This is a genomic window from Actinocorallia libanotica (assembly GCF_039525175.1).
Classification (GTDB): domain Bacteria; phylum Actinomycetota; class Actinomycetes; order Streptosporangiales; family Streptosporangiaceae; genus Actinocorallia; species Actinocorallia libanotica.
The window spans coordinates 471091-581167 of record NZ_BAAAHH010000001.1 but is presented as its reverse complement, the minus strand read 5'-3'; the positions used below and the strand labels follow the sequence as shown (position 1 = coordinate 581167).

Annotated in this window: 111 protein-coding genes, 1 pseudogene and 2 riboswitches (2 of these 114 running past the window's edge); of the genes and pseudogenes, 64 read left to right on the top strand and 48 right to left on the bottom strand. The window is 72.5% G+C overall.

Features of this window, described 5'->3' with window-relative positions:
• The 3 genes from ABD140_RS02830 to ABD140_RS02820 form a co-directional block, all read right to left on the bottom strand.
• On the bottom strand, positions 1 to 172 hold the start of the coding sequence (locus tag ABD140_RS02830; protein ID WP_344236326.1) for a roadblock/LC7 domain-containing protein. 200 nt of this gene lie to the left of the window's left edge; the window shows 172 of its 372 coding nt (coding positions 1-172); it begins with the start codon at positions 170 to 172; the stop codon falls past the left edge of the window.
• Between the two features lie 56 nt (positions 173 to 228).
• A complete protein-coding gene (locus tag ABD140_RS02825) occupies positions 229 to 1002 on the bottom strand; it encodes a hypothetical protein (protein WP_344236324.1) in 774 nt (257 codons plus the stop codon).
• 260 nt (positions 1003 to 1262) lie between these two features.
• Positions 1263 to 2153, bottom strand: a complete 891-nt coding sequence (locus ABD140_RS02820) for a hypothetical protein (protein WP_344236322.1) — start codon at positions 2151 to 2153, stop codon at positions 1263 to 1265.
• A gap of 166 nt (positions 2154 to 2319) precedes the next feature.
• On the opposite strand from ABD140_RS02820, the gene ABD140_RS02815 reads away from it, so the two are divergent.
• Positions 2320 to 2889 (top strand): dihydrofolate reductase family protein, encoded by a 570-nt coding sequence (locus tag ABD140_RS02815; protein ID WP_344236320.1) that lies wholly within the window; start codon positions 2320 to 2322, stop codon positions 2887 to 2889.
• A 6-nt stretch (positions 2890 to 2895) separates the two neighbouring features.
• On the opposite strand, the gene ABD140_RS02810 is transcribed toward ABD140_RS02815, so the two are convergent.
• Positions 2896 to 3303, bottom strand: a complete 408-nt coding sequence (locus ABD140_RS02810) for a nuclear transport factor 2 family protein (RefSeq protein WP_344236318.1) — start codon at positions 3301 to 3303, stop codon at positions 2896 to 2898.
• Positions 3304 to 3466: 163 nt separating this feature from the next.
• Between ABD140_RS02810 and ABD140_RS02805 the strand changes: the two genes are divergently transcribed.
• Positions 3467 to 4045 (top strand): flavodoxin family protein, encoded by a 579-nt coding sequence (locus tag ABD140_RS02805; RefSeq protein WP_344236316.1) that lies wholly within the window; start codon positions 3467 to 3469, stop codon positions 4043 to 4045.
• 17 nt (positions 4046 to 4062) lie between these two features.
• Here the strand turns inward: ABD140_RS02805 and ABD140_RS02800 are convergent, their stop codons facing one another.
• Entirely contained in the window at positions 4063 to 4323 is a 261-nt protein-coding gene (locus ABD140_RS02800; protein WP_344236314.1) for a DUF6343 family protein, read from the bottom strand.
• A gap of 254 nt (positions 4324 to 4577) precedes the next feature.
• On the opposite strand from ABD140_RS02800, the gene ABD140_RS02795 reads away from it, so the two are divergent.
• Complete coding sequence (locus ABD140_RS02795; protein ID WP_344236312.1) at positions 4578 to 5693, top strand: carboxylate-amine ligase; 1116 nt, start codon at positions 4578 to 4580, stop codon at positions 5691 to 5693.
• Positions 5690 to 6751, top strand: coding sequence for an iron-containing redox enzyme family protein (locus ABD140_RS02790; RefSeq protein WP_344236310.1), 1062 nt, complete (start codon positions 5690 to 5692; stop codon positions 6749 to 6751). Before ABD140_RS02795 ends, ABD140_RS02790 begins: the two co-directional genes overlap by 4 nt.
• Here ABD140_RS02790 and ABD140_RS02785 read toward each other — a convergent pair.
• From ABD140_RS02785 to ABD140_RS02765, 5 genes are all read right to left on the bottom strand, one after another.
• Positions 6722 to 6952, bottom strand: a complete 231-nt coding sequence (locus ABD140_RS02785) for a CDGSH iron-sulfur domain-containing protein (protein ID WP_344236308.1) — start codon at positions 6950 to 6952, stop codon at positions 6722 to 6724. The genes ABD140_RS02790 and ABD140_RS02785 overlap by 30 nt on opposite strands.
• Positions 6936 to 7580: a HemK2/MTQ2 family protein methyltransferase gene (locus ABD140_RS02780; RefSeq protein WP_344236306.1), complete on the bottom strand. Its 645-nt coding sequence runs from the start codon at positions 7578 to 7580 to the stop codon at positions 6936 to 6938. Before ABD140_RS02780 ends, ABD140_RS02785 begins: the two co-directional genes overlap by 17 nt.
• Positions 7581 to 7660: 80 nt before the next feature.
• Positions 7661 to 9238: an alpha-L-fucosidase gene (locus tag ABD140_RS02775; RefSeq protein ID WP_344236304.1), complete on the bottom strand. Its 1578-nt coding sequence runs from the start codon at positions 9236 to 9238 to the stop codon at positions 7661 to 7663.
• Positions 9235 to 10527 carry a hemolysin family protein gene (locus ABD140_RS02770; RefSeq protein ID WP_344236302.1) on the bottom strand — a complete coding sequence of 431 codons (1293 nt, stop codon included), beginning with the start codon at positions 10525 to 10527 and terminating at the stop codon, positions 9235 to 9237. Before ABD140_RS02770 ends, ABD140_RS02775 begins: the two co-directional genes overlap by 4 nt.
• A gap of 49 nt (positions 10528 to 10576) precedes the next feature.
• Positions 10577 to 11446: a dihydrodipicolinate synthase family protein gene (locus ABD140_RS02765; protein ID WP_344236300.1), complete on the bottom strand. Its 870-nt coding sequence runs from the start codon at positions 11444 to 11446 to the stop codon at positions 10577 to 10579.
• 71 nt (positions 11447 to 11517) lie between these two features.
• Between ABD140_RS02765 and ABD140_RS02760 the strand changes: the two genes are divergently transcribed.
• Both ABD140_RS02760 and ABD140_RS02755 read left to right on the top strand, forming a co-directional pair.
• On the top strand, positions 11518 to 12399 hold the full coding sequence (locus ABD140_RS02760) for a LysR family transcriptional regulator (protein ID WP_344236298.1): 882 nt from the start codon (positions 11518 to 11520) through the stop codon (positions 12397 to 12399).
• 106 nt (positions 12400 to 12505) lie between these two features.
• A complete protein-coding gene (locus tag ABD140_RS02755) occupies positions 12506 to 14476 on the top strand; it encodes a hypothetical protein (RefSeq protein WP_344236296.1) in 1971 nt (656 codons plus the stop codon).
• A gap of 50 nt (positions 14477 to 14526) precedes the next feature.
• Here ABD140_RS02755 and ABD140_RS02750 read toward each other — a convergent pair whose 3' ends face one another.
• On the bottom strand, positions 14527 to 14766 hold the full coding sequence (locus tag ABD140_RS02750) for a hypothetical protein (RefSeq protein ID WP_344236294.1): 240 nt from the start codon (positions 14764 to 14766) through the stop codon (positions 14527 to 14529).
• A gap of 40 nt (positions 14767 to 14806) precedes the next feature.
• Positions 14807 to 15298, bottom strand: a complete 492-nt coding sequence (locus ABD140_RS02745; protein ID WP_344236292.1) for a hypothetical protein — start codon at positions 15296 to 15298, stop codon at positions 14807 to 14809.
• A gap of 221 nt (positions 15299 to 15519) precedes the next feature.
• On the opposite strand from ABD140_RS02745, the gene ABD140_RS02740 reads away from it, so the two are divergent.
• The 19 genes from ABD140_RS02740 to ABD140_RS02650 all read left to right on the top strand — a co-directional run bounded on the left by ABD140_RS02740 (position 15520) and on the right by ABD140_RS02650 (position 28695).
• Positions 15520 to 15741 carry a hypothetical protein gene (locus ABD140_RS02740; protein WP_344236290.1) on the top strand — a complete coding sequence of 74 codons (222 nt, stop codon included), beginning with the start codon at positions 15520 to 15522 and terminating at the stop codon, positions 15739 to 15741.
• 2 nt (positions 15742 to 15743) lie between these two features.
• Positions 15744 to 16376 carry a hypothetical protein gene (locus ABD140_RS02735; RefSeq protein ID WP_344236288.1) on the top strand — a complete coding sequence of 211 codons (633 nt, stop codon included), beginning with the start codon at positions 15744 to 15746 and terminating at the stop codon, positions 16374 to 16376.
• A complete protein-coding gene (locus ABD140_RS02730; RefSeq protein WP_344236286.1) occupies positions 16373 to 16558 on the top strand; it encodes a helix-turn-helix domain-containing protein in 186 nt (61 codons plus the stop codon). The genes ABD140_RS02735 and ABD140_RS02730 overlap by 4 nt, the downstream gene beginning before the upstream one ends.
• A gap of 144 nt (positions 16559 to 16702) precedes the next feature.
• Positions 16703 to 17476: a peptidoglycan recognition protein family protein gene (locus ABD140_RS02725; RefSeq protein WP_344236284.1), complete on the top strand. Its 774-nt coding sequence runs from the start codon at positions 16703 to 16705 to the stop codon at positions 17474 to 17476.
• Between the two features lie 22 nt (positions 17477 to 17498).
• Entirely contained in the window at positions 17499 to 17921 is a 423-nt protein-coding gene (locus ABD140_RS02720; protein WP_344236282.1) for a hypothetical protein, read from the top strand.
• A 79-nt stretch (positions 17922 to 18000) separates the two neighbouring features.
• Complete coding sequence (locus ABD140_RS02715) at positions 18001 to 18573, top strand: phage tail tube protein (protein ID WP_344236280.1); 573 nt, start codon at positions 18001 to 18003, stop codon at positions 18571 to 18573.
• Positions 18574 to 18687: 114 nt separating this feature from the next.
• Positions 18688 to 18975, top strand: coding sequence for a hypothetical protein (locus tag ABD140_RS02710; RefSeq protein ID WP_344236278.1), 288 nt, complete (start codon positions 18688 to 18690; stop codon positions 18973 to 18975).
• 122 nt (positions 18976 to 19097) lie between these two features.
• Positions 19098 to 19382: a hypothetical protein gene (locus tag ABD140_RS02705; RefSeq protein ID WP_344236276.1), complete on the top strand. Its 285-nt coding sequence runs from the start codon at positions 19098 to 19100 to the stop codon at positions 19380 to 19382.
• 25 nt (positions 19383 to 19407) lie between these two features.
• Positions 19408 to 20058 carry a hypothetical protein gene (locus ABD140_RS02700; RefSeq protein WP_344236274.1) on the top strand — a complete coding sequence of 217 codons (651 nt, stop codon included), beginning with the start codon at positions 19408 to 19410 and terminating at the stop codon, positions 20056 to 20058.
• A gap of 9 nt (positions 20059 to 20067) precedes the next feature.
• Complete coding sequence (locus tag ABD140_RS02695) at positions 20068 to 21303, top strand: phage tail protein (RefSeq protein ID WP_344236272.1); 1236 nt, start codon at positions 20068 to 20070, stop codon at positions 21301 to 21303.
• Positions 21300 to 22097, top strand: coding sequence for a hypothetical protein (locus ABD140_RS02690; RefSeq protein WP_344236270.1), 798 nt, complete (start codon positions 21300 to 21302; stop codon positions 22095 to 22097). Before ABD140_RS02695 ends, ABD140_RS02690 begins: the two co-directional genes overlap by 4 nt.
• A complete protein-coding gene (locus ABD140_RS02685; protein ID WP_344236268.1) occupies positions 22097 to 23230 on the top strand; it encodes a hypothetical protein in 1134 nt (377 codons plus the stop codon). The genes ABD140_RS02690 and ABD140_RS02685 overlap by 1 nt, the downstream gene beginning before the upstream one ends.
• The gene (locus tag ABD140_RS02680) at positions 23227 to 23466 is read left to right on the top strand and encodes a hypothetical protein (protein ID WP_344236266.1); all 240 of its coding nucleotides are present in this window, start codon (positions 23227 to 23229) and stop codon (positions 23464 to 23466) included. Before ABD140_RS02685 ends, ABD140_RS02680 begins: the two co-directional genes overlap by 4 nt.
• Before the next feature lie 10 nt (positions 23467 to 23476).
• Entirely contained in the window at positions 23477 to 24076 is a 600-nt protein-coding gene (locus ABD140_RS02675) for a hypothetical protein (RefSeq protein ID WP_344236264.1), read from the top strand.
• Positions 24076 to 24324, top strand: a complete 249-nt coding sequence (locus tag ABD140_RS02670) for a hypothetical protein (protein ID WP_344236262.1) — start codon at positions 24076 to 24078, stop codon at positions 24322 to 24324. Before ABD140_RS02675 ends, ABD140_RS02670 begins: the two co-directional genes overlap by 1 nt.
• A 3-nt stretch (positions 24325 to 24327) precedes the next feature.
• The gene (locus tag ABD140_RS02665) at positions 24328 to 25350 is read left to right on the top strand and encodes a hypothetical protein (RefSeq protein WP_344236260.1); all 1023 of its coding nucleotides are present in this window, start codon (positions 24328 to 24330) and stop codon (positions 25348 to 25350) included.
• A gap of 12 nt (positions 25351 to 25362) precedes the next feature.
• Complete coding sequence (locus ABD140_RS02660) at positions 25363 to 25593, top strand: hypothetical protein (protein WP_344236258.1); 231 nt, start codon at positions 25363 to 25365, stop codon at positions 25591 to 25593.
• A 146-nt stretch (positions 25594 to 25739) separates the two neighbouring features.
• Positions 25740 to 26480, top strand: coding sequence for a hypothetical protein (locus ABD140_RS02655; protein ID WP_344236256.1), 741 nt, complete (start codon positions 25740 to 25742; stop codon positions 26478 to 26480).
• A 91-nt stretch (positions 26481 to 26571) separates the two neighbouring features.
• Positions 26572 to 28695 (top strand): NB-ARC domain-containing protein, encoded by a 2124-nt coding sequence (locus ABD140_RS02650; protein WP_344236254.1) that lies wholly within the window; start codon positions 26572 to 26574, stop codon positions 28693 to 28695.
• On the opposite strand, the gene ABD140_RS02645 is transcribed toward ABD140_RS02650, so the two are convergent.
• From ABD140_RS02645 to ABD140_RS02635, 3 genes are all read right to left on the bottom strand, one after another.
• Complete coding sequence (locus ABD140_RS02645; protein ID WP_344236252.1) at positions 28644 to 29138, bottom strand: hypothetical protein; 495 nt, start codon at positions 29136 to 29138, stop codon at positions 28644 to 28646. The two genes, ABD140_RS02650 and ABD140_RS02645, sit on opposite strands and share 52 nt — an antisense overlap.
• The gene (locus ABD140_RS02640; protein WP_344236250.1) at positions 29135 to 30289 is read right to left on the bottom strand and encodes a hypothetical protein; all 1155 of its coding nucleotides are present in this window, start codon (positions 30287 to 30289) and stop codon (positions 29135 to 29137) included. The genes ABD140_RS02645 and ABD140_RS02640 overlap by 4 nt, the downstream gene beginning before the upstream one ends.
• A 206-nt stretch (positions 30290 to 30495) precedes the next feature.
• The gene (locus tag ABD140_RS02635) at positions 30496 to 30756 is read right to left on the bottom strand and encodes a hypothetical protein (protein WP_344236248.1); all 261 of its coding nucleotides are present in this window, start codon (positions 30754 to 30756) and stop codon (positions 30496 to 30498) included.
• Between the two features lie 324 nt (positions 30757 to 31080).
• On the opposite strand from ABD140_RS02635, the gene ABD140_RS02630 reads away from it, so the two are divergent.
• The 12 genes from ABD140_RS02630 to ABD140_RS02575 all read left to right on the top strand — a co-directional run bounded on the left by ABD140_RS02630 (position 31081) and on the right by ABD140_RS02575 (position 46061).
• Positions 31081 to 34206 carry an AfsR/SARP family transcriptional regulator gene (locus tag ABD140_RS02630; protein WP_344236246.1) on the top strand — a complete coding sequence of 1042 codons (3126 nt, stop codon included), beginning with the start codon at positions 31081 to 31083 and terminating at the stop codon, positions 34204 to 34206.
• 192 nt (positions 34207 to 34398) lie between these two features.
• Complete coding sequence (locus ABD140_RS02625) at positions 34399 to 35529, top strand: FAD-dependent oxidoreductase (protein WP_344236244.1); 1131 nt, start codon at positions 34399 to 34401, stop codon at positions 35527 to 35529.
• A 115-nt stretch (positions 35530 to 35644) separates the two neighbouring features.
• Positions 35645 to 36625 (top strand): sugar-binding transcriptional regulator, encoded by a 981-nt coding sequence (locus ABD140_RS02620; RefSeq protein ID WP_344236242.1) that lies wholly within the window; start codon positions 35645 to 35647, stop codon positions 36623 to 36625.
• A gap of 203 nt (positions 36626 to 36828) precedes the next feature.
• Positions 36829 to 37902 (top strand): ABC transporter substrate-binding protein, encoded by a 1074-nt coding sequence (locus ABD140_RS02615; RefSeq protein ID WP_344236240.1) that lies wholly within the window; start codon positions 36829 to 36831, stop codon positions 37900 to 37902.
• A 70-nt stretch (positions 37903 to 37972) separates the two neighbouring features.
• Positions 37973 to 38767 carry an ATP-binding cassette domain-containing protein gene (locus ABD140_RS02610; RefSeq protein ID WP_344236238.1) on the top strand — a complete coding sequence of 265 codons (795 nt, stop codon included), beginning with the start codon at positions 37973 to 37975 and terminating at the stop codon, positions 38765 to 38767.
• On the top strand, positions 38764 to 39993 hold the full coding sequence (locus ABD140_RS02605) for a sugar ABC transporter permease (protein ID WP_344236236.1): 1230 nt from the start codon (positions 38764 to 38766) through the stop codon (positions 39991 to 39993). Before ABD140_RS02610 ends, ABD140_RS02605 begins: the two co-directional genes overlap by 4 nt.
• 2 nt (positions 39994 to 39995) lie before the next feature.
• Entirely contained in the window at positions 39996 to 41459 is a 1464-nt protein-coding gene (locus ABD140_RS02600) for an FGGY family carbohydrate kinase (RefSeq protein ID WP_344236234.1), read from the top strand.
• Positions 41456 to 42880 (top strand): FGGY-family carbohydrate kinase, encoded by a 1425-nt coding sequence (locus ABD140_RS02595; RefSeq protein WP_344236232.1) that lies wholly within the window; start codon positions 41456 to 41458, stop codon positions 42878 to 42880. Before ABD140_RS02600 ends, ABD140_RS02595 begins: the two co-directional genes overlap by 4 nt.
• Positions 42877 to 43470: a histidine phosphatase family protein gene (locus tag ABD140_RS02590; RefSeq protein WP_344236230.1), complete on the top strand. Its 594-nt coding sequence runs from the start codon at positions 42877 to 42879 to the stop codon at positions 43468 to 43470. Before ABD140_RS02595 ends, ABD140_RS02590 begins: the two co-directional genes overlap by 4 nt.
• Before the next feature lie 13 nt (positions 43471 to 43483).
• On the top strand, positions 43484 to 44515 hold the full coding sequence (locus tag ABD140_RS02585) for a 2-hydroxyacid dehydrogenase (RefSeq protein ID WP_344236228.1): 1032 nt from the start codon (positions 43484 to 43486) through the stop codon (positions 44513 to 44515).
• A 92-nt stretch (positions 44516 to 44607) separates the two neighbouring features.
• Positions 44608 to 45186 carry a TetR/AcrR family transcriptional regulator gene (locus tag ABD140_RS02580; protein WP_344236226.1) on the top strand — a complete coding sequence of 193 codons (579 nt, stop codon included), beginning with the start codon at positions 44608 to 44610 and terminating at the stop codon, positions 45184 to 45186.
• A 110-nt stretch (positions 45187 to 45296) separates the two neighbouring features.
• The gene (locus ABD140_RS02575) at positions 45297 to 46061 is read left to right on the top strand and encodes an SDR family NAD(P)-dependent oxidoreductase (protein WP_344236224.1); all 765 of its coding nucleotides are present in this window, start codon (positions 45297 to 45299) and stop codon (positions 46059 to 46061) included.
• Between the two features lie 46 nt (positions 46062 to 46107).
• Here the strand turns inward: ABD140_RS02575 and ABD140_RS02570 are convergent, their stop codons facing one another.
• The 8 genes from ABD140_RS02570 to ABD140_RS02535 form a co-directional block, all read right to left on the bottom strand.
• Entirely contained in the window at positions 46108 to 47463 is a 1356-nt protein-coding gene (locus ABD140_RS02570) for a cytochrome P450 (protein WP_344236222.1), read from the bottom strand.
• Complete coding sequence (locus tag ABD140_RS02565; protein WP_344236220.1) at positions 47460 to 47726, bottom strand: ferredoxin; 267 nt, start codon at positions 47724 to 47726, stop codon at positions 47460 to 47462. The genes ABD140_RS02570 and ABD140_RS02565 overlap by 4 nt, the downstream gene beginning before the upstream one ends.
• Before the next feature lie 83 nt (positions 47727 to 47809).
• Positions 47810 to 48475: a response regulator transcription factor gene (locus ABD140_RS02560; RefSeq protein ID WP_344236218.1), complete on the bottom strand. Its 666-nt coding sequence runs from the start codon at positions 48473 to 48475 to the stop codon at positions 47810 to 47812.
• Positions 48472 to 49665 (bottom strand): sensor histidine kinase, encoded by a 1194-nt coding sequence (locus tag ABD140_RS02555; protein ID WP_344236215.1) that lies wholly within the window; start codon positions 49663 to 49665, stop codon positions 48472 to 48474. Before ABD140_RS02555 ends, ABD140_RS02560 begins: the two co-directional genes overlap by 4 nt.
• Before the next feature lie 136 nt (positions 49666 to 49801).
• Positions 49802 to 51448 carry a protein kinase domain-containing protein gene (locus tag ABD140_RS02550; protein ID WP_344236213.1) on the bottom strand — a complete coding sequence of 549 codons (1647 nt, stop codon included), beginning with the start codon at positions 51446 to 51448 and terminating at the stop codon, positions 49802 to 49804.
• Between the two features lie 74 nt (positions 51449 to 51522).
• A complete protein-coding gene (locus ABD140_RS02545) occupies positions 51523 to 51960 on the bottom strand; it encodes a hypothetical protein (RefSeq protein WP_344236211.1) in 438 nt (145 codons plus the stop codon).
• Positions 51957 to 54491, bottom strand: coding sequence for a multicopper oxidase domain-containing protein (locus tag ABD140_RS02540; RefSeq protein WP_344236209.1), 2535 nt, complete (start codon positions 54489 to 54491; stop codon positions 51957 to 51959). The genes ABD140_RS02545 and ABD140_RS02540 overlap by 4 nt, the downstream gene beginning before the upstream one ends.
• Positions 54492 to 54528: 37 nt before the next feature.
• Positions 54529 to 55200 (bottom strand): helix-turn-helix transcriptional regulator, encoded by a 672-nt coding sequence (locus ABD140_RS02535; protein WP_344236207.1) that lies wholly within the window; start codon positions 55198 to 55200, stop codon positions 54529 to 54531.
• Positions 55201 to 55404: 204 nt separating this feature from the next.
• Here ABD140_RS02535 and ABD140_RS02530 point away from each other — a divergent pair, with 204 nt between their 5' ends.
• A complete protein-coding gene (locus ABD140_RS02530) occupies positions 55405 to 55830 on the top strand; it encodes a hemerythrin domain-containing protein (RefSeq protein ID WP_344236205.1) in 426 nt (141 codons plus the stop codon).
• A 32-nt stretch (positions 55831 to 55862) separates the two neighbouring features.
• On the opposite strand, the gene ABD140_RS02525 is transcribed toward ABD140_RS02530, so the two are convergent.
• Complete coding sequence (locus ABD140_RS02525) at positions 55863 to 56234, bottom strand: DUF6223 family protein (protein WP_344236203.1); 372 nt, start codon at positions 56232 to 56234, stop codon at positions 55863 to 55865.
• A gap of 219 nt (positions 56235 to 56453) precedes the next feature.
• Here ABD140_RS02525 and ABD140_RS02520 point away from each other — a divergent pair, with 219 nt between their 5' ends.
• The 4 genes from ABD140_RS02520 to ABD140_RS02505 all read left to right on the top strand — a co-directional run bounded on the left by ABD140_RS02520 (position 56454) and on the right by ABD140_RS02505 (position 59657).
• On the top strand, positions 56454 to 57563 hold the full coding sequence (locus ABD140_RS02520; protein WP_344236201.1) for a sensor histidine kinase: 1110 nt from the start codon (positions 56454 to 56456) through the stop codon (positions 57561 to 57563).
• Positions 57560 to 58222 (top strand): response regulator, encoded by a 663-nt coding sequence (locus ABD140_RS02515; protein WP_344236199.1) that lies wholly within the window; start codon positions 57560 to 57562, stop codon positions 58220 to 58222. The genes ABD140_RS02520 and ABD140_RS02515 overlap by 4 nt, the downstream gene beginning before the upstream one ends.
• Positions 58223 to 58329: 107 nt before the next feature.
• Positions 58330 to 59502 carry an alkane 1-monooxygenase gene (locus ABD140_RS02510; RefSeq protein ID WP_344236197.1) on the top strand — a complete coding sequence of 391 codons (1173 nt, stop codon included), beginning with the start codon at positions 58330 to 58332 and terminating at the stop codon, positions 59500 to 59502.
• Positions 59499 to 59657 carry a rubredoxin gene (locus ABD140_RS02505; protein ID WP_344236195.1) on the top strand — a complete coding sequence of 53 codons (159 nt, stop codon included), beginning with the start codon at positions 59499 to 59501 and terminating at the stop codon, positions 59655 to 59657. Before ABD140_RS02510 ends, ABD140_RS02505 begins: the two co-directional genes overlap by 4 nt.
• A 26-nt stretch (positions 59658 to 59683) precedes the next feature.
• Here ABD140_RS02505 and ABD140_RS02500 read toward each other — a convergent pair whose 3' ends face one another.
• The gene (locus ABD140_RS02500) at positions 59684 to 60217 is read right to left on the bottom strand and encodes a hypothetical protein (protein WP_344236193.1); all 534 of its coding nucleotides are present in this window, start codon (positions 60215 to 60217) and stop codon (positions 59684 to 59686) included.
• Between the two features lie 293 nt (positions 60218 to 60510).
• On the opposite strand from ABD140_RS02500, the gene ABD140_RS02495 reads away from it, so the two are divergent.
• From ABD140_RS02495 to ABD140_RS02480, 4 genes are read left to right on the top strand one after another with little or no spacing between them, the layout of a single operon-like run.
• On the top strand, positions 60511 to 61713 hold the full coding sequence (locus tag ABD140_RS02495; protein WP_344236191.1) for a glycosyltransferase 87 family protein: 1203 nt from the start codon (positions 60511 to 60513) through the stop codon (positions 61711 to 61713).
• Positions 61698 to 62834 (top strand): glycosyltransferase family 4 protein, encoded by a 1137-nt coding sequence (locus tag ABD140_RS02490; RefSeq protein ID WP_344236189.1) that lies wholly within the window; start codon positions 61698 to 61700, stop codon positions 62832 to 62834. Before ABD140_RS02495 ends, ABD140_RS02490 begins: the two co-directional genes overlap by 16 nt.
• Positions 62831 to 64075 carry a sensor histidine kinase gene (locus ABD140_RS02485; RefSeq protein ID WP_344236187.1) on the top strand — a complete coding sequence of 415 codons (1245 nt, stop codon included), beginning with the start codon at positions 62831 to 62833 and terminating at the stop codon, positions 64073 to 64075. The genes ABD140_RS02490 and ABD140_RS02485 overlap by 4 nt, the downstream gene beginning before the upstream one ends.
• Positions 64063 to 64725, top strand: coding sequence for a response regulator transcription factor (locus ABD140_RS02480; protein WP_344236185.1), 663 nt, complete (start codon positions 64063 to 64065; stop codon positions 64723 to 64725). Before ABD140_RS02485 ends, ABD140_RS02480 begins: the two co-directional genes overlap by 13 nt.
• An 81-nt stretch (positions 64726 to 64806) precedes the next feature.
• On the opposite strand, the gene ABD140_RS02475 is transcribed toward ABD140_RS02480, so the two are convergent.
• Complete coding sequence (locus ABD140_RS02475) at positions 64807 to 65610, bottom strand: helix-turn-helix domain-containing protein (RefSeq protein WP_344236183.1); 804 nt, start codon at positions 65608 to 65610, stop codon at positions 64807 to 64809.
• Positions 65611 to 65730: 120 nt separating this feature from the next.
• On the opposite strand from ABD140_RS02475, the gene ABD140_RS02470 reads away from it, so the two are divergent.
• The 3 genes from ABD140_RS02470 to ABD140_RS02460 all read left to right on the top strand — a co-directional run bounded on the left by ABD140_RS02470 (position 65731) and on the right by ABD140_RS02460 (position 68432).
• Complete coding sequence (locus tag ABD140_RS02470) at positions 65731 to 66153, top strand: hypothetical protein (RefSeq protein ID WP_344236181.1); 423 nt, start codon at positions 65731 to 65733, stop codon at positions 66151 to 66153.
• Positions 66150 to 67190: a zinc-dependent alcohol dehydrogenase family protein gene (locus ABD140_RS02465; protein WP_344236179.1), complete on the top strand. Its 1041-nt coding sequence runs from the start codon at positions 66150 to 66152 to the stop codon at positions 67188 to 67190. Before ABD140_RS02470 ends, ABD140_RS02465 begins: the two co-directional genes overlap by 4 nt.
• Positions 67191 to 67451: 261 nt before the next feature.
• Entirely contained in the window at positions 67452 to 68432 is a 981-nt protein-coding gene (locus ABD140_RS02460) for a winged helix DNA-binding domain-containing protein (protein ID WP_344236177.1), read from the top strand.
• On the opposite strand, the gene cobF is transcribed toward ABD140_RS02460, so the two are convergent.
• Complete coding sequence (cobF, locus tag ABD140_RS02455; protein WP_344236175.1) at positions 68402 to 69169, bottom strand: precorrin-6A synthase (deacetylating); 768 nt, start codon at positions 69167 to 69169, stop codon at positions 68402 to 68404. The genes ABD140_RS02460 and cobF overlap by 31 nt on opposite strands.
• Positions 69166 to 72786 carry a cobaltochelatase subunit CobN gene (gene cobN / locus ABD140_RS02450; RefSeq protein WP_344236173.1) on the bottom strand — a complete coding sequence of 1207 codons (3621 nt, stop codon included), beginning with the start codon at positions 72784 to 72786 and terminating at the stop codon, positions 69166 to 69168. Before cobN ends, cobF begins: the two co-directional genes overlap by 4 nt.
• A gap of 23 nt (positions 72787 to 72809) precedes the next feature.
• A riboswitch (cobalamin riboswitch) is annotated at positions 72810 to 73003 on the bottom strand.
• Between the two features lie 78 nt (positions 73004 to 73081).
• Here cobN and ABD140_RS02445 point away from each other — a divergent pair.
• The 3 genes from ABD140_RS02445 to ABD140_RS02435 all read left to right on the top strand — a co-directional run bounded on the left by ABD140_RS02445 (position 73082) and on the right by ABD140_RS02435 (position 76219).
• Positions 73082 to 73948: a nitrite reductase gene (locus tag ABD140_RS02445; RefSeq protein ID WP_344236427.1), complete on the top strand. Its 867-nt coding sequence runs from the start codon at positions 73082 to 73084 to the stop codon at positions 73946 to 73948.
• A gap of 73 nt (positions 73949 to 74021) precedes the next feature.
• Complete coding sequence (locus tag ABD140_RS02440) at positions 74022 to 74672, top strand: precorrin-8X methylmutase (protein WP_344236171.1); 651 nt, start codon at positions 74022 to 74024, stop codon at positions 74670 to 74672.
• Positions 74669 to 76219 carry a precorrin-2 C(20)-methyltransferase gene (locus tag ABD140_RS02435; RefSeq protein ID WP_344236169.1) on the top strand — a complete coding sequence of 517 codons (1551 nt, stop codon included), beginning with the start codon at positions 74669 to 74671 and terminating at the stop codon, positions 76217 to 76219. The genes ABD140_RS02440 and ABD140_RS02435 overlap by 4 nt, the downstream gene beginning before the upstream one ends.
• 65 nt (positions 76220 to 76284) lie before the next feature.
• Here ABD140_RS02435 and ABD140_RS02430 read toward each other — a convergent pair whose 3' ends face one another.
• The 3 genes from ABD140_RS02430 to ABD140_RS02420 all read right to left on the bottom strand — a co-directional run bounded on the left by ABD140_RS02430 (position 76285) and on the right by ABD140_RS02420 (position 79429).
• Positions 76285 to 76851 carry a TetR/AcrR family transcriptional regulator gene (locus ABD140_RS02430; RefSeq protein ID WP_344236167.1) on the bottom strand — a complete coding sequence of 189 codons (567 nt, stop codon included), beginning with the start codon at positions 76849 to 76851 and terminating at the stop codon, positions 76285 to 76287.
• Positions 76838 to 78364 (bottom strand): MFS transporter, encoded by a 1527-nt coding sequence (locus ABD140_RS02425; RefSeq protein WP_344236165.1) that lies wholly within the window; start codon positions 78362 to 78364, stop codon positions 76838 to 76840. The genes ABD140_RS02430 and ABD140_RS02425 overlap by 14 nt, the downstream gene beginning before the upstream one ends.
• A 105-nt stretch (positions 78365 to 78469) precedes the next feature.
• A complete protein-coding gene (locus ABD140_RS02420) occupies positions 78470 to 79429 on the bottom strand; it encodes an aldo/keto reductase (protein WP_344236163.1) in 960 nt (319 codons plus the stop codon).
• 128 nt (positions 79430 to 79557) lie between these two features.
• Here ABD140_RS02420 and ABD140_RS02415 point away from each other — a divergent pair, with 128 nt between their 5' ends.
• The 3 genes and pseudogenes from ABD140_RS02415 (at position 79558) to ABD140_RS02405 (ending at position 81977) form a co-directional block, all read left to right on the top strand.
• Positions 79558 to 80169 (top strand): TetR/AcrR family transcriptional regulator, encoded by a 612-nt coding sequence (locus ABD140_RS02415; protein WP_344236161.1) that lies wholly within the window; start codon positions 79558 to 79560, stop codon positions 80167 to 80169.
• 306 nt (positions 80170 to 80475) lie between these two features.
• Positions 80476 to 81654: pseudogene (locus ABD140_RS02410) on the top strand (RNA-guided endonuclease InsQ/TnpB family protein); the annotation flags it as partial.
• 56 nt (positions 81655 to 81710) lie between these two features.
• Entirely contained in the window at positions 81711 to 81977 is a 267-nt protein-coding gene (locus tag ABD140_RS02405) for an acyl-CoA thioesterase (protein WP_344236159.1), read from the top strand.
• Positions 81978 to 82142: 165 nt separating this feature from the next.
• On the opposite strand, the gene ABD140_RS02400 is transcribed toward ABD140_RS02405, so the two are convergent.
• Positions 82143 to 82550 carry a RidA family protein gene (locus ABD140_RS02400; protein WP_344236157.1) on the bottom strand — a complete coding sequence of 136 codons (408 nt, stop codon included), beginning with the start codon at positions 82548 to 82550 and terminating at the stop codon, positions 82143 to 82145.
• Positions 82551 to 82623: 73 nt separating this feature from the next.
• Between ABD140_RS02400 and ABD140_RS02395 the strand changes: the two genes are divergently transcribed.
• Complete coding sequence (locus tag ABD140_RS02395) at positions 82624 to 83289, top strand: TetR/AcrR family transcriptional regulator (protein WP_344236155.1); 666 nt, start codon at positions 82624 to 82626, stop codon at positions 83287 to 83289.
• A gap of 36 nt (positions 83290 to 83325) precedes the next feature.
• Here ABD140_RS02395 and ABD140_RS02390 read toward each other — a convergent pair whose 3' ends face one another.
• Positions 83326 to 84558: a CU044_5270 family protein gene (locus tag ABD140_RS02390; RefSeq protein WP_344236153.1), complete on the bottom strand. Its 1233-nt coding sequence runs from the start codon at positions 84556 to 84558 to the stop codon at positions 83326 to 83328.
• Between the two features lie 26 nt (positions 84559 to 84584).
• Positions 84585 to 85091, bottom strand: a complete 507-nt coding sequence (locus ABD140_RS02385; protein ID WP_344236151.1) for an RNA polymerase sigma factor — start codon at positions 85089 to 85091, stop codon at positions 84585 to 84587.
• A gap of 125 nt (positions 85092 to 85216) precedes the next feature.
• Between ABD140_RS02385 and ABD140_RS02380 the strand changes: the two genes are divergently transcribed.
• Entirely contained in the window at positions 85217 to 86305 is a 1089-nt protein-coding gene (locus ABD140_RS02380) for a hypothetical protein (RefSeq protein WP_344236150.1), read from the top strand.
• Between the two features lie 305 nt (positions 86306 to 86610).
• The gene (locus tag ABD140_RS02375) at positions 86611 to 87174 is read left to right on the top strand and encodes a hypothetical protein (protein ID WP_344236149.1); all 564 of its coding nucleotides are present in this window, start codon (positions 86611 to 86613) and stop codon (positions 87172 to 87174) included.
• Positions 87175 to 87270: 96 nt separating this feature from the next.
• On the opposite strand, the gene ABD140_RS02370 is transcribed toward ABD140_RS02375, so the two are convergent.
• The 4 genes from ABD140_RS02370 to ABD140_RS02355 form a co-directional block, all read right to left on the bottom strand.
• Positions 87271 to 89556: a xanthine dehydrogenase family protein molybdopterin-binding subunit gene (locus ABD140_RS02370; protein WP_344236148.1), complete on the bottom strand. Its 2286-nt coding sequence runs from the start codon at positions 89554 to 89556 to the stop codon at positions 87271 to 87273.
• Entirely contained in the window at positions 89553 to 90644 is a 1092-nt protein-coding gene (locus ABD140_RS02365) for an FAD binding domain-containing protein (protein WP_344236146.1), read from the bottom strand. Before ABD140_RS02365 ends, ABD140_RS02370 begins: the two co-directional genes overlap by 4 nt.
• On the bottom strand, positions 90641 to 91192 hold the full coding sequence (locus ABD140_RS02360; protein ID WP_344236144.1) for a (2Fe-2S)-binding protein: 552 nt from the start codon (positions 91190 to 91192) through the stop codon (positions 90641 to 90643). The genes ABD140_RS02365 and ABD140_RS02360 overlap by 4 nt, the downstream gene beginning before the upstream one ends.
• A 102-nt stretch (positions 91193 to 91294) precedes the next feature.
• Positions 91295 to 91975, bottom strand: a complete 681-nt coding sequence (locus ABD140_RS02355) for a TetR/AcrR family transcriptional regulator (RefSeq protein WP_344236142.1) — start codon at positions 91973 to 91975, stop codon at positions 91295 to 91297.
• Between the two features lie 172 nt (positions 91976 to 92147).
• Between ABD140_RS02355 and ABD140_RS02350 the strand changes: the two genes are divergently transcribed.
• Positions 92148 to 93371 (top strand): oxygenase MpaB family protein, encoded by a 1224-nt coding sequence (locus ABD140_RS02350; RefSeq protein WP_344236140.1) that lies wholly within the window; start codon positions 92148 to 92150, stop codon positions 93369 to 93371.
• 125 nt (positions 93372 to 93496) lie between these two features.
• Here the strand turns inward: ABD140_RS02350 and ABD140_RS02345 are convergent, their stop codons facing one another.
• Positions 93497 to 94036 (bottom strand): hypothetical protein, encoded by a 540-nt coding sequence (locus tag ABD140_RS02345; protein WP_344236138.1) that lies wholly within the window; start codon positions 94034 to 94036, stop codon positions 93497 to 93499.
• Positions 94029 to 94457, bottom strand: a complete 429-nt coding sequence (locus tag ABD140_RS02340) for a hypothetical protein (protein ID WP_344236136.1) — start codon at positions 94455 to 94457, stop codon at positions 94029 to 94031. The genes ABD140_RS02345 and ABD140_RS02340 overlap by 8 nt, the downstream gene beginning before the upstream one ends.
• Before the next feature lie 172 nt (positions 94458 to 94629).
• Here ABD140_RS02340 and ABD140_RS02335 point away from each other — a divergent pair, with 172 nt between their 5' ends.
• Both ABD140_RS02335 and ABD140_RS02330 read left to right on the top strand, forming a co-directional pair.
• Positions 94630 to 95826 (top strand): sensor histidine kinase, encoded by a 1197-nt coding sequence (locus tag ABD140_RS02335; RefSeq protein ID WP_344236134.1) that lies wholly within the window; start codon positions 94630 to 94632, stop codon positions 95824 to 95826.
• On the top strand, positions 95823 to 96425 hold the full coding sequence (locus ABD140_RS02330) for a response regulator transcription factor (protein WP_344236132.1): 603 nt from the start codon (positions 95823 to 95825) through the stop codon (positions 96423 to 96425). The genes ABD140_RS02335 and ABD140_RS02330 overlap by 4 nt, the downstream gene beginning before the upstream one ends.
• Positions 96426 to 96431: 6 nt before the next feature.
• On the opposite strand, the gene ABD140_RS02325 is transcribed toward ABD140_RS02330, so the two are convergent.
• The 4 genes from ABD140_RS02325 to ABD140_RS02310 are packed head-to-tail and all read right to left on the bottom strand — an operon-like array spanning position 96432 to position 103047.
• Positions 96432 to 98063, bottom strand: coding sequence for an allophanate hydrolase (locus ABD140_RS02325; protein ID WP_344236130.1), 1632 nt, complete (start codon positions 98061 to 98063; stop codon positions 96432 to 96434).
• A 15-nt stretch (positions 98064 to 98078) separates the two neighbouring features.
• The gene (uca, locus tag ABD140_RS02320) at positions 98079 to 101624 is read right to left on the bottom strand and encodes an urea carboxylase (protein WP_344236128.1); all 3546 of its coding nucleotides are present in this window, start codon (positions 101622 to 101624) and stop codon (positions 98079 to 98081) included.
• Entirely contained in the window at positions 101621 to 102226 is a 606-nt protein-coding gene (locus ABD140_RS02315; RefSeq protein WP_344236126.1) for an urea amidolyase associated protein UAAP2, read from the bottom strand. The genes uca and ABD140_RS02315 overlap by 4 nt, the downstream gene beginning before the upstream one ends.
• Entirely contained in the window at positions 102223 to 103047 is an 825-nt protein-coding gene (locus tag ABD140_RS02310) for an urea amidolyase associated protein UAAP1 (RefSeq protein ID WP_344236124.1), read from the bottom strand. Before ABD140_RS02310 ends, ABD140_RS02315 begins: the two co-directional genes overlap by 4 nt.
• Before the next feature lie 153 nt (positions 103048 to 103200).
• On the opposite strand from ABD140_RS02310, the gene ABD140_RS02305 reads away from it, so the two are divergent.
• The gene (locus ABD140_RS02305; protein WP_344236122.1) at positions 103201 to 103908 is read left to right on the top strand and encodes a TetR/AcrR family transcriptional regulator; all 708 of its coding nucleotides are present in this window, start codon (positions 103201 to 103203) and stop codon (positions 103906 to 103908) included.
• A gap of 21 nt (positions 103909 to 103929) precedes the next feature.
• On the opposite strand, the gene ABD140_RS02300 is transcribed toward ABD140_RS02305, so the two are convergent.
• Together ABD140_RS02300 and ABD140_RS02295 are read right to left on the bottom strand one after the other, a co-directional pair.
• Positions 103930 to 105468 (bottom strand): amino acid permease, encoded by a 1539-nt coding sequence (locus ABD140_RS02300; RefSeq protein ID WP_344236120.1) that lies wholly within the window; start codon positions 105466 to 105468, stop codon positions 103930 to 103932.
• A 168-nt stretch (positions 105469 to 105636) separates the two neighbouring features.
• The gene (locus ABD140_RS02295) at positions 105637 to 106494 is read right to left on the bottom strand and encodes an SDR family NAD(P)-dependent oxidoreductase (protein ID WP_344236118.1); all 858 of its coding nucleotides are present in this window, start codon (positions 106492 to 106494) and stop codon (positions 105637 to 105639) included.
• Between the two features lie 127 nt (positions 106495 to 106621).
• Between ABD140_RS02295 and ABD140_RS02290 the strand changes: the two genes are divergently transcribed.
• Positions 106622 to 107227, top strand: a complete 606-nt coding sequence (locus ABD140_RS02290) for a TetR/AcrR family transcriptional regulator (protein WP_344236116.1) — start codon at positions 106622 to 106624, stop codon at positions 107225 to 107227.
• Positions 107228 to 107326: 99 nt separating this feature from the next.
• Here ABD140_RS02290 and ABD140_RS02285 read toward each other — a convergent pair whose 3' ends face one another.
• Entirely contained in the window at positions 107327 to 108103 is a 777-nt protein-coding gene (locus tag ABD140_RS02285; RefSeq protein ID WP_344236114.1) for a cobalt-precorrin-4/precorrin-4 C(11)-methyltransferase, read from the bottom strand.
• Entirely contained in the window at positions 108076 to 109281 is a 1206-nt protein-coding gene (cbiE, locus tag ABD140_RS02280) for a precorrin-6y C5,15-methyltransferase (decarboxylating) subunit CbiE (protein WP_344236112.1), read from the bottom strand. The genes ABD140_RS02285 and cbiE overlap by 28 nt, the downstream gene beginning before the upstream one ends.
• Before the next feature lie 67 nt (positions 109282 to 109348).
• Positions 109349 to 109483: riboswitch (cobalamin riboswitch) on the top strand.
• Between the two features lie 21 nt (positions 109484 to 109504).
• On the opposite strand from cbiE, the gene ABD140_RS02275 reads away from it, so the two are divergent.
• A protein-coding gene (locus ABD140_RS02275) for a VWA domain-containing protein (protein WP_344236110.1) crosses the window boundary here: on the top strand, positions 109505 to 110077 show its start. It continues 1593 nt past the right edge of the window; 573 of the gene's 2166 nt are visible here — the first part of the coding sequence; the start codon lies at positions 109505 to 109507; its stop codon lies off the right edge, out of view.

Here is a 110077-nt window from a genome sequence, read left to right as displayed (position 1 = left end):
GGCGGGCGATGCTCAGCCCGGCGGCGGCGACGGCCGCGAGGTGGTCGGCCTCGACGTGGTCCTCGGTGTCGGAGGCCACCAGCAGGCCGTCGATCGTCGCGACCAGGGAGCCGGTGATCCCGACGACCCTCCGGCGCAGGCCCAGCATCTCCGCGGTCAGTGCGTTGTTCATCTTCTGTTCCTCCTGAGGGGGCGCCTTGCGGTCAGTTCGTCGTCGGAGGTACGGCGTCACCCGGCCGAATGGCGGAGCCGGGCGAAGTCCGCCCAGTTCCTGGCGTGCTTCTCCGGCCGTGCGGGGGCGGGTCCGCTGCCGCCCGGCGTCCTGCGGGGAAGGGACTGCGGGGCGCCGGCGGCCGCTTCAGCCGGCGGCGCGGGTCCTCGTGGCAGGACGGGCCTCGCCGGCTCGCCCGCTCCGTCCTCCTGGAGCACCGCGCGCTCCAGGAGCCCGTCCGCCAGCATCCGGGAGACCTCCACGGCCACCGCGTAGACGCCGTGGGCCGTGGCGTAGGCGATGTCCCGGCAGGTGCGCCGACCGTCCGCCAGGAGCAGGATCTCCCGCCGGATCGGGGTCCCCCCGGCGGTCTCCCGGTCGGCTCCGGCCGCCACCGCCACCTGGTCGTCGTGCGGCAGGACGGGGTCGGGCAGCGTCCGCAGCGCGTCCACCCGCCGCAGCGCCTCCCGCACCAGCCGTTCGGGTTCCTCTCCCCGTCCGGCGGGCTCGGGTCCGTCACCGGTGCGCAGCAGGCAGTCGTCCACGGTCCCGACCATGACGGCGAAGGCGGCGTCGTAGGCGGCGACCAGCCGCACGACATCGAGCTCGACGGCGCCGATCGTCCTGGCGCCTTCCCCGGCCTCCCCCGCCTCGGCCGCGGCGATCCGGCCGGAGCGCGCCAGCAGCGTCTCGGGCCCCGGGGCGCCCGGCGTCCGCACCGCCACGACGAGCCCCGCGCGGTAGTGGAAGACGCCGCCGGGCCTTCCCATGGCGTGCAACGTCCCGGTCATCCGGGTCTCTCCGCATCTGGCGAGCGCGCCGTTGAGCAGCCGGTGCCCGGCCCGGCCAGAGAACCGCTCGGACAGTTCTTCTCCTGATGTGCGACGAATCGGCTGGAGACGCATTTCTACCAGCCCTGGCTACGCACTTCGCGAGAAATACAGAAAATATCTAAAAGAGGAAGAATCGCTACTTGAAAGGGAATTCATACCGGTAGGTATCTGGTGTCAAGAGCGATGTCCGACACGGTCCGCGCGTGCCCGCCCGCGGATCAGCCGCCCAGCTCCGAAATCGCGGTGTCCAGGGCGCGGGCCACCCTCCGGAGGGCGTCCGGGGAGCGGTCGCCTTCGGGAAGGGTGCGCAGGACGTCCTCGCGTTCGGCGACGACCAGCCCGCCGGAGGACTCGCCCGACGAGACGACCTCGACCCGGCCGCCGACGGCCACCAGGGCCGCCCCCGGATCGTCGGTGCGCAGCAGCTGCTCGACGTGCGCGACGGTGACCATGTGCGGCGCCTCGGAGCGGGACGCCTCCTCCCCGCCCCGCGCGGTCCCCACCCCGGCGCCGGCGACCGGCACGTCGCCCTTCGGGGCGCGGCCGAGGGGAGTGCGGATGCGGTCGCCCGCGACCGAGCCGGGTGAGCCCGTCTCGGCCCCGCGCACCTCCGGACTCTGCGGGAAGCGTCCACCGGGGGCCGTGGTACCCCGGTCCGCAGCCGGCACGTCACCCGTCCCCGTGCGGCCGTGCGACGGGACGGACGGGGCGGAGGTCGCGGCGGAGCGGGCCTTGCGGGCCGCGCGGAGCCAGGCGGCGATCCAGGCGATCTCCGCGGCGCCGTCCAGGAGGTAGGTCCAGCGGATGCGGCCCGCGGGGACGTACAGGAGGTCGATGGCCAGGAGGGACGCCGCCGTGCCCAGGCCGGTGCGGCGGGCGTGGGCGTGGCCTTCCGGGGAGTTCGCGGCCAGGACCTGGGAGCATCCCGCGGCGACCAGGAGGGCGCCGACGGTCTGCTGGAGCCACTCGTCCTCCTTGGGGCCGAAGAACGCCTCGAAACTCCGCCTGTGCACCAGCGGCCACGCGCCGCCGACGATGTTGAAGACACCCTGGGCGCGGGCCAGCCCCTCGGGCGTGCCCAGCAGCGAACTCAGTTTTCGGGCCGGCATGGTCTTTCCTTCCCCCGAAGCGATCCTTCATGACGTCATACCGCTCATAACCCCATGCCCCAGCAGGAGCCCTGATAACTCCACAAATGACGCACCAGGTCGGAAAGGGCTGCTCAAAGCCGTCCCGGCACGGGGAAAGTCGTACCGGGCGTCTATCGTCGCGGGCATGAGCGAGACGGCTGGAAAGATCATCCTGATGATGTCGGTGTCCCTCGACGGGTTCTTCGAGGGGCCGGACCGAGAGATCGGCTGGCACCGGGTGGACGAGGAGGTGCACGCCCACTTCAACGAGCGGCTGCGCGGCATGGCCGCCTTCGTGGACGGCCGCGTGTCCTACGAGCTCATGGCGGACTACTGGCCGACGGCCGACGCCGACCCCGCCGCCCCGGAGCCCATCGCCGAGTTCGCCGAGTTGTGGCGGAAGGTGCCCAAGTACGTCTACTCCCGGACGCTGGAGTCGGCGCCCTGGAACACCACGATCATCCCGGAGTTCACCCCCGAGGGCGTCCGGGAGCTCAAGGCGCGCGCGGGCGGCGACCTCGCGCTGGGCGGCGCGGAGCTGGCCGCGCACTTCATGCGCCACGGCCTGATCGACGAGTACTCCCTGTACGTCAATCCCGTCGTGCTGGGGCGCGGCCGCCCCCTCTTCCCCGGCGACGTCGAACTCGACCTGCGCCTGGCCGAGACCAGGGCGTTCGGCAACGGGGTCGTGCTGCTGCGCTACGTGCCCGGCTGAGCGGGCTCAGCCCGGTTGCAGCACCGAGAAGTCACCGAGCTGCAGCGTGATCTCGAATCTGCGCCGGGCCAGCCGCCAGCCCTCGGCGGTGCGCGTCCAGTGGTCCTCGTACTCGCCGAAGCACTCGTAGAAGTCCCCCTCCCGCTCTCCGGCGCCCAGGTGGTAGACGCGCGCGTAGGTGAGGGAGCGGGCCCGGTCGCCGTCCACCTCCACCCGGTGGTTGCCCAGCAGGTGCTGGGTCGGCCCGCAACCGCCCAGATGCCGGCGGACCGTCGCGATGGTCTCCTCCCTGCCGCTGCTGCCGTAGGCGAACGCGTCGGGGAGGAGGATCTCCCGGAGCGCGTCCCAGTCCTTGCGGTCCAGGCCCGAGGCGAACCGCGCGAGGGCTTCGATGATCTGATTCCGGTCGTCCATCAGGGTTTTCTAACGCCGCCGCGCGCCGGAGGCACCGCGCCTCCCGCTCAATGGAATCCCCCGCTCCCGTACGGGAGGTGTTTTCCCGGCCGGGAACCAGGGCAGGGGCCCGGTCATGTCCGAGAACGCGTCTTCGCTGCGTGCGGTGTTTTTGAACTGCACATTGAAACCGTCCCCTGAGCCGTCGAACACGCAGGCGCTGTCCGAGGTCGTCGCGGACGGGCTGCGCGAACGCGGCGTGTCCGTGGAATTCGTGCGGATCGCCGACCTGGACGTGCCGCCGGGGGTGAAGACCGAGATGGGCGAGGGCGACGCATGGCCCCGCGTCCACGAACTGCTGCTGAACTCCCAGATCCTCGTCATCGCCTCCCCCACGTGGGTGGGGCGGCCCTCCTCGCTGGCGCAGCGGGTCCTGGAGCGGATGGACGCGATGCTGTCGGAGACCGACGACGAGGAGCGGCCCGTCGCCTACAACCGGGTGGCGGGCGTGGTCGTCACCGGCAACGAGGACGGCGCGCACCACGTGATCAGCGAGATCAGCGGCGCCCTGGCCGACATCGGCTACACCATTCCCGGGCAGGCCTGGACCTACTGGCACCTGGGCCCCGGGCCGGGACCGGACTACCTCGACGACCCGCGCGGCCACGACTGGTCGGCCAAGACCGCCCGCGCCATGGCCGCCAACCTTGTCGCGGTCGCCGAGGCCCTGGCCGCGCGGCCCGTCCCGCCGCCGCCCGGCTGACGCGCCCGGACCGGCGGTCAGACCAGGGGGCGCTCCTCGCGCTTGCGGCGGGTGACGACGAAGAGGTCGACGATCGCGGTGAGGGCGATCAGGGCGAAGAGGAGGGCGAAGCCCCAGGGGAGCCCGAGGATGAGGACGAGGGCCAGGCCGACGAGGGAGCTGACCAGGCCGAGAGAGGCCAGGACCAGGCGGAGGGTCAGGGCGCTGCGGGCGGGCGGGAGATGGCCTCCGGCCGTGCTGGGGTCCAGGTCGGCGCGGGTCAGGTGCTTTCGGGTCATGATCACCTCACTGGCGGGCGGACGTCGCTTACCTGAAGGACCTAGGGAATGCCCCTTTTGCGAGATAGAGAACCTAAGGTGCGATAAATCACTTTTTTACCCGCCGCTGATTTTTCCCGAACTCCTGGGTAGATAGTCAAAACTCAGCAAAGGCGGGAGGACGGTATGAAACCCCCTGAAACAGCCCGAGAGAGAACACGGGTGTGTTTCGGCGACCGGAAGGACGGGCACGGCGCAAAGGAAGGGGGACTGGCATGACGGTCGGAGTGGAAGAGGAGTTCCTGCTGGTGGACTCCGTGTCCGGCGGCACCGCCGCGCGGGCCTCCGCCGTGCTGGGCCGCCTCCGCCCGGCGGACGCCGCGACGGGCGCCGGCTTCCACCGCGAACTGCTGGCCACCCAGGTCGAGTCCGCCACGGGGGTGTGCACCGAACTGGACGAGCTGCGGCGCCAGCTCACCGAAGGCCGCCTCGCCCTGGCCGCCGCCGCGCGGGCCGAGGGCCTGCGGCTGGTCGCCTCCGGCACCGCCGTCCTGCCCTGCCCCGACCCGCCCGCCGCCGAAGGCTCCCGCTTCACCCGCATCACCGACGTGTACGCCGCGGTCGTCCGCGGCTACCAGTGCTGCGGGTGCCACGTGCACGTGGGCGTCCCCGACAGGGAGACGGCCGTCGCCGTGCTCAACCACCTCGCCCCCTGGCTGCCCACGCTCCTGGCGCTCTCCGCCAACTCGCCCTTCCACCAGGGCCGCGACACCGACTACGCGAGCTGGCGCATGGTGGAGCAGACGCGCTTCCCCGGCTCCGGCATCACGCCGTTCTTCCGCTCCGCCGCCGACTACGACCGGCGGATCGAACGCCTGGTGGAGTGCGGCGCGCTGATCGACGAGAACATGACCTTCTGGCTGGCCCGCCTCTCCCCCACCTACCCGACGGTGGAGGTGCGGGCCGCGGACGTGGGGGCGCGGGTCGACGACGCGGTCCTGCAGGCCGCGCTCACCCGCGCGCTGGTGGACCACGCGCTGGCCGAACTGGCCGAGGGCCGGGAGGCGCCGCGCCTGAACGAGCAGCTGTGCGCCGCCGCCGTGTGGTCGGCCGCCCGGTACGGCCTGGACGGGCAGGGCGTGGACCTGCGCAAGGAGCATCCGGTCCCGGCGAGCGAGCTCGTGGCGGAACTCTTCGCCGTGGTCCGTCCGTTCCTCGAGCAGAACGGCGACCTCGCCGCGGTGCAGGCGGCGCTCGCGAACCTCCTGGCGGAGGGCAACGGCGCGTCCCGCCAGCGCGCCGCGGCGTCCGGCGGCCTGCGCGCCGTCGTGGACGCGCTCGCCGAGCACACCTCTCCCACCCCGCTTCTCTCGGCGAAGGGTGCCTCATGACCATCACCACCGCGCCCGCCGCGCCCACCGGCTTCTTCGAGGCCCGGCTGCCCCGGCCCCGGGGCCCGCTGTCGGCGCTCGTCGTCCGCGTCCTGGCCGAACCGCCCGGCGCCTTCCCATCCGACCTCATCGCGGGCCCGGACCCGGCGGGCTGGAGGATCGACGGCCTGGCCGGCGCGGACCCGTTCGGCGAGGACCTCCAGCTCGCGCTGTACGTCTGCTACGAGCTGCACTACCGGGGCTTCCTGGGCGTCGACCCCTCCTGGGAGTGGGATCCGGACCTCCTGAAGCTGCGCCGCGCCCTGGAGGACGTCTTCCTCGCCGCGCTGCGGGCGGGCGTGCCCGGCGGCGGCGACGTGTTCGCCGTGCTGGAGGACCTCCTGGTCGAGGACCCCGACGCGCCCGGCGTCTCCCACCACCTCAAGGAGCGCGGCGAGTGGTGGCAGCTGCGCGAGTACCTCGTCCACCGCTCGATCTACCACCTGAAGGAGGCGGACCCGCACGCGTGGGTCATCCCGCGCCTGCAGGGCCAGGCCAAGGCGTCGCTGGTCGCCGTGGAGTTCGACGAGTTCGGCGGCGGGCGCGCCGACCGCATGCACTCGCGGCTCTTCGCCGGGCTGATGGAGGAGGCGGGGCTCGACCCGTCCTACCTGTACTACCTGGAGATCGCCCCGGCCGTCGCGCTCGCGCCCGTCAACATGATGTCGCTGTTCGGGCTGCACCGGGCGCTGCGCGGCGCGCTCGTGGGCCACTTCGCCGCCGCGGAGATCACCACCGCGCCGAGCGCCCGCCGCATGGCGCAGGCGTTGGAGCGGTTCGGCGCGGGCGAGTACGCCACGGTGTTCTTCACCGAGCACATCGAGGCCGACGCCGTGCACGAGCAGGTGCTGCGGCGCGACGTGATCGGCGACCTGCTGGACCGCGAGCCGGGCCTCGCCCCGGACGTCGTCTTCGGCATCCAGGCGACGGACCTGCTGGAGGAGCGGCTCGGCACCCGCCTGCTGGAGAGCTGGCGGGCCGGGCGCGGCTCACTCCTGGCCGACCTGCCCCGGCGCTGAGCCGCGCCGCCGCTTCTTCCTGCGGTGGCTGGTGTCGCACAGGGGGTAGTCGCGGCTGCGCCGGCAGGTGCACAGGGCCACCATGAACCGGTCGGAGACGACGGTGGAGCCGTCCTCCAGCACGATCTCGACGGGCCCCTCCACCAGGACGGGGCCCTCGGGGTCGAGGACGACACGGCGCGGCTCAGGCTCTTTCGGCACGGATCACCACCAGTTCCTCCCAGTCCTGCCCCGGGCGGATGAACCCGGAGGAGGCCAGTTCGCGCGCCCTGCCCCGCATGACGGGGCCGAAGGGCTCTTCATGCCGCAGCAGCACGGAAGCCTTCATCCCGGCGTCCCGGAGCGCGCCGAGCGTCATCTCCACACCGCACAGCGCGGAGTGCACCATCAGCAGGACCCCTCCGGACGCCAGCAGCCGCGGGGCCTGGTCGCAGATGCGGTCCACCGTGGCCCGTCCGGCCGGTCCGGCGTCCCAGGCGCGTTCCCTCCCGTGCCGGGAAGGCATGCCTTTCATGGCCGGCACATAGGGCGGGTTGACGGTGATGACGTCGAATTTCTCCTTCCGCACGGGGGTGAAGAGGTCTCCCTGGTGGACGCGGATGCGCACGCCGCGCAGCAGCGCGTTGGCGCGCGCGGTCAGCACGGCCCGCCAGGAGACGTCCACGGCCGTCACCCTGGCCGCGCCGTTGAGCGCGGCGGCCAGGGCCACGCGCCCGGTGCCGGTGCACACGTCCAGCGCCCGGGCACCGCGTATGCCGGACTCCTTCAGCGCCTCGCAGAGCAGGCGGGTATCCCCTTGCGGCCGGTAGACGCCCGGCAATCGAAACATGTCCACTACATTCAGCTACCACCATTTCCCCACCACAAACCCGAAACGACCCAAACGCCCCTTTTCTCACATAAGTCCGGTCAGGGAGAAATGCGGAAGACCGGGGCGTAGGAGCCGTCCAGCGCCCCGGCGGCGATCCGGGTGTCGCCCCCCGACACCGACAGCGCGGCACGCCCGCCGGTGCCCAGATGGACGGCGGTGCCGCGCAGGACGACGTCCTTCAGCACGACGGGACCCGCGGGACGGCCCAGGACCGTCGCGTAGAGGACGTCTCCCCTGCGGGTGAAGAGGACCCTGGCACCGTCCTCGGTCAGGGCTGACGACCGCTTCCAGGGGCGGGTGCCGTCGAGCGCCTCGCGGTTGGCCTTCATCCAGGCGCCGATCTCCTTCAGCCGGTTCGCCTGTTCGGGGACGATGGTCCCCGCGCCGCCGTCCGGACCGATACCGAGCATCAGGGATCCGTTGTTGGCCGCCGCGTTCACCAATTCCCCCAGGAGTTGCGTGGAGGAGGCGTAATCGGCGTCCGTCTCGGCGCGGTTCAACCCGAAGGAACCGCCGATTCCCCGGTCCTGCTGCCAGAACTTCTCCTGGATCGTGGTGTGGGACTGGTATTCGGGAGTGCGGAAATCGCTGTGCGGGACGTCTTTGCGGGTGCTGAGGCCGTCCGTCGTCGCCGGGTCCGACAGCGCGCGTTTCAAAAAGGCGTCGAACGCGCCGCGCACCGGCCCCCATCCCAGGAGCTGGCGGCCCAGCGTGACCGACTCCCAGCGGTCGTTGACGACGCCTTCGGGGACGGTGTTGTAGTAGTCGGCCAGCAGGGAGAAGAGCCTCTTCCGCCCGGTGGGCCAGTAGATGTCGTTCCACAGGATGTCGGGCTTGTAGCGCTTGATCAGCTCCCGCACCTGGGCGACGGCATAGGCGCGGTAGTCCTCGCCGTAGGGCTGGTAGGCGTAGTCGCCGAACGTCTGCATGACCCCGGGATGGAACGTCCAGTCGACGCCGCCGGAGTAGTAGACGCCGAACTTCATCCCCTTGGCCCGCACCGCCTTCGCCAGCTCGCCGACCAGGTCCCGCCGGGAGTGGAAACCGGGGGCGTGCGGGTTGCGCACCGACGTCGGCCACAGCGCATAGCCGTCGGCGTACTTGGCGGTGATGACGACATAGGACGCTCCCGCCTCGTGGAAGGCGGCGGCCCATGCCTTCGGATCCCATTTCTTCAACCCGGCCTCGAAGTCGCGCGTGAAATCGGCGTAGGGGGCCGTCCCGTAATGCCGGCGGTGGTGGGCGGCGGTGGGCGACGCCGGGTCCTTCATCGCGTTGGCGTAATCCTCGGCGTAAGGGTTGCGCGTCATCGCCCGGTCGTAGTCCTCGGCCATGCGCTCGGCGAAGGTCTCCCCCTTGGGGGCGAAGGCCGGCACCGAGTACAGGCCCCAGTGCAGCATGACCCCGAATTTCGCGTCGGCGAACCAGGAGGGGAGCCCGTGGCGGTTCAGCGACTTCTTCGTCGCGGTGAACGGGCCGTCCGTGGTCATGCGCGCCCGCGAGTCGTCGCGCCACATCCAGACATCCGAGGCCACCGTGAACACGATGCCGACCGTGAGGACCACCCCGACCGTCCCGATCACGCCTCTCAAGACGACCTTGCGGAACTTCTTCATCGCGGGCTTCCATCCGGCTCCGGCTCCACGCGCACCGGGCGGAGCCGCACGGACGTGATGGCGCGGCGTTCGATCTCGGCGACCTCGAAGTCCCACCCCGCGACCTCGACGCGGTCGCCCGGCCGTTCGGGGAGGCGTCCCAGCCTGGCGAGCACCAGCCCCGCGACGGTGTGGTAACCGCTGTGCGGCGTCCCGCCCAGGTACACGTTCAGATCGGGCAGGTCGTGGACGGGAAAGGTGCCGGGCAGCAGCAGCGCCCCCTCCGCCTCGTCCTTGACGTCCCGTTCCGTGCCTTCGGAGAACTCCCCGACGATCTCCTCCAGCAGGTCGTCCACCGTGACGATGCCCGCGAGCGCCCCGTTCTCGTCCGCCACCAGCGCGAACCCCTGGCGCCGCTCCTTGAACTCGCGCAGCGCCTCGGAGATCCGCATGACTTCCTGCAGCACCATCGCCGGCCGCACCCGCGACCCGACGGGCGTGGCCGCGTCCCGCCCGACGAGGTCCCGCAGGTGCACCACCCCGACGACCTCGTCCACGTGCCCCGCCGTGACCACCGGCGCCCGCGAGTGCCCCGACCAGGCCAGCTCCAGCCGCGCCTTCCCCACGGGCGTGTCGTGCGGCAGGGAGAAGACCAGCCGGCGCGGCACGAGCACCTCGCGCAGGCTCCGCGCGTGCAGGTCCAGCGCGCCGGAGATCGCGGTGCGCTGCTCGGCGCTCAGCCCCTGGTGCCCCGCCACCAGTTCCTTCAGCTCGTCGGGGCTCACCGGCTCCTCCCCCACCGACGGATCCCCGCCGCACACCCGGACCACCCCGTCGGTGGCCCTGCTCAACGCCCACACCACCGGCCGGGACAGCACCGACAGCCACTCCAGCGGCGCCGCCACCACCAGCCCCCACCGCTGCGCGTACTGCATCGCCAGCCGCTTGGGCGCCAGCTCCCCCAGCACCAGCGTCAGGAAGCTGAGCACCACCGTCACCAGCGTCACCGCCGCGGGCCGCGCCGCCCCGCCCAGGAACCCCAGCGGCTCCACCAGCGGCTCGGCCAGCGAGACGGCCGCCGTCGCGGAGGCGAGGAACCCCGCGAGCGTGATGCCGATCTGGATCGTCGCCATGAACCGGTTCGGATCCCGCGCCAGCCGCGCCAGCCGCCGGGCTCCCCCGCCCTCGGCCTCCAGACGCCGCAGCTGGCCCTCCCGCAGCGAGATCAGCGCTATCTCGCTGCCCGCGAACAGCGCGTTGGCCAGGATCAGCAGCAGGACCAGTGCGATGTTTCCCCAGTAACCGTCCATTGCAAGGCCTCCTACCCACTGAAGGCGCTTCGTGCCCCGGCGCCCCGGGTCAGGGAAGGCGGCGCAGGGCGGCGGCGGTGGCCTCGGGGCCGGCGGGCAGCAGCGGCAGGCGGACGGCCGGGCTCGGAATGGCCCCCCGGGCGGCGAGCACCGCCTTGATCACCACCGGGTTGGGCTCGGCGAAGAGGGCGGCCGACAGGACCGCCAGCTCGTGGCCGAGCGCACGCGCCTCCCCGACGGGGCCGGTCCGCCACAGCTCGACGAGCCGGACGAAACGCTCGGTCTCCAGGTGGGCGGAGGCGAGGACGGCGCCGGACGCGCCGAGCGCCAGCAGCGGCGAGGCGGCGAGGTCGTCGCCGGCGAGCACCGCCGTCCGCTCCGGGCGTCCGGCCATGAACACGACCGTCGTGTCGTCGACGCCGCCCGCCGCGTACTTGAAGCCCGCGACGCCGGGGATCGCGGCGAGCTCGAGCAGGGTCCCGGCGCTCAGGGGACGGGACGTGCGGTAGGGGATGTGGTAGATGACCAGCGGCACCGGCGCCGCGGTTGCCAGCTCCTTGAAGTGGGCGACCACGCCCTCCTCCGACGGCCGCACGAACGCCGGGACCGGGACCAGGGCCGCGGCGGCACGTCCGTCGAGCGCGGCCAGGGCGGTGCGCGTCGCGGCCGTGGCGGCGCTCTCGACCCCGACGGTCAGGGGGACCGCGCGTTCCCGGCAGACGGCGGCGCAGATCTCCAGGACTCTGGCGCGCTCTGGCCCGGTGAGGGAGGCCGCCTCCGCGGTGGTCCCGAGTGCGACGATCCCGGACACGCCGTCGTCGACGGCCGCGTGGGCGAGACCCTCCAGGGCGTCCTCGGCGAGCGCGCCGGAGGAGGTGAACGGGGTGATGAGCGGCAGGTGGAGACCGGTGAACGTCATGGAACGAGAGTGCTCCCCCGGCGAGCATCAGGTCCAGTTCGGCTTTCTTCGCTCGAGCGTAAGCTGAGCTGATGCTCGATGTGCGCAAGCTGCGGCTGCTGCGAGAACTAGCCCATCGCGGGACGATCGCGGCGGTCGCCGAAGCCCTGTCCTACACCCCCTCGGCCGTCTCCCAGCAGCTCTCGGCGCTGGAGCGGGAGGCCGGGACGGCACTGCTGGAGCGGACCGGGCGCCGTGTCGGGCTGACGGCCGCGGGCCGTGCGCTCGCGGCGCGCACCGAGACGGTCCTCGCCGCGCTGGCCGAGGCCGAAGCGGAGCTCGCCGCCGCACGGACCGGCCTCACCGGGACCCTGCGGATCGGCGCCTTCCCCACCGCCGTCCGGACCGTGCTCTCCCCCGCCCTGGTGGCGCTCAGCAGCGCCCACCCGGGCCTCGAGCTGCGGGTCAGCGAACTCGATCCGGCGGTGGTGCCCGACGCGCTGCGGGCCGACGCGATCGACGTCGCGCTCGTCCAGGAGTACGACTTCACGGCCTCCCCCGACGACCCGGCGCTGGAGACCGAGCCCCTCCTGGAGGAGACCATCCACCTGGCGGCCCTGTCGGCGGGCCCGCCGCGCGCCCACCGCGACGCCCCGTGGATCGCCGCGACCCCCGGCACGCTCTGCCACACGATGACCGTCCGCGCCTGCGAGGCCGAGGGCTTCACCCCGCGCGTCCGCCACCACGCCGACGACTTCGGGGCCGTCCTCGCCCTCGTGGCCGCGGGCCAGGGCGTCGCCCTCGTCCCCGACCTCGGCCTCCTCGACCCGCCCGCCGGCATCGTCCTCACCCCGCTGGCCGCCCGCCGCCGCACCCGCATCGCCTACCGGCGCGGCACCGCGGCCCATCCCCTGGTCGCCGCGGCCAGGTCCGCCCTCCACTCCGCCGACGGACCCGGCGCCTTTACGTTGTAGATCACACACGGCCGTCCGGTGGTCCTCATTCGGGGTTGACCGGAGAGGCGGGAAGACGGATGGTGCGCTTAGCACATGAAGATGTTTCAGGTCACGGAGGTGGCGGGTGCTCCGGCGCATCACTGCTCTGCTCGTTCTCGCCGCGGCGAGCGTCCTCTTCCCGCCCGCGGTCTCGGCGGCGCCCGCCGGGGACCCCGCGGCCTGCGATCCGGTCGATCCGGCGGCCTGCCTGCTGCCCTTCCCCAACGACTGGTACACCGTGCCGGACGCGAGCACGGCGACGGGGCTGCGGGTGGACTTCGCCGAGACCGCGATGCCCCGCAACCGGCTGAGGAAGCACATCGACCCGGCGGAGTGGAACAGGAACGACGGCTTCTCCCCCGGTTCGATGGTGCTCGCCCGCGTTCCGGGGCTGGACCTCGGGGTGACGGGCGCGGCGCCCGTCACGGACATGGGACGCTCCCTGCTCGCCGACGCGCCGATCGTCCTCCTGGACACCGTCACCGGCGAGCGCTGGCCGTACTTCGCCGAGCTGGACGCCAACGCCTCCTCGCCCGACCGGCAGGCGCTCATCGTCCGCCCCGCGCGCAACCTCCTCGAAGGCCACCGGTACGTGGTGGCGCTGCGCGACCTGAAGGACGCCTCCGGAGCCGCCATCGAGCCCACCGACGTCTTCCGTACGCTGCTCGGCCCCACGCTCCCGGACGACGACCCGCTGCACGAGCGTCAGCGGGCCGCCCAGCGGGTCGTCGCCGACCTGGCGAAGCACGGCGTCGGCACCGACGGGCTCTACCTGGCCTGGGACTTCACCGTCGCCAGCGAGCGGAACCTGTCCGAGCGGATGCTGCACATCCGGGACGAGGCGTTCGGCGAACTCGGCGGCAGGAGCCCCGCGTTCCTCATCACCAAGGTCACCGACAATCCCGAGAGCGACCCCATCGCCCGCAGGGTGCGCGGCCAGCTGACCGTCCCCAGCTATCTGAACGTCTACGGCGGCCCGCCCGGATCCCGTTTCCGCCGCGGCGCCGACGGGCTCCCCTCCCGGCTGCCCGGCAACGTCCAGGTCACCGCGTTCCAGTGCGAGATCCCCCGGAGCGCCCTCACGGCCCCGGGCCGTGCCGCCCTGTACGGGCACGGCCTGCTGGGCACCGAGGAGGAGGTCGGCTCCGGCGCGGTCAAGGCGTTCGCCTCCGAACACGGCTTCGTCTTCTGCGCCACCAAATGGGCGGGCATGTCGAAGGACGACGTCGGCAACGCCGTCGTCTCCCTCGCCGATTTCAGCAACTTCCCGTCCATGGCCGACCGGATGCAGCAGGGCTTCCTCAACCAGCTCTGGCTGGGCCGCGCCATGACCACCGGCCTCCCGAAGCACAAGGCCTTCCAGAACGCCGACGGCTCCCCCGTCATCGACGCCTCCCACGGCCTGGGCTACTACGGCAACAGCCAGGGCGGCATCATGGGCGGCGCGCTCACCGCCGTCTCCACCGACATCCGCCGCGCCGTCCTGGGCGTCCCCGGCATGAACTACAGCACGCTCCTCAACCGCAGCGTCGACTTCACCCAGTACGCCACCGTGATGAACCTCGCCTACCCCGACGAGCTCGAACGGCAGCTCATCCTGGCGCTGGCCCAGATGCTCTGGGACCGGGGCGAGGCCAACGGCTACGCCCAGCACATGACCACCGACCCCCTCCCCGGCACCCCCGACCACCGCGTCCTGCTGCACGTGGCCTTCGGCGACCACCAGGTCTCCCCGCTCACCGCCGACGTCCAGGCCCGCACCATCGGCGCCCGTGTCCACCACCCCGCCGTGGCCCCCGACCGCCACCCCCACACCACCCCGTACTGGAACATCCCCGCCCTGGTCTCCCCCCACGAGGGCTCCGCCCTCGTCATCTGGGACAGCGGAACCCCCTACGGCCCCCTCACCAACACCCCGCCCACCGAGGGCCGCGACCCGCACTCCGACCCCCGCAAGTCCCCCGCCGCCCGCCTCCAGGCCGCCACCTTCCTCAAGACCGGCCAGGTCGTCGACGTCTGCCAAGGCACCCCCTGCACCGCCACGCCCGGCGGCTGAGCGCGGGCCGGTGCGGGTGCGCGCCGCCGGGCGGCGCGCACCCGCACCGGTCAGGACTCCGTCCGCGCGATGCGGTCCAGCACGGCGTCCAGTCTCAGCAGGTCCGGGTGGGTGGCGAAGACCGCGCCGACGGCCGCGCCGCAGGCCGCGCCGTCCAGCAGGTCTCCCACCGGCCCGCCGATCCAGTAGTGCCCGTGCCACCTGTCGGGGGCCGGGTCGGTGTGTTCTCCCGGCCGCAGGCAGCCCCGGACACGCCTCCACCACGACTTATTTTTCCTACTTTTACCCATGGCGGGAAAGGATAGGGCGACGAGGAGGCTGTCTCAAGGGTCAGGAATCGGTCGAGCGGGCGGCGAGCATGCCGCCGCGCTCGCCGATGATCCTCAGGGCGAGGCCCACCAGCACCTCCTTGTCCTCGGGTCCGCCCAGGTCGTAGGCGACCGCCACCAGGGAGCGCGCCTCGGCGTCGCCCAGCCGGAAGGTGCGCGGCCCGGCCCGTTCCGGCCGGGCCTGCTCCGGCGCCGTTTCCGCGGCGGGGTCGGGGGCCGGGCCCTCCCTACGGAGGTCCGCCTCCGTCCACTCGCCCGAGAGGACCCTGTCCAGGGCCCCTTCGGGAAGCGCGTAGGCCCGCTCCACGGCGGCCTTGGTGCGGGAGGCGAAGTTGACCCGGCGGCCGGACTCCAGATCGGTGAGGATGCGATAGCCGATGCCGTGGTCGCGGCTGAACGAGGTCAGCCGGTCAACACCCAGGTCGCGTATACGGCGGTCGCGCAGGGTCGTCCCCAGGCTCGCCCAGGGATGCTCGGGGCTGCTCATTGCCACGGTCGATGACTCTTTCCAGTTCAGGGTAAGGGCGGACGCCACAGTGCCGGTATCGATCGGTAACGTCAAGTAAGGGAGCGTGTCGCGAACGGCACTTGTCTACCGGAGCAAGGAAATAATCTCCATCTAGCCTTGCCACAGGAAGATCTTTTTCCTATATTTCCGATACAGGATTTTCCCTAGCCTGTAAGTTCCTAAAGATTCTTCCCCTGGAGCAAGACTTGAAATCCCAGCCCATCGACCTCGCGTCCCTGGCCGAAGCCCCGCTGGACGGGGTGCTGCTCGAGCTCAGCCGGGTGCGGCCCGGAGAGAACGGCCAGGTGCTGGCGCTGGCCGCGCTGGCCATCACCCGGGCCCTGCAGGACGTGGCCTGCGCGGTCCGCGAGAACGCGGCCGACGAAGTGGTGGTCCGCATCGCCGCGGCCGCCGGCCAGGAGCGGTGAGCATGCGCGAGTGCCCGGGACCCTGCAACGCCGCGCACCGGCGGAGGGCCTCCGGAGCCGCCGTCCCCGGCGAACCCGTCTGGTGCCGCCGGTGCCAGGCCCTGGTCCGTGCCCGGCTGCTGGAGCTGGACTCCGCGGCCGGGCTGCTGTCCGCGCTGCAGGGCGGACAGCGGGCGCGGCCGGGCGAGCGGGTGTCGGGGTCGCGGGGCCGACCCTCTCCCGCCCCCCACGTCGACGACCTCGACGAGCTCCTGAACACGCTCCTGAGCTGGGAGGACGCCTACCGGGAGCACCGCGCCCTGGCGCCCCGCCCGCGCCGGGGCCGGTTCGCGCCGACCCTGGCGGGCAGCATCGCGTGGCTCGCCGCCCACCTGGACGGACTGCTCGCCTTCGACGGCGCGGCCGACTTCGGCCGCGAGGTGCTGCGGCTGCACCGCAGGCTGGTCCGGCACACCCGAGGCGGCCGGCGGGCGGGCCGCGTCCGCATGCCCTGCCCCGGTTGCGACCTGAGGTCCCTGGAGCACGACGAGGAGAACGACGGCGTCCGCTGCCGCAACCAGCGGTGCAGGCGGATCTACACCGCCGAGGAGTACCGGATCCGGCTGGACGGGTCCGAAGGCGGCGGTGCCCGGTGACCGGCTCCTTCCTGCGCGTCGGCGAGGCCGCCGAGCTGGCCGGGGTCTCCCCCGCCGCCATCCGCAAGTGGGTCGGCCGGGGGATCCTCGCCGCCGTCAAGATCGACGGCCGGCTCTGGTTCCGCGAGCTGGACGTCCTGGAGGCCGAGCGCAGGACACGCGGCCGGGCTGGAAGACAGTAGTTTCCTAGATTTTCTGAGAAAAGGTTGCGTGGATGCCGAAGTTATGTCACGATAGGCATCGAAGTTGGTGAACTGCGCCCAGCACGAGCCCCCGGATCGGTGATCCGGGGGCTTTTGCGTGGACAGCCACGAAGGAGCACCCTGATGCCGATCAAGCTGGTACCGCGCACCGCGTGGGGAGCGCGCAAACCGAGCAGCGGGCTGACCGTGATCCGGTCCACCCGCGGCGTGAAGATCCACTACACGGGCTCCCGGGTGGATCCGAGGCTCGCCACCGAGCACAAGCGCTGCGTGGCCCTCGTCAAGACGATCCAGCGCGGTCACATGGACGCGAACGGCTGGAGCGACATCGGCTACTCGATGGCCGTCTGCCCGCACGGCCACGCGTTCGTCGGCCGCGGCCCGCACCGCCTGCCGGCCGCCAACGGCCCCGGCCTCAACCACGACCACTACGCCGTCCTCGGCCTCGTCGGGAACGCCGGCCTCACCGAGCCGACCGACGCCATGCTGCACGGCCTGCGCGACGCGATCGAGTACCTGCGCGAGCACGGCGACGCGGGCGGGGAGATCAAAGGCCACCGCGACGGCTACGCCACGAACTGCCCTGGGACACGGCTGTACGACTGGGTGGGCGCCGGGGCTCCACGCCCCGGATCGGTACAGCCGGAGGCCGGGCCGGAGCCGTCCCCCGCGGCTCCGGCCTGGCCCGGACGCCTTCTGCGCCACCCGCCCGTGACCCGCGGCGACGACGTGCGCCGCTGGCAGAAGCGCATGCACGAGCGCGGCTGGCCCATCACCGTCGACGGCGCCTACGGCCCCGCCTCGCGCGCCACCTGCCGCGCCTTCCAGAACGAACACGACCTCCCCGTCGACGGCGTCGTCGGGCCCATCACCTGGCGAGCCGCCTGGGAGAAATGACCACCTCACCCAAGGAGGACCCTTGAACGATCCCCCGAGCACCCTGCCCGACGTCGAGGTCCTCGTCGTCGACTTCCTCCAGGACGATCCCGCGCTGACCGGCGTGACGGTCACCAACGTGGTGCCGCCGGGGTTCGACGGCACCACGCCGGCCGTCCTGGTCTCCCGGATGGGCGGCGTCTGGATCGACGACCAGCGCCTGGACACCCCCATCGTCCAGCTGGAGTGCTACGGCCCCGACAAGCAGGCCGCCAACACCACCGCCATCGCGGCCCGCGTCCGGATGCTGCACATGATCGGTCTGGCCCTGCCCGTCACCGGCACCGCCACCGCCGTCATCGCCGACTGCATCGAGACCGACGGCCCCCGCTGGCTCCCCGACTACCTGCACTCGGCCGCAGACCGGTACGTGAGCTTCCACAAGCTCACGATCCGCCCGCTCTGACGGCCTTCTCCCCCGGGGCGCTCTCGCCCCTTCCCTCTGGGGCGCCTTCGCCCCGTTCCTTCTCTCTAGGAGATCAGTCATGGCTGGAAACAACGCAAACGAGATCCGCGTCGCCGGCACCGGTCGTGTCCTCGTCGCCCCGCTCAACACCGCCGTCCCGACCGACACCACCGCGCCGTGGGCGGCGGGCTGGAAGGACCTCGGCTTCACCGGCAACGACGGTGTGAAGTTCACCAAGAAGGACAAGATCGACCAGGTCGAGACCTGGCAGTCGACGAGCCCCGCGCGGCTCGTCTACTCCCAGCGCGACCTGACGGTCAAGTTCGGCCTCCTCCAGCTCAACGAGGACACCGTGCCGTTCTTCTTCGGCAGCGGCTCCGTCGAGGAGACCTCCACCTCCGGCACCTTCTCCTACGACCTGTCCACGCAGGCCGTCGCCGACGAGCGCATGCTCGGCATCGAGTTCACCGACGGCGCCGCCGTCAAGTACCGCTTCATCGTCCCCCGCGGCCAGGTCACCGACAACGAGGACCTGACCCTGGTCAACACCGCCGCCATCAAGCTGGCCGTCACCTACACCGCGCTGGCCCCGACCGACGGCTCCCCCCTGGCCACCTGGCTGATGACCGACCCGTCCTACGCCACGGCCTGACCTTTCGGGGGGATCCCGTCCCCGGGTTCCCCCCGGCCTGCCCGCGCGACCGTGTCCTCCGGCCCGGTCGCGCGGGCTTTTCACCCTCCGTTCCCCCCCTTCCAAGGAGTCCCCATGGCCTTCAACGTGAACGCCGCCCGCGCCCAGCGCCTCGAGGCCCTCGGCCGCGCCTGGGAGTTCGAGATCGACGGCGACACCTTCTCGCTGCCCACCGAGCTCCCCCGCCGCGTCACCAGGCAGCTCCAGGCCCTCGACGACAACGACATCGACGGCCTCCTCGCCCTCCTGCTCGGCAACACCCAGTACGACCGCTTCGCGGAGAAGGACCTCACCATCCAGGACGTCAACGCCATCCTCGAGGCCTACGGCCAGGAGACCGGCCTCACGGTGGGGGAAGGCTGAGCCTCGGCGCCCTCGTCGAGGAGCACGCCGAAGCCCTGGAAGCGGATTTCCTCCGCCACTACGGCGTCGACCTCCTCGACTGGCACCGAGGCAGCCTCTCCAGCCGCCGCCTCCGCGTCCTGGTGGAGCACCTCCCCCGCGACAGCGCCTTCGTCCGCGCCGCCTCGGGGGAAGCCGCCGAATGGTCCGTGACCGACTACCTCCTCGCCCTGGCCGTCGACCACCTCGCCATCGGCAACTGGCTCTTCACCACCGCCCACTCCGACTCCAGCCCGCCCGATCCCCCCGAACCGATTCCCCGCCCCGTCCTCACCGGTTCCGCCCAGAACGACGAAGAGGACGAGTGGAGCGAAAGCGACCCGCCCGTAACGACCTCCCAGGAACTGGCCGCTTTCTTCACTCACTGAATCACGGCGACATAGTGAGGCCATCATGTCCGAAAAAGAACTTGAGAAAAGGCTGGAAAGGCTCGAGCGAGGCGATACCACTCCCGGCGTCCACCTCAGGCTGGCCAAAATCGAGCAGGGCGCCCTTCCCAACGGCATCGACATCAGTGCCATGTGGCAGGAACATCTGACGAGCACCTACAAGGAGGGCCTTTCAAAACAGTTCGCCCCCCGCAGGCTCTGGGAGCTCATGCGAGCAGAGCAACTGGCGATGCGCGGCGAGATCAGCGGGCTCAAAGGAGAGATAAACGGAATCAAGGGCGAGATCACCGCGATCGCTCTCAGCCTCGGTCTCGCCAGCATGGACATCAAGATCATCAAGGCTGACTACGCGGTCTTCGACTTCTCCAAGCATCTGGAGAGGTTCAGCTACTTCGGCAGGGCAAAGGACCCCACCGTTCAGCGTGAAATTGCGCAGAAGAAGCTGAGGAAGGCCATCAAGCTCGACGAGGAAGCCGAGAGGACCGGTGACCCGAGAGCCCGCTTCGCGTCTCGGATGAAATTTGAAGACGCACAGAAGCATCTCGCGATCGCCAAAGAGCTGGAAGCCAAGTCACAAAAGGCAGAAAAAGCCCTCGCAGGCCTGGAGAACAGGGTCGATCGCGTGGAAAGAAAATTTCGCGGACTCATTTCGTAAGGAGGGGACATGACTCTCGCAAAAACTGCGGCGACGCTCGGCCGGGTCGCGGACGCCGCTCGAAGAACGGGGACCGCGCTCAAGAGCATGGACGCGCCGGCCACCAAGGCCAAACAGGAACTCGGGCAGGTCCAGAACAAGGCGAACCAGGCGGCCACCGCCACTGGCCGGATCAGGAGCCAGACCGACGGGGCCGCCTCGGGTTTCAAGAAGCTCGGGGACGAGTCCTCCAAGGCCGGGAAGTCGGTTTCCGATGCCGGTCGAAACGCCTCGACGGGAGGCGGGTTCTTCGGGCGGTTGAAGGGCGGGATCGACGGGGCCACGACGGCCACGCGCGGGTTGAACACCGCGATGAAGGCCAGTGCGATCGGGTTGCTGCTGGCGCTGCTGACGCCGCTCGTGGTGAAGATCATCGACATGGCGATGCAGTCGGAGACGATGCGGCGGATCGTGTCGAAGGTCTTCGAGACGATCGGCAGGGTCGTGAACACGGCGATGACCACCGCGCGTCGGGTGATCACTCAGGTGTGGGGGGCGATCGGGCCCTTCGTGAGCAAGGCGGTGCAGGGCATCCGCCGGGTCGTGACGACGGTGTTCCAGGGGATCGCCAAGGCCATCCGGACCTACGTGAACGTCTACCGGACCGTGGTGGTGACCGTCTTCCGGGCGGTCACGACGGCGGTGCGGACCGCGGTGAACGGGGTCCGGACGGTGATCAGGAACGTCTGGGGCAAGATCAAGGGCATCATCTCGCCCGTCGTCAACTGGATCCGGAACACGATCCCCAAGGCGTTCGACAAGGTCAAGGACGCCCTGGGCAAGGCCTGGGGCGGGCTGTCGAAGATCGCCAGTGCCGCGTTCAGCGGGATCCGGAACGTGATCAGGGAACCGATCAACGGGATCATCGGCCTGGTCAACAACGTGATCCGCAAGCTCAACGGGATCAAGATCAACCTTCCGGGCATCAAGTTCGGCGGCCTCAACCTGCCGACCATCCCGAAACTGGCCGAGGGCGGCATCGTGATGCCCCGGTCCGGCGGGAACCTGGCGCTCATCGGGGAGGCGGGAGAGGCCGAGGCCGTCATCCCGCTGTCGCGGCTCGGGGAGTTCGTGCGCGGCGGGGCCGTGCCGAACGTGCGGGTGTACATCGGTGACACCGAGCTGCGGGACATCGTGCGGGTCGAGGTCGACCGCAACAACACCGACCTGGCCAGAGAGCTCTACGTCGCGGGAGGGGTCCGATGACCACCACCATCACGGCGACGCCTCAGACGACGGCAGGCCAGGTCCTGCTGGAGGTGTCCACGGACAACGCCGCCGCGGCGGCCGTCACGGTCTACCGGTCGGGCGCGGACGGCGAACTGCAGAGCGTCCGCACCATGCGGGACCTGCCGCTGAACGACGGCCAGGCCGTCGCCGCCGACTTCGAGGCATGGCTGGAGGAGGACAACGTCTACCTGTGCCGGGTCCTCGATGCCGGCGGCGGCGTCCTGGAGGTCAGCGACCAGGTCACCGTGCGTCTGCCCTACCGGCGGACGTGGCTGCGCGACGTGTCGCACCCGTCGATGTCCACGCCGGTGCAGATCGTCTCGCTGCCCGAGCTGAACCGCGACATCTCCGCCGGCGTGCACTACGTCGTCGGGCGCCCCGACCCGGTGACCATCGCCGACGTGCGGCGCAGGGCGACCTTCACGCTCACGCTCATCACCTTCGACAGGCAGGAGACCGACGACCTGCGCAAGCTCCTCGGCAGCGCGCCGCACCTGCTGCTGCAGGGCGCCCCGGACGAGGGCGGCAACCTGTACTTCCTGGCGCAGTCCGTCAAGGAGGCGCGGGTCGGCCGCACCGCGTGGGAGGCCGCGCGCCGCTGGGAGCTGGCCTGCACCCAGGTCGCCGCCCCCGTCACCCCGCTGATCACCGAGGGCGGCGTCGGCTACGGCGACTGGCTCGGCGTGTACGAGGAGTACAGCGACGTGCTGGCCGCCTACGACTCCTACCTCATGTGGCTGCGGGACGTCCTGCCGGTCGGAGGCCCCTGATGTGGCCGACGGACGCGCTGTTCGGCGAGCTGATCCGCGGCCCGCACGAGATGACCGTCCGGGTCGAGCTGTGGCGCGGCACCCAGGTGAAGCTCAGCCACAACCTGGAGATCTCGGCCGGTGCGGTGACCCTCGACCGCAACACCGACGTCTACTCCTCCGCCGAGCTCACCGTGCAGCTCACGGAGAACGGCGGACTGCTGGGGGCCAACGCGATCAGCATCACCGACCTCAACGTGTACGGTCTGGTCATCCGGCCCTACCGGGGGGTGCGGCTGCCGGACGGCTCGTCGTCCGAGGTCCCTCTGGGGCACCTGCTGGTCGAGCACTTCAAGCGCTCCGCCGTCTCCACGGCCGTCACGGTGAAGGCCGGCGGGTACCGCTCCTACCTGCGGGACGCCAAGCTGCGCGAGCCGTTCGCGGCGGGCGGGCTCGTCGCCCGCAACGTCCTGCTCACCCTGATCCAGGGAGGGCTGCCCGCGGACTTCGGGGCGATCGCCTACGACGGCGCCGAGTGGAACGCGCTCGGCGCCGCCACGCTCCCCGAGGGCACCGTCTTCGAGTCCGACCGGCTCGCCGCCGTCGACGAGATCGCCACCTCGTTCGGCGTGGAGGTCTTCCCCGACCGGGAGGGCGTCTGGCGGTTCCGGCGGCTGGACGAGGTCGCCGAGCCCGTCTGGAACGTGGACACCGGGCCGGGCGGCGTCCAGCTGGAGGCGCAGGCCGGCCAGGACCGCAGCAGCGTCTGGAACGTGGTGGTCGCCCGCGGCGAGGCGTCCGAGGACTCCCCCGCCGCCCAGGCCGTCGCCGAGAACACCGACCCGAACAGCCCGACCTACGTCGGCGGCCCGTTCGGCGAGCGCGTCTGGGTCTACACCTCGGGCCTGCTCACCGACAACGCCAAGGCCCAGGCCGCGGCCGACCTGCTGCTGGCCCGGCACTCCCTGGCCGACACGGTCGTCGACTGCACCGCGGTCCCCCACCCGGGGCTCGACCCCGGCGACACCATCCGGGTGAGCATGCCGGACGGCACCGTCCGCGACTTCCAGCTCGACGCCGTCACCATCCCCCTCACGGTCGACGGCACCCTCGGCCTGGCCACCCGGCAGCGGACCCAGGAGGGGAGCGCATGAGCCTCGAGAGCTGGCAGGGACGCCGGGAGCTGACCCAGCGCCTGACCCGCGGCCGCGAGCCGCAGCGGCCGGTCACCGGCACCGTCACCGCGGTCGCCGCCGGCCTCGTCACCGTCACGCTGGGCGGCTCCCCCGTGCAGCTGCCCTACCTGTCCCACTACACGCCGGCCATGGGCGACACCGTCGTCCTGCTGTGGCTCGGCACGTCCGCCGCCGTCGTCATCGGCGCCTACTGAAGGAATCACCATGGGAAGCACCCCCAACTACTCGTGGCAGTACCCCGCCCTCACCGACCCGCCGAACGTCCCCCAGCACCTGCAGACCCTGGCCGACGCGACCGATGCGACGGTCAAGAACATCGACGTCCGACTCACCGCGGCCGAGGGGGCGATCGGCGGTATGTTCTCGCCGCCTTACGCCGCCCTGGCCAAGGTGGGTCCCCAGCCCATCGACCCGAACCTGTCCACCACCGTCTACTGGGACGAGGAGTACGCCGACACCGCGAACGGGCACGACGAGTTCACGGACAACGCGCGGTACACCGCCCAGCGCAGGGGACGCTACCTGTTCGTCGCCACGCTCTCCGGCACCCTCGCCGCCCCCGGCTACCTGCAGTTCACCTTCCGCGTGACCAACAACGACGGAGTCTTCACCGGCTGGGGAGCGGCGCTCAACGCCAACGCCGGCGACTTCGCGGTCAAGGCCGTCGAGTTCTCCTGGCTGAACGTCGGCGACTACGTCGAGCTCATCGCCTACCAGACCACGAACCAGACGATGTTCCTCAAGGGCAATGAGACCGCCCACGGCGGCTCCCAGTGGGCGATCAGCTGGATGGGCGACACCTGATGTTCGACGGCCTGATCCGCACCCTGGTGCCGGTGGCCGCGGGCGTGCTGATCGCCCGGGCCGCCGCGTACGGCCTGGAGCTGCCCGAGGCCCCGGTCACCGACCTGCTGACCGTGCTGGTCACGGGCGTCTACTACGCCCTGGCCCGGCTGCTGGAGCGGCGGGCGCCGCGGCTCGGCCGGGCGCTCGTCTCGGCGGGGCTGACCTCCCGCACCCCGGTCTACACCGCCGGGGACGGCGGGCCGTGACCGATGGAGGATCCTTACCGCTACCTGTTCTGCGACCTGCTGACCGACCGGCCGATCGCCGAGCTGGACCTCACCGAGGTCCGGTTCGAGCGCAGGATCGGCCGGCCCGGCCGGTTCCGGGCGGCGGTGCACCCGGCGGAGGAGGTCCGCCGGGTGCGGGCGGTCTTCCCGCCCGCCCACGCCGGGCCCGCCGCGGCCGGGCCGGGCCGGGTGGTCTGCCACGTGTACCGGGGCGGCGAGCCGTGGGGCTCCTACATCGTCTGGAGCTCCGTCTCCTCGGCCGATGCCCGCGGCGGGCCGCGGTTCGTGCTGTACGGGGCGTCTCTGGAGTCGTACCTGTACCGGCGGCTGGTCCGGCGCGGCCTCCGCTTCGACGGCGTCGACCAGATCGCCATCGCGCACGAGCTGATCGACGCGATGCAGGAGGCGCCGCACGAGGATCTCGGCCTGGTCCCGGTGGGAGCGCTCTCGGGCGTCCCGCGCACCAGGGCGTACGCCCCGGACCCGCCGGTCTCCTACGGCGAGTGCCTCGCCGAGCTCGCCGGGGCGCCCGGCGGCTTCGAATACCACATCAGCACCCGCGAGGACGGCGGCCGCCGGAGGCGGCGGTTCGTGACCGGGTATCCCCGGCTCGGCGACCCCGACGCCCCCTCCTGCGCGGAGTTCGCCTCCGGTGACGTCCTGGCCTGGTCCTACCGGGACGGCGCCACCGGAGCGAACCGCACCCGCGACGGCGAAGGCGCCTCGGAGGCGCGCGCGCACCTGCTGGCCGGATGGCCCGCGCTGGACCGCGTGATCGGGGACGGCCAACCGCGCGCCGTGAACGACCGGGCGTTGCGGCTCGCCGCACCGCTGGACGAACACCCGTCCCTGCACCCGGACCGGCTCGGCGAGCGCGTCCGGGTGCGCCTGGAAAGCATCTGGTGGGACCCCGGCCCCCGCTGGCGGATCGTCGGGATGGCGGTCACCGCGCGCACCGGCCGGGTCCTGCTTACCCTTGAGGAGGAAGAGCATGGGACCGTGTGAGGTGTCCCGGGCATGAGCGAGGGCTTCATGATCACCACGAGGGACATCTATGACAAGCTCATAGAGCTCGGCAGCAAGGTCGACGGCTCGCTCGCGGCCCACGAACGCATCCGCGAGCAGGTCATCGACCACGAGCAGCGGCTCCGCGCCACCGAACGCTGGCGCTACACCCTGCCCCTGTCCTTCCTGTTCGCCGCCCTGTCCACGGCGGTGAGCCTGCTGTCCTCGTTCGCCGCCGGATGACCCGTCCGCCGCGCGGACGCACCGAAGAGGCCGGATCCCGTCGGATCCGGCCTCTTCTTTCGTCTTTCCGCCGCGTGGCCGGCCTCCCTTTTCACCCGGTCCTCCGGACGTCGTTAGGCTTCTCGTGAGGCGTGGAGGAGGGGCTGATGAGCGAGCTGGTGATTCCGGGGCGGTTCAACGGGCCGGCGGGAAGCGGGAACGGCGGTTACGCCTCGGGGCTCTTCGCCGCGGCGGCGGGTCACTCCGGCTTTCCGAGGTCCGTCGTCACGCTTCGGCTTCCTCCTCCCCTGGACACCCCGCTGACGGTCGAACGGGGGGCTGAGGAGGCGCGTGTCCTGCACGGGGAAGACGTGATCGCCACCGTCACGCCGGGTGCGGACCCGATCCCCGCGGTGCCTCCCGTGCCGGTGGAGACCGCCGAGGCCTGCCATGCCCGCTACCAGGGGCACTCCTACCACCCGTTCCCGATGTGCTTCGTGTGCGGTTTGGGACGGCCCGCGCACGACGGGCTGGCCCTCACTCCCGGACCGCTGCCGGGCCGGCCCCGCGAGGTCGCCTGCACCTGGCTTCCCGACGCGTCTCTCGCCGGCCCCGACGGCGCGCTCGATCCCGTCTTCGTCTGGGCGGCCCTGGACTGCCCCAGCGGCTGGACCGACGACCTCGCCGCCCGGCCCCGCGTCCTGGGGCGCATGTCCGCCCAGGTCCACTCCCTGCCCGCCATCGGTGAGCGCCACGTCATCACCGCCTCCTCGGGCGAGCCGGAGGGGCGCAAGATCTTCAGCCGCTCCTCCCTGTACACCGAGGACGGCACCCTCCTCGCCGTCGCCTCCGCCACCTGGATCACCGTCCCCCACGGCGACTCCCCCGCGGGCCGACCGGCCGACTGACCGACCGGCTGACCGGCGGCCGGACCCTGGTCAGGATGCCGCAACCATGGTGGACTGAAAGAATCCCGCATAGAGATTCTCGAAAGTGGCCATGGATCCGAGCGAGAACGCCTTCCACGGCGACGTGTCCGGAGTGGTGGTGCAGGCCGGAACGGTGCACGGCGGCATCCACCTGCCGGCGCGTTCCCGGGTGCCGCCGCCGGCGCAGCTCCGTGCCCGTCCCTCCCATTTCACCAACCGGGTCTCCGAACTGGCGGAGCTCTCCGGCATCCGGGAGGCCGCCCCCGACGACGGGCCCCGGCTCATCGTGCTGACGGGTCCCGGCGGGGTCGGCAAGACCTCCCTCGGCCTGGCCTGGCTGCACCAGATCCGGGAGCAGTACCCCGACGGGCAGCTCTTCGCGGAGCTGCGGACCCCGGGTTCCGCCGAGCCGGTGCCGCCCTCCCTGCCGCTGGAGGCCTTCCTGCGCGCCCTCGGCACGCCGCCCGACCGGATCCCGCTGGACGTCGGCGAGCAGGCCGCGCTGTTCCGGTCGCTGACGTCCGGACGGAGGCTGCTCGTCCTGCTCGACGACGCGGCCACCGCCGCCCAGGTCCGTCCGCTCCTGCCCGGCCAGGGCCCCTCGATCGTGGTCGTCACCACCCGGCGCCGCCTTTCGGGGCTGGCCCTGGACGGCGCGTCCTTCGTGGCGGTCGGCTCGCTGGACGAGCCCGACGCCGTGGCGCTGCTGACCCGGATGCTCGGAGAGCGGCGCACCGGCGCCGAGCCCGAGGCCACCCGGAAGCTCGTCCAGCTGTGCGAACGGCTTCCCCTCGCCGTCTGTACCTCGGCGGCCCGGCTCAAGATCCGCGACCGCTGGCCGATCTCCCGGCTCGTCGCGGAACTGACCGACAAGCGCAGCCGGCTCACCGCGCTCAGCCACGACGACGCCGACTCCCTGCGCGCCACCTTCGACATCTCCCACGGGCACCTGACGGACGGTTCCGCACGGCTGTTCCGCCTGCTGGCGATCAGTCCGGAGCCGCGCTTCGACGCCGGAACCGCCGCGGCGCTCGACGGCGGCGGCACCACCGAGACCGGCGTCCGGCTCGAAGAGCTCACCGAAGCGCATCTGATCGTCGAGGAGAGGCCGGACGTCTACCGGTTCCACGAACTCCTGCGGCTCTACGCGGACGACCTGGTGGAGCTCTTCGAGGCCCCGGCGGACCGGGACGAGGCCTTCGACCGCCTTCTCCAGCACCGCGTCTCCGCGGCGGCGTCCGCCGACATCGTCGTCAACCCGGGACGCTGGCACCTGGCGGAGGCCTACACGCGGGTACCGCGGGACGCGTTTCCCAGCACGGTCGAAGCTCTCGACTGGCTCGAATCCGAACTTCCCGGGCTGCTCGCCCTGCAGCGCGCCGCGGCCGAACGGGGACGGCACGCGGCGGCCTGGCAGCTCCCCGAGACGCTGCGGAGCCTGTTCGGCCGCCGCAAGCACTACCGGTCCTGGCTGGACGTCTACACGATCGGCCTCGCCTCCGCCCGAAGCTGCGGTGACGCTCCCGCCCAGGCCAGGATGCTCGTCGGTCTCGGAGACGCGCGGCTCGAACTCCGCGAGCCCGCCGCCGCGGCCGAACACTACGAGGAAGCCGTCGAAGTCGCCCAGGAGGCGGGGCACGCCCTCGGCGAGGCCGCCGCGCTCGAAGGCCTGGGCCGCGCCCGGCTCACCGGCGGCCGTGCCGACGAGGCGGCCCGGAACTTCGCCGCGGCGCGCGCCGTCCACCTCTCCCTCGGACGGCACCGCGGTGTCGCGCTGATGACCGGCCGGCTCGGTGAGGCGCTCCACCGCCTCGGACGCAACGCCGAGGCCGCGGACCGCCTCTCCCTCGCGCACGCCTACTTCGCCGGGCGCGGCGACGACCACCACGAGGCACGGATCCTGCTGACCCTGGCCCGCGTCCGGCTGGCCCTCGCCGAGGACGGCCCGGCCCGCGCGGCGTTGGACCGGGCCCTGGACCGGGCCGCGCGGGCCGGAGCCGTCCTCCTCCAGGCCGACATCGAACTCGTGCTCGCCGACCTGGCGGCCCGCGCCGCCGACGCCTCCGCCAGACGCGGCCACCTGGAACGGGCCGCCGCGCTCCTCACCCGGATCGGCGCGGTCGGCCGGCATGACGCCATCGCTCAGCTCGCGGCCCTCGACGGCACCGGACCCGGCGGAGGCTCCCCCGCCTGACCCGCCGGCCCGACGGCCGTGAGCACGGCCGAGCGCAGGGCGTCCAGCGGCACGCCCGCGGTGAGCAGGGCGTGGGCGAACGAACCGCAGAGCCGGACCGGACCGCGCAGGGCGATCGCTCCGCCGTCCCTGCCCACGACGACGGCCTCCCCTCGCCGTCCCGGCGCCACCGTCAGGGCACGGCCCGGGAACCTCCGCTCGACCCGGTCCTCCGCACCGCGGCGGGTGACCAGCACGTCGGCGACGCAGGCCCAGCGCGCGTCGTCCGCCCATGCCACGAGGTGCTCGTCGAGGTGCTCGCGGCCAAGGGGCGGCGGAAGGATCGCGCGGCGGGCGAGCCCCGCCCGCAGGAGCACACGACCGCCGCCCGTGACGATCAGCGCGCCCGTCACCGTGCCGTCCCGTCCGGTCAGCAGTCGGACCGTCGTGAGCGCCGGCCTCATCGGAGGAGACCCGTTCCGATGGGCCGCGGCACGGCCGGCGCCGGGAACCGCGCCTCGCACTCCGGCTCGGGAAGGCCGATGAGCTCGTACATCGCCCGGCGGAGGAGCCGCGCGGACGCGCCGGGCCGGGACGTCAGCCGTTCCGGCATTCCCGGCACGGTCCTTCCGGCGAGGCGCGCGTCCGGCAGGAGCACCGCGGCGTCCGGGTCGAGCCGTGCCGCCTCCCGCCCCAGCAGCTCGCCCGGCTCACCCGGTACGACGTCCGTGTCCGGGAACGCCGCCAACGTGACGGGCAGGCCCAGGGCGGCCGCGTAGCAGGTGACGGAGCCGAAGTCGCCGACCACCTCGTCGGCGGCGACCAGCGCGGCCGACCACCCCTCCTCCGGCGGCAGCACCGCCAGTCCCGCCTGGAACGCGCCTTCCAGCCACGCCAGGACCTGGTGGCGGCCGTGCCACGCCCACACGGCCGGGTGCACGGCCATCACCACCCGGTGCGTCGCTTCGGGGAGCGCGGCGGCCAGCCGGGCGGGGAGGTCCGGGTGCCGGCCCAGGAGGCTCCGCGGCCCCCACGTCGAGGAGACCACCACGAGACGCCTGCCGGGCCGGACGCCGAGCGCCTCCCGGTAGGTCTCCCGCAGGCGCCCGCCGGCCAGCATCCGGTCCAGGGCCGGATCCCCGGTGACCCTGACGACCGGCGCGAGCTCGGGGCAGTACCGCAGCAGGCGGTCGCGGTGGCTGTCGCGCGCCGCCGCCAGCAGCGAGGGAATCACCCGGCCGCCGCCGACGAGGGTCTCCGGCCGCAGTCCCGCCGCCGGCCGCGCCGTGACGGGCCCGTGGCCCTCCCACTGCCGGCTCAGCATCGAGGGCCCCACCCCGTGCGGCACGATCACGACCGGCGCGTGGAGGGCCTCCAGTTCGCCGTACCCGGCGGCCACCGCCAGGTCGAACCGCGTGTTCACCGCCTGCGCCCACGGGATCCCCACCGCCCCGGAGCCCCGCAGGTGGCGGGCCGCGCCCTCGGCCAGCACCGCCGACGGCACCACCGTGCACACCACCTGCACCCGGTGGTCCCGCTCGATCAGCGTCAGCACGTCCGCCAGCCGGTTCACGGCCGTCAGGTGGTGGAAGACCACCAGGATCCGCTTCGCCACCGGTATCGTGGCGCCTCTCTCCGCGCCGGGCCCGAAAGGCCCCCGGCGCCAGCTCTCGCCCATCGCTCCTCCTGCCGCGCGGCCCCGCTCAGGCCGCTGGCCGGAGTCTCGCTCCCGGAGGTCGACGTCCGGGTTGCAGTTCACCGGACGTCTCGGTTGCATTCCAGGTGAGCGAACGGAAATCGTCCGCTCACCTGGAATTAATTTCAGACGGACACCCCGCGAGAGCAGTCCTCCTCGGCCCCCGGCACGGTCACCGGTTCGCCGTAGCGGACCATGTAGATGACCATGTAGATGACCCAATCGATATCGATCCCCTCACAGGAAGAGGAACGTTCCGAAGTCTGCGAGAACGCCGGAGCATCGGCAGCCGCCCCGTTCACGGCTGCAGCCGCGGGCCCGGAGGCGAACAGCGAGCAGGCCACCACGACGGGGATCAGCATTTTTTTGGACGCCCTCAGGATCAAGCCGTTCGTCCCTTCTATATGCGCGCCAGGCACGAAAAGTTGGAATATTCATCGCCGGACAAGTAGATGAATATGGCGATAACTTATCACCCATTTAGGCGCGTCCGCCATTCAGAAGATCAACCACCACCTCACCAAAATGGCTACATGTCCATAACCCCACGCCCCCCGGGCCAACAAATCGCCACATATGGTGCAAGTGCCTGCATATGTCCCAAACTGGACAGTTTTCGCATAAGAAATATCTAACGCTAAACAAAGTTCATCCCCCTGGCGGGAACAATGGAGCCGAACGGCTAGGGCCAGTGTTTCGCCGGAGGCAGCATGGACGCCGCGCGACTTTTCGGACCTCTCTCGGTGACATGGGACGGGCGTCCCTGCGACCTCGGAGGCCCCCGCCACCAGAGCATCCTCGCGGTCCTCCTCCTGGAATGCGGACATCCCGTGGCGGCCGAAACCCTCATCGCACGTGTCTGGGACGACGAACCACCCGATGGAGCACGGAACACTCTGACCGTCTACATCTCCCGCTTTCGCCGCGACTTCCTGCGGCCGGACGGGACGGCCGCGAAGATCGTCTCGCAGACGGGTGGATACGCCCTGCACGCCGAGCCTGAGCGGGTGGACCTGCACCGGTTCCGCAGGCTGCGGAAGCAGGCGGTGGCGATCAGTGCGAGCGGCGACGACGACCGGGCCGTCGCCCTGCTGCGCGAGGCCGACGAGCAGGTACGGGGCGAGCCCCTCGCGGGCCTGCCGGGACGGTGGATGCAGTCCATGCGGAGAAGCCTGGCCGAGGAGGTGCGGGCGGCCCGCAAGGAGCGCATCGAACTGGAGCTGCGGCTCGGGCGGCATGCGGACGTGGTGAGCGAGCTGTACCTGCTGGCGGCCCAGCACCCGACCGATGAGGGCCTGGTCCAGCAGCTGATGACCGCCCTGTACCGCTGCGACCGGCAGATCGACGCGCTCAGGGTCTACCAGGACACCCGGGCCCTGCTGCGCCGGGAGTACGGCTCCGAACCGGGCGAGCGGCTGCGCGCGCTCCATGAGCGGATCCTCCGGCAGGACGTGGGCCTCGCCGTCACGCCCCGGTACCGCGGCAACCGCGACAAGCAGCCACACACGCTTCTCCCGCTCCCCGACACCCTCCTGGGCCGCGACACCGAGCTCGCCGAGCTGGTCCGCGCCGCGACCGACCGGACCGGACCGACGGTACAGATCATCCAGGGCATGGCCGGCGTCGGCAAGACCGCGCTCGCCCTCACCGCGGCGCACGTCCTCACCCGGCGGCGCCCCGACGCCCAGCTGTTCCTCAACCTGCGATCCCACGACCCCGAGCAGCCGCCGCTGAGCGCCGCGGCGGCGCTCAGCGAGCTGCTCCGCATGCTCCTCATCCCCGCCCAGCTCATCCCGCGCTCGCCGGAGGACCGCGCGGCGCTCTGGCAGCGCGAGCTGGCGGACCGCCGTGCTGTCATCGTCCTCGACGACGTCGCCGAGGCGGGGCAGATCGAGCCGCTCATCCCGCACTCCTCCAACTGCCATGTCCTGGTCACCAGCAGACGCGGCATGCAGGCCCTTCTGAACGCCAGGCACGTCCCGCTCGGCGTTCTCGGCTCCGCGGACGCGACGGCGCTGCTGGCCCATGCGGCCGGCGGGACGGATCTGGACCGGGATCCCGCGGCTCTGGAGATCGTCCGGCGCCTGGGGAACCTTCCCATGGCCATCCGGCTGGCCGCCGCGACCCTGCGTGACCGTCACGCGGGTGATACCGCCGCCTTCGCCGCCGACCTGGCGTCGAGCGAGACCGACAGGACACTCTCTCTTGAGAGTCCCGCGATGACGACCGCGTTCGCGTTGTCGTACCGGCGGCTCGGCCCGGCCGAGCAATCCATGCTGCGCTGCCTGGCCTTCAGCCCGTGCCCGCGCATCACGGTGAAGGCGGCCGCCGTCCAGGCGGGTGTCACCGTCCAGGACGCGCGGCTGAGCATCGGCACACTCGTCGACCACCACCTCCTCAACCCCGACGACCAGGGCGGGTACACCCTGCACGACCTGATCCGCTCCTTCGCCCGGGACTGCGGCCACGCGGAGGACACACGTACCTCCCGGCGCCGGGATTTCCGGCGGCTCCTGGCCTTCTATCTGGAGAGCGTGCGTGCCGCCGACCATGCCCTGCACCCGTTCCGCCGCCGGTTCCGCCGTCTTCCCGCCGGCTCGCCGCCCGACGTCTCGGCCGCGCGCGAGTTCCTGGCGGCCGAGTGGATGAATGCCCTCGCCGTCGCCCGGTACGCGATCCGTCATGAGGGGAAGCAGGACGGCGCGAGCCTCATCCTGGCGATGTCCCGGTACCTGGAGGCGTCCGGCCTGCGGGAAGAGGCGAGCGAGGCCTGTGCCCTCGCGCTCCAGGCCTTCCGCAGCCTCGACGACCGGCACGGCGTCGGCCAGGCCCAGTTCGAACTGGGCCTGGCCTTGTTCCGAAGCGGCCGCCCCGATGAAGCACTGCAGCACGGGCAGGAGGCGACCGCCCAGTTCCGCGCGCTGGGCGAGACCGCGGCGATGGCCGAGGCCATCGACTGGAACGGGGTCTTCCACTGGTCCACCGGACGAACCAGGGTGGCGCTGGCCTACCACCAGGAGGCATGGACCTTCTACCGCAAGATCGGAGACCGGTCCGGCGAGGCGCAGGCCCTCAGCCACGCGGGAATAGTGTTCTCCCAGCTCGGCCGGTATCCGGAGGCCGTCCAGCACCTCAACGACGCGCTCGTCGCCTTCCGCGCCGTCGGCGACAGACGGGGCGAGGGCATGACGCTCAACAACCTCGGCGAGGTGCTCCGCCACCGCGGTCTCCATCGGGACGCGATGGCGCTGTACCGCGAATCCTTGCAACTACTGACAGGCATCGTGGGCCGCCAGTACGAAGCGATCAACTGCAGCAATCTCGGCAGTATCTGGCACTACAAAGGCGAATACGATCGTGCCCTGGCCCACTTCCGGGAGGCCATCGTCGTCTTCCGCGCCTTCGGCGACCTGCGCAACGTTGCGAGTGTCCTCAACAGCATCGGCGCCAGCTACCACCAGATGGAGCAGCACAGCGAGGCCCTCATCCACCACCGCCGCGCCCACGAGACCGCTGAATCCGTCAACGATTCACAGGAGATCATGCAGGCGCTGGTCGGGACCGCCGACGCCGAGTGCGGGCTCGGCGACCACGCCAGGGCCCTGGAGACCTACCGGGCCGCCCTCCGCCTCGCCCGGGAGCTGGACGACCCGCTCCAGGAGGGCCGCATCCACGACGGCATCGGCACGGCCGTCCTGCACGTCGACGGTCCGGAGGCGGCGCGGATCCACTGGCGGCAGGCGTTCGACCTGTTCCAGGAGATCGGGGCGCCCGAGGCCCAGGCCCTGCGAATCCGGCTGGACATCATGGACGACGGGCAGTCCGCGACCGGCTGATCCGCACGGCCGGACGGCACGCCGCCGCACCGCGTGCCGCCGGAGCGCACGTCGCCGGAGCGCACGTCGCCGGGCTTCGCCGCCGCACCGCGTCGCCGGACCGCGTCGCCGGATCGCGAACGGGCGGGGGACCCGGATACCCGGCCTCGGAAGGGAATGTGAGAGTGGGTGGAGGCCGGGAGTGGAGGCGTCGTGAAGGTGCTGGTGATCGGAGCGGGGGTCGGGGGGCTCGCTCTGGCGCGGGGGCTGGTGGCGGACGGGCACCGGGTGCGGGTCTTCGAGAAGGCGCCGGGGTTGCGGTCGTCGGGCGGGGCGTTGACGTTGTGGAGCAACGGGGCGGGGATCGTCGCGGAGCTGGGGGGCGCGCTGGAGGGGGCGGGCGCGCCGATCGACGTGCTCGCGCAGTACGAGGCCGGTGGGCGGCCGCTGCTGCGGATGGACATGGTCCCCGCCGTGCGGAGGTACGGGTGGCAGCATGTGTGCGTGCCGCGGCGGCGGCTGGTGCGGCTGCTCGCCGACGGGCTGCCGGAGGGGAGCGTCTCCTTCGGGCGGGAGTGCACGGGAGTCGTCCAAGACGGGGACGGCGTGCGGGTGGACTTCGCCGACGGGAGCGGTGCGGCCGGGGACGTGCTCGTCGGGGCGGACGGGCACCATTCGGTGGTGCGGCGCGCGCTGCGGGGGCGGGAGGCCTGCAAGCCGAGCGGCTGGGCGACGTGGCAGGGGATGGAGCGCGTCCCCCTCGATCTCGTCGCGGGGCGGGAGGGGCGGCTGATCATCGGGCGGGAGGGCATGTGCGGGCTGCTGCCCGCGGGCGAGGGGCTGCTCCAGTGGTGGTTCGACCGGCCGTGGCGGCCGGGCGAGCCGCCGCCGGAGTCGCCCCTGGCCGAGCTGCGGCGGTGGTTCGGGCACTGGAAGTCCCCCGTACCGGAGGTCCTCGCCTCGATCGGCGGCGAGGAGATCGAGGTGTTCCCGCACTGCCGCCATCCGGTGCCCCGCACGTGGGGCGAGGGCCGCTGCACGCTGGTCGGCGACGCCGCCCACACCATGCCGCCCGCCCAGGCCCAGGGCGCCAACCAGGCGCTGGAGGACGCCTGGGCGCTGACCCTGGCGCTGCGGGGGGCGTCCGACGTCCCGGCGGCGCTGCGCCGTTACGAGCGCCGCCGCGCCGGGCACGCGGCGTTCGCCTCCCTGGCCGCGCGCACCGAGTACGTCAACCGGTACCTGCCTTCGCTGCACCGCCTCGTCCCCGACCGCCTGACCGGCCCCGCCTACACGTGGTGGCTGCGCAGCGTCAGCGGCTACCTGGCCGCGCTCCCCCGCTGAACGGGTCCGGGCGGGTTCCTCCCGTCCCGTCCCGGGCTCTAGGATCCTCCTCGGAACGGCGAACCCTGTCGCTTACACTTGTGCAGAACAATTTTTCCAACGGGGGGCGGGCCGAGTGGGCGCGGACATCACGGGTGCGGTCGGTGCCGAGAGCGCGGGAGGCGCCCGGTTCCCCCAGGAGCTGATGTACGCGGCGGCCACCCAGTACTACCTGGAGGACGCCAACCAGGCGGACATCGCCCGGCGGCTCGGCGTCAGCCGGGCGACGGTGAGCCGGCTGCTCACCGAGGCGCGGCGGCAGGGCATCGTGGAGATCCGGGTCCGCCGCCCGGCGGGCGCCGACGGGGGCAGGCTCGCCGCCGAGGTCGCCGAGGCCGTGGGCCTGCGCCAGGTCCACCTGGTGCCCAGGGCCGAAGGGGCCCGGCTGGGCCCCTGGCTGGCGCCCGGCGTGGCGCGCGCGCTGGCCGCGGCCGGGCTGCTGCCCGGCGACGTGGTCGTGGTGTCCTCCGGCTCCACGGTCTACGAGTGCGCCCAGGAGGATCTCGGCCACTTCCCCGGCGTCATGGTCGCGCCCGCGGTCGGCGGCCAGGAGGAGCCGCAGCCGTGGTTCCAGACCAACGAGACCACGCGCATCCTGGCCGAGCGGCTCGGCGGCGTCCCCAGCTACCTGTACGCCCCCGCCCTGCCGGGGCCCGCGCTGTTCGGGTCGCTGCAGGACGAGCCGTCCTTCCGCCGGATCAACGAGCTGTGGGGCCGCGCCAAGTGCGCCCTGGTCGGGGTGGGCGCGGCGCCGCTGATGCGCCAGGTCCTGCCGTCGTTCGTGCCCTCGGACGCCCCCAGCCTGCGCAACGCCGTCGGCGACGTGTGCTCGCGCTTCTACGACCAGGACGGCCTGCCGGTGTCCTATCCGGGCAGCGACCGGGTCGTCGCCACGAGCCTGGCCGACCTGCGCCGGATCCCGGTCTCGATCGCCGTCGCCGTCGGCCAGGAGAAGATCCCCTCGATCGTCGCGGGCGCCCGCGGCGGCTACTTCAACGTGCTCGTGTGCGACGTCCCCACCGCCGAGGGGCTGCTGGCCGCCGCCCGCGGCCGCTGACCGCACCGCTCTGACCTGGACATACCCTCGTTTTGTCCGTTTTTTCCAGACCTTTGCCCCGGTTCGGAACACTTGTGCTGGACATTTGTTCTGATCGGGCGCTACGGTGTCGGGCACCACGGGTCGACCCTCAGGTCCGTGCCACCCCGGAGCCGGGCCGTCGCGGAGAGCCCCGCGCGGCGCCGGTCAGTAAGGAAGTCATCATGAAGAAAGTTCAGCTGCGGGCGGCCGCTCTCGCCGTCTCCGCGCTCGTCGCCGGCGCCGCCCTGACCGCCTGCTCCACCGAGTCGGACTCCGGTTCGCCGGGGAGCGGCGACGGCGCCAAGGTCGCCTTCCTGATGCCCGACCTCGCCTCCACCCGCTACGAGCTGCAGGACAAGCCGCTGTTCGAGGCGAAGATGAAGGAGCTGTGCTCCGACTGCGACGTGATCTACCAGAACGCCGACTCCGACGCCGCCAAGCAGCAGCAGCAGGCGAACTCGGCGCTCGCGCAGGGCGCGAAGGTCATCGTCATCGACCCGGTGGACTCCGCCGCGGCGGCGAGCATCGTCAAGACCGCGCAGTCCCAGGGCGCCGCCGTCATCGCCTACGACCGGCCGATCCCCGACGCCCCCGCCGACTACTACGTCTCCTTCGACAACGAGAAGATCGGCTCCCTCATCGGCGAGTCCCTGGTCGAGCACCTGAAGGCCGAGAAGGCCGAGGGCGGCATCCTCCAGGTGAACGGCTCCCCGACCGACGCCGCCGCCATGCTCATCAAGAAGGGCATCCACAGCGCCGTCGACGACAGCGGCTTCGAGCTGCTGGCCGAGTACGACACCCCCGACTGGGAGCCGGCCAAGGCCCAGAGCTGGGTGAGCGGCCAGATCGCGCAGTTCAAGGACCGGATCGCCGGCGTGGTCGCCGCCAACGACGGCACCGGCGGCGGCACGATCGCGGCGTTCAAGGCCGCGGGCGCCGACGTCCCGCCGGTCACCGGCAACGACGCCGAGATCGCCGCCGCGCAGCGGATCATCAACGGCGACCAGTACAACACGATCTCCAAGCCGATCAAGATCGTGGCCGAGGCCTCCGCGGTCGTCGCGCACGCCTTCGTCAAGGGCGAGAAGCCCGAGGCCAAGACCACGCTGTACGACACGCCCTCCGAGCTGTTCGTCCCGACCGTCGTGACCCGGGAGAACGTCAAGGAGGTGCTCTTCGACAGCGGGATCATGAAGGCCGCCGACGTCTGCACCGCCGAGTACCAGAAGGCCTGCACCGAGCTCGGCATCCAGTAGCACGCGTGGCGCGCGCCGCCGTGCCCCGCGGCGCGCGCCGCCCCTCCACCCACCGTCAAGGAGCCCTCCCATGACCGCGAAGCACGCGGAGCAGGTGTTGTCCCTGCGCGGCATCAACAAGTCCTTCGGCGCCGTGGCGGCGCTGACGGACATCGAGCTCGACGTCGCGGCCGGCGAGGTCGTCGCGGTGGTCGGGGACAACGGCGCCGGCAAGTCCACCCTGGTGAAGATCCTCTCGGGCGTCCACCCGGCGGACTCCGGCGCCATCACCTTCGCCGGACGGCAGGTGGAGATCACCTCGCCGAAGGCCGCGCAGAAGCTGGGCATCGCCACCGTCTTCCAGGACCTGGCGCTGTGCGAGAACCTCAACGTCATCGAGAACCTGTTCCTCGGCCACGAGATGCGCCCGCTGCGGCTGGACACCGTGGCGATGGAGACGCGCTCGTGGGAGCTGCTGCGCCAGCTCTCGGCCAAGATCCCGACCGTGCGGGTGCCGATCGCCTCGCTGTCGGGCGGCCAGCGCCAGACCGTCGCCATCGCCCGCTCCCTGCTGGGCGACCCCAAGATCATCATTCTGGACGAGCCGACCGCCGCCCTGGGCGTCGCGCAGACCGCCGAGGTGCTCAACCTCATCGAGCGGCTGCGCGAGAACGGCCTGGGCGTGATCATGATCAGCCACAACATGGCCGACGTGAAGGCGGTCGCCGACCGGGTGGCCGTGCTCCGGCTCGGCCGCAACAACGGGACCTTCGCCGTCGACGAGGTCTCCCCCGAGGACATCATCGCCGCCATCACCGGCGCGACCGACAACGTGGTCACGCAGCGGGCCGCCAAGCGGCAGAGCAAGGAGGGAACGCGCCCGTGAGCGTGAACACCGATCTTCTGGACGAGCGCCTCCAGGCGCGCGACGGCCTGCGCGGCGCGGTCGCCTCCGTCATGGACCGCGCCAGGCAGGGCGAGCTCGGCATGCTCCCGGTGGTCGTGGGCCTGGTCATCATCTGGACGGTGATGCAGGTCCTGAACCCGGTCTTCCTGTCCAGCGCCAACCTCGTCAACCTGACCATGGAGTCGGCCGCGGTCGGCATCATGGCGCTCGGCATCGTGTGCGTGCTGCTGGTGGGCGAGATCGACCTGTCGGTCGGCTCGGTGAGCGGCCTGTCGGCCGCGATCCTGGCGGTGCTCTTCGTCGACCAGGGCCTGCCCGCCGCGGCGGCGGTGCTCGGCGCCATCGCGATGGGCGTCGTGGTCGGCTGGATCTACGCGCAGATCTTCAACCGCTTCGGGGTGCCGAGCTTCGTCATCTCCATGGGCGGCCTGCTGGGCCTGCTGGGCCTGCAGCTGTACGTGCTGGGCACCAAGGGCTCGATCAACCTGCCGTTCGACTCGGGCATCGTGCACTTCGCGCAGCTGGCGTTCGTCCCCGAGTGGCTGTCGTACGCGCTCGTCGCGGTCGCGGCCCTGTGGCTGTTCGCCAGCGGGTTCCTGCACGCCCGCGCCCGCGCCGCCGCCGGTCTGTCGGCCCGGGGCGCGGGCTTCCTGGCGGCCCGCAGCGTCGTGCTGCTCGCGGTCGTGGGCGGTGCCGTGTGGTACCTCAACCAGGGCCGCGGCGTGGGCTGGATGTTCGTGCTCTTCCTGGCCATGGTCATGGTCATGCACTACCTGCTCACCCGCACCAAGTGGGGCAAGTCCGTCTACGCGGTGGGCGGCAACGTCGAGGCGGCGCGGCGCGCGGGCATCAACGTCAAGCGCGTCTACACCTCGGTGTTCATCACGTGCAGCACCTTCGCCGCGGTCGGCGGCGTCCTGATGGCCTCCCGCCTGGCCGCCGCCAACCAGAGCAGCGGCACCGGCGACATCAACCTCAACGCCATCGCCGCGGCCGTCATCGGCGGCGTCAGCCTCTTCGGCGGCCGGGGCAGCGCGTGGGGCGCGCTGCTGGGCATCATCGTCATCCAGTCGATCTCCAGCGGGCTCACCCTGCTCAGCCTCGACTCCTCCATCCGCTTCATGGTCACCGGCCTGGTCCTGCTGCTCGCGGTGATCATCGACTCGGTGGCGCGCAAGTCCCGCACCTCCGCGGGCAGGGGCTAGCGGTGGGGGCGATCTGCGTCGACGCCGGCACCTCGGTGATCAAGGCGGTCGGCTACGACCGCCGCGGCGCCGAGACCGCCGTCGCCCGCGGCCGGGCCGCGGTCCGGCGACCCGCCCCCGACCGCGCCGAGCAGGACATGCACGAGGTCTGGGCCGCCGTCGCGGCGGCCGTGCGCGAGGTGCGCGAGGCCCTGGCCGAGCCCGTCGACTTCGTGGCGGTCACCGCCCAGGGCGACGGCGCCTGGCTCGTCGACGCCTCCGGCGAGCCGACCGGGCCCGCCGTCCTGTGGAACGACGGCCGCGCCGCGTCCGTGGTCGACCGGTGGGCCGCGGCGGGCCTGCCGGAGCGGGCGTTCCGCGTCGGCGGCAACCCGACGTTCCCCGGCCTGCCGCACGCGATCCTCACCTGGCTGCGCGAGCACGAACCCTCGCGCGTCGAGAACGCCGCGGCGTGCCTGACCTGCGGCGGGTGGGTGTTCTCCCGGCTCACCGGGCGGATCGCCGTCGACGCCTCGGACGCCTCCGCGCCCTTCCTCGACCTGCGGACGCGCCGGTACTCCCCGGAGCTCCTCGCCCTGTTCGGGATGGCATGGGCGGCCCCGCTGCTGCCCGAGCCGGTCGAGCACGGCGACCGCGTCGCCCCGCTGGGCGCCGAGGCCGCCGCGGCCCTCGGCCTCCCGGCGGGCACGCCCGTCGTCCTCGCGCCCTACGACATCGCCACGACCGCGTTCGGCGTCGGGGCGATCGAGCCGGGACAGGCCTGCGGGATCCTCGGCACGACCCTGTGCACCGAGACGACGGTCGCCGAACCGCCGCTGGACGGGGAGCCCGTCGGCGTCACGCTCGCCCTCGACACCGGCTACCTGCGGGCGTTCCCGACCCTGGCGGGCGCCGACGTCCTGCACTGGGCCTGCCGGACGCTCGGCGTCCCCGACCCCGAGGCGCTCGCCGTGCTCGCCGCCCGCTCCGCGCCGGGCGCCGACGGGCTGACGTTCCTGCCCTACCTGTCGCCCGCCGGGGAGCGCGTCCCGTTCACCGACCCGGCCGCCCGCGGCACGATCACCGGGCTGACCCTCAACCACGGCCCCGAGCACCTCGCCCGCGCCGTCTTCGAGGGGCTCTCCCTCGTCGTCCGCGACTGCCTGGACACGATCGGCGGGCGGATCGAGGACCTGCGCGTGTGCGGCGGCGGCGCCGCCAACGACTTCTGGGCCGCTCTCATCGCCGACGTGACGGGGCTGCCCGTGCACCGCTCGGCCGACCGGGAGGTCGGAGCGCGCGGCGCCCACTTCACCGGGCTCGTCGCCACCGGGGCCCGGACGGGCCTGGCCGAGGCGGCGCGCGAGCTCGTGCGGCTGCGCGACACCTTCACGCCCGACCCCGGCCGCGCCGGGATCTACCACGACAAGTTCACCGGGTTCCGGGCGCTGCGCTCCGGTGTCCCGCCCTGGGGGAGGCACGCATGACGGTCTGGGTCGGCATCGACCTCGGGACGCAGAGCGTCCGGGTGATGGCGGTCACCGGCACCGGCGACGTCGCCGGCTCGGCGTCCCGCCCGCTCACCAGCCGCCGCGACGGCGACCGGCACGAACAGGACCCCGCCTCCTGGTGGGACGCGCTGGCGTCCGCCTGCGCGGAGGCGCTGCGCGGAGTCGCGGGACAGGACGTCGGCGGCGTCGCGGTGGACGCGACCTCCGGCACCGTCCTGCTCGTCGACGACGCCGGAAAGCCCCGCTCCCCCGCCCTCATGTACGACGACCGGCGCGCTGCGGGCGAGCTCGCGCGGGTCAACGAGGTCGGGGGAGCGGTCTGGGAGCGGCTCGGCTACCGGGCCATGCAGCCGCCGTGGGCGCTGCCGAAACTGCTGTGGCTGCTGCGCGAGCACCCCGAAGGCACCCGGCTGGCGCACCAGAACGACTTCGTCAACCGCAGGCTCGTCGGGCACGAGACCGCGACGGACCTCAGCAACGCGTTGAAGACCGGCGTCGACCTCATCGCGGAGGAGTGGCCGTTCGACGTGATGGAGGCGCTGGGCGTCCCCGCCTCGGTGCTGCCGCCCGTCGTACGTCCCGGCTCCGTGCTCGGGACGGTCTGCGCGGCGGCGGCCGCCGCGACCGGGCTCCCCGAGGGCACCCCGGTGATCGCCGGGACGACCGACGGCTGCGCCGCGCAGCTCGGCGCCGGAGCCACCGCGCCCGGCAGCTGGAACAGCGTGCTGGGCACGACCCTCGTCCTCAAGGGCGTCACCCCGGAGCTCGTCCACGACCCCCTCGGTGTCGTGTACTCCCACCGCGCGCCCGACGGCGGATGGCTGCCGGGAGGCGCCTCCAGCACCGGGGCGGGCGTGCTCGCCCGGGACCTGCCCGGCCGCGACCTCGACGCCCTCGCCGCCGAGGCCGAGACCCGCACCGGCCTGGACGCCGTGACCTACCCGCTGGTCTCCCCCGGCGAGCGGTTCCCGTTCAACGCCCCCGACGCGCGCGGCTTCACCCTCGGCACGGCCGACGACGACGTCTCCCGCTACGCGGCGGCCCTGCGCGGCGCGGCCTTCATCGAACGGTTGTGCTTCGACTACCTCGATCTGCTCGGCGCGCCCGTCGACGGTGAGATCATCCTGACGGGCGGGGCGACCCGCAGCGGCTACTGGAACCGGATGCGCGCCGACGTCCTCGGCCGCCCCGTGACGCTGCGGGAGAACGCCGAGCCCGCCCTCGGCATGGCGCTGCTCGCCCAGGGGCTCACCGCGCGGATGGCACGCACCCGCGAGGTGATCGAGCCGCGTCCCGCCGACCCGTCCCTCTACCTGCGGTTCGTGGACGAGCTGGCCGCGCGCGGCTGGCTGCCCGCCCACGTCGCCGCGCACTCCCGCGAAAGAAGCACACGATGACCGATCTCGTCCTGGTCCGGCACGGCCAGACCGTCTGGCACGCCGAGAACCGCTACGCCGGCGTCAGCGACATCGCGCTGACCGACGAGGGGACGCGGCAGGCCGAACGCCTGGCCGTGTGGGCCAAGAGCGCCGACCTCGACGCGGTGTGGTGCTCCACGCTGAGCCGCGCCCGCATCACCGCGTCGGCCGCCGCCCAGGCCGCGGGCCTGGAGCTGCGGGTGGACGCGCGGCTGCGCGAGCTGGACTTCGGCGACGCCGAGGGCATGACCAAGGCCGAGATGGAGGAGCGCTTCCCCGCCGCGCGCGCGGCGTTCGAGGCCGACCCCGCCGCCCACCCGCTGCCCGGAGGCGAGGACCCGCACGCCGCGGCCGAACGCTTCCTGTCGTGCCTCACCGAGATCGAAGGCGGCCGCGTCCTGGTCGTCGCGCACACCACGGCGATCCGGCTGACGCTCTGCCGGATGCTGGGCATCCCGCTCGGCGAGTACCGGCGGCGGCTGCCGCGCCTGGACAACTGCGCCCTCACCGAGGTCCGCCTGCGCGAAGGACGCGCGGCGCTCCTGCAGTACAACACTCCCACCCAGTGACGGAGCTCTTCCCGTGACCATCCGGATTCTCGCCGCAGGCGACCATTTCGTCCTCAACGACCTCTTCCTCGACGCGCTGCGCCGGGAGGTCCCCGTGGACTTCGAGGCCAGAGAGCTGACACTGCCGTGGCCGGTGACGCCGTTCGGCCGGGTCGGCGAGGTCGACGAGGCCTCCGACGTCGAGGACGAGCTGATCGAGGCGCTCGACGGCGTGGACGTCTGCGTCACCCAGATGGCTCCGCTGACCGGGAGGGTGCTGGCCGCCTCGCCCCGGCTGAAGCTCTTCGGAGTGAGCCGGGGCGGGCCGGTGAACGCCAACCTGGAGGCGGCCACCGAGGCGGGCGTCGCGGTGACGTTCGCGCCCGGCCGCAACGCCGTCGCGACCGCCGAGCACACCCTGGCGATGATCCTGGCCGCGACCCGCCGCGTCCCGCAGACCCACGGCGACCTCACCGGCGGCGTCTGGCGCGGCGACTACTACCGGTACGAGAACGTCGGCCCCGAGCTGGCCGGAAGCACCGTCGGCCTCGTCGGCTACGGCGCCATCGGCCGCCGCGTCGCCGCCATGCTCCGCGGCTTCGGCGCCGCCGTCCTGGTCCACGACCCCTACCTGGACGCCTCCGCCGCCCCCGACGTCGAGCTCGTCGGCCTCCCCGAGCTCCTGGAACGTTCCCGCTTCCTCACCCTGCACGCCCGCGCCACCGCCGACAACCGGGGCATGATCGGCCGCGCCGAGCTCGCCGCGATGCCGTCCGGCTCCGTCGTCGTCAACTGCGCCCGGGGCTCCCTCCTCGACTACGACGCCCTGTGCGACGCCCTCGACTCCGGCCACCTCTTCGGCGCGGCCACCGACGTCTTCCCCGAGGAGCCCATCCCCGCCGGCTCCCGCCTCCTGACCACCCCCAACCTCGTCATGACCCCCCACCTGGCCGGCGCCTCCAAGGAGACCGCCGCCAACGCGGCCGCCATCGTCGCCGCCGACGTCGCCCGCCACCTGCGCGGCGAGCGCCCCCTCCACCTCGCCAACCCGGCCGTCCTGGCCTGAGCGCCGGCGCGATCCGCCGGGGGCTCCGGCCCCCGGCGGACCGCCGCCCGCTTAATTGACCGATCGTTCTAGTAAGCGGTAGGTTCATCCCCGTGGCGAGGACCAAGGAATTCGATCCGGACGCGGTGCTGCAGCGCGCGATGGAGCTCTTCTGGCAGCGGGGCTACGAGGCGACCTCGATGGCCGACCTGGTGGAGCACCTGGGAATCGGCAAGGCGAGCATCTACGCGACGTTCGGCGGAAAGCGCGAGCTCTACCTGAAGGCATACGAACGCTACCTGGAGAACGGCGTCGACTTCATCGGGGCGCTCTCCCAACCGGGGCCCGCGCTTCCCGCCGTGCGCGCGCTCGTCGAAAGGTACGCGCGGGAGTCGGCGCAGGACACGCTCCAGCGCGGATGCTTCGTGGTGAACACGGCGGTGGAGCTGGCACCGCACGACCGGACGGTGGCGCAACGGGTCGAGGCGAACTGGAACTTCGTCGAGGCGGCACTGGCCTCGGCGCTGACCAGGGCGCAGGCCCAGGGCGAACTGGCGGCGGAGAGGGATCCGCGGGCCCTGGCCCGGTTCCTGCTGACCCTGCTGCAGGGCATGCGCGTCATCGGCAAGAGCTCGCACGACCCCGCCCGGCTCCGCGACACCGCCGAACAGGCGCTGACCCTCCTCGACTGAGCCCCGCCCCTCCCGCGGCGCGCCCCCTTCCGGACGCACGCCGTGCCGCGTCCTGCCTTCGCCCGCCCAAATAATGGAACGATCGGTCAAATAAAGAGGAGTGCGCGCTCATGAACAACCTCCGATTCCACGGCAAGGTCGTCCTCGTCACCGGCGGAGGCACCGGCATAGGGCGTGCCACCGCGCAGGCCTTCGCCCGCGAGGGGGCCGCCGTCGTGGTGGCCGGGCGCCGCTCTGGCGAACTCGCCCGCACCGTCGAGCTCATCGAGAAGGAGGGCGGGACCGCGAGTTCCGTCACTGCCGACGTCACCGTGGAGGACGACGTCGCCCGGATGGTCGGGACCGCCGTGGCGCGGTACGGCGGCCTGCACATCGCCCACAACAACGCCGGGGTCTTCGGCCAGGCGGCGCCCGTCGCCGACCTCGACACCGACACCTGGAGGCAGGTCCTGGACATCAACCTGACGGGCGTCTTCCTGTCGATGAAGCACGAGATCCGGCACATGCGCGCCCACGGCGGAGGCGCGATCGTCAACACCTCCTCCAACATCGGAGCGCACGTCCGGCTGCCGATGCTCGGCTCCTACACCGCCTCGAAGGCCGGCCTGAGCGCGCTGACCCGCGCCGCCGCCCGCGACCACATCGGCGACGGCGTCCGCGTCAACGCCGTCAGCCCGGGCGCCAGCGACGGACCGATGTCCTATCTGCCCGGCGAGAGCCGGGCGCAGCGCGACTCCCGGCTCGCCCCGGCGATCCCCCTGGGCCGCGTCGGCGCCCTCGACGAGGTCGCCTCCGCCGTCGTGTGGCTCGCCTCCGACGAGGCGGGCTTCGCCGTCGGCCACGACCTCGTCATCGACGGCGGCGCCACCGCCTGAGCACCGCCCCGCTCCCGGGCCCCGGGAGCGGGGCGGCCCCTCGCGGTCAGGGCTCCTTCCGCGCCCCTCGCCTGGTGACGGGCCCGGCGATCCCCTGCTCGTCGCAGGCCTTCTGGAGCTTCTCGAGGGTCTCGTCGAGGCCCGGACCCAGGCGGGGGCCCGGCGTGAAGGTCGCCGGGAGGAAGCGCATGCCGTTGATGACGCCGATCGTCTCGTAGTGCACCGTGCCCTCCGGGTCGCACGTGTAGTCGGGCATGCGGTCGAGGACCTGGACGAGCATGCGCTTGAACAGGGTGCGGGCGACGTTCGAGCCGATGCAGCGGTGGACGCCCAGGCCGAAGCCGGTGTGGCGGTTGCCCTCGCGGTCCAGGTGGATCTCGTCGGGGTCGGGGAACACCGACGGGTCGCGGTTGGCCATCGCCCAGGAGAGCCACAGGCGCTCGCCCTCCTTGAAGCGGGTGCCGGCGACCTGGCAGTCGGCGGAGAAGGTGCGCCCGCCGCCCACCACCGGCGTGTAGTAGCGCACGAACTCCTCGGTCGCGGAGTCCAGCAGGGTGTCGCGCTCCCTGCTGAGGCGCTCGCGCTCCGCCGGGTTCCCGCCGAGCCATTCGATCGCGTGCGCGGTCAGCGCCGTCGTCGTGTCGAAGCCGCCGCCGATGAGCAGGTGCAGCGAGCCCAGGAGGTCCTCGTCGGACGGCCTCTCGCCGTCGATCTCCAGGTTGAGGAGCGCGTCGACCAGGCCGGGACGGGGGTTCGCCCTGATCTCCGCGAGCCGCCCGGCGAGGTCCCTCCTCATCTCCTCGTGCAGCAGGCCGATCCGCGCGAGGTCGGGCGAGTGCGGCGGCGTGTAGATCACGGCGTGCGCCGGCTCGTTGTAGACGTCCCAGCTCTTCAGCGGAATGCCCATCATGGCCATCGTGAGGACGGCCGGGACGACGTTGGCGAGGTCCTCGACGAAGTCGATCGCGCCTTCCTCGATCCGCTCGTCGAGGCACGCCCGCACGACGTCGTCGATCACCGGGATCCAGCGGGCGACCGCCGCCGGGGACAGGTACGGGTTGAGCGCCTGGCGGTAGTGGCGCTGCTCCGGCGGGTCCATCTCCAGGAAGCCGCCCTTGCCCGAGCGGGTGGGGGCGGGAATGGAGATGCCCTGGTAGCCGCGCCGTTCGCCCTTCACGTCGTGGTCGTTGGAGATGACGCCGGCGGAGCGGGCCGCGAGCTCGAAGACCTCCCGGTTGCCGCCGGCCACCCAGTGTCCGCCGTGGGTCTCCGACCAGGCGATGGGGCACCCGTCCTGGATCTCCCGGGTGATCTCCTGGAAATCGTGGCGGTATCGCGGGGTGTGCCGGTCGAAGTCGTACCTGTTCTTCTTCCGGTCGCCTTCCTCGGTGGCCCCGCTCACGACGCCTCCCCTCCCACGGAGATCGCACGCTCCGGGCAGGACCTGGCGGCCCTGCGCGCCGCCGCCTCCCGGGTCGCCGGCACGTCCTCCTCGACGGCCGAGGCGTGGCCGTCGACGTCGTCGAGCTCGAACACCCCCGGAGCGACCATCGCGCAGAGCGTGTGCCCCTGGCATCGCCCTTGGTCAACGCGTACTTTCACGGCTTCCTCTTCTCCGGTCCGGTCTCCCGCCCGCGGCCTTCGGGCGGCGCGTGTCGTGGACATGCGCCGATCGTGGCCGAAGGCGCGCGGCCGGTCGTCCGCCGCCGGGAGACACCTCGCCTGCGCCGGGGGGCGTACGGCCGGGCTCAGGCCGTCCAGCCGGGCCGCACCAGACCGGACTCGTAGGCGAACACCACCAGCCGGACGCGGTCCCGCGCGCCCAGCTTGATCATGATGCGGCTCACGTGGGTCTTGGCGGTGGCGGGGCTGACCTGCAGCCGTCCGGCGATCTCGACGTTGGTCAGGCCCTCGCCGACCAGGGCCAGCACCTCCCGCTCGCGCTCGGTGAGCGCGTCCAGGACCGCCAGGTGGCGGGGCTCCTTGGCGCGGGCGGCGAACTCGCCGATGAGGCGGCGGGTCACCCCGGGGGACAGGAGCGCGTCTCCCCCGGCGACGACGCGCAGCGCGCGGATCAGCTCGACCGGTTCGGTGTCCTTCACCAGGAAGCCGCCGGCCCCGCCGCGCAGCGCGTCGAAGACGTACTCGTCGAGCTCGAAGGTCGTCAAGATGATGACCTTGACGCCCGCCAGGCCGGGCCTGCCGGAGATCAGCCGGGTGGCCTCCAGCCCGTCCAGGACGGGCATGCGGATGTCCATCAGCACGATGTCGGGCCGCAGCGCCTCGGCCAGCTCGACCGCGGCGCGGCCGTCCTCGGCCTCGCCGACCACCTCGATGCCCTCCTGGGCGTCCAGCAGGGAGCGGAACCCGGCGCGCACCAGCGCCTGGTCGTCGGCGACCACCACCCGGATCATCGGGCGCCCCCGGCCAGCGGCAGCCGCGCCCGGACCCGGAAACCGCCACCGGGCCGCGGCCCGGCCTGGAACTCGCCGTCCAGCGCCGCGGCCCGCTCCCGCATCCCGGATATGCCGCTTCCCCCGCCGCCCGGGGGCGGCGGGGGGCCGGTCCCGTCGTCGTCGATCCGCACCGTCACCGCGGCGTCCTCGTACGCGAGGACGATCCGGACCGACAGGCGGCCGGACGCGGGCGGGCGGGCGTGGCGGGCGATGTTGGTCAGCGACTCCTGGATGATGCGGAACACCGCGAGGTCCGTCCCCGCGGGCATGCCCCGGGGAGGGCCGGTCCGCTCCAGGACCACGCGCATCCCCGCGGCGCGGGCCGTCTCCACCAGGTCCTCCAGCCGGGCCAGGCCCGCCGTGGGGACCGTGGGGGGCTGCTCGTCCCGGCGGAGCACGCCGATGACCGATCGCATCTCCGCCAGCGCCTCCTTGCTGGCCGCCTTGATCGCGACGAGGGCGGTCCTGGCCTGCTCGGGGTCGTCGTCCATGAGGTGCAGCGCCACCCCGGCCCGCACGTTGATCATGGAGATGTTGTGGGCCAGCACGTCGTGGAGCTCGCGCGCGATCCGCAACCGCTCCTCGCCCGCGACGCGCCGCCGCTGCTCCCGCGCGGCCCGGCCGGCCTCGGCCGCCCGTTCGGCACGGTTGCGCGCCAGTTCCGCCGCGGCCGGGACCAGGAGCGCCCAGGCCACCACTCCCCCGTCCAGCGACAGCTCGGGGCGCCGGATCAGCGCCGGGCCCGACTCGGGCAGCAGGAGGACGGCCGCCACGTAGCAGCAGACCACCCCGATGACGGCCAGCCAGGCCGCGCGGCGGTGCCCGCCGGTCATCGCCGCCACGACGGCCGCGATCAGCGCGAGGAAGAACGGGCCCACGGGATAGCCGCACAGGTGGTACAGGAGCGTGACCGCCGCGACGGCGACCAGGACCGCCACGGGCCGCCTGCGGCGGGCCGGGAGCATGAGCGGACCCAGCACCAGCAGCCCGTGGCCGAGGAGGTCGAGGGCCCGTGGCGAGGGCGGGAAAGAGGGTCCGATGATGTGCACGCCGGCCACCTGGCCGAGCAGGATCACCGGAGACGCGGCCCAGACGGGAAGCTCACCCGGCCTCGGCCACCGCGCGGGGACGTCGGTGATGGGCGCCACAGCGCTCACCGTAACCGGGCCGGACGGAGGTGTCATGGGCCCGCGGGAAGTACCCGCCGCTACTCCCCCGGGCGTACGCCCCCACCTGGCCGGAGTCCGTCTCCGTCCTGGAGGCGGGGATGAAAACCCCGCCGGCTCACCAGGACGCCAGGGACCTGATCTCGGCGGGGGTCAGGGCGCGGGGGTAGACGGCCGCCTTGTCCAGCGCGCCGGGCCAGTGGCCGCCTTCGAGGCGCGCCCACAGGTGGACGCCCAGGTGGAGGGGCTTCGTGGACTTCCAGGTGGCGGCGTGCCGGGCGGAGGAACGGCGCTCGCCGTCGATGTAGAGGCTGATGCGCTCGGCGGCGGGATCGTGGACCCCGGCGACGAAGTACCAGCGGCCCGGCTTGGGCGCGATGGCGGAGGACGCGGTGTCCACCGGTGGTTCGAGGGAGTCGGCGCGGGGCATGACGAAGTGCCAGCCGTCGGCTCCCCAGGTGGATTTGTACTGGAGGAAGAAGGCCGAGCTGTTCTTGCCGGGGATGCTGGCGACCGTGATGTCGCGTTCCTCGGTGTTCCCGTAGCCGGAGAAGCGGACCCAGACGGCGACCGTGAAGGCCTTGGCGGGGTCCAAGGCGGGGACTTCGACCGTGGCGCGGCCGGAGAGGCCGTCCAGGGCGAGGACGCCGTCGCGCTCGGCGTGGGCTTCCAGCTTCGCGTTGCCCGTCAGTTCGGGGGCGAGGGCGTCGTCGGTGTCGAACTGCCACCAGGCCGCCGGGCCGGAAACGGGCGGCGGTGTGGAGGCGGCCGGGGTCGCCGGTGCGGAGGCGGGTGCCGGCTTCAGGGCGGCCTGTGGCCGACGGGATGCCGGCGCGTCCTCGGGGAGGGCCCAGACGGTGACGGCGGCGGCAGCGGCCAGGGTCGTGATGCCCGCGATGAGCGTCAGGCGCCTGCGTCCCGCCGGCTTCGACGGCGTCGGCTGGGCGGAGAGGGTGGCGGCGGCCCCCTGGTCCGCCGCCCGGGCCATGGCGGCGGCGTCGGGCCAGCGGTCGGCGGGGTTCTTGGCCAGGGCCCGTCCGACCAGGGCCGCCGCTGCCGGGGAGAAGGCCGGGGGGAGCGGCGGCGGCTCTTTCGTGAGGTGCTCGGAGACGACGGCCATCGGGGTCGGGCCGGTGAAGGGCGGACGGCCCGTGAGGCACTCGTAGGCGACGACGCCGAGGGCGTAGAGGTCCGTGGCGGGGGTGACGGGGCCGCCGTCCGCCTGTTCGGGCGCCAGGTAGGACGGGGTGCCGACGAGCACGCCCGACTGGGTGATCCTGGGCTCGTCCGGGGGCACGGCGATGCCGAAGTCGACGAGCGTGACGGTGCCGTCGGGATCGAGCATGATGTTCGCGGGCTTCACGTCGCGGTGGACGATTCCGGCGGCGTGGACGGCGCCGAGGGCGCGGGCCGCCGAGGCGACCAGGGCGAGGGTCTCGGATTCGCTCAGCGGGCCCGCGGTCAGCCGGCCGGCGAGGGACAGGCCCTCCACATGTTCCATGACCATGAAGACGGTGCCGTCGGCGGCGGTGCCGAAGTCCAGGACGCGGACCACGCCCGGGGACCGGAGGGCGGCCAGGGTGCGGGCCTCGCGCAGGAAGCGGTCGGCGGCGCGGGGGGTGGTCTCGCCGTGGAGGGTCTTGACCGCCACGAGCCGGTTCAGGAGGACGTCCCGTCCCAGCCAGACGGCTCCCATGCCGCCCCGGCCGAGCACCGAGTCCAGGCGGTACCGGTCGTTGAGGACCCGGCCGACTGCCACTCCCACCTCCGCACTCCAGAGGAATCAGGCGGATTTCATCATGTCAGGACAAGAGCCTTCGATCATGGTTTTTGGTGATCTCAGGTGGCAGGGAGCGCGGTGGCCAGGAGGATGATGCCGACCGAGCCGACCAGGGAGGTGATGGCCATGCCGCGGGCGAAGGCGAGCCTGCGGTGGCGGTTGGCCCAGCCGTGCAGGGTCGCGGCGGTCATCACGGCGCAGAACAGCAGCAGCTTGGCGGCGAGGACGCGGCCGTAGCCGGGATGGGCCAGGGACTCCCAGGTGACGCCCTTGTGCACGGCGAGCGCGACGCCCGTGCCGATCTGCACGGGCAGGAAGAACGCACCGGTGAACATGCCGAACCGGCGGCCCACGCCCTGGAGCACCTGAGCGCGCGGGCCTGCCGGCAGGGAGCGCCTGGCCATCGGCATCAGCACCAGGGAGACGGTGAGCTGCCCGCCGACCCACAGCGCCGCCGAGATCACGTGCAGGAACCGCACGAGCGTCCACAGGGTCATCGGGTCACCTCGAAGAAGCCGTGGGCGCCCGCCTCGCCGTGGCGCATGTCGTGGTCGACGAAGGGATAGCGGCCCGGCTCGGGGAAGACCGTCTCGGCGAAGCCGCCTTGAGCGACGGACAGGTCGAGCACCTGCGCGCCGCCCGGACCACCGCGTTCCAGCAGGTACGCGCCTTCCTTGTAGACCGTGTCGAACCGGGCTCCCACGATATGGAAGGCGGTCCCGGAGCCCGGCCCTGCGGCCACCACCCAGATCCGCACCCGCTCCCCCGCCTTCGCGGCCAGCGGGGCATGGTCGTAACCGGCGGCCGTGCCGTTGAACATCCAGGCGTCCGCCTTGCCCTCGCGCATCCCGGCCGCCCGGTCGTCGACCGTCCCGAGGTAGAGCTCGCCCTGCACCAGCAGGTACTCGCGGTCCACCGCGGGCAGGCCGGGGGGATCGATGACCACCGCGCCGTACATGCCGTTGGCGATGTGCTGGAGCATCGGCATGGTCGAGCAGTGGTAGAGCCAGGCTCCGGCGTGTTCGGCCTTGAACCGGTACGTCAGCCGCTCGCCGGGCTGGATGGTGCGCATCGGGACATCAGGGGCGAGCGAACCGGCGTGGAAGTCGATGCCGTGCCCCATCGCTCCGTCGTTGACGAACGTCACGGTGAACACGTCGCCGACCTTCCCGCGCAGCACCGGGCCGGGGACGCCGCCGCCGAACGTCCACATCTCCTGCTCGACGCCGGGCGCGACCTCGAACTCCTCCTCGGTGGCGTGCAGCTCGACCTCGTGCTCGGTGCCGCCGGGCGCGGGCCGCAGCGCCGCGTCGTACGGCTTCCAGGACGGGCCCGGGGCGGCGGCCAGGTCGAGCGCCGCGCCGTCGGAGTGCTCGCTGTGGTCGGCGCGCGTCGCGGCGGCCGAGGCTCCGGTCACCTCGATCCGCAGGGTCATCCCGGCGGCGCGGTGCCCGGCGACGGTGCACCAGCCCTCGACCGGCCCGGTCAGCGGGTCCAGGGTCAGCGTGGCGGTCCCGCCCGCGCTCAGCAGCGGCGTCTGCTCGCCGGTGGCCAGCCGCAGGTCGTGCGGCTGGGCGTCCTCGTTGGTCACCTCCAGCACCAGGCGGGTGCCGCGCGGCGCCTCGATCGTGCCGGGGCTGACCCGCATCCCCGCGAGCGTGACCTGCACGGTCTGGACGCCGCCCCCGGCGACCGTCCGCACGGCGGGCCCCGCCGGGCCGCTCACCGCGAACACCACGGCCAGCGCGGTCAGCACGCCGCCCAGCCCGATGCCCAGCGCCGGAGGGGACGGCTGCAGCCTCCGGCCCACCGCGAGCGCGGCGAGCACCACGAACCCGCCGTACGCCACCGCCACCGCCGCCCACGCGAGGGACGACGCCCGCGCCCAGGGCAGCAAAGTGCACGGCACCGCCGCGTTGACCAGGACGAGGCGGACGATCCAGCCGCGTTCCAGCAGCGCGGCCGACTGCTTGAGCCCCGCCGGTCCCCCGCCCAGCACCACCGGCAGCAGGAAGGTCAGCGACCCGACCAGGATCTGCGCGGCGAAGCCCGCCAGGATCAGCGGCAGCAGCGCCGCGAACCCGGCGGCCACCTCGTCCGGCGGCCGCGTCGCGACGACGAGGAGGTCGGCGAGGAGGACCACGACGAACCAGCACGTCCCGGCCGCGAGCATCCACGCCGCCGGGTTGTGCGGGCGCCGCCGCCGGGCGGTGCGGACGAACGGGACCAGCGCGAACAGCACCGCCCCGGTGAACAGCGCCAGCCCCGCCGCGGCGACCGGGCCCGCGTCCGCCAGCAGCCCGCCCACGACCGCGGCGAGGCCGGGCACGGCCAGGCACAGCGCCCGGCGGGCCACCGTGCCGACGTCCTCGACCATCCGGGTGCGCAGCACGGTCGGCCACAGGGTGAACAGCGTGCCGACCACCGCCAGGCCGACCCAGCCGAGCAGGTTGGTGTGGACGTGCGCGGCCTCGACGCGCTCGTGCCAGGACGCCGGGGCCAGGCCCGAGACCATCACGCCGCCCAGCGTCCCGCCGACGACCAGGGCCGCGCCGGAGCAGACGTACCAGCCGAGCACGTGCGCGAACCGCCCGGCGAGCGACCGGCGGGACCGTGCGGCCAGCAGGCCGACGTGCGCGGCGACGGTGCCGGCCACGAGCGCCGCGCCGCCCGTCGCCGGCCAGGGCGAGCCGCTCAGCGAGCCACCGAGCACGGCGGCGATCCCGATGTTCAGCGCCGCCGGCCGCACCACCGTCCACCTCGGCCCGGCGGGCGGCAGACGCAGCAGCGCGGTGGCGAAGTGCTCGGTCCAGGTCACGATGGCGTTGGTCACCGCGCCCAGCAGGAACAGGTGGACGATCAGCCAGCGCGGCACGTCCAGCACGCCGCGGACCGCCAGCGCGGCCAGGGCCAGGGCCAGCCAGGCCAGCACGACCGCGTTGGCGCGGGCGTGCCAGAGCGCCCGGGGGGCCGGTGCGGACGAGGGGGGTTCCGGTCTCTTCTTCACGTCCGGTACCGGTGAGCTCACGACGGCTCCTTCGACGGCGCGGGGGCGGCGGAGGCGGTCATCGCCGCAGCTCGGCGACGCAGAGGCCGGGCCGCACGAACGGCAGCAGCCGTACCGCCTCGACCGGGGCGCCGAGTTCGGCCAGGGCGCCCCGCATGATGCCCAGGTGCACCCCGCAGACGACGTCGGCGTCGGTCTCGGCCAGCTCCCGGAACGGGCAGTGGTGCAGTTCGATGCCGGTGCCATCGGCGGTCGCCCGGGGAGCGAAGCCCGCCTCGGCGAGCAGTTCGACGGTCTTGCGGACCGCCGTGTCGGCGTCGGTGTCCGGGGCGTCCCCGATGCTCCCGGTGTGCCGCACGGCACGGCGGCCGTAGCCGCGGCCGGCCTCGATCGCGGCCTGCCCCCGGTCTCCGCCCTGGGCCGACAGGTAGCCGATCAGGGTCTCGGCCAGCAGCCGGTAGTCGCGGCGCCCGTCGTCGGCGGGGGCGGGCGCGGAGTACAGGACGCGGGGGCGGCCGGGGCGTTCGCGCCGCTCGGGCTCGGCGGTGACGTGGCCGTGCTCGGCGAGCAGCGTCAGATGGGCCCGCACGGTGTTGGGGTGCAGGCCGACCGACTCGGCGAGCTCGGGAGCGGTCAGCGGACCCCCCGCCCGCCGCAGCGCCTCCAGCACCGCGACCCTGCTCACGTCCGCCAGGACCCGGTGCGCTCTGGTGTCGATGTCCTCAGCCACCCTTCGAGTTTGCACGGTCCGCATTGTAAAAACAACCGAGGCCGTGAAAACTACGGCGGGGCGTGCGCGCCGGCCGACGGCCACGACCCCCGACTCTCGTCCGCCCCCGGCCGCCGGGGCAGGGACCAAAGCCCCTCCCCCGGCGGCCGATGGACCGTTCCGGACCCCCGCCGACGGGGTCTACCTTGCGAAGCGGAGGAAAACATGTGCTATCACTGCGGCTGCCGCGAGATCGTCCCCATCCGCCGTCTGATGACGGAACACGAACAGCTGCTCGACCTCGTCGCCGAGCTGCGCTCCGCCCCCGACGGCCCGGCCGCCGACCGCCTCGCCACCGACCTCGTCGCCCTGCTGACCACCCACGTCCGGGCGGAGGAGCACGGCCTGTTCACCTCCCTGCGCGACCGCGAGGAGTTCGCCGACCACATCAAGGCGCTCGAAGCCGAGCACGCCGAACTCGCCGAGGCCCTCGCGCCGCCCATCACCGCCACCCGCGTCCTGGCCGTCGCCACCGCCCTCACCGAGCACATCCACGCCGAGGAGTACGGCATCTTCCCCGCCGCCCTCGCCGAGCTCGGCACCGCCGACTGGGAGGCCATCACCACCCGGGAGGCCGCCGTCCTCTCCTGACCTTCACGGCGGCCGACGGCCGGCGGCCGCGGTCAGCCGGCGGCGCGGAAGCGGGCCAGGGACAGCCCGCCGAGGAGCACGCCGGCCAGTCCCAGCAGCGCGGCCACGATGCCTCCGCCCAGCCCGTGCCCGGTGCCCAGGCCGCCGTCGGCGGTGGCCACGACCAGCCCGCCGAGAGCCGTCCCGATCGGCCCGGCCACCAGGGCCGCGACCGCTCCTCCTCGTCCGGGGCCGATGCCGATGCGACCGGTGGAGCGGGCCAGGGCCAGCCCGCCGGCGACCACGCCGGCCAGCCCCAGCAGCGCGGCCGCCACGGCTCCGGCCCGTCCGGGGCTCATGGTGAAGACGTCGACGGCGGCCGGCTGGGCCAAGGCGTGTGCGGCGAGCGCGAACCGAACGGGCATGGGGTGCTCCTTCTCCTCTTGCGACTGGACGTCGTCCGAGCATGTCCGCAGAGCCCGCCGCTGGTCGTCCCGCGAGCGCAGGCATTATGCGCTGCCGCCGGTGCGGCATCCGGCTACTGCGGACGCCGTAGGAAACGCGAAGATACGGCGTGTGCGGTAGGCGGTCGCTCGTCTGCGCGGAGGAGTCGCCTCGCACGGCCGTCCGGCTAGGGTGCACGCATGAGCGGGGGACGGATCAGTGTCGGCGACGGGGTGGTCGCCGTCGGCGTGACGGCGGCCCTGCTGGTCACCGGACTGCCAGGTCCGCGCTCGGACCTCGACCTGCTCGGCTGCGCGCTGCTGGCGGCGGGCGGTCTGGCGCTGGTCGCGCGCCGCCGCGCCCCGGTCTCCGTCCTGGCCGTCACCGGGTCGTGCGTGGTGGCCTACCAGGCGATCGGTTTCGACGTGCCCGCCGTGGCGTACCTGTTCGCGGTGTACACGGCCGTGCGGGCGGGGCACCGCGCCATCACCGCGGCGGCGAGCGCGGCCATGCTGGTGGCGCTCCCCCTCGCGGCCCTGGCCTCGGGTCTGCACGACGCAGGCGAGGCGTTCGCGCAGTCTCGAAGCGCCCTGGAGATCGCCTGGCTGATCGCCGCCGGTGCCGCGGGCGAAGCGCTGCGGCAGGCCGAGCAGCGGGCCGACGAGGCCGAACGCAACCGGGAGGAGACCGCGCGGCACCGCGCCGCCGAGGAGCGGCTGCGCATCGCGCGGGAGCTGCACGACTCGCTCACCCACCAGATCTCGATCATCAAGGTCCAGGCCGAGGTCGCCGTCCACGTGGCCCGCAAGCGCGGTGAGCGGGTGCCGGAAGCCCTGCTGGCGATTCAGGAGGCCGGACGTGAGGCCACCCGGGAGCTGCGCGCGACACTGGAGGCGCTGCGCGACGACGATACGGCCGCGCCACGCGGTCTCGAGGACGTCCCCGAACTGGTGGAACGGGCTCGCTCCATCGGCCTGGACGCGACGCTGACGATCGAAGGGCGACGACACGACGTGCCGGCCGCGGTGGACCGGACCGTCTACCGGATCGTCCAGGAGTCGCTCACCAACATCGCCCGCCACGCGGACGCCGCGACGGCGTCGGTCCTGATCGACTGCCGCCCGAACACCCTCGTGGTACGCGTCGACGACGACGGCAAGGCCGCGCCGGGCATCGCCCCTGCGCCTGGTGTCGGGCTGCTGGGGATGCGCGAACGGGTCACCGCGCTCGGCGGCCGGCTGCGCGCCGAACCGCGCGGTGAGGGCGGTTTCACCGTCCAGGCCGAGCTCCCCATGAGCCGGACGCCGTGATCCGGGTCCTGCTGGTCGACGATCAGCCCCTCCTGCGCAGCGGCTTCCGCGCGCTCCTGGACCTCGAAGACGACATCGAGGTGATCGCCGAGGGCTCCGACGGGAAGGAGGGCCTGAACCTCGCCCGGGAGCACCTGCCCGACATCGCGCTCATCGACATCCGGATGCCGGTCATGGACGGCATCGAGGCGACCCGGCGCATCGCCGCGGACCCGGCCCTGGCCCCGGTGCGCGTCGTCATCCTGACCAACTACGGCCTGGACGAGTACGTCTTCAACGCGCTGCGCGCCGGCGCCGCCGGGTTCCTCGTCAAGGACGTCCAGCCGGAGGACTTCCTCCACGCCGTCCGCGTCGCCGCGCGCGGCGACGCCCTCCTCGCCCCCTCGATCACCCGCAGGCTCATCGACAGGTACGTCGCGCACCCGCCCGGCACCGGCGCCGGCCCGGGGCTGGAAGGGCTGACCAACCGCGAGCGCGAGGCCGTCGTCCTCGTCGCGCGGGGCCTGTCCAACGACGAGATCGCCGGCCACATGGTGATCAGCCCGCTGACCGCGAAGACCCACGTCAACCGCGCCATGGCCAAGCTCCACGCCCGCGACCGCGCCCAGCTCGTGATCCTCGCCTACGAATCCGGCCTGGTGACCCCGCGCGGCCGCTGACACCCCCGGGACCGCGGGTCCGGGCTTCGGGACGTACAGCCCACACCTTGTTTACAGCGTACGAAACGTGGCATGGTGGGCGCGAAGCCCCGTTTTCTGGAGGTGTCATGACCGCGGAAGCGACGAGCGCCCCGCCGTACGACTGGGTCGATGAGAAGAAGTACCTGTGGCTGCTCGGGCTGATCCTGCCCGCCGCCCCCTTCCTGTCCTGGGGCCTGGTGGAGGCCACCGGCTGGGGCGTCTTCTGGTTCCTGGGCCCCGTCCTGTTCGGGGAGCTCGTCCCCTTCCTGGACCGCAGGATCGGCAAGGACGCCGGCAACCCGCCCGAGAGCGTCCTGGCGTGGCTGGAGCGGCAGCGGTACTACCGCTGGTGCGTCTACGCCTACCTGCCTCTGCACTACGGCGGCCTGGTGCTGGCCTGCTGGATGTGGTCGCGGGGCGACGTGGCCGGGTGGGAGAAGATCGGCCTGGTGATGACCCTCGGCCTCGTGGGCACCACCGGCATCAACGCCGCACACGAACTCGGCCACAAGAAGGAGTCCGTCGAGCGGTGGCTGTCGAAGATCGCCCTCGCGCCGACCGGGTACGGGCACTTCTACATCGAGCACAACCGCGGGCACCACGTGCGGGTGGCCACCCCCGAGGACCCGGCCAGCGCCCGCCTGGGAGAGAGCTTCTACCGGTTCTGGCCGCGCGCGGTGCGGGGAAGCCTGACTTCCGCTTGGCGCCTGGAGAAGGCGCGGCTGGCCCGGTCCGGGCACGGTCCCTGGACATGGCGCAACGACGTGCTCAACGCCTGGGCGATGTCGATCGTCCTGTTCGGCGCCCTGATCGCCGTGTTCGGTGCGGGCGTCATCCCCTGGCTGCTGCTGCAGGCCGTGATCGGCTTCTCCGGCCTGGAGGTCGTCAACTACATCGAGCACTACGGCCTGCTGCGCCAGAAGACCGCCAATGGCCGGTACGAACGCTGCTCTCCCCGCCACAGCTGGAACAGCGACGACATCGCCTCCAACATCCTGCTGTTCCACCTGCAGCGCCACAGCGACCACCACGCCAACCCCACCCGCCGCTACCAGGCCCTGCGCCACTTCGACGAGGCCCCCGAACTGCCCGGCGGCTACGCCACCATGGTCCGCATCGCCTACATCCCGCCCCTGTGGCGCAAGGTCATGGACAAGCGCGTCATCCGCCACTACGGCGGCGACGCCGCCAAGGCCAACATCCAGCCCGGCAAGCACGCCCGCTACGGCGTCGCCGCCCTCGCGGAGGAGACCGCGTGACCTACCGCTGCCCGGTGTGCGACTACGCCTACGACGAGGACAGGGGCGAGCCCCGCGAAGGCTTCCCTCCGGGCACCCCCTGGAGCGAGGTCCCCGACGACTGGTGCTGCCCCGACTGCGGCGTCCGGGAGAAGCCCGACTTCGAGAAGGCGTGAGCGGACCACCGGGTCGTGACGCGGGATCAGGTGAGGGTGAGGGTGGTCAGGCCGGTCGTGCCCGACAGGCCGGTGGTGGCGCACTGGAGGAATCCCAGCTGGGGCAGGGTGACGGTCTGGAGGAGGGAGCGGCCCTGGAAGCGGCCCTGGGTGATGGTGCCGGTGAGGGTGGTGACGACCTGGCCGAGGAGGGCGGTGCTCTGGCCGGTGGTGGTGGCCGTGCTGGTGTCGCCGGTGCTCCAGGTGAAGACGCGTTCGGCTTCGAAGGAGTCGAGGAGGCCGTTGCAGCCCACGGAGACGGTGAACTCCTCCTCGTAGGAGCCGCCGGTCACCTGGCCCGTGGTGTCGAGGCAGGAGGCGAAGCGGCCGTCGATGGTGAAGGTGACGTCGCGGGGGGCGAGGACGACGCCCGGGCTGTAGGCGATGGTCTCCGTTCCCTGGCATTGCAGCAGGCCGGATTCGGCGGCCCGCGCCGTGCTCGCGGTGAGGGCGGCGGCGCCGAGCGCGGCGGCGGTGAACGCGGCGAAGAGGGAGCGTGTCCTGGACTTGCGTCCGGTCATGGGGCGGGTCTCCTCAGCAGGGGGGCGGCTTCCGGGTCGTCGCTCTGTGCGATAGCACCCATACAGAAAGCTAGATAACGCCTCGAATATCAACAAGTCACACTTTTGCCCCCTCGGGGAGGTGGCGGACTCGCCTTGATCCCCTCGCGGCGGCCTGCGCCGGTCCGGCGGAGGCCGGAGTAGGGCTGGCCCTACCCCCGGTTCGGCGGCCAGGTCCAGTGATCTCCGCGGCCTCGGACGGTTGCCTGGAATGCGACGGAAAGTACAGCTCAAGTCGCAGATAAGGGGCGCGGATGGCGATCGTGGCGCAGCCGCATGCGGTGGTGCGGACGGGACGGCCGACGGGATACGCGGGGCTTCGGGAAGGGGCCGGCCGGTATGCGGATGCCGGGGTGTACGGCGGGTTCGCTGTTTTCGCCGGGGTGACGGCGGGGGTCTCCGGGCTGGAGACGCATCGGGTGTGGGGGCAGATCGCGGCCGTCGCGTATGGGCTCGGGGCGCTTCTGGTGCTCCTGCCTGCGGGGCGGCGGTGCCGAGGGGCGGTGGCGGGAGCCGTGTTCGCCGGGGCCGTGCTGCTGCCGCTGGCGTTCCTCGTCGGCACCGGGCAGGCGCAGCCCGAGGTGGGGGTCGTCGAGCGGTCCGGGCAGCACCTGATGGAGTACGGCACGCCTTATCTGGGGCCTGCTGAGTTGGCGGAGAGCGCGGACTACACCGCTTACAACCCGTACCTGCCCGGGATGGCGCTCTTCGGGGCGTGGGGAGTGGATGCGCGGCTGGTCTTCGGGGGTGTGTTCCTCGCTGCGTTGGCCGGGGCCGGGGTGGTTCTGCGTGGACGGGTGGAGGTCCGGCCGCTGGTGCTCTCGGCGGCCTCACCACTGGTGGCGCTGCCGTTGGCGGTGGGCGGTGATGACCTGCCGGTGATCGGGCTGGCCTGTCTGGGGCTGGCACTGGCCGTGCGGCGGCCGGGCGCGGCGGGGCTGGTGCTGGGGGCCGCGGCGACGTTGAAGGCCACGGCCTGGCCTGCTCTCGCGGTCTGCCTGGTGCTGGTGGCGGCTCGGCGGCGGACGGACCTGCCCGTCTTCGTCGGGGCCGCGGCCGGGGTGGTGGCGTCGGGGGTTCTGCTGCCCGCGCTGGTCGATCCCGCCGGGATGTGGGCCAACGCCGTCCGGTTCCCGCTCGGGCTGGCCGACGTCGCCTCACCGGCCGGCAGCCCCCTGCCGGGGCATCTGATCGCCGGGCTCGGTCCGTACGGGCACGCCGCCGCGGTGGCCGCTCTCGTGGGGGCCGCGGTCGCCATGGGGATCTGGCTGGTGGTCCGTCCGCCCCGCTCCGTCTCCGACGCCGCGATGCGGCTCGCGTTCGGGTTGCTGCTGGCCGCCTTGCTGATGCCCGCCACCCGGTGGGGCTACCTCGTCTATCCGGCGCTTCTGGCCCTGTGGGCCCGGACGGCCGGGGTGCCGCACCGCGAGGAGGCGCAACCGTGCGCCGCTGTCTGATCGTCACCAACGACTTCCCGCCCCGGCTCGGCGGCATCGAGACCTTCGTCCACGAGATGGCGAGCCGGTTCCCCGCGGACGAGGTGGTCGTCTACACCTCGTCCGAGCCGGGCGGCGAAGCCTTCGACGCCGGACTGCCCTTCCCGGTGGTCCGCGACCGCTCCCGCACCCTCCTGCCCACCCCGCGCGTCGCCCGTACCGTCCGCGAACTGGCCGCCGGCCACGGTTGCGACGCGGTCTGGTTCGGGGCCGCCGCGCCGCTCGGGCTGCTCGCCGGACGGCTCGACGGGCTGCCGTCGGTCGCCACCACCCACGGACACGAGGTGTGGTGGGCGAGCGTGCCCGGTGCCCGGCGCATGCTGCGGCGCATCGGCGAACGGGCCGGCACCGTCACCTATCTGACCGGCTACACCCGATCGCGGATCGCCGGAGCCCTCGGACCGCACGCCCGGACGACACGGCTCGTCCCCGGTGTGGACGGCGACGCCTTCCGGCCCGACGCCGACGGCGCGACCATCCGTGAGCGCCACGGTCTGGGCGGCAGGCCGGTCGTCCTCACCGTGTCACGGCTCGTCGCCCGCAAAGGCCAGGACCGCCTCATCCAGGCGCTCCCCCTCGTCCGGCGAGCGGTCCCCGACGCCGCGCTGCTGATCGTCGGCGAAGGCCCGCAGGAGCCGAAGCTCCGCGCGATGGCCGAGCGGCTGCCGCCGGACGCCGTGGTGTTCGCCGGCGCGCTCCCCCAAGCCGAACTCCCGCCCTACTACGCCGCCGCCGACGTGTTCGCCATGCCGTGCCGCAGCCGACGCCTCCGCCTGGAGACCGAAGGCCTGGGCATCGTCTTCCTGGAAGCCGCGGCCGCCGGGCTGCCGGTGCTGGCGGGTGACTCCGGCGGCGCGCCCGAGGCCGTACGGGACGGCGAGACCGGTCATGTCGTCACCGCCACGTCGGTGCCCGCGATCGCCGACCGCCTCTCCGAACTGCTCACCGACCCGGCGGAACGCGCCGCCATGGGGAGGAAAGGCCGGGAGTGGGTGCGTGCGGAATGGAGCTGGGACCACTCCTACGCACGCCTCCGTGACCTGCTCGAACACCATGCGGCCTCCCCTAAGGTCGTTCCATGAACGTCTGGCGGGCGATGGCGCGCAATCCCGTGCGCTTCGTGTTCTCGTCCTGGCCGTGGCGTTCGCTCGCCTACCTCGCCACCACTCCGCTCGTGGCCGTGCTCTGGCTGGCCGTCGTTGCCGTGCTGCTCCTGGTGGGCGTGGTGTTGGCCCCGCTGGTGGTCGGTTTCGGGGTGCTGGCCTGCGTCCCCTTGACGGCCGTCGTGCTCGCCTCCGTCGAGCGGTGGCGACTGCGCTGGCTCGATCCGCGGGCCGCCCCGTCCGCGCACCGCGCCGTCCCGGACGGGGCGGGAACGCGCGCCCGGGTGCTCTTCCGGCTGCGGGAGAGCGCCACCTGGCGGGAGCTGGGCTACGCGCTGCTGTTCAGCGTGCTGGCGGCCGTCGACCTCATGGTCCCGTTCGCGATCATCGTCGGCTCGACCGTGGCGGTGGGCGCCCCCTACCTGGTGGCCAACGGCGACCGGATCATGTACGGCTCGTTCGCCACGGTCGACGAGCCTTTGGAGGCGTGGCTGACCACCCTGCTGGGCCTGGCCATCGCGCTGGCCGGCTGCTATGCCTTCGCCGCGCTGGCCGGAGGACGCGCCGCTCTCGCCCGCGCCCTGCTCGTCCGCGCTCCCGCCGAGGAGCTGATCGAGGTACGCGCGTCGCGGGCACGCCTGGCCGACGCGTTCGAGGCCGAGCGGCGCCGTATCGAACGCGACCTCCACGACGGCGCGCAGCAGCGCCTCACCGGCCTGATCATGACGCTGGGCCTGGCCAGGCTGGACGGCGCCGCCCCCGACCTCATCGACAAGGCCCAGGCGGAGGCTCGCGCCGCCCTGGAGGAGCTGCGCGACCTCGTCCACGGCATCCACCCCTCCGTGCTCACCGACCGCGGCCTCGCCGCGGCCGTGGACTCCCTGGCCGACCGCTCCCCCGTGCCCGTGGACGTCGACGTCGAGCTGCCCGAACGCCCCCCGGAACCCGTCGAAAGCGCCGCGTACTTCGTGGTCGCCGAGGCGCTGGCCAACGTGGCCAAGCACAGCGGCGCCTCCCTGGCCCGGGTGCGGATCCGCCGGGGCGACGGCACTCTCCTCGTCGAAGTCCAGGACGACGGAGGAGGCGGCGCCGAACCCGCCCAGGGCGGCGGACTTCAAGGCCTGGCCGACCGGGCGGCGGTCCACGACGGCACGCTGCGGCTGTCCAGCCCGCCCGGCGGCCCTACGATCCTTCGGGTGGAGATCCCATGCGCATCGTGATCGCCGAGGACTCGGTCCTGCTGCTGGAGGGCCTGAGCCAGATCCTCACCCGGTTCGGCCACGAGGTCGTCGCCGCGGTGACCGACGCCCCGAGCCTGGCCGCCGCCGTGGCCGAGCACGCCCCCGACGCGGTCGTCACCGACGTCAGGATGCCCCCCGGCTTCCGCGACGAGGGCCTGCGCACCGCCCTGGCGCTGCGCGCCGAACGCCCCGGCCTCCCGGTCCTGGTCCTGTCCCAGTACGTGGAGCAGTCCTATGCCGCCGACCTCCTCCAGACCGGCGGCGGCGTCGGCTACCTCCTCAAGGACCGCGTAGGCCAGGTCGCCGAGTTCATCGACGCCCTCGACCGGATCGCCGCGGGCGGCCTCGTCATCGACCCGGAGGTGGTGCGGCGCCTGCTGTCCCGCCGCCGCGACCGCTCCCCCCTGGAACGCCTCACCGACCGCGAACGCGAAGTCCTCGCCCTCATGGCCGAAGGCCTGTCCAACGGCGCCATCGCCCGCCGCCTCGTCGTCACCGAAGCCGCGATCGTCAAACACGTGGGCTCGATCCTCGCCAAACTCGATCTCCCACCCGCCCCCGACGACCACCGCCGAGTCCGCGCCGTCCTCACCTACCTCCGCGACGCCGACGACCACCCCGGAACCTGACCCCCACCGCCCCGGAGAGCTCGTGACAAGGAGTTGCACACCGCGAAGCAGTTTGCTGAACACACCCGGCTGTCGGATCGGTCACCGCTTGAGGAGTTCGGCCAGCATGGCACTGGTCGCTTGGTCAGCCGGTAGGAACGCCTCAAGTCGTAGTTCGGCGATGGTGACGTCGACAGCGGTGCCGAAATGGGTGAGCGTGGTGATGAGCGTCAGCTCCCTGCCGTCGGCTGGATCATGTGCCCGGAGGCGCAGCGGTACGGCGAAGCCGAGGTGGTGCGGCGACTCGCGCGGACGTGGTGGTGCCAGGTCGGTGAGTTCGGAGGCCAGGCGTTGGAGTCGGTCGTCCGGGTTGCGCACGCTCTCGGCCTGGATGCGGTCGATGATGTGCCACGCCCACTCATCGAGGTTGACGATGCGTGGCGCGAGGCCCTGCGGATGCAGCAGCACCCGGGGAACGCTCACCGGCGGTACGAGCAGATGCGGAGCCACACCGGCGGTGAGGGCGTAGAAGGCGGTGTTGGCCGAGGCCAGGTCGCCGTGCCGGTCGACGACCACCGCCGGGTACGGCAGGTGGCCGTGCAGGATCCGTTCGAGGGCGGTGCGAATCGGTTCGAGTTGGGGGTCGTCCAGGCTGGTCTGCGGGTAGACCGATGCGAATCCGGCTGCAAGGAGCAGTTCGTTGCGCTCGCGGATCGGTATCTCCAGGGATTCGGCCAGCCGGATGATCATTGATCGGCCGGGGGTCGACCGTCCGCTCTCGATGAAGCTGACGTGCCGCTGCGTGGTTCCGGCACGCATGGCCAGTTCCAGCTGGCTGACGCGCCGCCGAGTGCGCCACTCACGCAACGCTCCGGCGAACCCGTCTCTGGTCGATTCGCTGATCACCCACCTTGTATAACGCGGTCGGCTGCCGACCGGCGATTCCCTGCAGGGAATTGCCGCGCGAGAACCGGTGCAACAAAGTCGTTGCCGCACGCCGACCATGCACAACCAAGGGGATCAACCATGGCTGACATCGACATCCACGACCTCACCGACCGCTACGTCGCCGTATGGAACGAACCCGATGCGGAGCGCCGCCGCGCCGCGATTCGCGAGCTGTGGTCCGCCGATGCGGTCCATGTTCTGCAGCCTCCCAAAGAGATCCTGGAGACCGCTGAAGGGCTGGGCTTCGAACGTCTCCTTCTGGAGGCGCGCGGGCACCACGCGTTGGAGTTCCGGGTGACCCGCTCCCACGAAGAGTTCGTCGCACCCGGCACCTTTGTCTTCCGGTCCCGCGGCAACGCCGACCGGCTCCACGACGTTGTCAAGTTCAACTGGGAGATGGCGCCCCGGGACGGGGGTGAGATCGCCGGCGTCGGGCTGGAGATCCTCATGCTCGGCCCCGACGGCCGCATCGTCAGCGACTACCAGTTCATCGAGGGATGACCGCGATGATGGCGATACGCCCATCGATGGTGCGCAGCTACCATGTCACCACCGGCGGCGGTATCGATGGCCTGTCGCTGCGCACGCACGAACCACGCACACCCGGGAAGGGGGAGGTCGCGGTCGCGGTCCACGCCGCCTCGCTCAGCTTCCGCGAACTCCTGGTGCTACGGGGGCAGTACGTGCTGCCCGTCGAACCGGACGTCATACCCGTCTCGGACGGTGCCGGCGAGGTCGTCGCCGTCGGGCCGGACGTCCGGCGGGTGCGCCCAGGCGACCGCGTCACCGCCGCGCTGTTCCCGCGGTGGCTGGACGGCCCGCTGGAACCGGCATACCTGCCGCAGCTGGGTGGCTCGCTCGACGGAATGCTGACCGAGCTGGCCATCCTCCCTGAGGACGCGCTCGTGCACATCCCTGACCACCTCTCCTACGCCGAGGCGGCGACTCTTCCCTGCGCGGCCGTCACGGCATGGAACGCCCTGACCGGCGACGGCCGCGGAATCCAGCGCGGACAGACCGTGCTGGTCACCGGCTCCGGTGGCGTGTCGCTGTTCACGGTGCAATTCGCCAAACTCCTGGGCGCGAAAGTAATCGCCACGACAAGCCGCGCGGACAAGGAACAGCGCCTTCGCGATCTGGGAGCCGACGAGGTGATCAACTACCGCGACATCCCGAACTGGCATACCGCTACCCGTGAACTCACCGCCGGGCGAGGGGTCGACCGCGTCGTCGACACCGCCGGAACGCTGGAGCAGTCGCTGAAGTCAGTCGCCATCGACGGACACATCGCCTTCGTCGGGTCCGTCTCCGGCGACTGGCCACCGGTCGACCCTCGTCTGCTGTTCGGCGTCGCCGCCACAGTCCGCGCATTGGCCGTCGGCAGTCGCGCCCAGTTCATCTCCATGAACGACCTCATCACCGCGCATCGGCTCCGACCGGTCCTCGACCAGGTGTTCCCGTTCGAAGAAGCCGTGGCGGCGTACAGGTACTACGAATCGGCCAGCCCGTTCGGAAAGGTGATCATCAAGATCAGATAGCCGTCGGGCATGCGTGGTCGGGAGAGTTCCGCTCACCCTCGCGATCACGCAGGCCGTGCTCGGCTTCACCTCTAAAAGGTCCTGACAAAGTGTGGGCGAGGTGTCTCCAGCAGATCAGGGCTGCGCCCAGGAGCAGGAGTGCTTCATAGCGCCGGGTCCTGCGCCTGTGCCCTGACGGGGCGTCCCTGGTGTCGAGCCGGATATCGTCGCGTCCGCAAAGGAAAGACAGCACCGCGCATGGGGAACGTTTCAGGAGGCCATGTGAGTACTTCGCCCTTCGCGGCGCGGGCGGTCTCCCAGTTGCTGCACCGGCCCCCTTCGGGAGGGGTCGTCGAGGTCGTGCGGGGGCTGCTGGCCGTCCAGGCGCAGGACGTCGCCGCGTTTCCGCTGGCCTTTCGGGCGCGGATGGACGGTGTCACGCGGGATGAGGTCGACGCGGTCCGGGACGAGCGGTCGGTGCTCAGGTGCTGGGGGCCGCGCGGGACCCTGCATCTGGTGGCGGCCGAGGACGCGGGGTGGTTCCTGCCCCTGGTGCGCGGGTCGGCGGCGGCCTCGCTGCGGCGGCTCCGCGAACTGGGCCGGGAGATGTCCTATGAGGACGCCTTGTGCCGGATCGGGCGGGCCCTGGCCGGGCAGGGCCCGCTGACGAAGGCCGAGCTCGGGGCCCGGCTCGGCGAGGAAGGGCAGGCGATCGTCCATCTCGCCGCGCTCGGGGCACATGCGGGACTCGTCATGCTGGGGGCGGAGCACGGCGGCAGAACCACCTACGTGCACACCGTCGACTGGCTGGGGGCTCCACTGCCCGAAGCGCCGACGGACGTGGAGAAGGCGCTGCGGGAACTGGTCCTGCGCTACCGGCGGGCCCACCACCCGTGCGCTCCGGAGGATCTAGCCCTCTGGTCGGGGCTGCCGCTGCGCTCCATCCGCCGCTCCTGGCGGGAGCTTCCCGAGCCGCCCGCGCCAGAGGACTCCAGCTCTTTCATCCGCCTACTGCCCGCCTACGACGAGTACCTCCTCGGCTGGACCGACCGGCCCGTTCCCGAATCCCACCGCAGAGACGTGCATCCTGGCGGCGGAGTCCTGCGCCCCGTCGTCGTCGCCGACGGACGGATCACCGGCGTCTGGCCCGGCGGCCGACTCGAACTGTGGGAGCCCGCCGACTGCTCCGCCGAACTCACCGACCTCACCCGCTTCCAGCAGCCGTCCCGTTCTCAGGTCGCGGGGAGGCGGCGGAGGAGGTAGGTGTCCATGATCCAGCCGGCGGTGGCTTTGACCTGGGCGCGGGTGTTGGTGATCTCGTTCAGGGCCTCGGCGAGGGGGCCGGAGGCGAGGGCTTCTTCGGGGGAGCCTAGGTTGGCGCCCCACCAGATGTGCCAGGCGGAGGGGTCGGGGAGGGTGCGGCAGCGGAGGGAGCCGTCGAGCATGACGACGAGGTTGTCGTTGCCGGCGGCGGCTTCGGCGGGGAGGCGGCGGCCGGTGGTGACGGTGAGGGAGGTGCCTATGTCGTTGAGGACGAGGCGGTGGCGGGCGGCTAGGAGTTGGAGGCTGCTCACGCCGGGGATGACGTCGTAGTCGAAGGACACGTTGCCGCGGGCCAGGACGCGTTCTACTACGCGGATGGTCGAGTCGTAGAGGGAGGGGTCGCCCCAGACGAGGAAGCCGACGTCGCCGGGGTTCTCCAGCATGGCCTGTTCGTAGGCGGCGGCGCGGGCTTCGTGCCATTCCTCTACGGCGCGGCGGTAGTCGGACGGGTCGTCGCGGTCGCGTTCGGGGTCGCGGACGGTCACCACGCGGTATGCGCCGGGGAGGTGGTGGCGGCAGATCTCCTCGCGGGCGCGGAGGAGGCCGTCGGTGCCGGCGTGGTCGGCGGACTTGTCGGGGACGAGGAAGTAGGCGACCTCGGTCATCGCGCGGGCGGCTTCGGCCGTGATCTGGTCGGGGTGGCCGGGGCCGATGCCGATGATGCGGACGCGTCTCATCTGTCGTCCTCCAGGTCGCCTTCGACTTCGAGGTAGACGCGGCGGAGCTCGGACAGGAGCGCGGGGTCGGGGGATTCCCACAGGCCGCGTTCGGCCGCCTCGTCGAGGCGTTCGATGACGCTGCGCAGTGCCCACGGGTTGGCGCGGCGCATGAACTGCTGGACTTCCCCGTCGAGGACGTAGCTGGTGGCGAGTGCCTCGTACATCCAGTCGTGGACGACGCCCGCCGTCGCGTCGTAGCCGAAGAGGTAGTCGACGGTGGCCGCGAGTTCGAAGGCGCCCTTGTAGCCGTGGCGGCGCATCGCGGTGATCCAGCGCGGGTTGACGACGCGGGCGCGGAAGACGCGGGCGGTCTCCTCGGCGAGGAGGCGGGTGCGCACGGCGTCGGGGGCGGTGGAGTCGCCGATGTAGGCGGTGGGCGCCTTGCCGGTCAGGGCGCGGACGGTGGCGATCATGCCGCCGTGGTACTGGAAGTAGTCGTCGGAGTCGGCGATGTCGTGTTCGCGGGTGTCGATGTTCTTGGCGGCGACGGTGATGCGGCCGTAGTTGGCGCGCAGGTCCTCTTCGGCGGGGGCGCCGTCGAGGCCGCGGCCGTACGCGAAGCCGCCCCAGGCCGTGTAGACCTGGGCGAGGTCGGCGTCGTCGCGCCAGTTGCCCGCTTCGATGACCTGGAGGATTCCGGCGCCGTAGGAGCCGGGCTTGGAGCCGAAGATGCGGGTGGTGGCGCGCCGTTCGTCGCCGTGGCGGGCCAGATCGGCGCGGGCGTGGGCGCGGACGTAGTTCTGCTCGTCGGGTTCGTCGAGGTCGGCGACGAGGCGGATGGCGTCGTCGAGGAGCGCGATGACGTGCGGGAACGCGTCGCGGAAGAAGCCGGAGATGCGGACGGTGACGTCGATGCGGGGGCGTCCGAGCTCTTCCAGGGGGATGACGGTGAGGCCGTTCACGCGGCGGGACGCCTCGTCCCATTCGGGGCGGACGCCGATGAGTGACAGGACTTCGGCTATGTCGTCGCCGGAGGTGCGCATCGCAGAAGTGCCCCACACCGACAGGCCGACCGAGCGCGGGTACTCGCCGGTGTCGTCCAGGTGGCGGGCGAGCAGGGACTCGGCGATGGAGCGGCCCGTCTCGTAGGCGAGCCGCGACGGCACGGCCTTGGGGTCAACGGTGTAGAAGTTGCGGCCGGTCGGCAGGACGTTGACCAGGCCGCGCAGCGGGGAGCCGGACGGACCGGCGGGGATGAAGCCGCCGTCGAGGGCGTGCAGGACGGCGTCGAGCTCGCCGGTGGTGGCGGCCAGGCGCGGGACGACCTGCTCGGCGGCGAACGCCAGCACGTTCGCCACCGCCTCGTCGTCCCGGCCCAGCCGCGTCCGCACCAGACCGGGGATGCGCGCGGCGTCCCAGCCGGCGTCCTCCAGCCCGGAGACCAGGGCGCGTGCCGTCTCCTCGACGGCGTCGACCTCGGTGACGGGGGCGTCCTGCTTCAGGCCCAGCGCGGCGCGCAGGCCCGGCAGCGCCTTGGTGTCGCCGCCCCAGATCTGGGTGGCGCGCAGGATCGCCAGGACGAGGTCGACGCGCGTCGCGCCTTCGGGGGCCTGTCCGAGGACGTGCAGGCCGTCGCGGATCTGGGCGTCCTTGATCTCGCACAGCCAGCCGTCGACGTGCAGGAGGAAGTCGTCGAACTCCTCGTCGTCGGGACGCTCGTCCAGGCCGAGGTCGCGGTTGATCTGCGCCTGCTGGAGCAGCGTCCAGATGCGGGCGCGGATCGCCGGGAGCTTCGCCGGGTCCATGGACGCGATGTTGGCGTGCTCGTCGAGGAGCTGTTCCAGTTTCGCGATGTCGCCGTACGTCTCGGCGCGCGCCATCGGCGGCACGAGGTGGTCGACGATCACGGCGTGGGAGCGGCGCTTGGCCTGCGCGCCTTCGCCGGGGTCGTTGATGAGGAACGGGTAGACGAACGGCATGCCGCCGATCGCGGCGTCCGTCGCGCACGCCGCGGACAGGCCGGCGTTCTTGCCCGGCAGCCACTCCAGGGAGCCGTGCTTGCCGAGATGGACGACGGCGTGCGCGCCGAAGCCGTTCTCCAGCCAGCGGTAGGCGGCCAGGTAGTGGTGCGAGGGCGGCATGTCGGGGTCGTGGTAGATCGCCACGGGGTTCTCGCCGAAGCCGCGCGGCGGCTGGATGAGGATGACGATGTTCCCGGCGCGCAGGGTGGCCAGGACGAGTTCGTCGTCCTCGTTGACGAACAGCGTGCCGGGGGCTGGGCCCCATGCCTCGGCCATCGCGTCGGTGAGCTCGGCGGGCAGGTCGGAGATCCACGCGCGGTAGTCGGCGGCGGGGATGCGCACGGCGCCTTCGGCGAGCTGGGCGTCGGTCAGCCACTCCTCGTCCTGGCCGCCCGCCTCGATGAGCGCGTGGATGAGCGCGTTCCCGGCGGTGGTGTCGGGCTCCTCGCCTTCGACGGGCGGCAGCGGCTCCAGGCCGGGGATCTCGCCGGGGGCGCCCAGGTCGTAGCCGTGTTCGCGCATCGCGCGCAGGAGGCGGACGGCGGAGACGGGGGTGTCCAGGCCGACGGCGTTGCCGATGCGGCTGTGCTTGGTCGGGTACGCCGAGAGGACGATCGCGATGCGGCGCTCGGCCGGGGGGATGCGGCGCAGGCGGGCGTGCGCGACGGCGATGCGGGCGGCCCTCGTGCAGCGTTCGGGGTGGGCGACGTAGCGGGGCAGACCGTCCTCGTCGAGCTCCTTGAAGGAGAACGGGACCGTGATGATGCGGCCGTCGAACTCGGGAATGGCGATCTGGGTGGCAGAGTCCAGCGGGGAGACGCCGTCGTCGGAGGCCTCCCACGTCTCGCGCGACCACGTCAGGCACAGGGCCTGCAGGATCGGGACGTCCAAGGCGCGCATCCGCTCGACGTCCCAGGCCTCGTCGTCTCCCCCGGCGCTCGCGGTGGCGGGCGCGGTGCCTCCGGCGGCCAGAACCGTGACGATGAGCGCGTCGAAACCGGCGAGCTCGGCGTAGAGGTCGTCGGAGGCCGAGCGCAGCGAGGAGACGAACACCGGGACGCCGACGGCCTCGCCGGTCGCGTCGACGGCGTCGGCGAGGGCGTGCACGAAGGCGTTGTTCCCGCTGGTCTCGTGGGCGCGGTAGTACAGGATGGCGATGCGGGGCAGGTCGCCCTGCGGGACCTCGCGCGCCGCGTGGCCCCAGTCGGGGATGACGGCGGGGGGCTCGAAGCCGATGCCGGTGAGCAGCACCGTGTCGGTGAGGAAGGCGTGGAGCTGGGCGAGGTTGCCGGGGCCGCCCTGGGCGAGGTAGCGGTGCGCCTCGGCGGCGACGCCGACGGGGACCGTGGACAGGGCCATCAGCGCGGCGTCGGGGGTCTGCTCACCGCCCAGGACGACGAACGGGACGCCGTGCGCGGCGACGGCGTCGAGGCCCTCCTGCCAGGAGCGGGCGGTGCCCAGGATCCGGACGACGACGAGGTCCGCGCCGTCGAGGAGGGCGGGAAGGCCGGCGGAGGCGTCGAGCCGGGACGGGTTGCCGAGCGTGTAGGCGGCGCCGGAGGCGCGGGCCGACAGCAGGTCGGTGTCGGACGTCGACAGCAGCGTGATGCGCATTCTTCACTTCCAGACCCTCGTGGAAAACATGACGCACCTCGGCCGGTCTCCTGGCTCACGCTTCAGCGCCGCACATCCGGCCTTCCCGGACTGGTCCGTCCAGTGGCCCCGACGAGCTGGCTCGTCGGCGAGGGTCGTGCGACTCGGCGTTCACAGTGGCGAGGGCCGCGCCGGATTCGCACCGGACTTCCCGAACACCAAGGCACGGGCAATGTACCAGCTGCCCGTTCTCGCCCAGTGCATCCGCTCTGCCGTTCACGGGGCATTCGCGGTGCTGTGGCACCATGGCGCCGTGATGCGAGACCGAGCCGACCGCTGCCCCGGCGTTCTGCGACCCTGGCTCGCCGACGACGGAGCGCTCATCCGGCTGCGGCTCCCCGGCGGCCTCATCGGCGCGCCCGCACTGCGCGGGATCGCCCGGGTCGCCGGGCTTTTCGGCGACGGGAACCTGCATCTCACCACCCGCGCCAACCTGCAGATCCGCGGGCTTCCCCACGACGGCGGGCGGGTTCCCGCGGAGGTCGTCGAGGCGGTGCGCGAGACGGGGCTGCTGCCCAGCCCGGCGCACGAGCGGGCCCGCAACATCCTGGCCTCGCCGCTGACCGGGCTCGCCGGGGGGCGAGCGGACCTCCGGGGCGTCACCGCGGAGCTCGACCGGCTGCTGTGCGGCGATCCCGTTCTGGCGGAACTGCCGGGACGGTTCCTGTTCTGCCTCGACGACGGGCGCGGGGACATCGCGGGCCGGGAGCTCGACCTGGGGCTTTTCGCACTCGACGCCTCCCGCGTGCGGTTGCGGGTCGGCAGCGGGCACGGGGGGCCGGTGGTCGGTCCCGCCGACGCCCCGGCCGCGCTGATCGCACTGGCGCGCAGGTTCCTGCACGTCCGCGGCTCGGGGCCGGCCGCGCCCTGGCATGTGGACGAACTCCCGCAGAGCGGCCGTGAGCTGCTGGAGGAGCCGCCCTCTCCCCCACCGCACGTTCCGGGCGGCGGACCCCCGCCGTTCGGGGCGATCCGGCAGGACGACGGGCGGCGCGCCGAGCACGTCGCCGTTCCGGACGGGCTGCTGACCGCCGCCGAGGCGGTGCGGCTGGCGGCACTGGCGCCGCGGCTCGTCGTCACGCCCTGGCGCAGCGTCGTCGTCCCCGACCTGGAGCCTTCCTGACCCTCCGTCCGTCTTCCCGCTTCTCGCGGAGCACCCGCCGTCGTCCGGCGCGGCTCCGTTCCAAGGAGTCCTCATGCAACCGACTCGCCCCGCCAGGCGATTCGACTACCTCACCGACGGCGCCGCGATCTACGTGGACTCGTTCGCGACGATCCGCGCCGAGAGCGACCTGGCGCACCTGCCGGCCGACGCCGAGAAGGTCGCCGTCCGGATGATCCACGCCGCCGGGCAGGTCGACCTCGCCCGCGACCTCGTCGTCCACGAGCGGCTCGCCTCCGCGGCCCGCGCCGCGCTGGAGGCGGGCGCGCCGATCCTCACCGACGCGCACATGGTCGCCTCCGGAGTGACCCGGGCGCGGCTGCCGCGGGACAACGAGGTGGTCTGCCTGCTGCGCGACCCGCGCGTCCCGGACCTGGCCCGCGCGTGGGGCACGACGCGTTCGGCGGCCGCGGTGTCGTTGTGGGGCGAGCGGCTCGAAGGCGCCGTGGTGGCGATCGGGAACGCGCCCACCGCGCTGTTCCACCTGCTGGAGCTGCTGCTCGACGGAGCGCCCCGGCCCGCCGCGATCATCGGCGTCCCCGTGGGTTTCATCGGCGCCGCCGAGTCCAAGGAGGCGCTCGCCTCCTTCGAGCTCGACGTGCCGTTCCTCACCGTCCGGGGGCGTCGTGGCGGCTCCGCCATGGCCGCCTCCGCCCTCAACGCACTGGCACAGGAAGCGGAATGACCGGAAAGCTCTACGGTGTCGGCGTCGGGCCGGGCGATCCCGACCTCCTCACGCTCAAGGCGGCGCGGCTCATCGCCGGAGCCGACGTCATCGCCTACCACGCCAAGTCCAGCGGGCGCTCCAACGCCCGGCGCATCGCCGCCGGGCTCTTCCCCGAGGGCGTCATCGAGGAACGCCTCGTCTACCCGGTGACGACGGGCACGACCGACCATCCGGGCGGCTACGCCGGGGCGATCGCCCAGTTCTACGAGGAGTCCGCCGAACGGCTCGCCCGGCACCTGACGGCCGGACGCGACGTCGTCCTGCTCTCCGAGGGCGATCCCCTCTTCTACGGCTCGTACATGTACATGCACGACCGCCTCTCCCCCCGCTTCCCCGCCGAGATCGTCCCCGGCGTGACCTCGGTCTCGGCGGCCACCGCGGCGATCGCCAGCCCCCTCGTCCGCCACACCGACGTCCTGACGATCCTGCCCGGCACCCTGCCCGTCCCCGAGCTGGCCCGCCGCCTCGCCGACACCCAGGGCGCCATCATCATGAAGCTCGGCCGCACCTTCCCCGGCGTCCTCCAGGCGCTGACCGAGGCGGGCCGCCTCGACGACGCCCTGTACGTCGAACGCGCCTCCATGCCCGAGGAGTGCTGGCGCCCCGCCCGCGAGGTCGACCCGGCCTCCGTCCCGTACTTCTCCGTCATCGTCGTCACCGGCGACAGCGCCAACGGCGTCCGCCCCACCAGCGCCCCCGCCGCACGCCTCACCGGCGCGCCCGCCCCGTCTCCGCGGCCCGCGTCGGCCGGGGCCCAAGCCGCCGAGCTCCTCGTCGTCGGGCTGGGTCCCGGCCCGGACGCGTGGCTCACTCCCGAGGCCGCCGAGGTGCTGGCGGGCGTCGACCACATCGTGGGCTACGCCCCGTACGTCGACCGCGTCCCCCAGCGGGCGGGCCTGCGGCGCCACGCCAGCGGCAACACCGTCGAGGTCGACCGCGCCGCCCACGCGCTGCGCCTGGCCGCCGCCGGGGAGCGCGTCGCCGTGGTCTCCGGCGGCGACGCGGGGGTCTTCGGCATGGCCGCCGCGGTCTTCGAGGCCGCCGAGCACCCCGACCTGCGGCACGTCCCCATCCGCGTCGTCCCCGGCATGACCGCCGTCCAGGCCGTCGCCGCCCGCGCGGGCGCCCCCCTCGGTGGCGACTTCGCCGTCATGAGCCTCTCCGACCGCCTCAAGCCCTGGCCCGTCATCGAGAAGCGGCTGCGCGCCGTCGCCGAGGCCGACCTCGTCCTCGGCATCTACAACCCGGCCTCCCGCTCCCGCACCACCCAGGTGGCCGAAGCCCGGAAGGTCCTCCTCGACCACCGCCCCGCCGACACCGTCGTCATCGTCGGCCGCGACATCGGCCGCGCCGAGGAGTCCCTGGTCATCACCACCCTGGGCGACCTCGACCCCGCGTCCATCGACATGAAGTGCCTGCTCGTCATCGGCGCCCGGGGCACCAGGCGCACCCCGTCCGGCCGCGTCTGGACCTCCCGCTCCGTCCCGGAGGTCCAGGCGCGGTAGTGGTCGAGGTGTACGGGCGGCGTTCCGTGCCGCGTGTCCCGATCCGACGCCGGACGCCCGCCTTGTCAGGTCCAGGGCGGTTCGGTGAGGGTGAGGAGTTCCGCGCGGGCCACGGTGAGCTGCTCGGGGGTCAGGTAGGGGGTCGAGAGCGCGGTGGCGAGGCCTTCCGCGGCGTAGCGGATGGCGAGCGCCCGCCCTTCGGGGAGCCCGTCGGCGGCGAAGGCCTCGTCCCACGCCCGCGCGTCGCGCCGGCTGAACTCCTCGTCCTGCGCCGGGGGTCCGAGCACGGCGAAGAGACCGGTGACGGAGAAGGCGCCGACCAGGTACTCGCTGTCTCCGGTGAGGGCCCGGACGTAGCCGCGGGTGAACTTGCCCGGCCGGTTCTCGGAGAGGTCGATGTGCGCGCGGACCTCGTCCCACATGCGGTGGGCGGAGTTCCGGTACACCGCCTGGACCAGGGCTTCCCGGGAGGGGAAGTGGTGCATGAGGCCGCCCTTGGTGACGCCCGCGGCGGCGGCGATGTCGCCCAGGCTCACCTGGGCGCCGCGTTCGGTGAAGACCCTCTCGGCGGTGTCGAGGATCGCACGGCGGGTGCGTTCCTTGTCGCGGGTCCGGCGTTCAGGCGTGGACATGCTCCTCCTCCGTCCCGGCGGTGGCCGAGGGGATGACGCGCCAGGCGAGCACCGCCGACACGGCGAGGATCGCGGCGGCGAGGAAGGCCGTGGCCTGCACCGCGGTGGTGAAGGACTCCCTGGCGGCGGCGAGGGCGTCGTGGTCGGCGACCGCGGCCACGGCGGTGGCCAGCGACTGTTCGACGGCTGCGGTGTCGGCCGGCGGCAGGGCGGGCGGCAGGTCCAGATCGGCGCGGTAGACCGCGACCTGGATCGAGCCCAGGACCGCGATGCCCAGGGCTCCGCCGAGTTCGTAGCCGGTCTCGGCGATCGAGGAGGCGGCGCCGGCCCTCTCCTTGGGGACCGCGGTGACCACGGCGTCGGTGGACAGGGTCATGGCGATGCCGATCCCCAGGCCGATGACGACCAGGAAGACGCCCAGACCCCAGTACGACGGCAGGGAGGCGGCGAGCCCCAGACCGGCGAGGCCGACGGCTCCGGCGGCCAGCCCGGCGCCGATCGAACGCCCCGTGCCGAGCCTGGCGGCCAGGGCGCCGACGAACACGATGACGGCCATGGAGGCGATCGTCGAGGGCAGCTCGGCCAGCCCCGCCTGCAGCGGACCGTATCCGCGCACGAGCTGCAGGTACTGGGAGAAGAAGTACAGCAGCCCCATGAAGGCGAAGATCGCCAGCGCGTTCGCGGCCACCGATCCGGCGAAGGCGGGGACCTTGAACAGCGAGACGTCCAGGAGCGGGAACCTCAGCCGCTTCTGGCGGCGCAGGAACGCCCACCCCGCGGCGAGCCCGACCGCGGCGGTCGCGGGGACGCTCCAGTCCGGGCCGGAGCCCACCCAGTGCTTGACCGCGTACACCAGGGGGACGATCGCGAGGATCGACAGCGCCGAGGAGGCGAGGTCGACCGGCTGGTCGGAACGGCCGCGCGACTCCGGCAGCAGAAGATATCCGGTGACCAGGACCAGCAGCATGACCGGCATGTTGATCAGGAAGACCGAGCCCCACCAGAAGTTCTCCAGCAGCAGGCCGCCGACCAGCGGCCCCGCGGCGGCGCCGGCGGTGGCGCCGGCCGACCAGATCGCGATGGCGCGCGTGCGCTGCCCGGCGTCGGTGAACGTCGCGCGCACGATCGACAGCGACGAGGGCATCAGCGTCGCGCCGGCGACGCCCAGCAGGGCCCGGGCCGCGATCAGCGTCTCCGGGTCCGAGGCGAAGGCCGCCGCCACCGACGCGGCGCCGAACGCGCCGCTGCCGATCAGCAGCAGCCGCTTGCGGCCGATCCGGTCGGCCAGGTTGCCCATCGTGATGAGCAGTCCGGCCAGGACGAAGGAGTAGATGTCCCCGATCCACAACAGCTCCGTCGCCGACGGTCCGAGGTCGGCCGTCAGCGACGGGACCGCCAGGTAGAGGACGGTGCCGTCGATGGTCAGGAGCAGGACGACCAGCACGAGGACGCCGAGCGCGAGCCATTCGCGGCGCCCGGCCCGCGCCGGCGAGGTGTCGTTCGTTCCAGTCACAAGCCGTACACTAACCGACCAAACGGACTGTTAAAGAAACCAGATGGTTCCCGCACGGCGGAGACACGATGCCGCTCGAGCGGCCCGGCGCCTCCTGAGGGCGGGTCAGATCCAGGTGGGGAGTCGGGCGTAGCGGGCGCCGAAGCCGCCGTCGGGCAGGATCCGGGTGATGGCGTCCAGGTCGGCGGGGGTGAGGGAGAGGTCGGCGGCGGCGGTGTTCTCGGCCACGCGGTCGGGGCTGCGGGTACCGGGGATGGGGACGATGTCGTCGCCTTGGGCGAGGAGCCAGGCGAGGGCGAGTTGGGCGACGGTCGCGTTCTTGGTGGCGGCCAGGTCGGTCAGCCGGCGGACGGCTTCGGCGTTCTTCTCGAAGTTGCCGGGCTGCCAGCGGGCGTCGAGGGCGCGGCGCATGTCGGTCTCGTCGTAGGCGGCGGCGGGCTTGACGGCGTTGGTGAGGAAGCCGCGGCCCAGCGGGGAGTAGGCGACGAAGCCGATGCCCAGTTCGCGCAGGACCGGGAGGAGCTGCTCCACGTCGCGTTCGAACAGGGAGTACTCGGTCTGCAGGACCGAGACGGGGTGGACGGCGTGGGCCTTGCGGATGGTCTGCGGGCCCGCCTCGGACAGGCCGAAGTACTTCACCTTGCCCGCCTCGATGAGCTCCTTGACGGTTCCGGCGACGTCCTCGATCGGCACGTCCGGGTCGACGCGGTGCTGGTAGAGCACGTCGACGTGGTCGACGCCGAGGTGGCGCAGGCTGTTGTCGAGGACCTCGCGGATGTGCTCGGGCCGCGAGTCGGTGCCCATCTCGCGGGTGAAGCCGAACTTCGTCGCGATGGTGATCTCGTCGCGGAACGGCGCGACGGTCCGGCCGACGACCTTCTCGTTCTCGCCCCAGCCGTAGAGCTCGGCGGTGTCGAAGTGGGTGACGCCCAGCTCGTGGGCGCGCCGGATCGCCGCGACGCCCTCGGCGGTGTCGCCGGGACCGTACGCCATCGAGATGCCCATCGCGCCGTAGCCGAGAGCGGAGGTGACCAGGCCCTGGCGGCCCAGAGTGCGCTGCTGCATGAAGAAGCCCCTTCGCGGAGGACGGAACGCCCGGAGCCGTACCGAACCGTTCGGTATGGCCTTGTCGTCAGACTACCCATCCCGCTCCACGAATCAAACCGAACGGTTCGGTCGGCTAGGCTGGGGGCATGACCAGCCCCGACTCGACCAGGGACCGGATCGTCGCCGCCGCCCAGGCCGAGTTCGCCCGGCACGGCATCGCCGGCGCCCGCGTCGACCGGATCGCCAAGGCCGCCCGCACCAGCAAGGAACGGGTCTACGCCCACTTCCGCAGCAAGGAGGACCTCTACGGCTTCATCGCCTCGCAGGAACTCGCGGCCGCGGCCGAAGCCGCCCATTTGGACCCCGCCGACCTCCCCTCCTACGCGGCCCAGCTGTTCGACTACTTCACCGCCCACCCCGACCGCTACCGGTTCATCGCCTGGGGCCGCCTCGAACTCGCCGCCGACCCCCGCGACGGCGCCCCCGGCCCCGCCCTCTACCGCGACGCCCTCCTCGGCAAGATCGAAAAGCTCCGCCGCGCCCAGCGCGCAGGCGACCTCGACCCCACCTGGGACCCCGTCGACATCATGGCCCTCGTCGTCCAGATCACCCACACCTGGCTCGACCAGACCGCCCTGGCCGCCGTCGCCCCCCGCACCGCCGCCGACCCCGCCCCCTCCGCCCGCCGCGCCGCCGTCATCCGCGCCGTCACCGCCCTCTTCCCCCCGGCCCGGCCCGCTTCAACGCCTTCCGCCTGACCCGGCGACGTCACGCGCCCGACCGGGTAGTGCCCGCCCGGCTTCAGCCCGCTGGCGACGGTCTTCCTCGCCGTCTTCGCGGTCGCCTCCGTCCAGAACGGACGTTCCAGCCGTCCCCGCTGAGACCACTCCCGACACGGGGCGGGTCGACGATGAGAACGTTGTCGTAGCGGCTTCCTCCCGGTGAGCCGCGCAGGACGCTTCGATAGCCTCTGGGCGTCTGTGGCACCGACTGAATCAGATGGATGCCCGGAGCCGTGCGCTGAAGCGGTTCCCAGGTGTGATCCCCACGGCGAGGAGCTCCCCATGGCGACGGACAAGGGCCACTCCTTCTCGTTCACCCCCGGTTCTACGAGATCGACTCCCAGAGCGTCATGTTCAACAGGGTCTAGCAAGGAACTCCGGCCGTTCACGGCCGGAATTCAGGAAACACTCTCAGTGCCGTGGAGGGGACGCTATGTTGCGGGTGTGAAGCTGGTGGTGCAGGTGAAGCTGCTCCCGGACGAGGCCACCGTGGTGGCTTTGCGAGAGACGCTGCACATCTGCAACCGGGCCGCCGACCACGCTTCCCGGCGTGCGTTCGACACCGGTGTCACCAGCAGCCGGGCGCTCCAGCGGCTGGTGTACGCAGAGGTGAAGGCGATGGGCCTGTCCGCCCAACCCGCTCTGCACGTCGTGCGTAAGACCGCCGGCGCCTACGCCACCTTGAAAGCGAACCTGAGGGCCGGTAACCACCGCCCGGTGGGTTCCAGGCGGCGCCGGGCGGTGGAGTCCAAGCCGGTGCGCTTCCGCAAGGACGCCGCCCAGCCGTTCGACGACCGCTGCCTGTCCTGGCAACTGGATACCCGCACCGTCTCGATCTGGACCGTCCACGGCCGCGTGAAGAACATCCCGTTCCAGTGCTCGCCGGCCCAGTGGAAGATGCTCACCGAGCATCGGCGCGGGGAGTCCGACCTGGTGTTCCGGGGCGGGAGGTGGTACCTGTACGCCACCTGCGAGGTTCCCGAACCCGCCTTGCTCGATCCGGTCGGCTTCCTGGGGGTGGACTTGGGCATCGTGAACATCGCCACCACCAGCGACGGCGACCGGTATGCAGGAAAGCACCTCAACCAGGTCCGTCACCGGCACCGGCGACTGCGCCGCAAACTCCAGAAGAAGGGCACCAAGTCCACCAAACGGCTCATGCGCAAGCTGTCGGGCCGGGAGGCGCGGTTCGCGGCCGACACCAATCACCGCATCGCCAAGAAGCTCGTGACCGAGGCTCAACGCACCTGCCGCGGCATCGCCCTGGAGGACCTGGGCGGTATCCGCGACAGGGTACGGCTTCGTAAGCCCCAGCGGGTCACGCTGCATTCCTGGTCGTTCGCACAACTCGGTGCATACATCTCCTACAAGGCCGCTCGGGTCGGGGTGGCGGTGGCGTTCGTCGATTCCCGCCACACCTCGCAGGAATGCAGCCGCTGCCACCACATCAGCCGGAGTAACCGGCCTGATCAGTCCACTTTTCTTTGCACGTCGTGTGGCTTCGCTGAGCACGCCGAGTGCAGGTCGTCCACGCCGAGCTCGACTGGAAGGACTCGATCAAGACGCACGACCGCGTGGAGGTCCTGGTCGGCACCGCCCGCATCGGCACGAAGAGCTTCACGCTGGACTTCGCCTTCCGCAAGGACGGGCGGATCACCTGCACCGGGGAGATCGTCTACGCGGTCGTCTCCCCCGAGGCCGCGCAGGCGGTGCCCGTCCCCGCCCGCCTGGCCGAAGCGCTCGCGCCGGTCGACTCCCTGCGGGAGCGGCTCGGCTCGCCCTGAAGACGCCCCGCCGGAAGCGACGTCCCTGGGCGACTAGGGCGAACGCTCCGACGCGGGACGGGCGCCATGCCCCGGCGCCCGTCCCGCGGTTCTCCGGGGTCGCAGGGCGGGAGCCGATGCGGCCGACGCCGGAGTCGGAGAACGGGCCGTCTTCCCTTTCCGCGGTCAGTCGATGACCGCGGTGGCCTCGACTTCGACCAGGAGGTCGGGCTCGCCCAGCGCGGCGACGCCCAGCAGGGTGATCGGCTTGACCGGGTCGACGCCCAGCTTCGCGGCCGCCCGGGCGACGCCCTCTCCCAGCAGGGGCATCTTGTCCGGGGTCCAGTCGACGAGGTAGACGGTCAGCTTCGCCACGTCGTCGAAGGACGCGCCGGCCTCGGCCAGGGCGGTGCCGATGTTGAGGTAGCACTGCTCGACCTGGGCGGCCAGGTCTCCTTCGCCGACCCTGTTCCCTTCGGCGTCGCGGGCGACCTGGCCGGCGAGGAACACCAGCTTCGACCCCGTGGCGATGGACATCTGCCGGTAGACCTCGGGCTTGGGCAGTCCGTCGGGGTTCACCAGGGTCACGGCCATGCTGTCTCCTTGTCGTCGGAGCCCCGCGGGCTCACGTCCCACAATACATAGCATTGCTATGTATTGTGGGGGCATGGCAAGGACCAGAGACCCCGCGGTCCGCACCCTGCTCCTCGAGCGCGCCGCGCACATGCTCCGGACCCGCGAGCCCCTCACGCTCCGCTCCCTGGTGGCGGGGACCGGCGTGTCGACCATGGCCGTCTACACCTATTTCGACGGCATGGACGGCGTGTGGAAGGCGCTGCGGCAGGAGGGCTTCACCCGCCTGGCGGCCAGGCTCACGACGGTGGCGGCGTCCGCGGACCCGGTCCGGGACCTGGCCGCCCTGGGCGCCGCCTACCTGCGCAACGCCCTGGACGACCCCGACCTGTACCGCGTCATGTTCGACGCGACCTTCGAACTCCAGGACCCGCGGGCCGCCGACGAGACCCTGTACGCCCTGGTCCAGGCCGTCGAACGGGCCAAGGACGCAGGCCGCTTCCGCGACGACGTGGACCCGCTCGAACTGGCCACCCAAAGCTGGATCGTCGGACACGGCCTGGCCTCCCTCACCGCCACCGGCCCCCTGCCGCCCGAGACGCTCGCCCACGGCATCCCCCTGCTGACCGCGCTGTTCACCAGCGCCGGAGACGCCCCCGACCGATGCCGCCGATCGGTCGAGCACGGCTGGCAGCGACTGCTCCAGCCCTCCAGCACGCCGTCCGAGCAGCTCCGCAGCCGCCGAGACCCGCACCGGTGAGTCTCGGGAGGTCCGCGAAGGCGATGCTTCGAGGCGTCAGCGGGAGTGCTTGGCGTGCTTGAGGCGGGACATGGGGAGGGCCGGGATCCAGCGGGACTCCTGGAAGAGTTCGTAGGAGCGCCACTGGCCCTGCCTGTCGGAGGGGGGCCAGACGGGCTTGGAGATCTGGTCGGCGGTGGCCAGGGCGGTGCCGGTGGACGGGTCGATGATGAGGACGGTGTCGTAAAGGGTTCCTCCCTGCACCATTTCGCCGTTCCGCACGAAGTTGCTGTCGGCCCTGCCGGTGAGGGCGATGGCCTGGCCCGTACGGCCCAAAGGGTCGGTCATCTCGCCGCGGGACTCGACGCCGGGGATGTGGGAGAGCATGCCGAAGGCCGCCGATCGGAGGGCGGGAGAGACCGGAAGGCGGGCGACCAGGTCGACGCCCGCGCGGAAGAGGTCACCGGAGAGGAGGTACCTGTGCTGGACGGGGTCGGGCCGGTTCTCCTTCGGAGCGGCGTCGGTCATGGCGGTCATCTCGCGGAGGAGGCGGTCGTAGAGGGCCTTCGGGTCGGTCGGGAGCTTCGCGAGGTTCTCCGGGGTCGCGAGGCGGGAGCCGATGCGGCCGACGCCGAAGTCGGAGACGTGCCGCCAGACGTCCGGGGTGGTGGCAGGAGGTTCGAGCTTGACGCGCACACGGCCCCTCTCCTGGGACATGCCGAAGAACTCGAAGGGAGGGGTCTCGAACGTCCAGCCGCGGGGGGAGCCGTCGGCCTTCCATGCCTGCTCGGCGGCCGAAGAGGCGAGTGCGGTGCCCAGATCCCGGTTGATCATGTACTGGTAGTGGCCGGGTTCCTTCGCGCGCCACATCTCCTGTTCCGTCCGGCTGTCGAGCAGGTAGTCCTTGCCGGGGATCGAGATCTGCCGTCCGGAGATCCAGCGGGTGTAGAGGAAGTCGCCTTCGGCCGCGGGTGCCTTCAGCGAGGACGCGCCCGCGGCGAGGAGGATCTCGCGGGCGGACAGCGGTGTCGGGGCGGTCTCGGACGGGCGGCTCTGCGGCGTCGGCGGTGTCGTGCCGGTGGTGGCGATGACCGCCACGGCGGTTCCGGCCGCGACGACGCCCAGGCCCGCGGCCTTCCAGAGAGACCGGCCGCGCCGGGCCGGTGCCGAGGAGGCGTCGGGAGCGGAAGCGAGGGCGCGGGTCAGGTCGCGGTCGCGCCGGGTCCGGTCGGGGGCGGGGCCGAGGTCGGGCCGGGCGGCGGCGAGGGCCTGGAGCAGGTCGTCGGGCATGGGGGTCCTCCCGGGTCGGGCGGGCATCAGGTGGCCTCGGGGATCAGGGCGGCGAGCGCGGGCGGGGCGGGCCGGGCCAGCCGTTTGCGGGCGCGGTGCAGGCGGACGAAGAACGCCGCCTTGGAGCAGCCGACGACCCGGGCCGCCTCGGCGGCGGAGAGGCCGTGCCAGGCGATCAGGGTGAGCGCCTCGCGGTCGGCCTCGGACAGGGCCGCCAGCCGGTGCAGCAGCTCGGCGCGCTCGGCCACCTGCTCGCCGACGTCGTCCTCCGGGGTCGCCCAGCCTCTCAGCTCCCGGGCCAGGGAGTCCTGCCGCGCCTCGTCCCGGAAGTTCTTCCTGGCCACGTTCCGCGCCACGCCCAGCAGCCAGGGGAGCGGTGGATCGGGCAGGTCGGCGAACCGCCGCCAGGCGATGCAGAAGGTCTCTCCCGCCACCTCCTCGGCCAGGTCCCGGCCCGCCACCGTCACCGCATAGGCGAAGACCTTCGGATGGCACTCGTCGTACAGGGCGGTGAAGCGCTCCGCGGGATCCAAGCCGTACCCTTTCCATGGTTCTGTCCTGGGTAGTGCGCGGAAGCGGCACATTCTTACGGCCGGTGGCGACTTTCGCCGGGCCCCCTCGGGTTCTGACGGCCAGTGGCAGTGGGAAGATGTCGATCATGCCGCGCAGCAAGCTCCTGCCTCCTCTCGTGCTCGTGGCGGCCTTCGCCCCCGCCGCGCCTTCCCACGCCGCTCCGGCGTCGCCGTTCAAGGTGCTCGAGAAGGTGGACGGAGTGGCGAGCCGGATCGTCATGACCGGAGCGAAGTCCGGGTTCGCGTTCTTCGTCAGAGGCGAACCCCGGAAGCCGCTCGCCTACCGGTGGAACGGCAGGACGTGGCGTGCCACTCCGATGCCCGGCGGGTTCGGCGACGCGCTCAACCTCGAGGTCGAAGCCGCCGCTTCGGGGCCTTCCCGCGTGTGGGCGCTGATGTCGACTCACGACGGGAACGAGGGGGCGGCCCGAAGCCGGGTGGTCCGCTGGGACGGGCGGCGCTGGTCGAAGGTCCGGTCCTTCCCCGGCATGCTGCTCGACCAGATCGCGGTGAAGGGCCGGAAGGACGTCTGGGTCTTCGGCACGGACGCCAGGACGAAGAAGGACAAGGCCTGGCACTACAACGGCCGCGTCTGGCGCACGAAGACCGTACCGGGCTCGCAGCACTCCTATCTGAAGGTCCGGTCGGGCGCGGGCCGGATCTGGGCGATCGACTGGTTCAGCGGTCACCGACTGCTCCGCTGGACCGGGACCCGCTGGAAGGCCGTCAAGGTCACACTGCCCGGAGGCGTCTCCCGCTGGGAGACGACGTCCCTGGACGTCCAGGACGAGCGCGTCACCGTCGGTTTCTCCACGAAACGGTCGACCGAAGACGGCGTCCCACTGTCGGGGGAAAGCCGCATCGTCTCCGGGAACGGCCACCGTTGGCGTGTCGAGAAGCCCGGTCCCGCCCGAAGCAAGGTCCTGCAGATCGCCGTCCCGGACGGCCGCGGCGGCATGTGGGCCCTCGGCTCCGACCCCGCCATCGGCCCCGACGACGCAGACCGCCTCTACCACCGCACCGCCAAGGGCCGCTGGAAGACCCGCGCCCTCCCCTACGGCGGCCTCAACACCCGGCCCGAGGACCTGGCCCGCCTCCCCGGCTCCACCCGGCTGATCGGCGTCGCCGGCACCTACCTCGTCCACGAGTACGGCCGGATCATCACCACCCGCTGAAAGAAGTCGTGTTCCCGCCGGTCGGGACCGGTCGGAGCGCCCACCAGTTCCTCGACCAGCGCCGGTTCCGCGGGCGGGGCGTGCGTCATCAGGCGCATCGCGAGTTCAAGATCTGCCGGAAAATCCCCAGCAGAAAATAGCATTTCTGCCTTCTGTCATATTCCGGCCAAAAGTCTACGCTTTTCGCCCGTTGACGGAATCTTACCCATTTTCTACGTTCACAGTGATCGTTCATCCTCGTATCCGCTTCCGCCCGCCCGACACGTGCGGAAGCAAGGCCCCCGGAAAACCCGAAAGCAGGAGACATGAGAATCGTCCGCGCGCTCGCCGTCCTTTTCACGGCGATGATGACGGCGCTGATGTTCGGCGGTCCCGCGTCCGCCACCACGATCGGCAATCACGGCGGCTGGCTGGCCGTCGCCCTGGCCTCGCAGGGCTGCGCCCCCGTCGCCATGGAGGGGACGGTCGCCGCCTCCGGCTCCCCCGTCACCGTCTCCAACACGTTTTTCCCCGGCACGTGCAGCGGCGGGCTCGCCATCACCGTCTCCGGCGGTTCCTTCACCTACGTCGGGGGCACCTGGGACGGCAACGCCACGCTGCCCGCCGTCTTCTCGATGACCTCTCCCGCCCCCTGCTCCTACTCCGCCACCATCCCCGCCCGGCTCTACAACGGGACCAATTCCTCCCGGCCCTATCCCCTCAACAACCACCTGCAACTCGAATTCGACACCACGGCCGTCCTCACCAAGATCTCCGGCTCCTTCCTGTGCCCCAGCACCACGAACATGGTCTTCGACGCCGTCTACCAGGTCCGCGGCTGGAACAGTTCCACCAACCTCTACGACCGGACCATGACCATCGCCCCCTGATCGGCCCGCGGCGCATTTCCCGGTCACCGGTGATCGTGGAAAAGAAAGCGGCACCGCCTGCTCGGGTCGAATGAGCGGGCGGTGCCGGGCGACCATTCACCAGGGGCGCATGACCTTGTCCGGGGTCATGGGAGTGCTGCGGATGCGGCGGCCGGTGGCGTGGTAGATGGCGTTGCAGACGGCGGCCGAGACGCCGACGATGCCGATCTCGCCGACGCCCTTGGCGCCGAGGCGGCTGGCTATGCGGTCCTCCTCGTCGACGAAGAGGACTTCGATGTCGGCGATGTCGGCGTTCACCGGGACGTGGTACTCGGAGAGGTTGTGGTTCATGAAGCGACCGAGGCGGTGGTCGCTGTAGGTCTCCTCGTGGAGGGCACCGCTGATGCCCCACACCACGCCGCCGGAGATCTGCGAGGTCGCCGTCTTCAGGTTCATGATGCGGCCCGCGGCCACGGCGCTCACCACGCGGGTGACGCGTACCGTGCCGAGGTCCTCGTCGACCTTGACCTCGCAGAAGACCGCCGAGTGGGTGCCCAGCGCCCATTTGCGTTTGCGGAGCATGTTGGACACCAGGGTGTGGCTCGCCTCGAGGCGCTGCTCGCCCGCCGCGGCCAGGAGGTCCACCAGGCGCATCGAGCGCTCCGGGGAGCCCGGGACGCGCAGGTGGCCGTCGGCGAACTCGACCTGGTCGAGGGTCAGGTGCTCGAACGGGGAGCCGGGCAGGCGGCGGGCGAGGCGGAGGAGCTTCTGCTGCAGTTCGACGCAGGCGCCCTCGACGGCCGAGCCGATCGTCGCCACGTGGCTGGAGCCGCCTTCGACGGAGGCCAGCGGCAGGTTCGAGTCGCCCAGCTGGAAGATCACGTTCTCCAGCGGCAGGCCCATGGTCGCGGCCGCGATCTGCGCCATCACCGTGTAGGTGCCGGTGCCGATGTCGCTGGCGGCGCTGCTGACGACGAGGCGTCCGTCCGTGTGCAGTACCGCGGTGGCGCGGCCGTAGAACTGGGCGGCGTCCCAGATGCCGGTGGCCATGCCCCAGCCCACCAGCTCGTGCCCGTCCTGCATGGAGCGGGGGCGCGGGGGGCGTTCGGCCCAGCCGAAGCGTTCGGCGCCCCGGGTGTAGCAGGCCCGCAGTTCCTTGGACGAGTACGGCAGGTCCTCCATCGGCGAATATTCGGTGTAGTTGCGCAGCCGCAGTTCCAGCGGGTCCATGTCCAGCTCGACGGCGAGCTCGTCCATGGCCACCTCGAGCGCGTGCACGCCGTGCACCGCGCCGGGGGCCCGCATGTCGATGGGCGTGTACTGGTCGAGGTCGACGAGCCGGTAGCCGAGGCGGATGTTGTCGCACGCGTACAACTTGCCCGACCAGTTGACGACGACCTCGGTGTAGTCCTCCATCCGCGACGTCTCGGCGATCGCCACGTGCTCGATGGAGCGCAGCGTGCCGTCGCGGTCGGCCGCCAGGCGCACCCGCTGCCACGTCTCGGGCCGGTGCCCGAAGGTGAACATCTGCTGGCGGGTCATCACCACGCGCACCGAACGTCCCAGGTACAGCGTTCCCATCACCGCCAGGGGCAGCTGGTACTGCGGACGCAGGCCCGAGCCGAACGCGCCGCCGACGTAGGGGTTGCGTACGGTCACCTGGCTCTTCTTCAGGCCGAACACGCGCGATACGTAGGAGCGGCAGTTGATGGAGCTCTGGTTCTTGTCGTAGATCGTGAGGTGGCCGTCCTCGCCGCGGATGACGGTCGAGGCGAACATCTCCATGGGGTTGTGGTGCTCGACTCCGGCGGTGTAGACGGCGTCCATCTTCACTTCGGCGGCACCGTAGGCGGCCCGCGCGTCGCCCTTCTCGGACGGCGGCGGCTTGTATCCGAACTTCAGAGGCCGGGGGCGGTGCGCCCGCCGGAGGCTCGCCAGCAGGTTCGTGTCGTGCGGACGCTCGTCGTAGCGCACCCGTACCAGGCGTGACGCCGCCCGCGCGGCCTCGAACGTCTCGGCCAGGACCAGCGCCACGGGCTGGCCGCTGTAGCGGACGCGGTCGTCGTGCAGCGGCTTGAACGGCGAGCCCGCGGGAGCCGTCAGGTCCTTGAAGGCGAAGCCGAGCGAACGCATCCGCGGCCGGTTCTCGTGCGTCAGCACGGCCAGCACGCCCGGGACCTCCCTCGCCTTGCGGGTGTCGATGGAGACGATCCGGCCCCTGGCGATGGTGCTGTTGACCACCACGCCGTGCACGAGGCCGTCGGCGGGGTGCTCCGCGGCGTAGCGGGCGCCTCCGGTCACCTTGGCCACGCCGTCCACGCGCGACACCGGCTGGCCGAGCCGCACGGTGCCGGTGCCGACCGGCGCGGTCGGGGCGTTGAGGTCGGCGATCAGGTCGGTCACGGCTGCTCCTCGGTGTCCATGCGGTCCAGCGGGGGTCCTTCGAACGGCTCGCTGGTGAAGAACGGGAGCCCGAGCAGGCCGGTGTTCGACGGGACGCCGTCGAGGGCCATGCCCAGCGCCCGTACCACCGCGCGGTGGGCGAGCGGGATCTTGAACGCGTTGTCGCCCTGGCTGCGCGCCCCTTCGAGCACGGTCTCGGCGGCGGCCTCGAACGCGGCGGGAGTGGGGCGCGCGCCCACCAGGACGGCCTCCGCCGCGGGCACCCGCCACGGCTTGTGCGCCACGCCGCCGAGCGCGAGGCGCGCTCCCCGTACGACGCCGTCCTCGTCGAGGTCGAGTGCGGCGGCGACCGAGACCAGGGCGAAGGCGTAGGAGGCCCGTTCGCGCACCTTCAGGTAGGTGGAGTGGGCGGCGAACTCGTCGGCGGGCGGGAGCTCGATGGCGGTGATCAGCTCGTTCTCGCCGAGCGTGGTGTCGCGCTGTGGCTCGTCGCCGGGCAGGCGGTGGAACCGGTCGAAGGGGATGGCCCGCCTTCCCTCGGTCGAGCGCACGTGCACGGTGGCGCCGAGCGCGGCCAGCGCCACGCAGAAGTCCGAGGGGTGGGTGGCGATGCACTGCTCGCTGGCGCCGAGGATGGCGTGCTGGCGCGCCAGGCCCGTGATCGCGCCGCATCCGGTGCCGGGCTCGCGCTTGTTGCAGGGCGTCCCCACGTCGTAGAAGTAGTGGCAGCGGGTGCGCTGCAGCAGGTTGCCGCCGTTGGTCGCCATGTTGCGGATCTGCGGGGAGGCTCCGGCGAGGATCGCGGCCGAGATGAGGGGGTAGCGGCGGCGCACCTCCGGATTCCGCGCGGTCGCCGCGTTGCGGGCCATCGCGCCCAGCAGCAGGCCGCCTTCCTCACTCGGGCGGATCTCGTCCAGGCCGAGGCGGTTGACGTCCACCAGCGCCACCGGCCGTGCCACGTCCTCCTTCATCAGGTCGAGCAGGTTGGTGCCGCCGGCGATGGGCCGTACCGGTCCGGTCGCGCCGTCGGCGAGCGCGTCGAGTGCCTCTTCCACGGTGCGGGCGGTCGAGAAGGTGAAGGCCCTCATGCGGCACCGCCCTCGCCGCGGGAGGCGGTGAGCACGTCGAGCACGGCCTGGGTGATCTGCGGGTAGGCGCCGCAGCGGCACACGTTGCCGCTCATCATCTCGCGCACCCGCACCGCGTCGTCTCCATCCGGCGCGCCGTCGAGCTCGTCCAGCATCCCGACCGCCGAGCAGAGCTGGCCCGGCGTGCAGTAGCCGCACTGGAAGGCGTCGCGGTCGATGAAGGCCTGCTGGAGCGGGTGCAGCCGCTCGCCCTCGGCGAGTCCCTCGACGGTGACGACCTCCGCGCCGTCCTGCATGACGGCCAGGGTGAGGCACGAGTTGACGCGCACGCCGTTCAGCAGCACCGTGCAGGCGCCGCACTGCCCGTGGTCGCAGCCCTTCTTCGTGCCGATGAGGTCCAGCCGGTCGCGCAGGAGGTCCAGGAGGGTGACCCAGGACTCGACTTCGAGCCGCCGGGGCACTTTGTTGACGACCAGTTCGACGTTGTGCCGGTCGGCTGTGACCGGTGGTGCGGCCTCGGGGGCCATGCTCTCGATCTCGCTGCCCATGCGGGGCGGATACCCCCGGTGACCTCGGCGAACCCCGGCGGGATGCGCGGACGCCGCCGCCCTGCCCAACCATGGCGAAACCATGGCGGAGCACGAACGAAATCACTCCGGCGCGGCCGGCGGCTCCAGCATGGGGACGAGGAAGCGGCGGGCGAGGGCGGCGAGCTGGTCCTCGTCGTCGAGGTCGAACAGGAGGCTGGGGATCGCCAGGAAGGAGGCGGAGACGCGGACCATCATCTCGGCGACGAAGTCGACGTCCAGGTCGGCCGAGACGTTGCCCGCGCGCTGCTCGCGGCGGAGCTGCCCGGCGACGAACTGGCGGACGGTGGCCAGGGTGCGGCCGCCGTCGCTGATCATGGAGGGGACGACGAGGTCGGGTTCGGTGGCGATCAGGCCGCCGATCAGGGGGTTGCCGCGGATGGCGCGCAAGGAGCTGACGAAGCCCAGCACCACGCGGTCGGCGACGGTCTCGGCGCGGGCGATGTCGGTGAGGAAGCGGTCGAAGTAGCGGCGGAACTCCCGGCGGACCACCTGCTCGATCAGGGCGTCCTTGGTGGAGAAGCGGCGGTAGACGGTGATGCGCGAGACGCCGGCCCGCCGCGCCACGTCCTCCATGGTGGAGCGCTGGACGCCCATCCGGCAGAACTGCTCGTACGCCGCGTCGAGGACGCGGACGCGGGCCTCGTCGGTGTCGCCGACCCGTTCGACGGCGTCGGTGTAGGCGCGCTCCAGCAGCGACTCCGGGCCGGGGGTCGCCATGAAGAAGGGCAGCACGGGTTCCATGGTCTCCTCTGGTGCGGCTGCTTCCGCCTCGCTCGGCGACGGTCCTCCAACAATAGGCCTTGTGACGGCCGTCACGGTGTGCTGTTATGAGGACGCCACCGATGATACGCAGAATCAATCTGTGTTTCATCATATCAGTAAGGCACTCTCTCGGCCCGAAGAGGAGCAAGGCATGGAGAAGCCCAGCAGGCGCGACCTGTTGCTGGCGAGCGGGGCGCTGGGGGCGGTCGGCGCGCTCGGCGCCGGCGCCCCCGCACAGGCGCTGTGGACGTGGTCGCCCCAGGGTTCGGTCGTGGGCGCGGGCGCCGGCGCCGACCCGCGGACGGTGTGGGACGACGAGGCCGACCCCCTGGTCGCCTCCCTGATCGACCGGGGCGCCGTGCCCCAGGTCAACAAGCTGCTGCGCGAGTGGACCAAGAACGGCCAGGCGCTGCCGGCCGGCCTCCCCGCGGACCTGCGCGTCTTCATCGAGAAGGCCCGCGCGCTGCCGTCGTGGGCCGACCAGGCCAAGCTCGCCACCGCCTTCAAGTTCAACGAGAAGCGCGGGCTCTACCTGGGCGTGCTCTACGGGTTCGCCAGCGGGATGATCAGCACGGTCATCCCCAAGGAGGCGCGCGCCGTCTACTACTCGCAGGGCGGTGCGGACATGAAGGACCGCATCTCCAAGACCGCCAAGCTCGGTTACGACATCGGCACCAGGAACGCCTTCGCCCCCGACGGCGAGATGATCGTCACCTGCGTCAAGACCCGCCTGGTGCACGCCGCCGTGCGCCACCTGCTGCCCAAGTCCCCGCACTGGGACAAGGTCGCCGACGAGCCGGTCCCGATCAGCCAGCTCGACATGATGGTCACCTGGCACAGCCTGCCCACGACCGTCATGCGCCAGCTGAAGAGCTGGAGGGTGCCGATCCCCGCCGCCGAGGCCGACGCCTTCCTGCACTCGTGGCAGCTGACCGCCTACATGCTCGGCATCAAGGAGGAGTACATCCCCAACTCCTGGACCGCGGCCGAGTCCCAGGCCAAGCAGTCCCTGGACACCGTGCTCGCCCCCACCCCCGAGGGCATCAAGCTGGCCGACATCCTCCTCGACCTCGGAGCCCAGCTCGACGGCACCGTCCTGAGCAGGTCCGTCCTCACCGCGTTCACGCGCTTCCTGCTCGGCGACGAGATCGCCGGATGGCTGAAGCTCCCCCGGACGCCGGTCTTCACCGGGATCCTCGAGACCGCCTGGATGCCGTTCATCGCCGTCCGCGAAGGGCTGCTCCCCTTCCCGCTGGCGCCCGCGGCCTACTGGACCCTCGACGAGTTCATCCGCAAGTTCGTGCTGCTCTACGTCTCCGAGGCCAAGGAGATCAGCATCGAGATCCCCCTCACCAACAACCCGAACTACCCCTGATCGAAGACCCCCTCCCCGCCTGACCCCGACGGAGAACCCCCATAGCCCCCGAACCGCAGGCCCTCCCGCACGCCGAAGGCTCGGAATCCCCCGGGATTCCGAGCCTTCGCCTTCGGAGCGGCGCCTCACCCTCCCAGGAGGACGAGCTGGACCGCGACCAGGAGGTCGAGGGTGCCGCACCACTTGGCGTAGGAGCGGGAGACGACGGCGTCCTTTCTGAGGTGGGCGAAGTCCCAGATGCCGTGGAGGAACCAGCCCGCGGCGACCAGATGGCGGCCCAGGACGGGATCCACGAAGAGAGCGGTCAGGGCGAGCGCGCCGAAGGCGAGCATGCCGAGCGCCTGGATGCGGAAGACGCGGGAACCACGGAATTCTCCGTCGAGCGCGCCCCAGACGAGGACGGCCAGTGCCGTTCCGGTGAAGACGATGGACGGGGCCACCACGTCGAGCGCTCGCAGGAGCACGTAGGCGCCGGTGAGGAGCAGGAGGACCGGCCAGGTCGCCTTGCGCCGTCCCGCCTTGGCGACCATGAGGTAGACCAGGGGCAGCAGGAGGAGGACGTTGGCGAGGGCCACCGTCTCGGCCGAGGAGTCGTCGGTCGGCATGGACACCGCCACGACCACGCCCAGGACGAAGGGCCAGAGACGGACGATGCGCTCAAGCATGGGCGGGGGCTCCGTACTCTTCGCGGCGGCGGAGCATCACCAGGAGCATGAGCGGGAGCATCAGTACGTGCTCCAGAAGCATCGCCATGTCGCCCGTGAGCGTGTCCAGCCAGAGGAACGGGAGCAGGACGAGAGCTGGAACGACCATGGAAGCGGCCATTTCGAGGGTGGCGGGCCGGCCGTGGCCGCGGTAGATCATCCAGAGGGTCATGCCCACCGTCATGGTGAAGGACATCTCCAGGAGCGTCAGCTCGGGGAGGTCCGCCGGGAACTCCAGGCCTGCCAGGGCCAGTACGCCGCGGATGAGCGCTCCGAAGAAGGCCATGCCGACGAGCATCGCGGCGATCATTTCCAGGTAGTGGCGGAAGAAGTGGCGCCAGGCGCCCGTGTGGTGGTCGTGGCCGGTGGTCGTGCGCGGCATCGCTGCCCTCCTGTGCCGGAGCGGGTGGTGTGTTCAGACTGCGGCAGGACCGGTACGCGCAGTAGTGACGGAAGCACACGTGCGGGCGTGGGGCTGTCATGACCTCTCATGACATTTGTCATCAGTCGGCCGACGGCTCCCGCGTGCGGCGGCGGGAGGCCACAATGGCCGTGTGGACGGCGGACCGAGGGAGCGCGGGAGCGGGCTGAGCGGTTTCCGCCGTTACACGTGGTGGAGCCTCACCGGGACCCTCGTGTTCTTCCTGGTGGTCACCGCGGGCGGCTCGGCCCTGGACCGCAGCGTGCCCGGCTGGGCCAGGACGCTCGGCGCCGTCGCCCTCGCCGTGCTCGTCGCGGCGATCGTCGTGTCGCTCCGCTTCCGGCTGTCCCACCCGTCCGACGGTCTGCGGGGCGGGCGCTCGCCGGTCGGGTGGCTTGCGGGCGGGTGCGCGGCGGCGGGCGTGCTCGGGGCGGTCGCGCTGGTCGCGCGGGAGTACCAGGAGTGGGCGCTGGCCCCGGCGGCAATGGTGGCGGTCGTGGCGGTGTTCCTGCCGCCGGCGGGACGGCGGATGCTGGTCGCCGCCGCGGTGGTCGTGGCCGCCGTTCTCGGGTGCGTCATCGGTGCGGCCTCCGGGGGCGGGGAAGGCGCGTCCGCCGTCGTCGTGCCGGTGGCGCTGGTCGCGATCAGCTCGTGGCTGACGCTGGGCATGTTGTGGGGGTGGGACGTCGCCGAACGGCTGAACGCCGCCGGGCGGCTGGCCGCCGAGCTGGCGGTCAAAGAGGAGCGGTTGCGGTTCGCCGCGGACCTCCACGACATCCAAGGCCACCATCTGCAGGTCATCGCCCTCAAGAGCGAGCTCGCGGCGCGGTTGGCGGAGGTGGATCCGGCGCGGGCGGCCGCGGAGATGCGCGAGGTGCGGGAGCTGTCCGCCGAGGCGCTCCGCGACACCCGTGCCGTGGCGCACGGGTACCGGCGCACGGCGTTGGAGGAGGAGATCGCCAACGCGGCCAAGGTGCTGGCGGCGGCCGAGATCCGGACGAGCGTCGACCGGGGCGCCGACGGCGCGCAGGAACTCTCCGAGACCGGGCGCCATCTGCTGGGGCTGGTGATGCGCGAGGCGACCACCAACGTGTTGCGCCACAGCAAGGCGGACCGCGCACGCATCGCCTACCGTGTCGAGAACGGCCGCGCTCTGCTGCGCATCGGCAACGACGGCGCGCTCGGCTCGCCGCCGCAGGCGCCGGGCACGGGGCTGCCCGTTCTGGCCGAGCGTCTGCGGAACGCCGAGGGGGCACTCGAATGGCGGAGCGAGGACGGCTGGTTCGAGGTCGTCGCGTCACTGCCGACCGGCACGGCGGGAGCGGAATGATCCGGTTGCTGATCGCCGACGACGAGGACCTCCTGCGCAGCGCGCTGGCGGCCCTGCTGGCCCTGGAGGACGACCTGGAGGTCGTCGCCGAGGCGTCCACCTCCACCGACGCGGTGCGGCTGGCCCGCGAGCACCGCCCCGACATCGCCGTCCTCGACCTGGAGATGCCGCCCGCCGACGGCCTGCACGCCGCCGCAGAGATCCTGGCCGATCCGCACACCAGGGTCGTCCTCGTCACCCGCCACGCCCGCCCCGGCGTACTCCGCCGCGCGCTGGCCGCGGGCGTCAGCGGCTTCGTGCCCAAGAGCACGTCCGCCGCCAGGCTCGCCGAGATCCTCCGCGACGTCGCCGCAGGCCGCCGCTACGTCGACCCCGACATAGCCGCCTCCGCCCTCACCGAGGGCGCCTGCCCCCTCACCGCCCGAGAACTGGACGTCCTGCGCGCCTCCCGCACCGGCTCCTCCGTCAACGAGATAGCCGCCCAGGTCCACCTGGCCCCCGGCACCGTCCGCAACTACCTCTCCTCCGCCATGGCCAAACTGGGCTCCCCCACCCGCCACGCCGCCGCCCACCGGGCCTGGGAAGAGGGCTGGATCTGACGGGTGTCAGGCCCGGTCGCGGAGGTGGGCGCGCCAGCCCCCGTACGAGGTGATGTCGGTAGCCTCCTGCAGGGCGAAGGGCTCGCACAGGAAGCCCGGGACGCGGCCGCCGTCCGCCAGCTCCACGCTGCCGAGCGCCATGGGCCGCGGAAGCGCCGCGAGCAGGCCGCCCAGTCCCTCCGGCGGCAGCTCCCACACCTCCGCCTCGATGGCGGCGCCGTCCTCGGTGACGCGCACCAGGCCGGGTTTGGGCGGGGTGGTGGGCAGCGCGTACAGGCGGTAGTGCGGTGCGGTGGCGGTCGTCCGGACGAAGCGGGCACCCAGCGAGAGGAGCTGGGGGTTGAGCGGCTGGCCCGTCAGGTGGGCGCCGACGACGGCGACGCTGACGGACGGGGTGAGGAGCGCGGCGAGCCGGGCGAGCCGGTCGTCGGTGTGGGCGGGGCCGACCAGCATCACGCCGAAGGGGAGGCCGTTCACGTTTCCGGCGGGCGCCGCCACCGCGGCCATGTCGAAGAGGTTCGTGGAGTTCGTGAACCGGCCGAGGCGGGCGTTGGCGCCCACAGGGTCGGCGGCGACCTCGGCGAGGGCGGGGTGGCCGGGCGCGGTGGGCAGCAGCAGGGCGTCCGCTCCGCCGAGCGCGGCGAAGGCGCGGGCGCGCAGTACGGCCAGCCGGTCCCGGTCGGCGAAGAGCCGGTGGGCCGGGATGTCGCGGGCGCGCCGGATGATTCCCGTGACGACCGGGTCCAGGTCTTCGGCGCCCTCCTCCGCCCGCTTGTCGATGAACTCTCCGACGGCGGTGTGGCGCTCGGCGACGAAGGCGCCCTCGTAGAGCATGACGGCGGCCTCGGTGAACGGGGTGAGGTCCACCGGCCGGAGGTCGGCCCCGGCCGCCCCGAGGCGGCCGGCGGCGTCCTGGAACGCCTCGGCCCACCCCGCGTCCAGCTCGCCGAGCTGGGAGACGTCCGGGACGGCGACGCGCCAGGGCCCCGGTTCGCGGGGCGGGGGCACGGAGGTCCCGGTGGCCATGTGCGCGAGGGCCTGCTCGGCTTCGGGGAGGGTGCGGGCGAAGACCGTCACGCAGTCGAGGCTCGCGCAGGCCGGGACGACGCCCTCCGTGGAGACCAGGCTCCGGGTCGGTTTCAGGCCGAAGACCCCGTTGAAGGCCGCCGGGACGCGGCCGGAACCCGCGGTGTCGGTGCCCAGGGCCAGATCCGCGATGCCGAGCGCCACGGCGACCGCGGAGCCGGAGCTCGATCCGCCGCTGACGCGCGACGGGTCGACGGCGTTGTGCACGGCCCCGTACGGCGAGCGGGTGCCGACCAGGCCCGTGGCGAACTGGTCCAGGTTGGTGGTGCCGATGACGACGGCTCCCGCCGCGCGCAGGCGCGCCACCGCCGGTGCGTCCCGCTCCGGCCGGTACGCGTAGGAGGGGCAGCCCGCGGTGGTCGGGAGCCCCGCGACGTCGATGTTGCCCTTGACGGCGAGCAGCCGTCCGGCGAGGGGAAGCGCCGGATCGACCCCGGAGGCCTCGGCCTCGACCTCCGCCCAAGGGCGGAGGTTGATCCAGATCTCGGGTCGGTCGACCTCCGCGATGCGGTCGTACGCGGCGCGGACACGGGCGGCGGAACGTTCGGTCATCGGTGGGACGCCTTCCTACGCGGGCGGGGCCAGGACGATCAGCGGGCTTCCGGACTCGATCTGGGCTCCGGGCTTGGTGAGGACCTCGACGACGACGCCGTCGCTCGGCGCGTGGACCGGCGCTTCCATCTTCATCGCCTCCAGCACGAGAAGCGCCTGGCCCGCTGCAACGGTGTCGCCGACGGAGACGGAGACCTGCCAGACGGAGGCCGCGAACTCGGCTTCCACGAGCCTTCCACCGGGCGGGACGGTGATCTCCTCGGGCGCGGCCGCCGGTTCGGCCGCCGCCTCGGCACGGGTGAACTCACCTGAAGCCTCCCAGGCGTCCCGCTCCGCGCCGAAGGCCGCGGCCTGGAGGGTGCGGAACTCGGCTATGGAAGCGGCGTTCTCGTCCAGGAAGCGCTGGTAGTCGGCGAGCGCGAAGGGGCCTTCTTCGATGCGGGGGGTGAACCGGCCCGCGGCCATGTCGGCGCGGAGTTCGAGGAGCTCGTCCGGCCCCACCTCGTACCACTTGATGCGGTCGAAGAAGCGCAGCAGCCAAGGGGCGCCCTCCCGCTTCCAGCTCGACCAGACCTGCGTGGTGCGGCCGACGAACTGGTACCCGCCGGGTCCTTCCATGCCGTAGACGCACAGATACGCGCCGCCGATACCGACGGAGTTCTCCGCCGTCCAGGTCCGGGCCGGGTTGTACTTGGTGGTGACGAGGCGGTGACGGGGGTCGAGAGGTGTGGCCACGGGCGCGCCCAGGTAGACGTCACCAAGGCCGAGGACGAGGTATTCGGCATCGAAGACCGTGCGGAAAACGTCCTCGACGGACGCGAGACCGTTGATCCGGCGGATGAATTCGATGTTCCAGGGGCACCAGGGGGCGTCTTCTCGCACCCCGGCCATATACCGGGCGATGGCTTCACGGGTCGCCGGGTCGTCCCAGGACAGCGGAAGGTGAACCGTCCGGGACGGCACGACCAGCTCGTCGGTGGGCGGAAGAGCCGCCTCGATAAGGCGTACGGCTTCCAGCAGCTCCTTCTGAGGCAGGACGTCCGGGTCGAGCTGGATCTGCAGGGAGCGTATGCCGGGAGTCAGGTCGGTGACGCCCGGCAGTCCGGCCGCCTCCACCGCCTCCATCAGCGCGTGCACTCTCATCCGCAGCGCCAGGTCCAGCTCCATCGGCCCGAACTCGACCAGCAGGTTGTCGTCCCCGCTGCGCCGGTACGTCACGTCCCCCTGCCGGGCCAGCACGCCGCCGTCCAGGATCTCCGGACGGTCCGCCACCGGCCGGGCCCCGGGCGCGCGGCGCAGGGCGTCCGCCGCGTCCGCGGTCAGCGGGACGAACCGGACGGTGTCCCCCGGCCGCAGCTGGCCGAGCTTCCACCGCTGGCCCCTGACGACCGTCGCGGGGCAGACGAACCCGCCCAGCGAGGGGCCGTCGGGGCCGAGCAGCACCGGCATGTCCCCGGTGTAGTCGACCGCGCCCACGGAGTACGGGGTGTCGTGGATGTTGGACGGGTGCAGCCCGGCCTCGCCGCCGTCCTTGCGGGCCCAGCGCGGCTTGGGGCCGACCAGGCGCACACCCGTGCGCGCCGAGTTGAAGTGGACCTTCCAGTCGGCGGCGTAGAAGTCGCGGATGTCGTCCTCGGTGAAGAACTCGGGCGCGGCGTGCGGTCCTTCGGCCGCCCCGATCTCCCATTCCCGGCCGAACGGCGGCCGGTCGGCGCCGGGCACCGGGCCGCCCGCGTGCCCGGCCGTCCCGCCGTGCAGCACGTCGCCCGCGCGCAGGGCGCGTCCGCCGTGCCCGCCGAAGCGGCCCAGGGTGAAGGTGGAGGCGCTGCCGAGGAAGTCCGGCACGTCCAGGCCGCCGCCCGCGAACAGCACATAGGTGCGCAGGCCGAACCCGTCCGGAGCCCCGATCCGCAGTGTGGCCCCGGCGGGGACCGTCACCGGCTCCCACTGCGGGACGGGCGCCCCGTCCACGCTCACCGGAGCGGGAGCCCCGGTGACGCACACCGTCGTCCCGTGGGTGAACCGCAGGGCGGGCCCCTGGAGCGTGCACTCCAGGCCGGGCGCGCCCTCCTCGTTGCCCAGCGCCCGGTTGCCCAGCCGGAAAGACAGGTCGTCCATGGGGCCGCAGGGCGGGACGCCGACCTGCCAGTACCCGGTTCGGCCCGGCAGGTCCTGGACGGTGGTGAGGGTGCCGCCCGAGACGACCTCGACGCGCCGGGTCGGGTCGGCGACCGCGGCCAGGGTGGCGGTGGAGTGCCGTGCCGCCCGCACCTCGGGGCGGGCGAGCGCCGCCCGCACCAGGCCCAGGTTGGTCTCGACGCCGTCGACGCGGGTCGCGGCGAGCGCGGCGTCCAGCCGGTCCAGCGCCTGCACGCGGTCCTCGCCGTACGCGATGACCTTGGCCAGCATCGGGTCGTAGGCGGTGGTCACCTCCGTGCCGGTCTCCGCCCAGGAGTCGACGCGCACGCCCGGGGGGAAGGAGACCCGTGTCAGCAGGCCCGCGCTGGGGCGGTGGCCGCGGGAGGGGTCCTCGGCGTAGACGCGCGCCTCCACGGCGTGGCCGCGCGGGGGGCCTGGCTCGCGCACGACCGCCGTGTCCCCCTGGGCCAGGCGCAGCATCCACTCCACGAGGTCCACGCCGTAGACCTCCTCGGTGACCGGGTGCTCCACCTGCAGGCGGGTGTTGACCTCCAGGAAGTACGCCTCCTCGCGGGCGGCGTCGTAGACGAACTCCACCGTTCCGGCGGAGCGGTAGCCCACCGAGGCGCACAGGTTCCGCGCCGCGTCGGCGAGCTCCTTGCGGACGCGGTCCGGCAGGTCCGGCGCGGGCGCCTCCTCGAGGACCTTCTGGTTGCGGCGCTGCAGCGAGCAGTCGCGGTCGCCGAAGGTGACGACCCGGCCCGCGCCGTCCCCGAAGACCTGGACCTCGACGTGGCGGGCGTGCTCGACGAGCCGCTCCAGGAAGACCCCGGCGGAGGAGAACGACGCGGCGGCGACCCGCTGCACCCCCTCCCACGCGTCGGCCAGCTCCTCCGGATCGCGGCAGGCCCGCATCCCGATGCCTCCGCCTCCCCCGGTGGCCTTCAGCATCACCGGGAAGCCGATGTCCCCGGCCCGGCCGAGCGCGGTGGCGAGGTCGGGCAGCAGTCCGGTGCCGGGAGCGAGGGGCACGCCCGCCGCCTCGGCCGCCGCGCGGGCGGTGTGCTTGGCGCCGAACAGCTCCAGCTGCTCCGGTGAGGGGCCGACGAAGACGATCCCGGCCTCCTCGCAGCGGCGCGCGAATCCGGCGTCCTCGGACAGGAACCCGTATCCCGGGTGGATCGCCCCGGCTCCGGTCTCCGCGGCGGCCTTCAGCACCCGCTCCACGTCCAGGTAGGACTCCCTGGCCGGTGCCGGGCCCAGCCGCACCGCCTCGTCCGCCAGCCGTACGTGTTCGCTCGTGCGGTCCGGGTCGGAGAAGACCGCGACCGTGCGCAGCCCGATCCCGCGGGCGGTGCGGATGATCCGGGCGGCGATCTCGCCGCGGTTGGCGACCAGCAGGGTGTCGAAGGCCGAGATCATGCGGCGGCTCCCTCGTCGATCGTCATCCGGACGGGGGTCGGCTCGAAGCCGTTGCAGGGGTTGTTGACCTGCGGGCAGTTGGAGACCAGGACGAGGACGTCGGTCTCCGCCCGCAGGACGACCCTCAGGCCGGGGGCGGAGATGCCGTCCACGATGCCCAGCGTGCCGTCCTGCTCGACGGGGACGTTCATGTACCAGTTGATGTTCGACACCAGGTCGCGCTTGCCGAGGCCGTAACGTGCGCCTTCGGCGAGGAAGTTGTCGACGCAGGCGTGCTGCGACCAGGTGTGGTAGCCGTAGCGCAGGGTGTTGGACTCCTTGGAGCAGGCGCCGCCGACGGTGTCGTGGCGGCCGCAGGTGTCCTCGACGACCGTCATCAGCGGCGTGTGCTCGTTGGAGAGCAGGACGGAACCCGTGGTCAGGAAGATGTTCCCCTGGGCGTGGACGGTGTCGGGCGCGCTGTAGCGGATCGAGGTGTCGTGGGCGTCGTACACCAGGAAGTCGACGGCCTGGTTGCCGTGCAGGTCGGTGATGGTGAGCAGGCCGCCCGCGGGGACGACGGCCGACCACGCGGCGCGGGCGGGAACGGTCGTGGTGGTCATGCGAGCCCCCTCGCGGTGTGGAATTCGGCGGTGTTGAGGAAGGCGCGGCGGCCTTCGGGGGAGGCGTCCCACAGCGCGTCGCCGGGCCCGGTCGCGCGCGCCCGCCAGGCGAGCACCTCCAACGGGGTGCTGGTGTAGTCCGGCCGGGGGTCCGCGGGGTGCGGGACGTTGGCGATGAGCACGGTGAGGTCGTGTTCGGCGCGCAGGGTGACGGCGGCGCCGGGGCCCGCCGAGCCGGCGAAGGCCAGGGCGCCGTCCTCTCCGACCCGCACTCCTTGGAAGAAGGAGATCGACGGCGGCAGGTCGCGGGGCTCCAGCCCGTTCTTGAGGGCCGCCAGTTTGAACAGTTCCCGACCCGCCGGAGACGCGGACTGCGGCGTTCCGTCGCCGTACCGTTCGGTGTTGCGCACGAGGGTGGAGGTGCCGCACAGCGCGTCGTGCCGCCCCGAGGTGTCGGCGATGACGGAGGCCAGCACCCGCCCCTGGTCGGACAGGAGCAGACTCCTTTCGCCCAGGTAGGCGTTCCACTGCACCTTGACGGTGTCGGCGGCGTTGAGCCGCTCCCAAGGCCGGTCCGCGACGAACAGCAGCAGATGCGCGCAGGCGTCTCCGCGCACGTCCGTCAGCCGCAGTTCGGTGCCTCGGGCGAGCACCTTGTGCGTGTAGCCGCCGCCCGCCACGGTCTCCGCCCACACCAGGGGGCCGGCCTCGCGGGGCGGCTCGGGCCATGCGGCGGCGGGCACCACCGGCATGGTCTCGGCCTCGGCCCCCTCCTGGGCGCGGGCGTGGTCCCGCGCTCCGTACGTCGTCGCCGTCGACATGCCTGGACCTCCTCGAGAAGCTTTTCTGTCGCACGACAGAAATTAGGCCGGAGGGGATTCGCGGACGTTGCCCGGACGTTGCCCCGGCGTTACCGATCCCTCACCGCGGCCGCCGCGGCGAAGGCGGGCGCGGCGGTGTGCGACGATCGGTCCATGGGGACCGGCACGGGAAGACGGGTCGGCAGGCCTCGTGCGGCGCAGCGTCCCGAGAGCGGGCTGTCCGCCAGGGAGGAGCTGCTGGCCGCGGCGGCCGAGCTGTTCACCGTGCGCGGCTACGCGGCCACCTCGACCAGGGCGGTCGCCGAACGCGCCGGGATGCGCCAGGCCACGATGTACCACTACTTCGGCGGCAAGGAGGACCTGCTCGCCGAGCTCCTCGAAGGCACGGTCACGCCCTCCCTGCTCCTCGCCCGCGCGCTGCTCGCCGACGGCGGAGACGCACCCGCGGAGGCCCGCCTGTGGCGGCTGTGCCGCTCGGACGTGGAACTGCTGTGCGGCGGCCCGCACAATCTGGGCAGCCTTTACCTGCTGCCCGAGGTCCGCACCGAGCGGTTCGCCGGGTTCAGCCGGATGCGCGGCGAGCTGAAGGCGGCGTACGGGCGGCTGCTCGCGGCGGCGAAGAGCAGCGCCCTCTGGGACGAGGACGAGCTCGCGCTCCGCAACGACCTCGTCTTCGGGCTCATCGAGGGCGTCATCCTCATCCACCGCTCCGGCCCGGAGCGTCCCGTGCCCGCCTTCGCGTCGGCGACGGCGGACGCGGCGCTCCGCGTGGCGGGAGTGCGCGAGGAGGAGCTGGCGGCGGTACGCGAGGCGGCCGGCCTCCTGCCCTGCCGCGCCGCCGGACCGCCGCCCGGCGGATGAGACCCGCACGCTATCCGGGGCTCACGACGGCGCGGGGGCGGGCGAGGCGATCGGGGCCGGGCGCCGCAGCGTCCGGTACGCGGCTCCGAGCACGAGCATCGTGCCGAGGAAGAGCACCGTGAACCACTGGAAGTACCAGTGCCCGCCCTCGGGGTCGTAGACGGCCGCGCGCGGCCAGGCCAGATTGACGGTCATGAACAGGCCGTAGACCAGGGCCAGCGCGTTGACCGGCAGCCCCCACCTGCCCAGCGAGAAGAGCGGCCCGCCGCGTTCGTCCACTCCGGCCCCGGTGGACCACTGGCCGCGCAGCCTGCGCAGCAGCATCGGTCCCGTCACCATCGCGTACGCGAGGTAGAGCATGGCGATGCAGGTGGTCCCGATGGCGAGGAAGGCCTCCGGCGAGGCCAGGTTGAGCAGGCAGAGCCCGGCCGCGGCGACGCCCACCACCACGGCGGGCGCGGCGGGCATCCCGGTGCGCGGGGAGACCCTGGACAGGAGGCGCGAGGCGGGGAGCACCCCGTCCCTCGCCATGGAGAACAGCATCCGCGTCGCGGAGGTCTGGATCGCGAGCGTGGCGACGGCGACGGCCAGCGCCACGTCCAGCAGCAGCGCCTTGCCGACGCCCGGCCCCAGGCTGCTGGTCAGCACGTAGGCCAGGCCCTCGGTGCCCAGCCGCCCGTCGGTCAGGCTGGGCGCGGCCAGCAGCCCGCCGAGCACCATCAGGGTGGCCAGCACCCCCGCCGCGAGCAGGGCGGTGAGGATGGTGCGGGGCGCGGTGCGGCGCGGCTCGCGGGTCTCCTCGCTCATCTCACCCGCGCTGTCGAAGCCGATCAGGACGTAGGCGGCGGCGAACGCGCCGACCAGCAGGGCGCCGATCGCCCCGCCCTCGCCTCCGGTGTGCAGGGTGACGCCGCCGCCGCGCTCGGAGTGGGTGAGCAGCAGGACGACGATGAGCACCGCGCCGATGATCTCGGCGGTGACGCCGACGCGGTTGACCGCCGAGAGCACCCGGTTGTCCAGCACGTTGACGACCGTGGTGAGGGCCAGGAGCACGACGGCCAGGACCGCGGCGTTGGCGGCCCCGGTCGCCGTCGTGGGCGCCGGGTCGCCGCCGACGACCTGGAAGCCGGACCAGACCGCGGGCAGCACCATCTGGAGCGCGAGCGCCGCGGCGGCGACCACCACGACCTGCCCGGTGACCATGATCCAGCCGGCGAACCAGCCGAAGGCCGGCCGGCTCAGCCGGGTGGACCACTGGTAGATGGCGCCCGAGATCGGGTAGCGGGCGGCGAGCTCGGCGAAGCAGGCGGCCACCAGCAGCTGGCCGAGGAGCACGGCGGGCCAGGTCCAGAAGAAGGCGCCGCCGCCGAAGGAGTACCCGAAGGCGAAGAACTGGAAGACGGTGGTGAGGACCGAGATGAAGGAGAAGCCCGCGGCGAAGGAGGCGTAGCGCCCCATACTGCGGTGCAGCTCCTGGCGGTAGCCGAACCCGGCGAGCGCGACGGAGCCGTCCGCCGGGCCCGCGGTGTCCGTGCGCGGCGATGGCGCGAAGGCGGTCATGGCAGCAGCCCCTCCCTGATTCCTGTCATGCGACAGAAATTAGGAAGCGGCTGTTTCGACGGGGTGTCGCGGCCGTGTCGGCGCAGGATCCAAGTCCTCACCGCGGCCTTCGCGAAAGAGGGAGCGCCCGGGTGACCACGGCGGACTCGATGAAGTCGGCGGAGCCGGTCATTCTTCGCGGGGGGCGGGGGATATCGCGTCCACCAGGCCTCGGGTCAGGGTGTGCAGGCGCAGGGCGTCCTCCTTGCGGAAGGGGCGGGTGTCGAGGGGGAGGCGGCGGGTGCCGCGGTAGGCGGAGAAGGCGGCGTCCGGCGGGGTTTCGAGGAGGGCGGCGATCGGGGCGGCGGCCTTGTCGGCGGAGGTCGCGGCGACGGTGAACACGGCGGTGACCAGGGCACGCAGGGGTTGCGGGAGGTGGCGGGGCATTCCGGTGGACACGACGCCGGGGTTGTAGCCGATGTAGCGGATCGGGGTGTCGGGGTAGAGCTCGGGGAAGGCCGCGCCGAGCAGGTCGTTGGCGCGGAAGGACTGCAGGGTGGCCCTGGTGCCGCCGTAGCGCCGGGTCAGCTGCAGGTCGTCCCAGTGGACACGGCCCAGGGGGACGCCGGGGGTGCCGACGTTCACGATGACCGGGCACGGCGCGGACTCCAGGACGGAGCGCAGCCGGTGGCCGAGGACGTACCGGCTCAGGTAGGCCAGGGCGAAGCTGTGCTCGAAGCCCTCGGCCGTGACGGTGCGGGGGCCGAAGAGCCGGTAGCGCTGGGCGCACAGGACGAGCCCGTCGACTCGCGCGCAGGTGTCCTCGATCGCCGAGGCGAGGTCCTGCGCCGCTCCGACCGAGGTGAGGTCCGCGCGCAGGAAGTCCACCCGGCCGCTCGCGGAGAGGGCGTCCGCCTCGGCCAGGAGCGCCTCCCCCTTGGCGGAGGTGCTGCCGACCGCGACGACGTGCGCTCCTCGGCGCAGCTGGTGCAAGGCGAGCGCCCTTCCGATCCCGTCCGTGCCTCCGGTGATGACGATGGTCTGCATGGTGCTGCCGCCTTCCGTCTCCCAGCAGTTAAATGGATATGAGTTATCCACTTATGGGCGACCCTACCAGAAGCGGATATGGTGCATCCGGTACGTGGTGTGCACGGTGCCGGAGCGAGGAGGACCCGTGGATGGCAAGACGGAGCAGAGCGCCGCGACGAACCGTCCGCTGAGGCGCGACGCCGAACTCAACCGGCGGCGCATCATCGATGCGGGAAGGGAGGTCTTCGCCGTCCGGGGGCTTCAGGCCACGCTCAACGATGTCGCCCACCACGCCGGGCTCGGCGTCGGCACTGTCTACCGCAGGTTCCCCGACAAGCAGGCGCTCGCGGAGGCCGTCTTCGTCGACGAACTCGACGACCTCGCCGCCATGGCCCGCCGCGCCTTGGACGACCGCGACGCCTTCGCCGCGCTGGCCGGCTTCCTGCGGAACGCCCTGGCGCGCGCCGCGGACAACCGCGGCCTGCGCGAACTGATGCGGCTCGGCGAGTTCGGCGAGGGCGGCATCGCCCGCGCCCGCCTCGGCATCACCGCGCACTGCGCGCGGCTCATGGAGCGCGCCCGCGCCCAGGGGACACTGCGCGACGACGTCACCGAAGCCGACCTCGCGCCGATCGTCGCGATGGTCGACGCCGTCATGGCCCTGCCGGAAGAACGGTCCTCCGCGCAGTGGCACCGCTATCTGGAGATCGTCCTCGACGGCCTCCGCGCCCGTCCGCCCCGGGCGTCCTGAGGGGCGCCGTTCCTCGGAGGGAGGCGGCCCGGCGGTCCGTGTTCGCCTGTGTCTTCCGGGGCGGGAGCGCTCTTCGGTTTCGGTGAAGGCGAGGCCGGGTCAGGCGGGGCGGGGGCGGCGGGGGTCGTAGAGGTGGGATTCGCCGGCGTGGCAGGCCCGGGGGGCGAGGGCGGGGCCGACGAGGATGACGGCGGCTTTGCGGAGGTCGTGGGCTTCCACCTGGTCGGCGATGGTGGAGAGGGTGCCGGTGAGGGTGAGCTGGGCGGGTTGGGAGGCGTTGGCGACGACGGCGGCGGGGCAGTCGCGGCCGTATTCGGGGATGAGTTCGGCGGCCAGGGTGCGGATGCGGGTGATGGCCAGGTGGAGGACCAGGGTGGCGCGGGTCGCGGCGAAGGCGGCCAGGGCCTCCGTGGGGGGCATCGCGGTCGAGCGGGCCTGGGTGCGGGTGAGGACCACGGACTGGGCCAGGAGGGGGACGGTCAGTTCCTTGCCCAGGTGGGCCGCGGCGGCGGCGTAGGCGGGGACGCCCGGGGTGACGTCCCAGGGGATGCCGCGGGTGTCGAGGCGGGCGGTCTGCTCGGCGAGGGCGGAGTAGAGGGAGGGGTCGCCGGAGCAGAGGCGGACGACGTCGCGGCCCGCCCGGTGGGCTTCGGCCAGGTGCTCGGTGATCTGGTCGAGGTTCAGGTGCTGGGTGTCGATGAGCGCGGCGCCGGGGCGGCAGTGGGAGAGGACCTGCTCGTCGAGGTAGGTGCCGGGGTAGAGGCAGACGTCGGCGCGCTCCAGCAGGCGCACGGCGCGGAGGGTGAGGAGGTCGGCGGCGCCGGGGCCGGCTCCCACGAAGTGCACGGTCAATTTTCGTCCTTCAGCAGCGACCATTGGGTGACGGCTCTGGCGGGCTTCCAGCCGGCGAACGCGCCGAGGGGGGCGGCCTGTTCGACGCTGAGGCGGGTGAGTTCACCGCCGAGTTCGGCGTAGCGGGCCAGGAGCAGGGCTTCGGTCTGGAGGGTGACGCCGTGGACGACCAGGCGCCCTGCCGGTTTCAGCGCCTTCCAGCACAGGTCGACGACGCCTTCCGCGGTGGCTCCGCCGCCGATGAAGACGGCGTCGGGGGCTTCGAGCCCGTGCAGGGCCTCGGGGGCGCGGCCGTGCACGACGTGCAGGGCGGGGACGCCGAGAGACGCGGCGTTCCTGGCGATACGGGCGGCTCGTTCGGGGTGGGACTCGATCGCGACGGCGCGGCAGGAGGCGTCCGTGCGCATCCATTCGACGGCCACCGAGCCCGCTCCCGCGCCGACGTCCCACAGCAGCCCGCCGGGCAGGGGCGCGAGCCTGGACAGGGCCGAGGCGCGCACGTCGCGCTTGGTGAGCTGGCCGTCGTGCTCGAACGCCTCGTCGGGCAGGCCCGCGACCAGGGAGCGGCCGCCGGTGCCGGCGCATTCGACCGCCACGATGTTCAGGGCGGGGAACTCCGCGGGCACGCCCTCGGCGGGGACCGCGCGGGCCACCGCCTCGCGTTCGGTGCCCAGGTCCGACAGGACGGTCAGCTCGCTGGTGCCGAAACCGGCGGCGAGCAGGAGCTCGGCGACGCGGCGCGGCGTGGTGCCGTCGCCGGAGAGCACGAGGACGCGGCGGCCGGGGGCCAGCAGGCGCAGCAGGGTGCGCGGGTCGCGGCCGACGAGGCTGAGGACGGCCGCCGTCTCGGCGGGCCAGCGCATCCGGGCGCGGGCGATCGCGACCGACGAGAGCGCCGGGACGATCCGCACCCGGTCGGGGCCCAGGACGTCGATGAGCGTGCCGCCCACCCCGGACACCAGGGGGTCGCCCGAGGCCAGCGCCACGACGTCGCCCGAACAGGACGCCAGGAGCCCGCCGAGCCCGGCGCGCAGCGGCGACGGCCACGGCAGGCGCCGCTGTCCGGGCACGGGCGGGACCATCGCCAGGTGGCGGGCGCCGCCGAGCAGCGTCCCGGCCTCCTCGACGGCGCGGCGCGCCGTCTCGTCCAGGCGCGCCCAGCCGTCGGCGCCGATGCCGACAACGGTCACGGAGAGGGTCATGGCGCATGACCCTAACGCCAGTTCCCGACCCTGCGGCCGCACGGGGCTCCGCCGGGGAGTAGCCTGGGCGCGTACTTCAGCACGAGGTGCCCCCTTTGTGGGGAGAATCTGGGAAGCCGGTGAGAATCCGGCACAGGCCCGCTGCGGTGATCCAGGCTCCGACCTGGAAAGTCCGAAGACCGGCCTCGTGCGCTGCGGACGGCACGACGAGCGGGAGCCTCACATGCCATCGTTCTTCCCCTTCAGCGCGGTCGTCGGCTCCGACGACATGGCGCTCGCCCTGGTCCTCACGGCCGTCTCGCCGTCGGTCGGCGGGGTGCTCGTGCGGGGCGAGAAGGGCACCGCCAAGTCCACCATGGTGCGGGCGCTGGCCCATGTCCTGCCGCCCGTCGACGTCATCGCCGGCGACCGGTTCTCCAGCGACCCGCGCGAGCGCGACCCGCTCTCCCCCGACGGGCCCTTCCCGCCGGACGCGCCCGTGGAGACCCGGCCCGCCCGGCTGGTGGAGCTGCCCGTCGGCGCCACCGAGGACCGGGTGCTGGGCTCGCTGCACCTGGAGCGGGCGCTGACCGAGGGCGTCACCGCCTACGAGCCGGGGCTGCTGGCCCGCGCGCACCGGGGCGTCCTGTACGTCGACGAGGTCAACCTGCTCCACGACCACCTGGTCGACCTGCTGCTGGACGCCGCCGCGATGGGCCGCGCGACGGTGGAGCGCGACGGCGTCTCCGTCGCGCACGCCGCCCGGTTCGTCCTGGTCGGCACGATGAACCCGGAGGAGGGCGAGCTGCGGCCGCAG

Excerpts from the sequence above, each read along its gene's own strand:
- ABD140_RS02825 (WP_344236324.1), bottom strand. The coding sequence starts at position 1,002 with ATGACCGGGACGTTGCACGCCATGGGAAGGCCCGGCGGCGTCTTCCAC.
- ABD140_RS02820 (WP_344236322.1), bottom strand. The coding sequence starts at position 2,153 with ATGCCGGCCCGAAAACTGAGTTCGCTGCTGGGCACGCCCGAGGGGCTG.
- ABD140_RS02815 (WP_344236320.1), top strand. The coding sequence starts at position 2,320 with ATGAGCGAGACGGCTGGAAAGATCATCCTGATGATGTCGGTGTCCCTC.
- ABD140_RS02810 (WP_344236318.1), bottom strand. The coding sequence starts at position 3,303 with ATGGACGACCGGAATCAGATCATCGAAGCCCTCGCGCGGTTCGCCTCG.
- ABD140_RS02800 (WP_344236314.1), bottom strand. The coding sequence starts at position 4,323 with ATGACCCGAAAGCACCTGACCCGCGCCGACCTGGACCCCAGCACGGCC.
- ABD140_RS02795 (WP_344236312.1), top strand. The coding sequence starts at position 4,578 with ATGACGGTCGGAGTGGAAGAGGAGTTCCTGCTGGTGGACTCCGTGTCC.
- ABD140_RS02790 (WP_344236310.1), top strand. The coding sequence starts at position 5,690 with ATGACCATCACCACCGCGCCCGCCGCGCCCACCGGCTTCTTCGAGGCC.
- ABD140_RS02780 (WP_344236306.1), bottom strand. The coding sequence starts at position 7,580 with ATGTTTCGATTGCCGGGCGTCTACCGGCCGCAAGGGGATACCCGCCTG.
- ABD140_RS02775 (WP_344236304.1), bottom strand. The coding sequence starts at position 9,238 with ATGAAGAAGTTCCGCAAGGTCGTCTTGAGAGGCGTGATCGGGACGGTC.
- ABD140_RS02770 (WP_344236302.1), bottom strand. The coding sequence starts at position 10,527 with ATGGACGGTTACTGGGGAAACATCGCACTGGTCCTGCTGCTGATCCTG.
- ABD140_RS02765 (WP_344236300.1), bottom strand. The coding sequence starts at position 11,446 with ATGACGTTCACCGGTCTCCACCTGCCGCTCATCACCCCGTTCACCTCC.
- ABD140_RS02760 (WP_344236298.1), top strand. The coding sequence starts at position 11,518 with ATGCTCGATGTGCGCAAGCTGCGGCTGCTGCGAGAACTAGCCCATCGC.
- ABD140_RS02750 (WP_344236294.1), bottom strand. The coding sequence starts at position 14,766 with ATGGGTAAAAGTAGGAAAAATAAGTCGTGGTGGAGGCGTGTCCGGGGC.
- ABD140_RS02735 (WP_344236288.1), top strand. The coding sequence starts at position 15,744 with ATGCGCGAGTGCCCGGGACCCTGCAACGCCGCGCACCGGCGGAGGGCC.
- ABD140_RS02725 (WP_344236284.1), top strand. The coding sequence starts at position 16,703 with ATGCCGATCAAGCTGGTACCGCGCACCGCGTGGGGAGCGCGCAAACCG.
- ABD140_RS02715 (WP_344236280.1), top strand. The coding sequence starts at position 18,001 with ATGGCTGGAAACAACGCAAACGAGATCCGCGTCGCCGGCACCGGTCGT.
- ABD140_RS02710 (WP_344236278.1), top strand. The coding sequence starts at position 18,688 with ATGGCCTTCAACGTGAACGCCGCCCGCGCCCAGCGCCTCGAGGCCCTC.
- ABD140_RS02700 (WP_344236274.1), top strand. The coding sequence starts at position 19,408 with ATGTCCGAAAAAGAACTTGAGAAAAGGCTGGAAAGGCTCGAGCGAGGC.
- ABD140_RS02695 (WP_344236272.1), top strand. The coding sequence starts at position 20,068 with ATGACTCTCGCAAAAACTGCGGCGACGCTCGGCCGGGTCGCGGACGCC.
- ABD140_RS02690 (WP_344236270.1), top strand. The coding sequence starts at position 21,300 with ATGACCACCACCATCACGGCGACGCCTCAGACGACGGCAGGCCAGGTC.
- ABD140_RS02685 (WP_344236268.1), top strand. The coding sequence starts at position 22,097 with ATGTGGCCGACGGACGCGCTGTTCGGCGAGCTGATCCGCGGCCCGCAC.
- ABD140_RS02680 (WP_344236266.1), top strand. The coding sequence starts at position 23,227 with ATGAGCCTCGAGAGCTGGCAGGGACGCCGGGAGCTGACCCAGCGCCTG.
- ABD140_RS02675 (WP_344236264.1), top strand. The coding sequence starts at position 23,477 with ATGGGAAGCACCCCCAACTACTCGTGGCAGTACCCCGCCCTCACCGAC.
- ABD140_RS02670 (WP_344236262.1), top strand. The coding sequence starts at position 24,076 with ATGTTCGACGGCCTGATCCGCACCCTGGTGCCGGTGGCCGCGGGCGTG.
- ABD140_RS02665 (WP_344236260.1), top strand. The coding sequence starts at position 24,328 with ATGGAGGATCCTTACCGCTACCTGTTCTGCGACCTGCTGACCGACCGG.
- ABD140_RS02660 (WP_344236258.1), top strand. The coding sequence starts at position 25,363 with ATGAGCGAGGGCTTCATGATCACCACGAGGGACATCTATGACAAGCTC.
- ABD140_RS02655 (WP_344236256.1), top strand. The coding sequence starts at position 25,740 with ATGAGCGAGCTGGTGATTCCGGGGCGGTTCAACGGGCCGGCGGGAAGC.
- ABD140_RS02650 (WP_344236254.1), top strand. The coding sequence starts at position 26,572 with ATGGATCCGAGCGAGAACGCCTTCCACGGCGACGTGTCCGGAGTGGTG.
- ABD140_RS02645 (WP_344236252.1), bottom strand. The coding sequence starts at position 29,138 with ATGAGGCCGGCGCTCACGACGGTCCGACTGCTGACCGGACGGGACGGC.
- ABD140_RS02630 (WP_344236246.1), top strand. The coding sequence starts at position 31,081 with ATGGACGCCGCGCGACTTTTCGGACCTCTCTCGGTGACATGGGACGGG.
- ABD140_RS02615 (WP_344236240.1), top strand. The coding sequence starts at position 36,829 with ATGAAGAAAGTTCAGCTGCGGGCGGCCGCTCTCGCCGTCTCCGCGCTC.
- ABD140_RS02610 (WP_344236238.1), top strand. The coding sequence starts at position 37,973 with ATGACCGCGAAGCACGCGGAGCAGGTGTTGTCCCTGCGCGGCATCAAC.
- ABD140_RS02595 (WP_344236232.1), top strand. The coding sequence starts at position 41,456 with ATGACGGTCTGGGTCGGCATCGACCTCGGGACGCAGAGCGTCCGGGTG.
- ABD140_RS02590 (WP_344236230.1), top strand. The coding sequence starts at position 42,877 with ATGACCGATCTCGTCCTGGTCCGGCACGGCCAGACCGTCTGGCACGCC.
- ABD140_RS02575 (WP_344236224.1), top strand. The coding sequence starts at position 45,297 with ATGAACAACCTCCGATTCCACGGCAAGGTCGTCCTCGTCACCGGCGGA.
- ABD140_RS02565 (WP_344236220.1), bottom strand. The coding sequence starts at position 47,726 with ATGTCCACGACACGCGCCGCCCGAAGGCCGCGGGCGGGAGACCGGACC.
- ABD140_RS02560 (WP_344236218.1), bottom strand. The coding sequence starts at position 48,475 with ATGATCCGGGTGGTGGTCGCCGACGACCAGGCGCTGGTGCGCGCCGGG.
- ABD140_RS02545 (WP_344236211.1), bottom strand. The coding sequence starts at position 51,960 with ATGACCCTGTGGACGCTCGTGCGGTTCCTGCACGTGATCTCGGCGGCG.
- ABD140_RS02530 (WP_344236205.1), top strand. The coding sequence starts at position 55,405 with ATGTGCTATCACTGCGGCTGCCGCGAGATCGTCCCCATCCGCCGTCTG.
- ABD140_RS02525 (WP_344236203.1), bottom strand. The coding sequence starts at position 56,234 with ATGCCCGTTCGGTTCGCGCTCGCCGCACACGCCTTGGCCCAGCCGGCC.
- ABD140_RS02520 (WP_344236201.1), top strand. The coding sequence starts at position 56,454 with ATGAGCGGGGGACGGATCAGTGTCGGCGACGGGGTGGTCGCCGTCGGC.
- ABD140_RS02510 (WP_344236197.1), top strand. The coding sequence starts at position 58,330 with ATGACCGCGGAAGCGACGAGCGCCCCGCCGTACGACTGGGTCGATGAG.
- ABD140_RS02500 (WP_344236193.1), bottom strand. The coding sequence starts at position 60,217 with ATGACCGGACGCAAGTCCAGGACACGCTCCCTCTTCGCCGCGTTCACC.
- ABD140_RS02495 (WP_344236191.1), top strand. The coding sequence starts at position 60,511 with ATGGCGATCGTGGCGCAGCCGCATGCGGTGGTGCGGACGGGACGGCCG.
- ABD140_RS02485 (WP_344236187.1), top strand. The coding sequence starts at position 62,831 with ATGAACGTCTGGCGGGCGATGGCGCGCAATCCCGTGCGCTTCGTGTTC.
- ABD140_RS02480 (WP_344236185.1), top strand. The coding sequence starts at position 64,063 with ATGCGCATCGTGATCGCCGAGGACTCGGTCCTGCTGCTGGAGGGCCTG.
- ABD140_RS02470 (WP_344236181.1), top strand. The coding sequence starts at position 65,731 with ATGGCTGACATCGACATCCACGACCTCACCGACCGCTACGTCGCCGTA.
- ABD140_RS02465 (WP_344236179.1), top strand. The coding sequence starts at position 66,150 with ATGACCGCGATGATGGCGATACGCCCATCGATGGTGCGCAGCTACCAT.
- cobF (WP_344236175.1), bottom strand. The coding sequence starts at position 69,169 with ATGAGACGCGTCCGCATCATCGGCATCGGCCCCGGCCACCCCGACCAG.
- cobN (WP_344236173.1), bottom strand. The coding sequence starts at position 72,786 with ATGCGCATCACGCTGCTGTCGACGTCCGACACCGACCTGCTGTCGGCC.
- ABD140_RS02445 (WP_344236427.1), top strand. The coding sequence starts at position 73,082 with ATGCGAGACCGAGCCGACCGCTGCCCCGGCGTTCTGCGACCCTGGCTC.
- ABD140_RS02440 (WP_344236171.1), top strand. The coding sequence starts at position 74,022 with ATGCAACCGACTCGCCCCGCCAGGCGATTCGACTACCTCACCGACGGC.
- ABD140_RS02435 (WP_344236169.1), top strand. The coding sequence starts at position 74,669 with ATGACCGGAAAGCTCTACGGTGTCGGCGTCGGGCCGGGCGATCCCGAC.
- ABD140_RS02430 (WP_344236167.1), bottom strand. The coding sequence starts at position 76,851 with ATGTCCACGCCTGAACGCCGGACCCGCGACAAGGAACGCACCCGCCGT.
- ABD140_RS02420 (WP_344236163.1), bottom strand. The coding sequence starts at position 79,429 with ATGCAGCAGCGCACTCTGGGCCGCCAGGGCCTGGTCACCTCCGCTCTC.
- ABD140_RS02415 (WP_344236161.1), top strand. The coding sequence starts at position 79,558 with ATGACCAGCCCCGACTCGACCAGGGACCGGATCGTCGCCGCCGCCCAG.
- ABD140_RS02400 (WP_344236157.1), bottom strand. The coding sequence starts at position 82,550 with ATGGCCGTGACCCTGGTGAACCCCGACGGACTGCCCAAGCCCGAGGTC.
- ABD140_RS02395 (WP_344236155.1), top strand. The coding sequence starts at position 82,624 with ATGGCAAGGACCAGAGACCCCGCGGTCCGCACCCTGCTCCTCGAGCGC.
- ABD140_RS02390 (WP_344236153.1), bottom strand. The coding sequence starts at position 84,558 with ATGCCCGACGACCTGCTCCAGGCCCTCGCCGCCGCCCGGCCCGACCTC.
- ABD140_RS02380 (WP_344236150.1), top strand. The coding sequence starts at position 85,217 with ATGCCGCGCAGCAAGCTCCTGCCTCCTCTCGTGCTCGTGGCGGCCTTC.
- ABD140_RS02375 (WP_344236149.1), top strand. The coding sequence starts at position 86,611 with ATGAGAATCGTCCGCGCGCTCGCCGTCCTTTTCACGGCGATGATGACG.
- ABD140_RS02365 (WP_344236146.1), bottom strand. The coding sequence starts at position 90,644 with ATGAGGGCCTTCACCTTCTCGACCGCCCGCACCGTGGAAGAGGCACTC.
- ABD140_RS02360 (WP_344236144.1), bottom strand. The coding sequence starts at position 91,192 with ATGGGCAGCGAGATCGAGAGCATGGCCCCCGAGGCCGCACCACCGGTC.
- ABD140_RS02355 (WP_344236142.1), bottom strand. The coding sequence starts at position 91,975 with ATGGAACCCGTGCTGCCCTTCTTCATGGCGACCCCCGGCCCGGAGTCG.
- ABD140_RS02350 (WP_344236140.1), top strand. The coding sequence starts at position 92,148 with ATGGAGAAGCCCAGCAGGCGCGACCTGTTGCTGGCGAGCGGGGCGCTG.
- ABD140_RS02345 (WP_344236138.1), bottom strand. The coding sequence starts at position 94,036 with ATGCTTGAGCGCATCGTCCGTCTCTGGCCCTTCGTCCTGGGCGTGGTC.
- ABD140_RS02340 (WP_344236136.1), bottom strand. The coding sequence starts at position 94,457 with ATGCCGCGCACGACCACCGGCCACGACCACCACACGGGCGCCTGGCGC.
- ABD140_RS02330 (WP_344236132.1), top strand. The coding sequence starts at position 95,823 with ATGATCCGGTTGCTGATCGCCGACGACGAGGACCTCCTGCGCAGCGCG.
- ABD140_RS02325 (WP_344236130.1), bottom strand. The coding sequence starts at position 98,063 with ATGACCGAACGTTCCGCCGCCCGTGTCCGCGCCGCGTACGACCGCATC.
- uca (WP_344236128.1), bottom strand. The coding sequence starts at position 101,624 with ATGATCTCGGCCTTCGACACCCTGCTGGTCGCCAACCGCGGCGAGATC.
- ABD140_RS02315 (WP_344236126.1), bottom strand. The coding sequence starts at position 102,226 with ATGACCACCACGACCGTTCCCGCCCGCGCCGCGTGGTCGGCCGTCGTC.
- ABD140_RS02310 (WP_344236124.1), bottom strand. The coding sequence starts at position 103,047 with ATGTCGACGGCGACGACGTACGGAGCGCGGGACCACGCCCGCGCCCAG.
- ABD140_RS02305 (WP_344236122.1), top strand. The coding sequence starts at position 103,201 with ATGGGGACCGGCACGGGAAGACGGGTCGGCAGGCCTCGTGCGGCGCAG.
- ABD140_RS02300 (WP_344236120.1), bottom strand. The coding sequence starts at position 105,468 with ATGACCGCCTTCGCGCCATCGCCGCGCACGGACACCGCGGGCCCGGCG.
- ABD140_RS02295 (WP_344236118.1), bottom strand. The coding sequence starts at position 106,494 with ATGCAGACCATCGTCATCACCGGAGGCACGGACGGGATCGGAAGGGCG.
- ABD140_RS02285 (WP_344236114.1), bottom strand. The coding sequence starts at position 108,103 with ATGGTCGCTGCTGAAGGACGAAAATTGACCGTGCACTTCGTGGGAGCC.
- cbiE (WP_344236112.1), bottom strand. The coding sequence starts at position 109,281 with ATGACCCTCTCCGTGACCGTTGTCGGCATCGGCGCCGACGGCTGGGCG.